Raw genomic sequence first — 112,610 nt, forward strand, 5'->3', positions numbered from 1 at the left:
CGGGTGCCGCGCTACACCATCTATCCGAAGACCCATTACGTGACCCCGCGCGAGATCATTCTCGAGGCGGTGGACCAGATCAAGGCGGAACTGAAGGAGCGCCTGGCGCAGTTGCGCGAGGCCGGCAAGCTGCTCGAGGCCCAGCGCCTGGAACAGCGCACGATGTTCGACATCGAGATGATGCTGGAGCTGGGCTACTGCTCGGGCATCGAGAACTACTCGCGCTACCTCTCGGGTCGCGCGCCGGGCGAGGGTCCGCCGACCCTGTTCGACTATCTGCCGGCCAACGCCCTGCTGGTGGTGGACGAGTCACACGTGACCATCCCCCAGCTCGGCGGCATGTACCGGGGCGACCGTTCGCGCAAGGAGACCCTGGTCGAATATGGCTTCCGCCTGCCCTCGGCACTGGACAACCGGCCGCTGCGCTTCGAGGAGTTCGAGGCGCGCGCGCCACAGACCATCTACGTCTCGGCCACCCCGCGCGACTACGAGATCGAGCACTCCGGCGCGGTGGTCGAGCAGGTGGTACGTCCCACCGGCCTGATCGATCCCGAAGTGGAGGTGCGCCCGGCCAGCACCCAGGTGGACGATCTGCTCTCGGAGATCAACGCCCGGGTGGCAATGGGCGACCGGGTGCTGGTGACCACGCTCACCAAGCGCATGGCCGAGGATCTGACCGACTACCTGATGGAACACGACATTCGGGTGCGCTACCTGCACTCGGACATCGACACCGTGGAGCGGGTGGAGATCATCCGCGACCTGCGCCTGGGCGAATTCGACGTGCTGGTGGGCATTAACCTGCTGCGCGAGGGCCTGGATATGCCCGAGGTTTCGCTGGTGGCCATCCTCGATGCCGACAAGGAGGGCTTCCTGCGTTCCGAGGGTGCGCTGATCCAGACCATTGGCCGCGCCGCGCGCAATGCCCGGGGCAAGGCCATCCTGTATGCCGACGAGATCACCGGTTCAATGCGAAGGGCCATCGACGAGACCGAGCGTCGCCGGCGCAAGCAACTTGCCTTCAATGAGGCGCACGGCATCACGCCGAAGACGGTGGAGAAGAGCGTGGCCGACATCATGGAGACCGCGGTGCCCGGTGGCGGGGCCATCGCCCGGCGCTATCAGAAGGTCGCCGAAGGGAAGGGCGAGTACGAGGCGCCGCTGGACCCGCTGGCCGCGGCACGCGAGATCAAGCGCCTGGAAAAGGAGATGCACGCCCTGGCGCGCGAACTCAAGTTCGAGGAAGCGGCGCGGGTGCGCGACCGGCTGCGTGAATTGCAGGGCAAGGCCTTCGTGGCCTGAACCGGCAGGGGGGGGCGTCCTCGGGCCGAATATTCGCGACGAGGACGTCGCTCCTACCGAGGGAGGCCCGTTCGTGACGAGGACGCCGCTCCTGCCTGTAGGAGGCCCGTCCTCGGGCCGAATGTTCGCGACGAGGACGTCGCTCCTACCTTTCCTCGATATGCTCGGCGTAACGCGTGCGCAAGGCCTGGCGGTCGATCTTGCCGTTGGGTGTGCGCGGCAGTTCGTCCAGGCACCACACCCGCCGCGGCTGCATGTAGTTCGGCAGTTGTTCGCGGCACACCGCCTGTACCACCTCCGCGGTCTCGGCCCCGGTGACCGCGAGCACGATGGCCTGGCCAAGCTCGGCATCGGGTACACCAAAGGCCGTGGCCTCGGCCACCCGGCCCGAGGCCAGCACCGGGCCCTCGATCTCGTTCGGGCTGACGCGGTAGCCCGAGGTCTTGATCAGCTCGTCCTCGCGCCCGGCGAAATACAGGTAACCCTCCGTGTCGCGCCAGGCACGGTCGCCCGACCACACCGCGATCTCCGGCAGGGGCAGGCCCAGCGGTCGGCGCGGCGCAGGGCGGAAACGCTCGGCGGTACGCTCGGGATCGTTCCAGTAGCCCAGGGCCACCAGGCTGCCGCGATGCACCAGCTCGCCGATCTCTTCCGGTTCACACTCGCTGCCGTCCTCGCGCACCACCATGACCTCGGCGTTGGGGATGGGCAGGCCGATGGAGCCGGGTCGCCGGTCGATCTCCTCCGGTGGCAGGGCGGTGGAGCGGAAGGCCTCGGTGAGGCCGTACATCAGGTGGATCTGTGTATCCGGCAAGGCCTGGCGCAAAGCCTGGATCACCGGCACCGGCATGACCCCGCCGGAGCTGGTCAGGTAGCGCAGACTGGCTGCCGCCTCGGGCGGCCAGGTTTCGCGCGCCAGGCGGCTCCACAGCGCGGGCACCGCGGCCAGACCCGTGATGCGGTAGCGAACCACGGCGCGGAGCAGGTCCCTTGGCAGCAGGTATTCCAGCAACACCACCAAGGCCCCGGCCGCAAAAGCCGTGGTGAGCTGGGTGAAACCGTAGTCGAAGCTCAGGGGCAGCACGGCCAACAGCCGGTCCTCCGGTCCGTTGTGCAGGTAGGCGTTGACGCTCGCCGCCCCGCTGACCAGGTTGCGGTGCGACAGCACCACGCCCTTCGGCGCCCCGGTGCTGCCCGAGGTGTAGAAGATGGCCGCCATGTCACTGTCGATGCGCCGCGGCGGCTCGGCGGGTTCGGCCTCGTCGAGCGTGCGCCAGCCATGGGTGGCGACCCCCGGCAGGGGCTCATCGGGCAATTTGTCCCCAGTGATCACCACCACCTGCAGGTCGCGGCAGTCGCGCAACACGGTGCGCAGTGCCTCGGCACGTTCCGCCGAGGTGACGAGAAGGCGTACATTGCAGTCGCGCAGGATGTGCGCCACCTGCGCCGCCTTGAGTACCGGGTTGATCGGCACCATGACGCCACCGGCCAGGGGGGCGGCAAACAGCGCGATTACCGCCTCCGGGATCTTCGGCAGGTACACCGCGACCCGCTCGTCGGGACGCACCCCCAGACGGCGCAGCCCGGCGGCCGTGCGCTCGATGGCAGAGGCCAGCTCGCTGTAGGTGAGCTGCGTGGCATCGTGCACCAGTGCCGGCAAGGCACCGTGGTGCTCGGCGGTGTGCCGGACGAGGTCATGGAGCAGGCTGGGGGCAGTCGTGGGCACGGAAAGGCTCGGCTGTTGCTGGCGAGCGGGATTATAACCACGGCCCATCCTGGCTCCGAATCCCGAAAGGAATGCCATTCCCGAACGGCAGGTCTGACCAGTTTCGGAAAAGGGACAGGGTCTTGCAACGATGCACATGCCGGTTAGACTGGCGCCCCCTGCAAGACGAGGCCAGCCATGTCCGTATTCGACGAGGTGACAGAAATCGTGCGTTCGGTGCTGCGGTTGCCGCCCGAGGCGCTGGCAGGTGGGCGCGAGACGCCGTTGCTGGGAGCGCTGCCGGAATTCGATTCGCTTTCGGTGGCCGAACTGATCGCTGCCCTGGAGGCGCATTTCGGTGTCCGCCTGGACGACGTGGACGCCGAGACCTTCGAGACCCTGGGTACGCTCGCCGATCACGTAGGCGCGTTGCTCGAGGACTGAAAGCCGCGCCTGCTCTTGGGTTCCCGGCCGGTGCACTATCCGGGCTGGCCGCTCAGACCAGGATCTCCGCCGCCACGGGATGCCCGAGGAACCCGGTGGGACTGGCGCTCAGGCCGTAGGCGCCGGACTGGAACACCACGATCAGGTCGCCAGGGCCGGCCGCAGGCAGCCGCACTTTCGACGCGAGGATGTCCAGCGGAGTGCAGAGTGGGCCGACCACGTGGCACTCGGTGTCGACCGGCTGGTCCATGCGGTTGCCGACGGCCACCGGGAAGTTGCGGCGCACCACCTGGCCCAGGTTGCCGGAGGCCGCCAGGTGGTGGTGCATGCCGCCGTTGGTGACCAGGAACACCTCGCCGCGCGAGACCTTGCGATCGATCACCTTGCATACATAGATGCCGGCCTCGCCGACCAGAAAGCGGCCCAGCTCCATCACCACCTCGACGTCGGGATGGGCCTGTTGCAGGGCCGACAGCCGTTCACCCAGGCGCTCGCCGATCGGCACCGGGTCGAGCCGTGATTCGCCGGGAAAGTAGGGGATGCCCAGGCCACCACCGATGTTCAGCCAACGCAGCGGGGCAGGGGCGTCGCTCGCCAGCCGCCGGGCCAGCTCCAGGGTCAGACGCTGGGCCTCGGCGATGGCCTCGGCACCCAGGTTCTGTGAACCGCTGAAGATATGAAAGCCCAGCCATTCCATGTCCAGCGCGGCAACGCGTCGCAACAGCGCCGGCACCTGCTCGGCGTCGATGCCGAACGGGCGTGCGCCACCGCCCATCTTCATGCCGGAACCGCGCAGTTCGAAGTCGGGATTCACCCGCAGCGCCACCCGCGGACGCTCTCCCAGGCGCTCACCGATGGTCGCCAGGCGTTCCAGCTCGCCAGCGGATTCGACGTTGAGGATGACTCCGCCGCGCGTCGCGGCCGCCAGTTCCTCGTCGGTCTTGCCGGGGCCGGCAAAGCTGATGGCCGGCGCGGGAAGCCCCGTATCCAGCGCCAGGTGCAGCTCGGCAAGCGAGGCCACGTCCAGGCCATCCACCCGCCCGGCCAGGTGCCGGACCAGTGCCGGCAGGGGGTTGGCCTTGATCGCGTAGTGCAGGCGGACCGCTTCGGGCAGGCAGCGCCGCAGCAGCGCCACCTGTTCGTCGATCACGCGCCGGTCGTAGGCATAGAAGGGCGTGCGCCCGACCCGTTCGGCCAGCGCGCGCAGCGGCACGCCGCCAACCTGCAGTTCGCCGCCGGCAACGGGGAAGCGGTCCATGGGCGCGTGGCGCGGTGTGTTCATTGGTTGCCTGCCCGATGGCCGGACCAGGCCTCGAGGATGTGCAATGGCAGCGGATATGGCATGCGCCCAGCATACTGAGACAACCCCAAGTAAAGCAACGCTCAGAGCGCTCCCCATGGGCGGGCCTCAGGGCGTCCATCCACGGTGTTGCACTGGCTTGACATGGAATGGCCATGCCTGCTGCCTGTGCGCCTTGTGGCTGAACGCCCTGAGACCCGCTGAGGGTCGTTTTACTTAGGGTTTTTTCAGTAATGACTGACCAGCGGAGCGCAAGCGGGAGCAGGTCCCGCCCCGGGGCGCCCGGTAGTAGAATCGGGCGGAAGTCCAATCAACCGAATCTGTCCGATGCCAGGGAAGGCCGGATTCTTTCTACTGGGTTGCTGGTGGCTGCAACGGGCCGCCGTATTGCCCGCCCGGGATATCGTGGCGCTGGTCGCCGGGGTGGCGCTGCTGCTCGCTGTCGTGCTGCGCGGCCGAACTGGCCTCGCCTGGCTGCCGTGGGCGCTGGCCGGCTGGTCGATTGCCGCGACACACGCCTTGGTGATGTGGCCGCCCGCCTTGCCCTGGCCGGTCGAGCGCGCCGACTGGCAGGCAGAGTGGGTGGTCGAGCGTCTGCCGGTGGTGCGTCAGGGCATCACCCGGCTGGTGGTGCGCATCGACCGGCTCGAACGGCAGGGTGAGACGATGCACGGCGAGTGGCGTGTGCGCCTGTCGTGGCGCGGCGCCCCCTCCCTGAAGGTGGGACAACGCTGGCGCACGACGGTACGCCTGCGTCCCGTGCACGGTTATCGCAATGCCAGCAGCTGGGACTATGCCGGCTGGCTGTACCGGCAGGGCATCCGTTACCGGGGATACGTGTCCCGCGGTGAACGGCAGTTGCTGGACGAAGACGCCTGTTGCTGGCTGGAGCGTCTGCGCCAGGGATGGCGCGACGCGTTGTTGGCGCATACCCGCGAGGGGGCTGGGCAGGCACTGCTGCTGGCACTGACACTCGGGGACCGCAGCGGGATCGGCAACACCATGCGCCAGGTCCTGCAACGGACCGGCACCAGTCACCTGCTGGCCATCTCCGGCCTGCACATCGGCCTGATCGCTGCGCTGGCCGGCGGTTTGGCGGGCTGGACCTGGCGACGCACGCCAGCCTGCCGGCGTATCCCGGCACGTCTCGTGGCCGTATCACTGGGCCTGGGATGCGCCACCTTCTATGCCTTCGCCTCGGGTTTCGGCGTGCCCGCCCGGCGGGCCCTGCTGATGCTGGCCGTGACCGCCTGGCTGCTCTGGCGGCGGGAGCGCATGACCCTGCCGGACGCCTTTTCGGTGGTGCTGATTCTGGTGCTGGCCACGGAGCCGACAACCCTGCTCGATGCCGGTTTCTGGCTTTCTTTCGTCGCGGTGGCGGCCATCCTGGCATTGCTGCCGCACCTGCGGGGAAGACCCGTCTGGCAGCAATGGCTTGGCGTACAACTCGGGATCACGCTGGCGCTGTATCCGGTATTGCTGGCCTTCGACATGCCGCCGGCGGCCCTGTCGGTGCCGGTGAACCTGTTGTTGGTGCCATTGTTCAGCCTGCTGCTGATGCCGGCGCTGTTGCTTTCCCTGGCGCTGTCGGGCTGGACCGACCTGCCGCTGCTCGGCGTGCAGACCCTGTTCGACTGGCTCTGGGCGGCCCTGCAACAGGCCGCGGCGCTGGCCACCACCTTTCCCCGACCGCCTGGTGACCCGGCGACGATCGCTCTGCTGTCCCTGGCGGCACTGGCGCTACTGGCCCCGCCGGGCTGGCGGCTGCGCTGGCCCGGCCTGCTGTTGTTGCTGGCATTGCACCTGCCGCGCGTGCCCGATCTGGCCAGCGGTGACTTCGAGATCCATGTACTCGACGTGGGGCAGGGCCTGAGCGTGGTGGTACGCACTGCCGGGCACCGGCTGATATACGACACCGGTCCGGCCTATCCGGGGGGCTTCAACGTGGCCGACGCGGTGATCCTGCCCTGGTTGCGGCATCACGGGGTGACGGCCATCGACCGCCTCGTGCTCAGTCATGGCGATCGTGACCACGCCGGCGCAGCCGCCGCCCTGGCGCGCGGGATCCGCATTGGCGAGGTACTCGATGGCGAGCCGCATCGGGTCTCCATCCCGGCACGCCGCTGCACTGCCGGCGAACACTGGACCTGGGACGGGGTGCGTTTTCGCTTTGTACAACCGCCCTGGGCCGCGCGGCGGCGTGGCAACAACGCCTCCTGCGTGCTCGCCATCGAGGGCCGGGGCGGGCGGGTGTTGCTGACGGGTGATGCCGAAACCGCGGTCGAACGGGCATTGCTGCCCTGGGTGCGTTCCCGGTCCCCCTTCGACCTGGTGGTGGCGGGGCATCATGGCAGCACGACCTCGTCCCTGGACGCATTCGTGAAGGCGGTGGCGGCACGAAACGTGGTCTATGCCACCGGCTATCGCAACCGCTATCGCTTTCCGCGTCCCGAAGTGGACCGGCGCTGGGCTGCGGCAGCCTGCACGTCCGTCTCGATGCCCATGCCATGACGATCACGCCGCGCACGGAGAAACATCGCCGTTATTGGCAAGTGCGGGACGTGGCTTGCCGCCTGTCACCGCCGTAAGTCGTCCGGGTGATCCGGTACGCAGGATGCTCATGTCGCCGACGCATGGCCTTGGGGCCGGTCTTTCCATCCAGTATGATTCATGCCAGTCCCACTCACCACGACGAGGGAAGGCGCGTGTTCGAACTGGTAAAGGCCGGCGGTCTGCTGATGTGGCCCATCATCGCCTGCTCGGTGATCGCCATGGCGATCGTCGGCGAGCGGCTCTGGGCCTTGCGTACCACCCGGGTCATCCCCGAGAACCTGGTCGCACAGATCTGGCAGCTCTACAAGAAGGGCAAACTCAACACGGCGTTTATCACGACCATTCGTGACGGCTCGCCGCTGGGGCGGGTGCTCGCTGCCGGGCTGATCAACCGCCAGCACACGCGCGAGGTGATGAAGGAGGCCATCGAGGAAGAAGGTCGCCAGGTGGTGCATGAGCTGGAGCGCTATCTCAACACGCTGGGCACCATCTCCGCCATTACGCCCCTGCTGGGCCTGCTGGGCACCGTGATCGGCATGATCAAGGTCTTCACTGCCATCACCACCGCCGGGGTGGGCAATCCGGCAGTACTGGCCGGCGGCATCTCCGAGGCCCTGATCACCACCGCGGCCGGTCTCAGCGTGGCCATCCCGGCACTCATCTTCCACCGCTATCTCAGTGGCCGGGTGGATCAACTGGTGATCGGCATGGAGGCTCAGGCCATGAAGATGATCGAGGTCATGCAGGGCGAACGGGAGCGCTGATTCATGAACATGCGTCCTCGCCGTCCCGAGCCGCCGCGCGTCGACATCACGCCGCTGATCGACGTGGTGTTCCTGATGCTGATCTTCTTCATGGTCTCGACTACTTTCGACAAGCAGTCGCAACTGAAGGTGGATCTACCCTCGGCCGAGGCGGTGGAGCAGAAGTCTCCACAGCCGGACAGGATCGAGGTCACCATCGACGCCAGGGGACATTTCTACGTCAACGAGCAGGAACTGGTCTCGCACGATGCCGCGACCCTGCGGCGCGCCCTGGAGAAGATTGCCGACGGTCATCTCGACATCCCGGTGATCGTCACCGGCGACCGCAAGGCGCCCCTGCAGGCCATGGTCACCGTCATGGACGTGGCCGCCCAGCTCGGCATGAGCAAGCTGAGCGTAACCGCCAGCGGATCATCGGACAGCAAGACGCGACCCTGAGCTTGTCCCGCTTCCTGCAACATTGGATCGAATCGCAATGGCAGCGCACCGGGGCGCTGGCGGTGCTCGGCCTTTCCCTTGCATTGCTGTTTCGTCTGCTGGTCGCGTTGCGACGTGCCGTCTGGCGCCTTGGCCTGCGGCGCAGCTACCGCGCGCCCTGTCCGGTGATCGTGGTCGGCAATCTCACCGTTGGCGGCAGTGGCAAGACCCCGCTGGTACTCTGGCTGGCACAGTGGCTGCGCGGGCAGGGCTGGCGTCCGGGCATTGTCTCGCGCGGCTATGGCGGCTGCGCCCGGCACTGGCCGCAGCAGGTCCGGCCCGACAGCGACCCCAGGGTGGTCGGTGACGAGGCCGTCCTGCTGGCACGCCAGAGCACCTGCCCGGTGTGCGTGGGGCCGGACCGGGGCGCGGCAGTGGAGGCATTGCTGACGCACACCGATTGCGACATCGTGATCGCCGACGACGGCTTGCAGCATTACGCCCTGGCACGTGACATCGAGATCGTGGTGATCGACGGGCAGGGCGGCTTCGGCAACGGCCTGATGCTGCCCGCCGGGCCGCTGCGCGAACCGGTCTCGCGCCTGCGTTCAGTGGACCTGGTGGTCAGCAACGGCGAACGCCGAAGCGGCACGCATGCGATGCGCATGCGTCCGACCGGGGCAGTGGCCCTGAACGACGAACGCCAGGTGCATCCGCTCGAGGGCTGGCGCGGACGCCGGGTGCGTGCCATTGCCGGCATCGGCCGGCCCGAGCGCTTTTTCGACATGTTGCGCCGCCAGGGGCTGCGGGTCGAGGCCGTGGCATTCCCCGATCACCACGACTTCAGCGTCGCCGATCTCGCCTTCGACGACGATCTGCCCTTGCTGATGACGGAGAAGGATGCCGTAAAATGCCGTCGTCTGATCCACCGCGACGATACCTGGGTGGTGCGTATCGAGGCGGTGCCGGAAGCGCCCTTCATCCTGCGTCTGGAACGGCTGCTCGACGAGTTGCCGGCGCGGCGCGAACAGGCGCACCGCTGACACCGCCGTTTTCGCCGGATTGCCGGCCCGAGGAGAATCCCATGGACAAGAAACTGCTGGAAATCCTGGTCTGCCCGCTGTGCAAGGGCAAGCTGGTCTATCGCAAGGAGGCGGCAGAACTGATCTGCAAGGTCGACCGCCTGGCCTTTCCGATCCGCGATGACATCCCGGTGATGCTGCTCGAGGAAGCACGCGAGCTGCCGGCCGACGAAGAGGTCGAAGGCTGAGCATGCGCTACCACGTGGTGATCCCGGCGCGTTTCGCCTCGACGCGCCTGCCGGGCAAGCCCCTGCTGGAGATCGCCGGGCAACCGATGATCCGGCACGTCTGGAAGCGAGCGCAGCAGAGCGCCGCGACACGCGTGGTGGTGGCTACCGACGATCCACGTATTGCCGAGGCCGTCCACGCCTTCGGCGGCGAGGTCTGCCTGACTGCGGCGGACCACCAGAGCGGCACCGATCGCATCGCCGAGGTTGCCGGGCGCATGGATTGGGACGAGGACACCCTGGTGGTCAACCTGCAGGGCGATGAACCGCTGATGCCGCCGGCACTGCTCGATCGCGTGGCTGCCACCCTGCATGTCCATCCCGACGCGGCGATGGCCACCCTGGGTGTGCCCCTGCACGCCGATGAGGTGTTCGACAGCAATGTCGTCAAGCTGGTCACCGACCGGCACGGCATGGCGCTGTATTTCAGCCGCGCGCCCATACCCTGGAAGCGCGGCCTCTTCGAACAGGGCGAGGCGAGACCGGAAGGCATGTATCGCCACCTGGGGATCTACGCTTACCGAGCGGGTTTTCTGCAGCGTTACCTGGAATGGTCGCCTGCCCCCATCGAGCAGGACGAAGCCCTGGAGCAGCTGCGGGTGCTATGGGCGGGTGAGCGTATCGCGGTGGGCATCGTGGACGAGCCGCCACCGGCCGGCGTGGACAGCCGGGAGGACTACGAACGCGTCTGCGCCGAGTTCAGCCGCCTTCGCTGAACAGCAGCAGCAACTCCTCGGAGTAGGTGTCGGGATCGTCCGCGCTGGAGATGGGCAGGGTGAGGGTCTCGGGCACGCGACGCCGCGCAAGGCCGTACTGGTCGGTCTGCAGCGGGTTGGGCCCACCGCTCGGCAGACGTTGCAGCGCCACGCAGTCCTCATCGCCCAGTATGTCGATGAGGACCCAGTCGTCCGACAGGTAACGATACCGCCGGCCGATCAGCTTGCGCAGATTGCGGTGCAGGGGCGAGCTCATGACGTAATCCCGATGACTGGTTCTTAAAACTGAGAGTGATGTCAATGGTAAAGGTTCTGTTCGTCTGCATGGGCAATATCTGCCGTTCCCCTACGGCTCACGGGGTCTTCCGCGAGCTGGTACGTCGCGAGGGACTGGAAGACCGTATCGTCATCGACTCGGCCGGCACCCATGCCTATCACGTGGGCAATCCCCCCGACCGGCGAGCCCAGGCCACCGCGGTAACTCGCGGCATCGAGCTGTCGGATCTGCGCGCGCGCCAGGTCGAGGACCGGGATTTCGAGCATTTCGACTACATCCTGGCGATGGATGAGGACAACCTCGCCATCCTGCGCTCGCAGTGCCCGCCACAACATGCCCACAAGGTCCGGCTGTTCCTGGAGTTCGCCCCGCAACGCCACGAACGCGAGGTGCCGGACCCCTACTATGGGGGAGTACAGGGCTTCGAGTACGTGTTCGACCTGGTGGAGGAAGCCGCCGAGGGCCTGCTGGCGCATGTGCGTGAAAGGGTAGCAGAAAGAAGCTGAGACACAGGGGCGGGACAGTTCGTCGCGAGGGAGAGAACACACGCGGCGTACCCGTCGTAGAGGCCGATGCCGCTCCGACAGGTCGTCTCACCTGCCAGGCCGGGCGCCCAGCCTGGCATGCCCTCTCCGGCATGCCAGGCTGAAAGACTCACCTGTGCCAAAGATCTTTTCCCCTGATTGGCACCACTTGCCAGGACGGCAGCCGAGGCCTTCCGGCAAGAAGGTGTCAGCCCCCGCCGTTTTCTTCTTTGCGTGGCGGCGGTGACGCATCACTCGATGACGCGGTCTCCGGCCTGGCCGATTTTTCGGGCTTGGCGGGAGCGGCAGGCGCTTCCGCTCGCGGTGCTGGCGCCCCGGCCTCGCCAGAAGCCGCCGGCTTCGGTGCAACGGCTTTTTCCGCACGAGCGGAGGAGGCCTTGGCCTCGACCGAGTGGTGTTCCGGCTTGGGTGCGGCAGGCTTTTCCTGTGCCGGGGCCCTGGCCTCGCTCGGGGTGTCTGGCTTCTGCGCGGCAGGCTTTTTCTCTTGCGGAACCTGCACCTTGGCCGGGGACTCCGCCTTGGGCGCGGCAGGTCTGTCTTTGCCTTGTGCAGGCTTGCCCGCATCGCTTGTCGGTGACGGCGAGGCTGCGGTGCCAGATTCCGCGGGCTTCGTGTCCTGGCGCTCGGCTGCCGGCGGTGCGGCGGGCTTGCCAGTCTCCCGGGCGGCGGCAGGTGTACGCGATTGCCGGCTGTGCGATGCCGGCTTGTCTTTCTGATCACCCTGCTCACGCGGTTCAACAACCGACTGGGTGTCAGCGTCGGTCTTCTGCGCACCCGTGTTGTCGGGGCTGCCCGTACCGCCGCCTCCGCGACGCCGGCGTCCGCCGCGCCGACCACGGCGCGAGCTGCGCTTCGGGGTCTCGCCGGCGCTGTCTTCCTGGGGCTTTTCACCACCAGCTGGCGCTGCTCCCGGGGCGTTGGCTTCAGCGGGTTCACCGGCCTTATCTGACACCTGGCCCTTGCGTGCCTGCGACTGTCCACCGCGTCCGCGGCCGCGACCGCCGCGGCTGCGGCTGCGCCCGTTGCCATTGCGGTTGCCTCCGCGCTCGCTGCGGGTGCGGGTCTCGCGCTGGGGCGGCTTTTCTTCTTCGGTCGGCGCCTCTGGCTCCTCCGAAGGGGCCGAGCGCGGGGTAAAGATGCTACTGATGATGCGCTTGATCAGGCTGCCGCCATTGTTGCCGGACGACGGTTCGGCCGGGGCTTCCTTTTCCTGCCGGGGAGCCGGGGTGGGGGCAGGCGCCGCCGGAGTAGTAATCTGCTTGACCGCCGGCTCTTCGCTGCGCGTCGGTGGCGCGGCCTTGGGCGGCAGCTCGGGCTGTGGCTCGGGGGCCACGTTCTGCCAGCTCGGCTTGTCGTCCTGGCGCATGTCCTGGCGGCGGATCCGCTCGATCTCGTAATGAGGGGTGTCCATGTACTTGTTGGGGATGAGGGTCACCTCGACCCCGTGGCGCGCCTCGATATCGGCGATCTGGCGACGCTTCTCGTTGAGCAGGTAGGTGGCGACCTCGACCGGCAACTGGGCGTTGACACGACCGGTGCCTTCCTTGAGGGCCTCTTCCTCGATGATGCGCAGGATGGACAGTGACAGCGAATCGACGCTGCGGATCAGGCCCTGGCCCTGGCAACGCGGGCACACCTGGGCAGACGAGTCGCCCAGCGAGGGCCGGATGCGTTGGCGCGACATCTCCAGCAGGCCGAAGCGTGAGATACGGCCGATCTGTACCCGGGCGCGGTCTTCCTTCATCGCCTCGCGCAGGCGGTTCTCGACCTCGCGCTGGTGACGCGAGGGGGTCATGTCGATGAAGTCGATCACGAACAGACCGCCCAGGTCGCGCAGACGCAGCTGACGGGCGATCTCGTCGGCCGCCTCGAGATTGGTATTGAGCGCGGTCTCCTCGATATCGGCGCCCTTGGTGGCGCGCGAGGAGTTGATGTCGATGGAGGTCAGCGCCTCGGTGTGGTCGATGACGATGGAGCCACCGGAAGGCAGGCGCACCTCGCGCTGGAAGGCCGACTCGATCTGCGATTCGATCTGATAGCGCGAGAACAAGGGGACCTTGTCCTCGTACAGCTTGAGCTTGCGCTCGTTGTGCGGCATCACCTGGCGGACGAATTGCCGCGCCTGGCTGAAGGTCTCCTCGTCGTCGATCAGGATCTCGCCGATGTCCGCGCGCAGGTGATCGCGGATGGAGCGGATGATGACGTTGCTTTCCTGGTAGATGAGGAAGGGGGCAGGGCGCTTGCCGGCCGATTCCTCGATGGCCCGCCACAGCTGCAGCAGGTAGTCGAGGTCCCACTGCAGTTCCTCGATCTGCTTGCCGATGCCGGCGGTGCGCACGATCAGGCCCATGCCTTCGGGGATCTCAAGCTGCGACATGGCCTCACGCAGCTCGGCGCGTTCCTGGCCCTCGATGCGCCGCGACACGCCACCGGCGCGCGGGTTGTTGGGCATCAGCACAAGGTAGCGACCGGCCAGGGAGAGGAAGGTGGTGAGCGCCGCGCCCTTGTTGCCGCGCTCTTCCTTTTCGACCTGGACGATGAGCTCCTGGCCCTCCTTGAGTGCCTCCTTGAGTGCCTCCTTGATGCTCGGGCGCCGGCCCGAGGCCTGCGCCTCCTCGCTGAAGTAGCTGCGCGCGATCTCCTTCATCGGAAGGAAACCATGGCGCTCGGCGCCGTAGTCGACGAAGGCGGCCTCCAGGCTGGGTTCGATGCGGGTGATGCGTCCCTTGTAGATATTGGCCTTCTTGAGTTCGCGGCCGGGGACTTCGATATCGAGATTGTAGAGTTTCTGGCCATCCACGATGGCTACGCGCAACTCTTCCGGCTGAGTTGCGTTGATCAGCATGCGTTTCATATTGTCGGTATCTCGTTGTGGCCCCGTGCGGCGGATTCGGTCGTTCCCGTCCGGGGTCTGCAGCCGATTCTCGAGGCGCATGGCCGGCAGCGGGCGGGACTGGCGCGCGCACCAGAGCAAATTCAGTTTCAACGGGCCAGGTCAGGCAGAGACCGCATTCCGGTGAGGCAATGGGGACATCTGAATGGCTGGCACGGGCAATCTTCTTTCAGGTTCTATTCGGTGCCGGCGGTGCGATCGGGCCGCTCCGCCTACTGGGCCATTGGCTGGACAGGGCACAGAATAAAACGATTGTGGGCACCCGGGCGCCCATTCGAACCAGGCAGCAGGCCATGGCTTCTGCCAACTGCCATGTGCTGAAAATACAACAAATCGCGATGAGATGCATCCTTGGCAACCTCCGAACAAGTTCCTCCCCTGCTTGCGGGAGAGGTCGGGAGGGGCGTCAGTCCTTGTTCGAAAGCCCCCTCCCATTCTCCTCCATTTCACGGAGGAGGGGAATGCATACACTCTTGTGTCCCGCCTACGAAGGGCACTGAGCGTGCAGCAGTGATCGGGCAGGCGCTCTGTGCGATCCCGGGGAGGGCGCGGTGAGCACGCATGACCTGCCGACCTGCCAGTCCCCCGGGTATACTGCCCGGCACCCGCGGCCAGCCGTATTTCAGAAAGAGCGGATCTTGAACGACAGCGACAACAGTTCCAGGGTGCGATACCTGGTGGTCGGCGAAGAGGCCGACGGCCAGCGTATCGACAACTTTCTGCTCAACCGACTGAAGGGCGTGCCGCGCTCCTGGGTGTACCGGGTGCTGCGCCGTGGCGAAGTGCGGGTCAACAAGGGGCGGGTCAAGCCCACGCGACGGCTGCACATCGGCGACCAGGTGCGCATCCCGCCTCTGCGACTTGCAGAGTCAGCCCCCATCCCGGGGCCCGGCGCCGGTGTGCGTCGGCGGATCGAACAGGCCATCGTGCACGAGGACGACGATCTGCTGGTGATCGACAAGCCCTCGGGCATCGCGGTACATGGTGGCAGCGGGGTCTCGCACGGAGTGATCGAGATCCTGCGCGCCCTGCGTCCACAGGCACGCTACCTGGAACTGGCGCATCGGCTCGACCGCGATACCTCCGGCCTGCTGCTGGTCGCCAAGCGCCGTTCCGCCCTGGTGCAGTTGCAGAAACTCCAACTCGCCGGGCGGGTCGAAAAGCGCTACCTGGCCCTGTTGGCCGGGCGCTGGCGGCAAGACCACAAGACAGCCGATGCGCCGCTGCGCAAGAACACCCTGCGCAGCGGCGAGCGCGTGGTGCGCGTGGACCCGGCCGGCAAGGACGCAGTTACCCATTTCCGAGTGCGTCAGCGCCTGCGAGGCGCCATGCTGGTGGAAGCACGCCTGGAGACCGGGCGCACCCACCAGATCCGGGTACACGCCTCGCATCTGGGCACCCCTATCCTGGGCGATGCCAAGTACGGTGACGCGAATGTCGAGGCATTGGCTCGCGAGGCCGATCTCAAGCGCCTGTTCCTTCACGCATGGCGACTGGATTTTCCCTGGGAGGGAAAGAAGGGCGGCTACCGCCTGGAAGCGCCGCTGCCCACCGAACTGCAAACCGTGGTGGATACGTTGAAATGAGACCCTATGACCTGCTGGTGTTCGACTGGGACGGCACCCTGATGGACTCGGCGCACCGCATCGTCACCTGCATGCAGCGGGCGGCGCGGGATGCCGGCCACCCGGTGCCCGGTGACGCCGCGGTGCGCGAGATCATTGGTCTGGGCATGCGCGAGGCGGTGGCCCGGCTGTGGCCGGAGGCCGGGGCGCGCGAGATCGACGACATCATCGATGCCTACCGCACCCACTGGCTGGGCGACGAGATCCCGGCCTCGTCCCTGTTCCCCGGGGCCGAAACGGTGGTTCGCTGGACACGCGAGGCCGGCTACCTGCTCGCGGTGGCGACCGGCAAGAGCCGGCGCGGACTGGATAAAGTGCTTGAAGAAACCCGTCTAAAAGATTGTTTCGACATAACGCGCTGCGCCGATGAGGCCCACTCCAAGCCGCATCCACAGATGCTCCAGGATATCCTCACCGACCTGGACATGCTGCCGGAACGGGCCCTGGTGATCGGCGACAGTGAATATGACATGCTGATGGCCGCCAACGCGCGGGTGGATGCCCTGGGCATTGCGCACGGGGTGCACGAGACCGACCGCCTGCTCGCGAGCGGGGCCCTGGGGGTGCTGGACGAGCTGGGTGCGCTGCCGGCGTGGCTGGATGGAATTCACGAAGCGAGGGAGTCGAAAGGGTGAACGAAAAGGAAGAACATCAGGTGGCCGATGCCGGCTGGGAACGTGAACTGGTGGAGAATCTGGCCACCGAGGCCCTGCGAGAGAAACGTCGCGCGCGTCGCTGGGGCATCTTCTTCAAGCTGCTGACCTTTCTCTACCTCGGGGTGATCCTTTACCTGCTCAACAGTGGCGGCGACATCAATCTCGACCAGGCCAGCGGCAGGGATCATGTCGCCCTGGTCGAACTCGAGGGGGTGATCGGTCCCGATGGCCCGGCCAGCGCCGACCAGGTCAACAAGGGCCTGCGCAAGGCCTTCCGTGACAGCCATACCAAGGCCGTGGTGCTGCGCATCAACAGCCCGGGCGGCACCCCGGTGCAGGCCAGCCTGATCTACGACGAGATCCGCCGCCTGCGCAAAAAGCACGAGGACATCCCGCTCTACGTGGTGGTCGGTGACATGTGCGCTTCGGGCGGTTATTTCGTGGCCGCCGCGGCGGACAAGATCTTCGTCAACCGCTCCAGCATCGTCGGTTCCATCGGCGTACTGATGGACGGTTTCGGCTTCACCGGCGCCCTCGACAAGCTGGGTGTCGAGCGTCGCCTGCTCACCGCCGGTGAGCACAAGGGCATGCTCGACCCCTTCAGCCCACTCGAACCCTTCGACGAGGCACATGCGCGAAAGATGCTCTCCGAAATCCACGCGCACTTCATCGAGGCCGTGAAGGAAGGGCGCGGCGATCGCCTGGCCGACGACGACACCCTGTTCAGCGGCCTGTTCTGGACCGGGCAGCGCGCCATCGACCTGGGGCTGGCCGACGAACTGGGCGACCTGGGCCACGTCGCACGTGACGTGGTGGGCATCGAGAAGGTCGTCGATTTCACCGCCAAGGACGACCCCCTGCAACGTCTGGCCGATCGCATCGGCGTGGCCGGTGCCGAGGCGCTGGCAAAACTCGCGGGCTGGTGGCCGGGAATACGCTGAGGGCTGCGAACGTCCATCACCCGTAACACTGATGGAGAAACGCATGCCCCCGACACTGGCCTTCGATGTCTATGGCACCCTGATCGACACCCACGGCCTGATCCCCCTGCTGGGGGAGATGGCCGGTGAGGAGACCGCCCCGGTGCTGTCCCGCATCTGGCGGGAAAAGCAACTCGAGTACAGTTTTCGCCGCGCCCTGGCGCGCGACTACGTGACCTTCGCCACCTGCACCCGCCAGGCCCTCGATTACGCCTGTGCCACGCTCGGGGTAAGGCTGACGCCCGCCGAGCGCGACTCCCTGCTCGAGCGTTATCGTACCCTGCCGGCCTTTCCCGAGGTTCCGGGTGCGCTCGCGCGCCTGCAGGACAGCGGTGCACGCCTGTACGCCTTTTCCAACGGCACCCGCGAGGCGGTCGAACAACTGTTGCGCGCTGCCGGCATCCGCGATGCCTTTCTCGATGTGGTCAGCGTGGATGCGGTGTCTTCCTTCAAACCCGATCCTGCCGTCTATGCGCATTTCCTGGCACAGGCCGGCGCGCGCGCCGATCGCACCTGGCTCGTTTCCGGCAATCCCTTCGACGTACTGGGCGCCGACCATGCCGGCTGGCACACGGTGTGGGTACAGCGCGATGCCGCGCAGGTCTTCGATCCCTGGGGACACGAACCGGAGCAGGTGGTGAGCGACCTGAACGGACTGACCCGGCTCGCCACGACCTGGGGCTGACGGCTCCCGGTCGGACCTTGCAGGAAACTCAGGACAGGGCGGCCCGGATGCGCACCAGCAGGGCGCTGTAGGTGGGCATGTCCAGCTTGCGGATGAGCTTGCCCAGGTCGTAGAGATCGCGCGCCAGGGCCTCGTCTTTCTCGTGGGTCAGGATGTAACGCCGCAGCCGCACGATGGCATCGTCGAGGTCGATGCCGGTCACCGGGTTCTGTACCTTTTCATAGTCGGCCGCGAGACGCAGGAAATTGGCTACCAGCGTTTCTTTCGACTCGATCATGTGTCTCACCCCAGTCCATACAACTCCGGATAGACGAGAATGGAGATGACCACGCCCACCTGGATCAGGATGAAGGGCACCACGCCGCGATAGATGTCCACGGTGCGCACCGAGGGCGGCGCCACACCCTTGAGATAGAACAGACTGAACCCGAAGGGCGGGGTCAGGAAAGAGGTCTGCAGGTTCATGGCGATGAGGATCGCGAACCACAGCATGTTGATGCCCAGCGATTCGGCGATGGGAGAGAGGATGGGCACCACGATGAACGAGATCTCGACGAAGTCGATGAAGAAGCCCAGCAGCAGGATGATCAGCATCGACAGGATGAGGAAGCCCCATTTCTCGCCAGGCAGCTGCAGCATGAATTCCTCGACGATGGTGTCACCGCCGGTATAGGTGAAGGTCATCGAGAAGGCGGTGGCGCCGAGCAGGATGGCGAACACCATGGCCGTGATCTTCACCGTCTCCAGGGCGCTGTCGAACACCAGGCGCCAGCTGAACTTGCGGTACAGCACCGCGAGCAGGATGGCGCCCGCGCTGCCCAGTGCCGAAGACTCGGTAGGGGTGGCGATGCCGGCGAAGATCGACCCCAGCACCACGATGATCAGCGCCAGTGGCGGCAGGATGGCCTTCAGCGCGGTCAAGTAGTGCTGGGTCTTTGTGCTGCCGTCATCCTCGAAGGGTATCGGCGGGGCGGCAGCGGGACGTGCCCAGGCGATGCTCAGCACGTAGAAGACGTAGATGCCCACCAGCACCAACCCGGGAACGACGGCGGCCTGGAACAGGTCGCCCACCGGCAGGCCCAGTACGTCACCGAGGATGATGAGGATGATCGAGGGCGGGATGATCTGACCCAGGGTGCCGGCGCTGCAGATGGTGCCGCAGGCCAGTCCCTTGTTGTAGCCGTACTTGAGCATCACTGGCAGCGAAATCACACCCATCGCCACCACACTGGCGCCAACCACGCCGGTAGAGGCGGCCAACAAGGCGCCGACCAGGATGGTGGAAACCGCCAGCCCGCCGCGCACCGTACCGAACAGTCGCCCCATGGATTCGAGAAGCTGCTCGGCCAGTTGTGTCTTCTGCAACACCAGGCCCATGAAGATGAACAGCGGCACCGCCATCAGCACCACGTTCTGCATGATGTTGTAGATGCGGAAGGGCATGAAGGCGAACAGGTCCCAGCCCTCGGCCCAGACACCGAAGATCAGGGCGACACCGCCGAAAGTGAAAGCCACAGGGAAGCCGAGCAGGAGCAGCAGCAAAGCCACTCCGAACATGATGATGCCAACCACGGTGTCGCTCCTAGATTTCCGTTTCCTGATGTTGCCGGACCTTCAGGCCCAGCAGTTCATTGATCGCCCCGAGGAGGAAACCCAGGCTGCTGATCAGCACACAGGCGAACGACAGGCTGATCATGCCCTTGATGATCCAGCGATGCGGCAGCCCCCCCGGGTCGCCGCTCATCTCGTTGATCTCCCAGGCTTCGCGTGCGAAACCGATACCATAGCCGGCGACCAGCAAACAGAAGGGCCAGAGAAAGACCAGGGTGCCGAAGATGTCGACCAGTGCACGGGTACGCGGACTGGCCTTTTCATAAAGGATGTCCACCCGCACGTGGCCGTCGGTCTGCAGGGCATAGGCCACGCCGAACAGGAAGATCATGGAGAACAGGTGCCACTCCAGTTCCTGCATGCCGATGGACACGTCATTGAACAGGTAGCGCATGATCACGTCGTAGAAGACGTTGGCCACCAGCAGAAGCAACAGAACAGCAGAAAAGTGACCGACCCAGATCGAAAATCGGCCGATCACGGCTTCCGCCTTGAGCAGGAACGACATCGCCGGACTCCAGATAACGATCGAAAAAAAGAGGCGGCAATGGTAACCCATCACCACCCCTCGCGTTAAGGAGCCCTTGCCAAATTTCTCCCCCGCGGACGAGGGAGGAATGGAACACTTGATTCAGGGTTCCCTTGAAGCTGCTCCCCTCCCGACCTCCACTGCTTGCGGGCGAGGTCAGGAGGGGAGCAGTGCCACGGCTCGGTCGCGCGGATCAGGCTGTGGTTATTCCGCGCCAGCCGAGTTCAGGTAGGCCTGGTCGGAAATGGTGGTCCAGGCACGGACCTTCTTCAGGTAGGCCTTCTGCGACTCGATGATTTCCTTGGCCAGCGGGTCCTTGGCCGCACGCTCGGCGAGCAGCTCGCCGTTGGCCTTGCGCAGGGCGTCCATGACCTCCTTGGGGAAGGTGCGGATCTTGATGTTGGGATACTCGGTCTTGATCTTTTCCCAGTTCACCCCGCTCTCGTGATAGGACTGGGCGTACATGTTGTAGGCCGCGGCCTTCATGGCGGTCACCAGGATGGCTTGCAGGTCCTTCGGCAGTTTTTCGAACTTGCGCTTGTTCACGAGGAACTGCAGCTCGGTGGCCGGCTCATGCCAGCCGGTGTAGTAGTAGGGCGCGATCTTGTGGAAGCCCATGCGCAAATCCAGCGAGGGGCCAACCCACTCCAGGGCATCGATGGTGTTGCGCTCGAGTGCGGTGTACAGCTCGCCGGCCGGGATGTTGGTCGGCTTGGCGCCCAGCTTGGCCAGCACCTCGCCGGCAAAGCCCGGGATGCGCATCTTCAGGCCCTTCAGATCGTCCAGCGAATTGATCTCCTTGCGGAACCAGCCACCCATCTGGTTTCCGGTGTTGCCGCCGGGGAAGGACAGCAGGCCATGCTTGTCATAGACCTTCTTCATCAGCTCCATGCCGCCGCCGTAGTAGAACCAGGCATATTGCTCCGGCGCGGTCATGCCGAAGGGCATGGTGGTGAAGTACAGGGTGTTGGGATCCTTGCCTTTCCAGTAGTAGGAGGCCGAGTGACCCATGTCGTACTGGCCCGACTTGACCATGTCGAAGATGCCGAACGGCGCCTTGTGCTTGTTCTTCGAGTCGATGGTGATCTTGAGACGCCCGCCGGACATCTCCTCGGCCAGCTTCGCGAACCTCTTGGTGGTATCCCCGAAAATCGGGAAGTTCGGTGGCCAGGTTTCGGCCAGGCGCAGCTTGTAGACCTTCTTGTCGGCTGCCTGGACGCCGGCGGCAAGTCCCAGTGCCAGCGTAGTGGTGAGGGCCAAGCCCAGGAATTTCTTCAGCATATCGGTTCCTCTTATGTTGTCTGTTCAAGTGCGACCGAGGCGTGAATGTAGCCCCCTTTTCGACCTTGCGCAATTGCCGTGAATCGACCCGGCCACATCTCGGGATTCGGGAGCTGGATGCCCGGCTCGATCCGCCATTGGCCGGAATCGAGGCAGGGCCTTCATGCATTCGATCAAGTCGCGGATCACGGGGTGGTCCGACAGGTCGAAGCCGCCCTCGTCGGCGACGCAGGGATGGGCAGGCAGGGGGCTTCCGCGATGGTCGGGGTATTGCCGACGAGCCATGGGGGTCGCGGGCGCTGGCGCTCCATACTCCCGGCACAGGGCATCGACACTCGTGCTTCTGCGCGTGGTCGACCCGCTGGCCACAGGGCAGGCCAGGATAATGCGGGATTGCGAGGATGCCCGCCGCTACCCAGTGACAGGGAATGTCGCACAAGACCGCCAGCAGGCAGAGCGAGTAGCAGTGGCTGAATGCGCTGTCGTTAGGGACACAAAAAGGCCGGGGCACAGGCCCCGGCAGGAGAGCAACCCTCTTCAAGGGTTGAGAGATGCCGCTTCGATGGCTGGGCAGGCCTCCGGCATCTCAGTGCTGCATGGGAGACATCGGCTGTTGCTGCATGTGTTGTTTCATGGAGTGCATCATCCCCATGCCGGTCGGGCGAGCCTTCAGGTCGACGGCCATCTGGCTGCCGTCACCGAGGGTGAGTTCGAGATGGACAGGGTCACCCGGTTTCAGCGGGTGATTCAGTCCGATGAGCATCACATGGTATCCGCCGGGCTTGAGTTCGACCTTGCCGTGTGCCGGAATCTCGATAAAGTCGACGCGCCGCATGCGCATTACCCCCTTGTCGTGGACATGGATATGCAGCTCGGTCACGCGGGACACATCTGAACGGGCATCCACCACGCGGATCGGGCGGTCACTGGCATTGTGCAGCACCATGAAGGCGCCGCTGTTGTGGGCCGTTGGGGGGACTGCTCGCGCGTAGGGGGTTTCGGCGCGCACAGCATCGCTGTCGGCAGCCAACGCCAGGCCGGGAACACAGAGGGCGGCGGCAAGTGCCAGGATTCGGATTTTCATGACGATCTGTCTCCATTGCGTATGTGGAAGGCATGTAGAGCGGACAGGCAGGCGTCAGCATCGCATCAGACGACGCGCCGTAGATAACAAGAGCAGACGCCGGAAAAATCAGACTAGTGGAGGATCGCGTGCGAGCGGCGAGGGGGGTGGGGAGTGACGCAACAGGGCCGGCCGGTCGGTGGCCACGGTGATCCGTTGCAATACAGCCTGCGGCGGCCGCACCACCGGGGCGACCGGGGTGAGGTGGTTGAGCAGGTCGGAGAAGGCCATCGCTGCCGACCCGTGTGGACTGTCGTCGCTGACTCCTGGGAGGCTCAGCTCGATTTCGCGGGGGCCATCGAGGGTGCAGACCACCACGGTCAGGCCATGCCCGTCGCGCGCCAGCCGGCTGTGCGCCTGGATGGGCAACAGCAACTGCGCAAACAGCACCGCCACCAGTCCCAGGGCCACGCGGACGCGGAGGTCGTGCTGTCTGAGTCGGTCTAGCATGGAAGACAATGCAATCACCCTTGTCGCGGCTTGTCCAGCCCCAAAACGCCTCGATGTTGACCGGCGACAAAATATCGGGGATTTCGATCAAGAGGAATGCACTGGCCGAGGGCGACCTTGTTCATCCAGCGCCACATACACCAGCATGGCGTCGGCGACCAGATCCTGATCGCCGATGTCGTGACTACGCTGACGCGCGGCCTCGGCCTCGACGTGCACCGTGATCGAGGTGTTGCCGATCGCGATCACCTGGGAGTAGCAAGTCACCAGGTCGCCGACGCGGATAGGGGCGAGGAAGCGCAGTTCCTTGACCGCCACGGTTGCCACACGGCCGCGAGCCTCGCGGATCGCCAGCACGCTGCCGGCGATGTCGATCTGCGACATCAGCCAGCCGCCGAAGATGTCTCCGGCAGCATTGGTGTCCGAGGGCATGGCGACCACGCGATAAGTGAGTTCGCGCGGCCCCAGAAAGTCGTATTGATCAGATTCAGTGTCCGGCATAGAGGTTTTCCATCAGATCATGGCATTGCTGCAGGATGCGGTCGCGCCGCAACTTGAGGGTCGGAGTCATCAGGCCATTGTCCGGTATCCAGGGATGGTCGAGTATGGCAATCTGACGGATCCGCGCATAGCCTGGAAAGTCACGGGTACGCTCCTCAATGTGCTCCATCAGCACTTCCCGCAGGTACTCGTCATCGTAGATCGCCTGGTTTGCCGGGTCCAGATGCAGCTCGCGGGCGACCTTCTCCAGGGCTTCGGGGTTGGGCACCACCAGGGCGCTGAGATAAGGCCTGCCCTCGCCGATGACCATCACCTGATCGATCAGTTCATCGAGCGCGATGGCGTTCTCCATGTCGGCTGGCGGCACCTTCTCGCCATTGGAGAGCACGATGATCTCCTTGATGCGCCCGGTGATGCGGATATGCCCCTGCTCGTCGATGGCCACCTGGTCGCCGGTATGCAGCCAGCCCTCGTCATCGATGATACGCGCGGTGGCCTCGGGGTTGTTCCAGTAGCCGAGCATCACAGCCGGACTGCGGGTGAGCAGTTCGTTGTTCTCGCCCGTCCGCACCTCGATGCCGGGCAGGGCGCGGCCGACGCTGACCGGCAGGTTGTCCTCCAGGGTGTTGACTGCAATCACCGGGCTGGTCTCGGTGAGCCCATAGCCTTGCAGAATGGGCACCCCCAGACCGATGAACAGCCGCGCTACGTCCTCGCCCAGGGCGGCACCGCCACACACGGTGAAGCGCAGGCGACCGCCCAGGCGCTCCCGAATCTTGCGACCGACCAGGTGGTCGAGCAGCGGGTGCAGCAACAGCCCCGGCGTCCAGCGCGCCCGTCCCTGTTGCCATTCGAACCGCCGCCAGCCCAGCTTCACTGCCTCGTGGAACAACCACTGTTTCAAGACGGACCCCTCGTCCACCCTGGCACTGATGCGCCCGTAGACCCGCTCGAAGATGCGCGGCACCGAGATCATCAGCGTGGGTTTCACCATGGCCAGGTCGTCGGCCAGTTGCGGGATGCCGCGAGAGAAGGTGACCGGGGTGCCGGCGACGATGGGCAGATAGTAGCCGGCGGTACGCTCCAGGGTGTGCGACAACGGCAGGAAGGACAGCAGCATGTCCTGCGGATAGACCGGCACTTGCTGCAAGGCGGCGTGGATCTCCCAGAGGATGTTGTGATGACAGAGCATCACCCCCTTGGGCCGCCCGGTAGTGCCCGAGGTGTAGACGATGCCAGCCAGTGATCCGGGGGCGCCGGGATCGAGCACGTATTCGGGTGGGGTGGGCAAGGTGCGCGCGGGCGTCAGCCAGGCATCCAGGTCGATGACATTGGGCAGTTCGTCCTCCACGCGCTCGCCGGTGACGATCCGTGTCAGCGTGCCCAGCCGGTCGCGGATTTCCTGCAGGCGCTCCCAGTGCTCGGCCTTCTCCAGGAACAACCAGCGCACCCCGGCATCCTTCAGTATCCAGCCGATGTTCTCCGCACGGTCGTTGGTGTAGAGCGGCACCGAAACCAGTCCCAGCCCCTGTGCGGCCTGGTCGCAGAGCACCCATTCCCAGCGATTGCTGCAGAGGATGGCGATGCGCTCGCCGGGTTGCAGGCCGTCGGCCTGCATGGCGTGTTGCCAGAGTGCAACCTCGGCCTGGCTCTCGGCCCAGGTGTGATCGGTCCATCGCCAGTCGCGCCAGTCGCGCCAGGCGACCTGGTCGGGCGTGCGCAGGACCCGTTCATGGAATGCATGCGCCAGAGTGGGCGCTGCCTCCAGCGAGATGATGTCCTGTTCTCTCTCCATTGCCTTGGCTCCTTGAATGGCCTCATGTCCCCACGGGCCGGGATTGGCCCTTTTCAGCTTGCCTTTGCCTTGTCGTAATTCATTGCCGGTTCCACCCTGTCAGGGTGTTCTCCAGTGCCTGTCGCCTCATCCATGCCCGGTCGCCAGCTCGTGCCAACCGGGATCGGCGTGGAACTGGTGGCCATAATGGGCTTCGAGTTCGTGTAGCCGCTTCTCGCAGCGTTCCATCCCGCGCTGGCGGGCATATTGCAGGGGGCCACCGCGGAAGGGCGCGAAACCGGTGCCGAAGATCACCCCGGCATCCAGCAGGTCGGCATCCTCGACCACGCCTTCGCGCAGGCAGGCGACCGATTCGTTGATCAGGCGCAGGATCATGCGATCGGCCAGTTCCTCCAGCCGTGTCCTGGGTGGCATGTTCACCTTGGGTTTCTGCGCCTGGCCCTTTTGCCAGCGGTAGAAACCCTGGCCGCTCTTCTTGCCCAGGTGGCCAGCCTCGACCTGCTGTTCGAGCTGGCCGGGCAGTGGTTCGTCGTGCAGCGGCGCCAGCTTGCGCGCCACCGACAGGCAGATGTCCAGACCCACGGTGTCGGCCAGTTCGATGGGACCCATGGGCATACCGAAATCCAGCGCGGCATGGTCGATGACCGAGGCGGGCACCCCCTCGTCGAGCAGACGCACCGCCTCGAGCAGATAGGGCATGAGCACCCGGTTGACCAGGAAGCCCGGCGTGGCGCTCACCGGCAGCGGCAGCTTGTCGATGTGCCGGGCGAAGGCCAGGCCACGGGCCAGTATTTCGGGGTCGGTGTGCTCGTCACGCACGATCTCGAGCAGCGGCATCTTGGCCACCGGGTTGAAGAAATGCAGGCCGATAAGGCGTTCGGGGCGTGCCAGATCCTGGCGCAGCTCGGCTAGCGGAATGCTCGACGTATTGGTGGCCAGCACGGCGTCTTCGCGCATCCGGGGTTCGAGCTCGGCGTACAGGGCACGCTTGGCCTCGGCGTCCTCGAAGATGGCCTCGATCACCACGTCGGCACGCGGCACGCCCAGGCCGCGATGATCGGGGGTGAGGCGATCCAGCGCCGCCTGCACCTGGTAGCGATCCTTCAGGCGCCTTGTAAACAGTTTCGCGGCGCGCCCCATGGCTCGGCCCAGCAGCTCGGGCGTGCGGTCCTGCAAGGTGACGGTGAGGCCGCGCAGGGCGCACCAGGCCGCAATGTCGCCTCCCATCACTCCGCCACCCACCACGTGCACATGGCGCGGGGCGAAGGTGTCCTTGTCGGCCAGGTCCTTCAGGCGTTCCTGCAACAGGAACACCCGGATCAGTTGTTGCGCGGTGTCCGAGACGATCAGGCGTGACACCTCGCGGGCCTCGCTGTCGTAGAGGGCATGCGCGTTGCCGCCGTGCCGCCGCCAGTGATCGAGCAGGGCGAAGGGGGCCGGGTAGTGCGCGGGATTCACCTGCGCACGCAGTTGGCGCGCCATGAAGGCGGCCACCGCGGGGCGCAGGGGCAGGAGACCTGGCAGGCGAGCGGCCAGCGAGGCGCGGCGCGGCGCGGCGGCGCTGCTCGATGAGCAGGCGCGCGACATTGCGCAACTGTCGCTCGGGCACGGCCTCGTCCACCAGCCCGAGCCGCCTGGCACGGCGCCCGTCGAGCGTGCGCCCGGCGAGCATCAATGGCAGAGCCTGCAGCGGCCCCAGGGCGCGTACCGTGCCCCCGAAGCCGGGGAAGATGCCCAGCCGCACCTCGGGAAAACCGATGCGCGTGCCCGGGTCGTCGCGCGCCACGCGGTAGTCGCAGGCCAGGGCCAGCTCCAGGCCACCGCCCAGGCAATAGCCGTGGATCATGGCTACCGTGGGGAAGGCCATGCTCTCGAGACGCTGGAAGATCTCGTGCGCGCGCAAGATGAAACGCTCGGCGGCCTGCGGGTCATCCACCCGGGCAAAGGACTTCACGTCTCAAGGTCGTTGACGACGAATTGTTCATCACCCCCAGCATTGGCGTCAGCCTGTACCCGCGCGATGGACCGTCCTGCGACGACCTGATCCGCAATGCCGACACCGCCATGCACGTGGCCAAGGAGCAGGGCGCCAACACTTTCGCCTTCTACAGCAAGGGCCTGACTGCACGCGCCTTCGAGCGGGTGATGCTGGAAAACAGCCTGCGCAAGACCATCGAACGCGATGAACTCCGCCTGCTGTACCAACCGCAACTGGACCTGGTCAATGACACACTGGTCGGCGTCGAGGCACTGTTGCGCTGGCAGCATCCCGATTTCGGACTGATCGACCCCGGTCGCTTCATCGAGCTGGCGGAACAGACCGGTCTGATGATCGACATCGGCGAATGGGTACTGAAAACCGCCTGCCAGCAGGCCCGGCAATGGCAAGAAGCAGGATTGGACATCTGCGTGGCGGTCAACGTCGGTCACCAGCAGATCCAGCGTGGTGTCATCCAGGAACAGGTGGAAAACGCCCTGCACGGCGCGCGACTGCCGGCATCTCATCTCAAGCTCGAGGTGCTGGAAAACTTCGTGATGGAGAACGCCGGCGCCAGCGTGGTGGTCCTGCAGGCACTGCGCGACCGTGGCGTCAATCTCGCGATCGACGACTTCGGCACCGGCTATTCCTCACTGGCCTATCTGCACCAGCTCCCCATCCAGCAACTCAAGATCGACCAGTCCTTCGTGCGCGACATGCCGCATGATCGTGGCAGCCAGGCCATCATCCGGGCCATCGTGGCGCTCGGCGACAATCTTGGCCTCGAAGTCCTGGCAGAAGGCATCGAGACCGCCGAGCAACGTGCCTTCCTGGTGGCCGAAGGCTGTCACCTGGGCCAGGGCTACCTGCTGGCCCGGCCAATGCCGGGACCGGCGATTGCCGAATGGCTCGAGCAACGTACGGCATCGATCGCACCGGACGAAGCGTAACGTGACGTCACGCGGCAGGTGTTCGGAGTTAAGACGCGCCGCAGGATACGGACAGGCGGGGATTTTCCTTGGCGCGAATTTCAGCGCGATAGTGGATCAGGGAATGAGTATTTCACCTCGTGGTGGGAAAGACATTGTTCTGTGGGTGAAGCATAACCGTCAAAGGGTGGCAGCAACCAGCCGCACGGCACTGGATCAGGCGGTAAAGCGATGTTGATGCGGCTGCCACCAGACTCCATAGCGCGACGGCCTCTCCCGGACATCGTTTCGCATAATACCTATTATGTTAAATCATAGGCGAGCAGATACGCAGGCTGCTTTTCTGAATCCCGGAGGTTCTCTTTCCTCTACTTGACCGCTCGCACGCCGCGGCACTTCGGGTATCGGCTGCATCCCCAGAATTCCCGTCCCGCATACGGACCTTTGCGTGCGACTCGTTTCACCATGGCTTCACCGCACTTTGGTGCAGTCTGGGGTGCGTTTGAGTGCCACGACCTTGCTATAGTGTCCCTTGCTGCTCGCATCGGTGTTCGTGCGAGCAGGTTTCAGTTGAGACTCGATCCGCTTGATCCGACGAAGCATCGTATCCAGCTTCGAACCATCGACAAGCTCGATATTGCGTCCTTCGGCAAATCGTTGAGCCTCTCGGGAGAAGGTCCCGGAAGTCACCACGAAACCCTGAGTCGCCCCCTTGGCGGCCATGATGCCGAAAAGTTCACGAACGACAGCCACGCCGACCTTGTTCGCTCGCCAGTGCTTGTGCACTGCACCAACGACAGTTCGCCGTCCTTGCGCAGAACGATGTCGACACCCCCGTCGGCTCCGTCGGCGGTTTCCTGGGCCGTGTAGCCACGGCGTCGGAAAACCTCACTGACCAGCATTTCGAATTCGCGCCAGGACAAGGACTTGACCGAATCGTGGGACGTGACTTCGCTGGTCTTTTCCACGAGATGATGGCGTTTCGCCTGTTTGAATGCAGAAACTACGGAACCCAGAAGAAATGCACCCGGGACCAAGTATTGCCCAATCGTTGCGAAGACACGAACCGCCTGGTGCACCATGGCCGCGCCCAAGTGGTTGATGTCCGATGGTGAAAAGACGGTTTGTGTAACAAAGGGGTGAAGCACCACATAGCTGATCAATGCCAGAACGATGCCTCCCCACCAAGGCATTCGAGCAGCGAGTTCGATCAATTCTTCGAAAATTGTGCGTCTACGGCCCATGTTGTGTAGGAAGTATCAGGCCTATTTGCCTGGCATGCTTGGTATGAGTGGCGAATCATTACTGCCCCTGAAGCAGCTCCGGCGCCAAGGTCTCGATGATCTGCCGCATCTGGTCCGCTGGCAACGGCCGCAGGTCTTCGGCTTGTGACGTATCGGCAGATTCGGCAGCGGGTGCCGTTTCGCCCTGCGACTGCCCGGTGGTGCTTGCCGCCGTTTGCGGGGCCGGTTCGTCGGTGGCGGGTTCGGTGGGAGCAGCGGTCTGTCCGGCGGCCTCCGTCGTTGCCATTTCGCCGGACGCGGCGGGCGTGGTCTGGTCGGCTGTTTCGGCGACCACCGGCTCCGGCGGCAGGACCACCCGCAGGTAGAGCCAGGCGGAGATGAGCGACAGAACGATCAACAGCAGACGATAGATATTCATGGTTCCTTCCTGTCTCGCGGGATGCGCACGGGTTTGAGAAGCGCACGGGTTTGAGAAGCGAATGATAAACCCAGGCCAGACGCGGTGCTTTCTCGCCTTCACGGGCAGGCAACTGGATACGTAACCAGTTCCCGCGCCTGCCCAGCACACGCACCTGCTGATGCTGCTCGAGCTGGGTCACGATCCGCGCACCCGTACCAGGACTGGCGCGGACGTTGATACGCTTGCCGGTGACCTGTCCGGTCCAGCCGAACCAGGACTGGTCGAGCAGTTCGGGAACGATGGCCAGCACATCGATCTCGGGATCGCCGGCCAGGCGCAGCAGGATGTCGCGCGCATCGGGATGGCCCTGCCCGGCGGCACGGTAGATCCAGCGCACCGCTTCGGCCAGATCGCGCTCCACGCCCTCGCCCGTGGTATAGGCCAGGCCGATGGCGAATTCGGCGTCGGCATGCCCTTGGGCCGCAGCCTGTTTCCACCAGTAGAAGGCACGCCCCATATCCACGGCCAGGCCGTTCCCGTTGGCATACAGCCAGCCCAGGTTGTATTGCGACTCGGCATGCCCCTGTTCGGCCAGCGGCTTCCAGTGGCACCAGGCCTCGGCAAAATTGCCTTCCAGCAGGGCCGCCATCCCTTTCTGGAAAGCATCGGGTGCTTCGGCCACCGCCGTTGCAGTCAGCAGCAGCAAGCTCCCGGCACAGGCACCCTGCCAGCGAGTCATTCGTGCTCCAGGGCCGCGATAACCCGAATGGCGCGCGCCATGCCCTCGCCCAGATAGCTCTCGATTTCCTGCATGGTGATCGGGCCGCCCTCACCCAGACCGGCAGCCCAGTTGACCACCAGCGAAAAGTTGGCGTAGCAAAGCTCGAGTTCCCGGGCCAGGGCGGCCTCGGGCATCCCGGTCATGCCGACGATATCGCAACCGTCGCGCGCCAGGCGGCGGATCTCGGCGGCCGACTCCAGGCGCGGCCCCTGGGTAGCGCCATAGGTCCCCTTTCCCACCACCGATTCGCCAATGCGCCCGGCCGCTGCCAGCAGTTGCTGGCGCAGCGCCTCACAATAGGGCTCGGTGAAATCGGCATGGATGACCCGCTTGAGGTCCTGCTCGTAGAACGTGTGCTTGCGATCGTAGGTGTAGTCGATGACCTGGTCGGCAACGCACAGGGTTCCGGGCCCCATGTTGGCGGAGATGCCACCGACCGCAGCCATGCCGACGATACGTTCGACCCCCGCTTCCTTGAAGGCCCAGATGTTGGCGCGATAGTTCACCTTGTGCGGCGGCACCTGGTGATTGCCGCCGTGGCGCGGCAGAAAGGCGACTGGCAGCTCGTTCAGGCGTCCGAACTGCATGGGCGCCGAAGGGGCCCCGAACGGCGTCGAGACCAGTTCGCGCCGTTCGATCTCCAGTGCCTCCAGCCGGGTCAGGCCGGAACCGCCGATGATACCCAGGTAATGCATGATTCAGTGTCCCTCCAGATGTTCCGGCAAGGCGTAGATGGCCGGCAGGTTGCGCCAGTATCCACGATAGTCCATGCCGCAGCCGAAGACATAGCGGTCGGGCACGGTCAGGCCGATGTAGTCGATCGGCGGACGCACCCCGCGATCGTGGATCTTCTGCGTGAGCACCGCAGCGCGCAGGCTGGCCGGCTTCTGGGCCTCACAGTAGTGCAGAGTAGTGCAGAATGGCCTCCAGCGTATGGCCCTCGTCGAGGATGTCGTCGATCACCAGCACGTGGCGGCCGGTCAGTGACTGCGCTGGGGTGCGCTGCCAGACCAGCTCGGTACCCGAGGTCTGCTCGCGGTAGCGCGTGGCGTGCAGGTAGTCGAGTTTCCAGGGAAAGACCAGGTGCGGCATGAGCATGGCCGTGGGCGCCAGGCCGCCGTTCATCACGCACAGCACCAGCGGATTGGCCTCGGCCAGATCGGCCGTGATGCGTGCGGCCATCTTGCGCACGGCCTGATTCACCGCGTGTTCGTCATGGAGAAGTTCAGCCCGGTCCAGCACGTCCTGGGCATGCCGGGCTTCGGGTGACAGCGCACTCATAGGGGAAGTTCGTCCTCGCGTTGTTGCAGGATATTGGCGGCCAGGCCGGCCGCCCGGTGCCAACGGGTCGATTCGCGGAGCTGTTGCCGATCAGGTGCGGGACGGCCGTGCAGTCGGACACAGCGCGTCAGCGACACCGGGTCGCGGTGATCGGCCAGCGCTTCCAGCACCTGTTCGGCCGCTGTCGGATCGTTGCATACCAGCACCTGGTCACATCCCGCGGCAATGGCCGCCCTCGCCCGCTCGGCCGGCGTCCCGGTGGCATCGGCGGCCTTCATGCTCAGGTCGTCGCTGAAGATCACACCGTTGAAACGCAGCTCACCGCGCAGGATGGTCTGCAGCCAGAATGGCGAGAACCCCGCGAGCCGTTCGTCACAGCAACGATACACCACGTGCGCGGGCATGATCCCCTCGAGCCCGGCGGAGATCAGGCGCCGAAACGGGTGCGCATCCTGGTGCAGGATGGTCTCCAGCGGTCTTTCGTCCACCGGCAGCTCGTGGTGCGAATCGGCACGCACCGCACCGTGACCGGGGAAATGCTTGCCCACGCTGATCATGCCCGCCTCCCGTGCGCCCAGCATCCAGGCCATGGCCAGGCTGGCGACCTGTTCCGGCGTCTCGTCGAAGGCGCGGTCACCGATCACCTCGCTGATGCCCAGTCCCAGGTCGAGCACCGGGGCAAAGCTGAAGTCCACGCCCACCGCGCGCAGTTCGGCCGCCATCAGCCAGCCCAGCTCGTGCGCCACCCGCCGCGCACGCGCCACGTCGCCGTCGCAGAACGGCAGGATGGCCGCTGGCGGCGGCAGGCGGGTGAAACCTTCCCGAAAACGCTGCACCCGGCCGCCTTCCTGATCAACCGCGATCAACAAGGGAGGCGAACGCAGCTCATGAATCTCGCGGATCAGCCGATACAACTGCTCGACCGAGGCGTAATTGCGGCGAAAGAGGATGACCCCGCCGGTCGCCGGATGCCGCAGCCGCGTGATGTCCTCGGCGCACAGCTCGGTGCCGAGCAGGTCGATCATCACTGGTCCGTGCATCTGTCCTCCGCGCGAGAGCCGCCGGTCCAGCCACCGACAAGCCGTTTGCAGTACATGGGAAGAAAAATGGAAATCACTTCGAGACTATTCTCTATCTTTATGTTGTTTATCGCTTTTTCTCTTCCTGCCCTGGCGGGAGACGAGGAGAAGGAACCGGTCAAGATCAGCTATGTCGAGATGAAGCCCTCGATCGTCAGCAACCTCACTGGCGGCCCCAAGTATATCCGCTGCGACATCCAGCTGATGACCAAGTACGCCAGCAAGGTGGAGAAGATCAAGACACACATGCCGGCATTGCGGCATACGGTGTTGATGATCATCGCCGGGGCCGATGGCAAGCAACTCACCACCCGCGAGAGCAAGGAGGCACTGCGCAAGCAGCTGCTCGAGGCGATCCGCAAAAAGCTCGAGGAACTCACCGACGACCCCATGGTGAAGGACCTGTACTTCACGGCCTACTACGTGAAGTGACATCCAGGCGATCGCGCAGCCCATCGCCCAGCACGTTGGCAGCCAGCACCACCAGCGACAGCGCGATCCCTGGTACCAGCACCAAGTGCTGGCGCCACCAGCAGGTAGCGTACACCCTCCCGAATCATGCTGCCCCAGGAGGCCTGGGGCGGTTGCACACCCAGCCCCAGGAATGACAGACCGGCCTCGGCGATCACCGCCGAGGCCAGGCCGAAGCTGGCCTCGACCAGCAGTGGCGCAAGCAACAGCGGCAGCAGGTGATACGCCATGATGGCCGGCGGCGCGCGGCCCAGCGCGACGGCTGCCAGCACATGCTCGCGATGGCGCAACGACAGCACCTGGTTGCGGCTCAGGCGCGCATAGCCCACCCAGCCCATGGCCGAGAGCGCGATCACCGCATTGTCGATGCCCGGCCCCAGGAAGGCCACCAGGGCAATGGCCAGCAACAGCCCGGGAAAGGCCAGAAACACCTCGATCAGTCGCGAGACCACCCGGTCGGCCCAACCGCCGAGGTATCCCGCCAGCACGCCGATGACGGTGCCGATAACGGCAGACAACGAGACACTGACCACCGCGACCAGAAGCGATATTCCGGCCCCCGCGGCCAGCCGCTCGGCCACCGAACGGCCCAGCTCGTCGCCACCGAACAGGTATCCCTTTGACAGGGGCGCGGCGAACAGCCGTTCCAGATCGATGGCATCGGGCGTCAGCGGCAGTACCCAGCCGCCCAGCGCGAGCAATGCCCAGCCGCCCAGGATCAGCGCGGGCAGACGACTCATCCGCCCGGCTCCATCCGGGGATCGAGGGCGCGCAGCAGCCCGTCGGTCAGTGCATTGAGCAACACATAGCTCACCGCGATCACCAGCACCACGCCCTGGATCAGGGGGTAGTCGCGCTGGTGGATGGCCTCGATCAGCAGCGAACCGATACCTGGCCAGGCGAATACCACCTCGGTGACCACCGCCCCGCCGAGCAGGCCACCCAGTTGCAGGCCCAGCAGGGTGACCACCGGCAGCAGGGCGTTCGGCAAGGCGTGACGCCAGAGGGCCTGCCGGGCGCCCAGCCCCTTGGCGCGCGCAGTGCGCATCCAGTCCTGTTCCAGCACCTCGAGCAGGCCCAGCGGCAGGGCGATCACCAGCACCACGGCAAAGGCGGCCAGCGCCAGTGCCAGGGTCGCCGGCAGGCGTTCGGCGATCAGCGTCGATACCGGTCGCTCACGCAGCAGCGACTGTCCCAGGTCGGCGTGCAACAGGCCGCCCAGGTAGTCCGCCCAGCGCACCGCCAGCGGCCGGTCCAGGCCCATGGCCGCACGCAGGGCCTCGCGGTCGGCCGCGCTGGACTGCTCGCCCAGCATCACGTCCACCGGATCGCCAGGCACCACGGCGGCAAGCAGGAACACCAGGCTCACCACGCCCAGCAGCACCAGCAGGGTATCGAACAGGCGACTCAGCATGATCCCCCTGCCCCACCAGCGTGGATCAGCACCTCGGTGCCGCGTTCCACACAATCGAACAGCTCGATGATGTCGGTGTTGCGCATGCGCACACAGCCATGCGAACAGGGCTCGCCCATGGGCTGATCGTCCGGGGTGCCGTGGATGTAGATGAAGCGCCGCAGGCTGTCGCATTCTCCCCCACGGTTGTAGCCCGGCTCGCAACCGGTCAGCCACAGGATGCGGGTCAGGATCCAGTCGCGCTCCGGGTGCGCCCGTGCCAACTCGGAGGTCCAGACCTCGCCGGTGGGACGGCGCGCCACGAACACCGTCCCCGGCGGGCAGCCCGCGCCGATCTTCAGGCGGATGCGATGGCGTCCCAGCGGCGTGCACTCCGACCCCTGACACTGCCCCGCGCCGTTGCGCGCGGTGGAGACCGTATAGCGCACCAGTTCCTGCTCGCCCTCGAGCAGGCGCAGGGTCTGGGTGGACAGGTCGATGTCGATATGGCGCGAGGTCATCACCCCATTATCGCCCGTTTCCGGTGCTGCATTCCCTTCCCGGCCCTTTCACTTTTTCTCCAACGCTTCGAAAAAAACCATAACTGCCGTCGCGCCGGGGCGCGACAGCGCCCACCCCTCGGCTCAGCAGCAGATTGTTCTCGTGCCACAGCGGCACATACACCAGGTCGCGGTGCACCTGTTCCTGAATCGCCCGATACAAGGGCACGGCCTGTTCGCGCGACAGACGCTCGGCACGCTCGATCAACGCATCGACCTCGGGGTTGCAATAGCGCCCCCGGTTGGCGCCTCCGGGTGGCAGCGAGGCGCTGTGGAAGATGTGACGGTAGATGTCCGGGCTGCGAATGCCCACCCAGCTCAGACTGTACATCTGGAAGCGCCCGGCCTTGATGTCGCCGAAGAAGGTGCCCCATTCGTGGCTGCGGATCTCCAGATCGATGCCCACTTCTGCCAGCTGCGCCTGGATCACCGCGGCGATGCGCAGGCGGAAGGGATCGGTCGAGGTCTTGTAGGTGATGCGCAAGGGCCGTTGTGGCCCGTAACCCAGCTCGGCGAGCAGGGCGCGGGCGCGATCCGGATCGTGCGGCCAGGGCGCCAGCCCCGGATGCGCCGCCCAGTGCCCCGGCACCAGCAGGGTGGTAGCCAGCCGCGCATGGCCGCGGAACAGGTGGCGCACGATGGCCTCGCGGTCGATGGCCAGCGCGATGGCCTGACGCACCCGCCGATCGCCGGTGACCGGGTCTTCGAGATTGAACCCCAGGTAGCTGAACGTGGTGCCTGGCGTCTCATGCAGGGTAATGGCCGGGTCACGCGCCAGGCGCTCAACCATCTCGAACGGCAGATCGTTCTGAACCAGCTGCGCCTCGCCGTGCAACAGCTTGAGCGCCCGCATGGTCGGATCGGGCACCACCGCGAAGCGGACCTTCAGCCCGTCGGCCCGGCGCGCCAGCAACACCCCGCCATCGGCCTGCCAGCCGAGAAAGCGGAACGCCCCCGAACCGAGCGGATCGCGTGCCAGCGCCCCGCGCTCCTCCAGCCGTCCGGCCGGCGCCACGCCCAGGTGCAGACGCTCGGGCAGGCGCTGATCGGGACGCGAGAGATCCAGTCGCAGGGCATCGCCCTCGTGGCGAATCTGCACGATGTGTTTCAGGGTGCCCGCATGCGGCGAGGCCGGGTGATCGCGCGTTGTGCGCAGGGTCGCGGCCACATCGTCCAGTGTCACCGGCGAACCGTCGGCAAAGGGGACGGGCGAGCCGTTGAGCGCGAGCCGGTAGTGGCGGTCGTCGATGCGCTGCCAGCGCACCACGCCCGGCACCGGGCGGTCGGCTGCGTCGAAGTCCACCAGCGGCCGGTACAACAAGGCATTGATGCGTTCGGAGACCGCATCGGTGGCCAGCAGGCGGATCAATCGCGCCATCGGCTGTAAGGATGGCTGGCGAGCTGGCTGTTGTAGTAGCGCCGGTCACTCGAGACCTCCTCGCCCAGCCAGGGGGGCGCTCGAAGGGCTCGTCGGCATGGGACAGCTCGATCTCGGCCACCACCAGCGGCGCGTTCTCGCCCTGGAATTCGTCGATTTCCCAGAGATGCTCACCGACATGCAGGTAATGGCGGATCTTCTCGAACACCGGCCCCTCGACCACGTGCGCGAACAGCGCCTCGGCATCATTCAGCGGGATGGCATACTCGAACTCGTGGCGGTGAATACCGTCAGCGCTGGCCTTGATGTTCAGATGTGCCTGCTCACCGAAGATGCGCACCCGCATGGCACGGCGCTCATCGTGGCAGAGATAGCCCTGGCGCATGGGCACGCTGCGCTCGATCTGCGCGCGCCAGCGCTCGTCGGTCACCAGAAACTTGCGTTCGATTTCGAGGGGCATGGAAGGAGCCTCAGGCCAGTATGGCCCGTATTATCGCGGCATTCGCGGGGCGGGAGAAGCAGAGGCGCCCCTTTATTCCAAGGGGCAACGGAATGCCTCGTCAACTTCGGGCGTTGCATTTATTCTGCGAGTTCAGGATCTTCCCCTGTGTAGCCTGCTTCATCAATATATCAAAAATGCATTATTCACTCTCTGCGCCGAACGTCGCAAATCACCGGCAGCAAAAAGCAGAGTGAGGAACGAACGGCACTTTTTGACGTCCGAGTGAATTTGCCTTGTTAGGTTTTTTCGCTCTGCATACCCTACATTTTCTCACAAGAATGCTTAACATCCATCTCAAGCAGGTAAGGAGCTGCAAAGCCTTCATACTCTTTCTTATTCTCGTCTGGTAAATCTTTCCATCCTGTAATCCTGCCGCGACATTTATCAGAGCCGCACATACACTTCTTCGGGAAGTAGTCGATAATATAGTTTCTCATAGCATAATCGAAAGTTATTTCCTCATTAATACTGATGTCCTTTATTGCAACAAAGTCGTGCGCGCCAGATTCATTTACTTTAATACCACAATTTGAGTCACAGGAATGATTAACCTTGGTTATTAATCCATCGTGAAGTACAAACTTATTTTCGCTTATCTGTGACGCATGAGAGTGATTTCCATTCAGCACTTCCTTAATAACGCCAACCATCACTATGTCACCAACCTCAAATGATTTGGTGGCAAAAACACCTTCCCCCTTCCCGGCAGACTTCCTCAACTCAAATCCATCTTTCATAATATATCCTCATTAAAAACCCAACGTCGCAATCAACCGGACGCCTTGGGAGCGCAGCGACGAAGGTAGTCCGGGTGAAATTGATTTGTTAGGTATCATTCATTCCAGCTTGTCAAAGAATCTCAAAAATGACTCAGTAAACCAGTGCTCCATCTCTGAGACTACGTACGGAACGTATGAATTAGTCTTTTTCCATGAAATCATCCACCCCTCCCACTTTTTCCATATTTCTGAACTATCAATCCATCCTCTTCCATTAGCGATATATGCTTGCTCTAAAATCTCCAATCCTGCCCTGGTGAAACGGTAGCAATTTTTTTCTTCTGCAGACATTGCCTCCCAAATTGGCCATGATTCCTTGTTTGTCTTTCCTGATAATGAATCGAATAAACGCCGCCTTTCTTCAGGAATCTTTCTCCAAACATTATTTATTTCAGGCACGTCGGCCGCTTTCCACAATAAACTTGTATATTTTTCCTCCAGAAATTGAAGAGTTTTGTATTCCTCCAGTTTCTCTCTTTCTTAAGTTGAATACCTAAAAATAGAACTGAAATTACGCCAGCTACATATGCAGTAATTTCGAAATATAGTCTTATATCTTCAAGGGTCATACAACAATATCCGAAGCGTTATTGGCCTAACAGTTGATTATTTGGACGGCACGAATATCACGACATGTGGACGGCGCCAATATTGCGATATGCAGCCACTTGTTCTGCGCTTATTCTCCAGGAGTGAACCGTCCCGGGTTTCCCGGAGACTCCATTTCTTGAGAGGATAGAGTCTATGGATACGAGCAAGAGATATTCCCCTGAGGTCCGGGAACGGGCGGTTCGCATGGTGTTTGATCATCAGGGCGAGCATGATTCCCAATGGGCGGCGATGACCTCCATCGCGGCCAAGATCGGCTGTACGCCGGAGACGCTGCGCAAATGGGTGAGACAGGCCGAGCGTGATCAAGGACTGCGCGAGGGTCTGACGACGTCGGAGCGCGAGCGGCTCAAGGCCTTGGAACGGGAGAACCGGGAGCTGAGGCGGGCCAACGAGATTCTGAAGACGGCGTCGGCTTTTTTTGCCCAGGCGGAGCTCGACCGCAAACTGAAGAGATGATCGCGTACATCGACGATCACAGGGATCGTTACGGGGTCGAGCCGATCTGCGCGGTGCTGCCGATCGCCCCGTCCACCTACTATGAGCACAAGGCCCGTGAGGCCGATCCACAGCGACTGCCGCGGCGATTGCAGCGGGATCGCGCCCTGTCAGACGAGATTCGACGGATCTGGGAAGAGAACTTCCAGGTGTACGGTGCCAGGAAGGTATGGCGGCAGCTCAACCGGGAAAGCATCGAGGTAGCCCGCTGCACGGTGGAACGCCTGATGCGTGTCATGGGGTTGCGGGGTGTGGTGTGAGGCCGCCGTTGCCGGACAACGATCGGCGACACGACGGCGGAACGACCACTGGACCGGGTGAAGCGGCAGTTTACTGCCACCCGCCCGAATCAGTTGTGGGTGGCGGACATTACCTACGTGGCGACTTGGACAGGGTTTGTCTATGTGGCGTTTGTCGTGGACGTCTATGCCCGACGGATCGTGGGCTGGCGTGTCTCCCGGTCGCTGAAGACCGACCTGGTGCTGGATGCGCTGGAGCAGGCGCTATGGTCGCGCCAGGACACAGAGGGCCTGGTGCACCACAGTGACCGAGGCTGTCAGTACCTGTCGGTGCGCTACACGGAGCGCCTGGCCGGGGCCGGCATTGATGCCTCGGTCGGTAGCCGAGGGGACTCCTATGACAACGCTCTGGCAGAGACGATCAACGGTCTGTACAAGGCCGAGGTTATCTACCGGCGAGGCCCCTGGAAGCATAGGGAGGCGGTCGAATATGCCACTTTGGAGTGGGTGGACTGGTTCAACCACCGGCGGCTGCTGGAGCCTATTGGCAACGTGCCACCGGCGGAGTTGGAAGCGGCGTATTATCGCCAACAGAAAGAGTCTGCCAAGGCGGCCTGACTCAAACAAAACAGTCTCCGGAATATCCGGGGCGGTTCAGAGTCCCGCAAACAGGGAGGTCTGCCCATGTCTGTTCGCGTATCTGCCACGGACGACCCGCGTATTGCGCGCTTCTGGCGCGATTATCTGGAAGTCCTTCGGCTGTTCCGCATCCTGGGCAAGGCTCATCCCTGGCACCGGCGTCATGTAGAAGCATTCATTCATGATTCCATGCGTCTTTTTCCAGCATCCGGGTGGGATGTCGAGATGTTCTCATGAAGTCTATTCGCCTGACGCTCTGGCGCGCAAATGCCATCGGGGGCCGTGAACAAGCCGCTCATGGTCTTCCTTCATGGCATGGGGGAACCTGGGAGGGGCTGGCAAACGAGGGGTTGGCCTCCTCCCAACCTCCCCCGCACGCGGGGGAGGAGCTTGTTTGGAGGGGGTTCCCGCCAGTGTGGAAGGAACCGATTCGAAGGCCTGTTACCTCGAAAGCCAGGAAGGGAGTTATCGACGAGGCGCTCTCTGAAACCTGGCGTCCTTCGCGTTCTTTGCGGTTGGTTTTTCCTTCATCCCCGCTCGAACAGGGCGATGGACTCGACATGCCCGGTGTGCGGGAACATGTCCATCACCCCAGCGCCGAGGAGCCGGTAGCCGTGGTCGCGTACCAGTTCGCCGGCGTCGCGGGCGAGCGTACCGGGGTAGCACGAGATGTAGAGGATGCGTTGTACGCCCAATCGGGGCAGCAAGGGCAGGATGGGCTGGGCGCCGCTGCGCGGGGGATCGAGCAGGGCGATGTCGTATTGCCGGTCCTGCCAGGCCGCTGGTTCGAGTTCCTCGTACAGGTTGGCGGTGTAGAAGGCCACGTTGTCCAGACCGTTGCGCCGGGCATTCTCTCTCGCACGCGAGACCAGGCCGGCATCGCCCTCCACGCCGACCACTTCGCGGGCATGGCGCGCCAGCGGCAGGGTGAAGTTGCCAACGCCACAGAACAGGTCGAGCGCCGTCTCGTGGGGCTGTGGGGCGAGCAGTTGCATGGCGCGATCCACCATCTGCCGGTTGATGGCGGTGTTGACCTGGGTGAAGTCACCCGGCAGGAAGCCCAGCTCCAGTCCCTGCGACGGCAGGGCATAGCGCAGGTCCACTCCGGGCGGATCGAGCGGGGCCACCGTGTCCGGGCCGCCAGGTTGCAGATAGGGCACGATGTCGTGCTCGTGACCGAAGCGGCGCAGACGCTCGAGGTCTGCCTCGCTGAAGGGTTCCAGATGGCGGAAGATCAGCACGCAGCGTTCGTCGTCCATGGCCATCTCGATCTGCGGCAGGCGGTCGCGGATGCTGAAGCCCTCGATCAGTTCGGACAGCTGCGGCAGGATGCGCCCGACCCGGGGATGCAGGACGTGGCATTCGTCGAGTTCGGCCACCTTGCTGCTGCCACGCTCGCGGAAGCCGACCAGTACCCTGCCCTTCTTCGGCACCCTCTTCACGCCCAGGCGCGCCTTGCGGCGATAACCCCAGGGCTCGGCGGTGAGCGGCACCCAGACCTCGCCTGGCTCGACCTGGCCGAGCTTGCGCAGGTTGTCGAGCAACACCGCCTGCTTGGCGGCGATCTGCGCGGCGGGATCCAGGTGTTGCAGGCTGCAGCCGCCACAGATGGCATAGTGCGGACAGCGCGGTGCGACGCGGTCGGGCGCGGCCTCGAGAACCTCGGTCACCACGCCCTCGTCGTGTCGCTTGCCGGTCTTCAGATAGCGGAAGCGCACCCGCTCGCCCGGCAGCCCGCCCTGGATGAAGGTGGCCTTGTCGTTCACGCGGGCCACGCCACGGCCGTCGTGCGCCATGTCGTCGATGTGCGCCTCGAACTCCCCCTGCGGCAGGCGCGAGCGTCTGCGGCGGCGGCTCATGCGGGCAGCGATCCGAGCAGGGCCTCGCGGCGCGGGTGTCCCTGCAAGGCCGCACGCAACTGTTCATGGGTGCGGCTCACGTCCTCGAGCGCGCAATCACCCCGCAGGTGCAGGATCTCCAGCGCCAGCAGCGCGGTGTTGAGCGCCTGCACCTCGGCATAATCACCCAGTGCCGCGCGCTCGCCCGCCAGCCATTGTTCCCACAGTGACTCGGCCTCGACCCCCTGCATGCCGGGCAGCCCCAGGCGGCGGGCCACGTCGTGCAGGCTGGGGAAGGAAGTCGCGTTCGACAGCATGCGGTGCCGCAGATCCTGGTGTGGCGCCTCTCCCCGCGCGGCAGCCGCATAGTAATCGGCGGCGCTGCGGCGATGACGCAGGCAACGGAACAACAGGAGCGGAACGAAATCGTCCCCGCCGCCCCAGCTGTACAACGGCGGCGTGGCCTGCATGGCCTGGAACACGGCATCGATCAGCAGGATCTCGGGAAATTCGGCCTGCGAGAAGGTCTCCAGGCGTACCCCCTCGGCATCCACGCGCAGCAGCGAGACCGCGCCCAGGCACAGCTGATCCCAGCCCAGGCGTTCGTCGCCATGCGCCTGCTTGTGGCGGTGGAACATGACCTTGGCGATGTCGGCCTCGCTCAGGTCATGCAGGCCCAGCGCATCGCGCGCGCTGTCGGTATCGGGGATGGCCGCGAAGCCGATGGCGGTGAATTGCATGCTCACTCCTGCGAGAAGACGCCGGTGGAAAGGTAGCGGTCGCCACGGTCGCAGATGATGGTAACGATCACCGCGTTCTCCACCTCGCGTGCCAGTTGCAGGGCCGCGGTTACGGCCCCACCCGAGGAGACACCGCAGAAGATGCCCTCCTCGCGCGCCAGGCGCCGGGTGGTCTCCTCGGCAGTAGCCTGGTCGATGTCGATCTCGCGGTCGACCAGCGAGGCGTCGAAGATCTCGGGCAGATACTCCTGCGGCCAACGACGGATGCCGGGGATCTGCGCGCCTTCGGCCGGTTGCACGCCGATGATCTGCACCCCGGGGTGCTGTTCCTTGAGATAACGCGCAGTGCCGGTGATGGTGCCGGTGGTCCCCATGGCGCTCACGAAATGGGTGATGCTGCCGCCGGTATCGCGCCAGATCTCGGGACCGGTGCCCTCGTAGTGCGCCAGCGGATTGTCGGGGTTGGCAAACTGGTTGAGCACCTTGCCCCGCCCTTCGGCCTCCATTGCCAGCGCCAGGTCGCGTGCGCCCTCCATGCCTTGCTCGCGAGTGACCAGGATCAGCTCGGCCCCGTAGGCATACATGGCGTCACGACGCTCCTGGCTGAGGTTGTCGGGCATGATGAGGATCATGCGGTAGCCCTTGATCGCCGCGGCCATGGCCAGCGCGATACCGGTGTTGCCGCTGGTGGCCTCGATGAGCGTGTCGCCCGGACGGATCTCGCCGCGCGCCTCGGCGCGCTCGATCATCGACAGCGCAGGCCGGTCCTTGACCGAGCCGGCAGGGTTGTCGCCTTCCAGCTTTACCAGCAGGGTATTGCTGGTCTCGCCCGGCAGGCGTTGCAGGCGGACGAGTGGGGTGTTGCCGATGCACTCGGCGATAGTCGGATAGTTCATGGACGCCATTTTAACCCGCACCCGCGCCGCCGATCAGGCGCTTCATCTCGCGCACCGCCTCGGCCATGCCGTGAAAGATGGCGCGTGCCACGATGGCGTGGCCGATGTTGAACTCCACCAGTTCAGGGATAGCGGCGACCGCTTGCACATTGTGGTAGTCCAGGCCATGTCCGGCATTCACCTGCAGGCCCAGGCGTTGGCCGTAGAGTGCGGCATGCGCGATGCGCGCCAGCTCGGCCTGCTTGCGCTCGGGATCGCGTTCCTCGGCATAGTGACCGGTATGGATCTCGATCACCGGCACGCCGATCTCGGCGGCGGCCTCGAGCTGGCGCTCGTCGGCGTCGATGAACAACGACACCTTGATGCCTGCCTCGGCCAGTTGCGCACAGTAGTCGCGCAGGGGGTCGATCTGCGAGGCGGCGTCCAGGCCACCTTCGGTAGTCAATTCCTCGCGGCGTTCGGGGACCAGGCAGCAGTACGAGGGCCGCACTTCGCAGGCGATGCGCAGCATCTCTTCGGTGGCTGCCATCTCCAGGTTCATGTGGGTCTGCAACACCTCGGCGAGCAGGTGCACGTCGCAGTCCTGGATGTGCCGCCGATCCTCGCGCAGGTGCAGGGTGATCGAGTCAGCCCCGGCCTGCTCGGCGATGAGGGCAGCCTGGACCGGCTCGGGGTAACGGGTACCCCGGGCCTGGCGGATGGTGGCCACGTGATCGATGTTGACGCCAAGCAGGCGTTTCCGGTTCATGGTGTCTTCCTGGTCGATAGAAACAGTTCGCGGGCGCGCAACCGACGGCCACCCAGCTGGCTGTCGATCGCCCGACGCAACAGCAGCCGGGCCTCACGACGTTGCCGGTCGCTGGTGAACTCTCCACGCGCCAGGGCCAGCAGGGTCTCGCCCTGACAGGTATCGGCAGCCTCGTCGCGTGCCCTCAACGGCCCGGCGTCGAAACGGTAATGATAGCGCCTGTGCGGTTCGATGGCCTGCCCTTCGGCATCGGTCTCCAGTTGCAGGCCCATGCCCAGTTCGTCTAGCAGGCGCATCTCGAAACGCCGCAACGCGGGCTCCAGCCGGCGGTTGTCGTTCCCGGCCTCGGCGAGCCGGTCGATGCAATGGACGTAGGCCGGGAACAGCTCGCTGTGCGGGTCGGCACGCTCGCACAGGGCCAGCACCAGCTCGTTGACATAAAGTCCGCAATACAGCGCACGGCCAACCAGGGTACGGGGACGGTCCGCGGCCTCGCAGTCGGCCAGCACCGGCAGTTCGCCCCGGCCACGCCAGTCCAGCAGCAGCGGCACGAAGGGTTGCAACAGGGCGCGTCGGCCACCCTTGCCACCCAGGGCACCACGCGCCAGAACGCCCATGCGACCGTGATCGCGAGTGATCAGCTCGACGATCAGGCTGGACTCGCGAAAACGGCGGGTGTGCAACACATAGGCCGGTTGCAGGTCCACGGGAAACGCCCTATTCGGAATAACCCAGTTGTTGCAGGGTGGTCTCGTCGCTCGACCAGCTCTTCTTCACCTTGATCCAGACATCCAGGTGTACCCGGGTGTCGAAGAACTCGGCCATGTTGCGGCGTGCCGCGGTGGCCGTCTCCTTCATCGCCTGCCCGCCCTTGCCCAGCAGGATGCCGCGCTGGCTCTCGCGTTCCACCCAGACCACCGCACCGATGACATAGCGACCGGGTTCTTCCTCGAAACGCTCGATCTCCACGGTGACCGCATAGGGCAGCTCCTCGTGATAGCGGCGGATGATCTGCTCACGCAGGATCTCGGCGGCGAAGAAGCGCTCTGGCCGATCGGTGATCTGGTCCTCGGGATAGATAAGATCCCCCTCGGGCAGGTGGGACAACACCAGGCGGTCGAGCGCCTCGACCTGGGTGCCGTCACGTGCCGAGACCGGCACCACCTCGACGAAATCGTGCCGCGCACCCAGTTCGGCCAGGAAGGGCAGCAGTTTCTCGCGTGGCTTGACGGTGTCGATCTTGTTGACCACCGCCAGGCAGGGGCGCCCCGCCTGGCGAATGGCCTTGAGCACCAGCTCGTCTTCCTTGTGCCAGGTCAGCGCCTGTACCACGAACAGTACCAGGTCCACGTCGGTGAGCGCGGAATGGGCCGAGCGGTTGAGATACCGGTTCATCGCCTGGCGGCCACGGTCATGGATCCCCGGGGTGTCCACGTAGACGATCTGGCCCTCGTCACGGGTCTTGATGCCGAGGATGCGGTGCCGGGTGGTCTGCGGCTTGTGCGAGGTGATGGCCATCTTCTGGCCGAGCAGGCGGTTGAGCAAGGTGGACTTGCCCACATTCGGCCGCCCGACCAGGGCCGCGTAGCCGGCGTGCAGCGGGGTTTCAGTCATTCTCGAGCGCCTCCAGAAAAGCGGCTGCCGCGGCCTGCTCGGCCTTGCGGCGGCTGCTGCCCTGCCCCTGGCTGCGGGTATCCAGCCCCTCGACCTGGCAGCTCACGGTGAACTGCTGGCGATGCTGATCGCCGTCGATGCGTTCAACCTCGTAACGTGGCAGCGGCAGGCGACGGGCCTGGAGATGCTCCTGCAGGCGGGTCTTGGCGTCCTTCTGCTGCAATTGCAGGCCGGCCGTCGCCAGGCGTTCCCCCAGCAGGTGGCGCACCAGGGCGCGGGCCGCCTCGATGCCGCCATCGAGGTAGACCGCGGCAATGATCGCCTCCACCGCATCGGCGAGGATGGAATCGCGGTTCTGGCCGCCGCTGCGCAACTCGCCCGGCCCCAGGCGCAGGATGTCACCGAGTTGCAGCTCGCGCGCCACCTCGGCCAGGGTCTCGCGCTTGACCAGGTGAGCCCGCATGCGGCTGAGCTGGCCCTCGTCGGCGGCCTCTTCGTGCTGGTACAGCCAATCGGCGACCTCGAAACCGAGGATGGCATCGCCAAGGAATTCCAGGCGTTCGTTGTGATCGGGACCGGCGCTGCGATGGGTGAGCGCATGCAGCAGTCGTCCCGGGTCGTCGAAGCGGTAGCCGAGGCGTCGTTGCAGCCTGTCGATCATTCGGGGGTGACGACCGATTCGGAGAAGTCCATCACCACCGAGACATTGCCGATCACCGGCTTGCGCACCTCGTACTGGACATCGATGCGGGTCCCGTTCTTGATCTTCTTGATGTGGATATTGTCGCGCGAGAAGTCGTACACGCCGTTGATGCGGAAGCGCTTGAGCAGGCTGTTCTTGAGCTGGCGATGACTCATGTCGCGCGAGCCGCGATCCTGGGCGACATTGGCAAGCACTTCCTTGATCGCAAAGTTCTCGATATAGGTCGGCACCATCTTGACGCCAATCAGGAAGAAGAAGACGGCGATGGCAAGCACCAGCAACCAGGAAATGAAAGTCAGCCCCCGTTGCCGTGCGGGGATCGGGCGGTCGTGGGACATGGCGTTCTCCGATGACAAGGGTTTGGCCGATTCTTTCGCGGTTTCAGACAGGAATCAATGGACCAGGGACCCGATCCGGTCCCAGGCGATGATGCCGGGTCGCTTCCAGTCGAGGCTGAACCAGACCAGGAAGGCCTTGCCGACCAGGTTTTCCTCGGGCACGAAGCCCCAGCAGCGCCCATCGTTGGAGTCGTCGCGGTTGTCACCCATCATCAGGTAATGCCCCTCGGGAACCACGATCTCGCGGTATCCCATGAAGGTACAGGAAGGATTGAAGTCCGGAGCCAGGGGATTGATGAGCACCGAGTGCTTCACGCCCTCGAGGTTCTCGATGGCCTCGACCGAGCCCAGGGCACGGGTACCCGAGCCCACCGGCTGGTAGGGCCCGATCGGCTCGATCGGCTGCGGCTTGCCATTGATGTAGAGCGTCTTGTTGCGGTAGCGGATGTGATCACCTGGCAGGCCGACCAGGCGCTTTATGTAGTCGAACTTCGGATTCATCGGGTAGCGAAACACCACCACGTCACCGCGTTGCGGTTTATTGATCTCCAGCAGCTTGGTCTTGGTCACCGGCATGCGCAGACCATAGGTGAACTTGTTGACCAGGATGAAATCACCCACCAGCAGGGTAGGCATCATCGAGCCCGAGGGGATGCGAAACGGCTCGGCCACGAAGGCACGGAGCAGCAGCACGACCAGGAAGATGGGAAAGAAGGAACGAGCGTACTCGGCATAACCGGGCAGCTCCTCGCGCTTCTGCGGGCCCTTGACCTCGCGGTGGATCAGCCAGACGATGCCGGTGATCGCCGCACCGGCCGCCAGGGCATGCTCGATGCCGAACTGAAAGATGATCCAGACCAGGGTGCCGAAGAAACCGGCGAGTATCAGGTAGTCCACGAAGTCGTCTCCCCAGGCGGCGTCCCGCCTACTTGTTGTCCTTGCCCACGTGCAGCACGGCGAGGAAGGCCTCCTGCGGGATCTCCACCCGGCCCACCTGTTTCATGCGTTTCTTGCCGGCCTTCTGTTTTTCCAGCAGCTTGCGCTTGCGGGTGATGTCGCCGCCGTAGCACTTGGCGGTCACGTTCTTGCGCAGCGCCTTGACCGTGGAGCGCGCGATGATCTTGCTGCCGATCGCTGCCTGGATGGCCACCTCGAACATCTGCCGCGGGATGATCTCCTTCATCTTCTCGGTCAATTCGCGACCGCGCGATTCAGCATGATCGCGATGCACGATCAGCGACAGGGCATCCACACGCTCGCCGTTGATGAGAATGTCGAGTTTCACCAGCTTCGACGGCTGGAAGCGCTTGAACTCGTATTCGAAAGACGCATAGCCCCGGCTCACCGACTTGAGGCGGTCGAAGAAATCGAGCACTACCTCGTTGAGCGGCAGATCGTAGGTGAGCTGCACCTGCCCGCCCAGGTACTGCATGTTCTTCTGTACCCCACGCTTCTCGATACACAGGTTGATGACGTTGCCCAGGTAGTTCTGCGGCACCAGGATGTTGGCCGAGATGATGGGCTCGCGGATCTCGTCGATGCGCGCTGGGTCGGGCAGATCGGCCGGATTGTCGATCAGGATCACGCTGCCGTCGTTGAGCGCCACCTCGTAGATAACGGTCGGGGCGGTGGTGATCAGCTCGAGATCGTATTCACGCTCCAGGCGCTCCTGAACGATCTCCATGTGCAGCATGCCGAGGAAACCGCAGCGGAAACCGAAGCCCAGCGCCTGCGAGGTCTCGGGTTCGAAGTGCAGCGCGGCATCGTTGAGCCTGAGCTTGTGCAGGGCCTCGCGGAAAGCCTCGTAGTCGTCCGAGCTGATCGGATAGAGCCCCGCGAACACCCGCGGGCGCATCTCCTGGAACCCCGGCAGAGGCTCGGCAGCACGGTTGTCGGCCAGGGTGATGGTGTCGCCTACGGGCGCGCCGTCGATCTCCTTGATACCGGCGATCACGAAGCCGACCTCGCCGGTCGAGAGTACCTTGCGCTCCTCGCGCTTGGGTGTGAACACCCCGACCTTCTCGACCTGAAAGGTGCGCCCGATGGACATCACGTGCATCTTGTTCTTGGGCCGGATCTCGCCGTTGACCACGCGGATCAGCGAGATCACGCCCACGTAGGGGTCGAACCAGGAATCGATGATCAGCGCCTGCAGGGGCGCATCCCGGTCACCCTTGGGCGGCGGCACGTGCTCGACCAGCGCCTCGAGCAGGTCCGGGATGCCCTCGCCCGTCTTCGCGCTCACCTTCAGCGCATCGCCTGCCTCGATGCCGATGATCTCCTCGATCTCCTGAATCACCCGCTCCGGCTCGGCCGAGGGCAGATCGATCTTGTTGAGCACCGGCAACACCTCGAGCCCCTGCTCGATGGCGGTGTAACAGTTGGCCACGCTCTGCGCCTCCACGCCCTGCGCGGCGTCCACCACCAGCAGCGCGCCCTCGCAGGCGGCCAGCGAGCGCGAGACCTCGTAGGAAAAGTCCACGTGCCCCGGGGTGTCGATGAAATTGAGCTGGTAGGTCTCGCCGTTGCGCGCGGTGTAGTTCAGCGTGACCGACTGTGCCTTGATGGTGATGCCACGCTCGCGCTCCAGGTCCATCGAGTCGAGCACCTGGGACTCCATTTCGCGCTCCGACAGCCCGCCGCAGATCTGGATGAAGCGGTCGGCGGTGGTCGACTTGCCATGGTCGATGTGCGCGATGATGGAAAAGTTGCGGATGTGACTGAGGTCGGTCATGAAAGACTGCTGTCTGGCTGTTCGGTGGAGGCCTTCGGCCGGACAGAAAAAACGGAACCCCCGGACGGAAATTCCGCGCGCCTGGCGCAGGCCATCGAAGGGCCGATTATAGCGGATTCGCCGGCGCGCCGAAACGCGCGGAAAGCCGCTCGATATCGGCGAAATATTCGCAGATCGTCTCGTCGTTCAGGCACAATACCGGCACCTTCAGACCATAACGTTCCCGCCACTGCGCGTCGCTGTCCACGTCGCGCCAGGACAGGCGCTCGGCCAGGTGTGGCCAGCCGCGAAACAGCAAGGCTGCCATCTCCTCGCAGAGATGGCAGCCTTCGCGGTAATAGAGGACGAGGCTGTCCTCAGTCATTCAGACGGATGGCGACGAACAACGGCTGGCCGTCACGCAGGATCAGTGCCGCCACGGTGCCCTTCGCCTCTTTCACCAGCTTGCGCAGGTGCGCCGCACTCTCGACCTTCTTGCGGTCAAACATGCGGATCACGTCACCGCGCATCAGGCCGGCCTCACGCGCCGGGCCTTCGTCTTCGACCTGGGTGATCAGGGCGCCGCCCACCGGCAGCTTGGCACGCTTGCGCGCCTCGGGCGTCAGGTCCACCACCACAGCGCCCAGACGGCCGATGCGATCGGGATCGACGCGCTGGCCGCCGCCGGCGCTGGCGTTCATGGCCTCTTCCGGCAGCTCGGCGATGCGCACCTTGACCGGCATGCGTTTCCCGTCACGGATGATGGTAAGGGTGGCATCCTTGTCCACCGAGCTGGCACCGACCAGCGGCGGCAGTTCGCCCGAACGCTTGATCGGCGCGCCATTGAACTCGACGATGATGTCACCCGGCTGCAGACCGGCCCTCTCGGCCGGGGTGCCCTGCATGACCTGCGTGACCAGGGCGCCCTGCGGCTGCTTCAGCCCGAAGGATTCGGCCAGGTTGCGATCCACATCCTGGATGAGCACCCCCAGGTAGCCACGCGACACGTGACCGGTCTTGCGCAGCTGCTCGGCCACGTTCATCGCCAGCTCGATGGGGATGGCGAAGGACAGCCCCATGAAACCGCCAGTGCGGCTGTAGATCTGCGAGTTGATGCCTACGACCTCGCCGTCCATGTTGATCAGCGGACCGCCCGAGTTGCCGGGATTGATGGCCACGTCGGTCTGAATGAACGGCACATAGTTCTCGCTCGGCAGGCTGCGCCCCTTGGCCGAGACGATACCGGCGGTCACGCTGTGGTCGAAGCCAAAGGGCGACCCGATGGCCAGCACCCATTCGCCCACCTCCAGCTCGCTCGACTTGCCGATCTTCACCGTAGGCAGGTTGTCAGCCTCGATCTTGATCAGCGCCACGTCACTGGCCTTGTCGCTGCCGATCACCTTGGCGTCGAACACCCGGCGATCGCTCAGGCGCACCTCCACCGTGTCAGCACCGTCGATCACGTGCCGGTTGGTCAGGATGTAGCCGTCTTCCGAGATGATGAACCCCGAACCGAGGGACTGCATGTCCGGCTCCGGCATGGGCATGTTGGGAATGCCCTCGAAGAAACGGCGTAACAGGTCATTGAAGGGGCTGTCTTCCGGCAGGTCCGGGATCTTGAACTGATGCGGGAATCGCGGTTTGCCGGTCGTCTTGGCCTCGCGATGGGTGCTGATGTTGACCACCGCCGGGCTGTTCTCGCGCGTCAGATCGGTAAAGTCCGGCAGCTTGCCGGCGAACGCCTGGCCGAGCGCCATCCAGCCGACCAGCAACACCCCGATCGAAAGAATGCGAATCGTCTTCGACATGATGCTTTTCCTTGTTTGTTCGTTGATATCGTTGTGCGGCAGGGAGTGGATCAGGCATGCAGACCAAGGTCCCTGATCGCCACGGTCTGCACACCGGGCTCGACCCGCAGGATACGCACCGAGTGTGCGAGGCGGGCAGTGGCGCAATGGCTGCGCCAGCGGACCCAGAAGATTGCCGCCGTCAAGCCGAATAGACCGCCGAAGATGGCCGCGAGTTCCGAGCCGCCCCCTGCCGTATCACCGGCACTCGACAGGTCCCCGAGAATGGCCCCACCCAGCAGCCCCAGCAACGGCACGGCATACAGCAGCAAGGTGTTGCGTTGCAGGTAATCCTCGTCGATCCCCAGCACCACCCGTTGGCCAGGCAGGGGACGACGGGCCAGGTGATCGATCGGCAGGCGCAGCGGTTGCCGTGCACGGGTGGGAAAGAGTTTCGCCAGCAGGCCAGTCCCGCAGGTGCTGTTCGCCTGGCAGCTCCCGCAGGCCGACTGGCCCTCGGTGTGCAAGAGAGCGATATCTCCCTCGATGGCGACCACACGGGCGTGCTGCTCGATCATCTCGGTTCCGGCGTGTTCGCAATCTGACGCAAGGTAGCGCGTGGCACCTCGCCAACGGCCACCAGCTGGTAGCCATCCCGGACCATGCCAAAGGCCTCGGTGGCGCCGATGCGCGAGAAGCCGTTGAGCACCGGCTCCTTGTCGTGACTGGGTTCAATATAGAGCGATACCGAGGCCAGGCCATCGGTGAAGACATAGTGCTGCGCGCCCTCGCCCACGCTGCCCTGGGTGATCAGGCGGAAACCAGCCGGCAGGCCACGGAACTGCCAGTCGACCAGCGGCGCGGCCTCGGCAGCCTCTCCAGCCCTGGGCGGCATGCGGGTCAACTCCAGGGCCGAGATGCCCATCTCGATGGGGGTGACGTGACGGCCGGTCTTGAGATCGACAAACAGGGTCTGCGAACGCACGCAGCCATCGCGTTCGAGCATCACCGAGCGCAACGGCAGTGCCGTGGCCTCATCGAGGTCGATGCGATAACCGAAACGCAGATGGTCGCGCGGGCGAATCTCGAGACGCCGTGCCTGCCGTCCGGCAGCGCGCACCGGGCCGAGCAAGACGAATTCGTAGAATTTGCGCAGGTGTGCAAAGTCGGGCGCATTGCGGTCCAGGATGCCGGCACGGTTGCCGACCACACTGATGTGCCGACTGCGCGGTTCCAGGCAGGCAACGCCCTGCTGTCCACGGATCACCTGCTTGGGCTCGCCGTCCAGCGCCACCAGGCGCTCCAGCTCGTGGCCGTCACGCACGCGGTGGACCACGTACATGCCATCGAGTTGTTCACCGACCTGGTAGACGAAACGTCCCTCGTAATCGGTACCGTGCACTGCCTGGCGCATGCGTGCGAACCAGTCAGCGGCATCGTCGGCTTCCCCGGCCACCGAGAGCGGCGGCAATGCCAACGCCAACAACAGGACCGGCAGCAGCAGGGAACGCATACCGAGACAACCACAAGCCCTTGCCAAGGGCCTGCCATTGCCTGCGGGCCGCGCCTTGATCCGGAACAGGCAGAGCGCTCTGAGCGTTGCTTTACCTATGGTTGTCTCAGTAAGTTCAGGGACGATCATGCTGATTGCTGACGAAACTCAGGTGCGCACTGGGCTGCTGGGCCGCGATCTGGCCGGCCACCTCGTTGTGCTGCAACAGGTAGCGCACCAGTTTCTCGCGCATTGCCGGCTTGAGCGTCTTCCAGTGTCCCGCCATCACCGGCTGGGTGGCGGCGCGCTCTGCGGCCAGGGGCCGACGATACACCGGCAGGGTCTGCAGGGATACGGTGCGGAAACCGTCGGCCGGCACGCTCAGGTGCGGCGCGAAGGCAAAGGTCTGGGTCTCGGGCAGGAGGGGCGCCGACTCCTGTATGCCGATCATCTGTGGCGCCACCGCGACCGCCAGCACCGCCACACCGGCCGCCAGGGCCGCACCCAGGGCCAGCCGCGGCACACGCAAGGCATCACGCCATTGACGGGGTGCCAGGATGGCGGGCTCATCATTCAGGGCCTGGCTCACGCGCTCGGCGATGCCGCTGGCATCGACCCGCGAATAACCGTCGCCGGCAATGTGCGCCGCGACCTGGGCATAGCGTTCGTAACGCTGGCGCGCGCCGCGATCGCCAGCCAGTTCCGCGGCCATGCGTTCCATCTCGCGCGCCGACAACTCGCCGTCGAGAAAGGCGGAAAGCCGTTCTCCGTAACGCTCGTCTCCAGCCAGATCCCGTTTCGTGTTCATGTCATGCACCCAACAGAGGTTTGATCTTCTTGTCTATCGCCTCACGCGCGCGGAAGATCCGCGAACGCACTGTACCGATGGGGCAGTCCATTGCCTGGGCGATCTCTTCATAGCTCAGACCCTCGAGCTCGCGCAAGGTGATCGCCATTCGCAGTTCCTCGGGCAGATCGTCCACCGCCTGCTTGATGGCGCGGGCGATCTCGTCCTGCAAGGCCAGTCGCTCGGGGGTGTCAAACTCCTTGAGCCGCCCCCCTATATCGGTCTGTTCCGCCGTCTGCGCCTCGATGTCGTCCTGTGGTGGCCGACGTGCCTGCGCCGCCAGGTGGTTCTTGGCGGTATTGATCGCCACCCGATACAGCCAGGTATAGAAGGCGCTGTCACCACGAAACTTCGGCAAGGCCCGGTAGGCCTTGATGAAGGCCTCCTGGGTCACGTCCAGCACCTCGGACGGGTCCCGGATGTAGCGACTGATCAGGTTGGCCACCTTCTGCTGGTACTTCAGGACGAGCAGGTCGAAAGCCTTCTTGTCACCCTTCTGCACCCGCTCGACCAGGACCTGGTCGGCATCCCTGTCGGAAGTCATCGCGGACGCTCCCCGGCCGCCGGCACTACCCTTCTTGCCCTATGGACAGACGACGGACGCACAAGTTCAGGCCGGCGGGCAACCAGGCGCGAAAAGTTCCAGTTCGATGTTCCGATCCTGCACATGGGCGCATGATACTGTTTCCCCAGCCCGGGGGGCGAACCGGCTGGCGGATGCACACTGTCCTCCCGCCCGATAAACTCCCCTTCAGACCGAATTTACCGGGACCAACCGCATGACCGACACCCTACCGACCACGGACGTCCTGATCATCGGCAGCGGCGCCGCCGGCCTCAGCCTGGCGCTGCGCCTGCCCGAGCAGGTGCGCTGTACCGTGGTCTCCAAGCGCGAACTCGTCGAAGGCAATACCCTGTACGCCCAGGGCGGCATCTCGGCGGTGCTGGACTCATCCGACTCCCTGGAATCGCATGTGCGCGACACCCTCAAGGCCGGTGGCGGCCTGTGCCAGGAAGACGTGGTGCGTACCGTGGTCAAACGTGGCCCGGCGGCCATCCGCTGGCTGGCCGAGCAAGGGGTAGCCTTCACCCAGGAACCACCAACCGGCGATTCCGAGTTCCATCTCACCCGCGAGGGCGGTCATAGCCACCGCCGCGTGGTACACGCCGCCGACGCCACCGGCCGCGCGGTGGAGACCACGCTGGTCGAACAGGTGCGGCAACGGTCCAACGTGACGATCCTCGAGCATCACATCGCGGTCGACGTCACCCGGGTGCGCGAGCGCGGCCGCGAGCCCCGCTGCACGGGTGCCTATCTGCTCGACCTGCAACGTGACCGGGTGGTGGCCGCGCCGGCGCGCACCGTGGTACTGGCCACCGGCGGGGCAGCCAAGGTCTATCTCTATACCAGCAATCCCGATGTGGCGACTGGCGACGGCATCGCCATGGCCTGGCGCGCCGGCTGCCGTATAGTCAACATGGAATTCATCCAGTTCCACCCGACCTGTCTCTACCACCCGCAGGCCAAGTCCTTTCTCATCAGCGAGGCCGTGCGCGGTGAAGGTGGCCGCCTGCTGTTGCCCGACGGCACGCGCTTCATGCCGCGCTTCGACGAGCGCGCCGAGCTGGCTCCACGCGACATCGTGGCGCGCGCCATCGACCACGAAATGAAACGCCTGGGCACCGACTGCGTCTATCTCGACATCAGTCACAAGCCGGCGGCCTTCGTCGAGGAACATTTCCCCACCATCCATGCCCGCTGCCTGGAACTGGGTTTCGACATGCGCAAGGAACCGCTACCGGTGGTCCCCGCGGCACACTACACCTGCGGCGGGGTGCGCGTGGACACCCATGGCGAGACCGACATCCCCGGCCTGTTCGCCATCGGCGAGACCGCCTATACCGGCCTGCACGGGGCCAACCGCATGGCCAGCAACTCCTTGCTCGAGTGCCTGGTGTATGGCGAACTGGCGCTCGAACGCATCCTGCAACGCCTGGACGAGGCCGACGATGCACCTCGGGTGCCCGCCTGGGACGAAAGCCGGGTCACCGATTCCGACGAGGAGGTGGTGGTGTCGCACAACTGGGAGGAACTGCGCCGCTTCATGTGGGACTACGTCGGCATCGTGCGCAGCAACAAGCGCCTGGCCCGTGCGCGGCGACGGGTGGACCTGCTGCGCCACGAGATCGACGAGTATTACGGCAACTTCCGGGTCTCCAACGACCTGCTGGAGCTGCGTAACCTGGTCGAGGTCGCCGATCTGATCGTGCAGTCGGCGCTGCGCCGCCGCGAGAGCCGCGGTCTGCACTACAACATCGACTTCCCCGAGACCGATCCCAACCAGGCACACCCCACGGTGCTGATACCGGACAACTATGTTCCCCGAAGCTCGGTAGACTGAGTCTCGCCGGATTCCACCGGCAACCCCGCGAGCAACAGCCGGCGCAGGGCACGATGATCTTCGGGATCGGTACTGTCGGCCGGCACGACCAGCCGCACCGGGCCAACCGGCGTCATCAACTCGCCACTGGCCAGCCATGCCGACACCCAGCCGCGACGCAGGCCGGTGATCGGGACGGGCTCTCCGCTGCCCCGGTGCAGGCGCCAGCCTTCCTTCACCTGCCAGAGTTGCACTTCGGGACCGCCCAGGCCCGGCGTGTTGCGCCACCACCAGAACAGCGCCAGACTCCAGGCCAGGCCAATGAACAGGCGTGCCTCGATACGGGTGCTGGCCAACAGGGCGGGCACCAGGGCAGCGACAACGAACACCACGCGGCGCCCCTGCCGCGACGGCCCGATATGAATCTGAAGGGTCTGCATGTCACGCCTCCGTGCGTATCTGCAATGGCATGCCTCGTGATGATCAGCCTCGCAGGAACAGCCGATCGAAATTGGCACTGCTCAGGCGCGCCACCTCGGCCGTATCCAGACCGCGCAACCCGGCAATGGTCTCGGCCACCTGCGCCACGTAGCGGGGTTCGTTGGGCTTGCCGCGATATGGCACCGGCGTCAGGTAGGGCGAGTCGGTCTCGATCAATAGGCGATCGAGCGGCACCCGTCGAGCCACCTCGCGCAGTGCCTCGGCGTTCTTGAAGGTGACGATCCCGGAAAACGAGATGTAGAACCCCATGGCCATGGCCGCCTCGGCCATCTCCCAGGTCTCGGTGAAGCAGTGCATCACCCCGCCGACTTCGGCCGCGTTTTCCTCTTCGAGGATGCGCAGCGTGTCCTCGCGCGCCTCGCGGGTGTGGATGATCAGTGGCTTGCCCGTCTCGCGCGCGGCGCGGATGTGAATGCGGAACCGCTCGCGCTGCCAGTCCAGGTCGCCCTCGGCACGAAAGTAGTCCAGACCGGTCTCACCGATGGCGACATTGCGCGGATCGTCGGCCAGCGCCACCAGTTCAGCGACCGTGGGCGTACGGCGATCGGCATCGCAGGGATGCACTCCAACCGAGACCAGCACCTCCTCGTGCGGTTCGACCAGCTCGCGCATTGCCGGATAGGACTCGAGATCGATGGACACGCACAGCATGCGCTCCACCCCGGCCTCACGGTTGGCGGCCATCATGCGCGAGAAATCGCCCTCGTGGGGCGTCAGATCGATACGATCGAGATGACAATGGGAATCGACAAACATCGGGAATCCTGCTGCGGGCCGGGCGCCCGCCAGCTTACATGGTGTGGGTGGCCTTGTCCGACTTGAGCATGCCGGCCAGGTAGCCCTCGATCTTGTTGCGCGCCACGCCGTTGTCCTGGTCGGAGAACTGCACCCCGATACCGGCCGCGCGGTTGCCCTCGGCGCCCACCGGGGTGATCCAGATGATCTTGCCCGCAACCGGCAGACGCTCGCTCTCGTCCATCAGGCTGAGCAGCATGAACACCTCGTCGCCCAACTTGTAGGGCTTGCTGGTTGGAATGAACAGACCGCCATTCTTGACGAACTGCATGTACGCAGCATAGAGCGCATGCTTGTCCTTGATGGTCAGAGACAGGATGCCCTGTCGAGCGCGGGGGGCAGCCATCAATGTTTCTCCGGTCGGGTGAGCCTCAGCCAGTCGTTGACCAGTTTTTCCATCATCATCTGCGGATTGAGATTATGGCTCGCCAATCGCTCCAGGCGGTCGATCTCATCCTTGAAATGAAATATTTTTTGCAAGTTTATGTCTTTAGCAAGGTTTTGCAAATCCATCCGCTTGCCACCGAGGTACAATTCCACATTATTGGCGGCATCGGTCACGCACAATCTCGCCAGATCGAAGATCACCCGGCGCAAATCGGCCAGCTGTTGTGTTATCGGCCGCTCGGCCCAGACCTGAGCCACTTCCAGCGGCTCGGCGCGACGCTGCCCCAGCCCGATCAACTCGTCGGCCAGTCGGTGCAGACGCTCGAGCCCCCCTGTCTCGAGCAGTGACTGTGCCAGCAGCGGTGCCCCCCCGGCGGCATCCAGTGCGGCATCGACATCGCCACCACCGGCACGCTCGGCCAGCCACTCCCGCGCCTGTTCGCGGGGAACAGGCCGAAACGCCACCTCCTGGCAGCGGCTGCGGATGGTCGCCGGCAGACGATGCGGCGCAGAGGAGACCAGGATCAGACAGCTGGCACCGCTCGGCTCCTCCAGGGTCTTGAGCAGGGCATTGGCGGCGGCGCGGTTCATGGCTTCGGCCGGCGAAATCACGAACACCAGCATACCCTGTCCCGCCGTGGTCAGGCTGCTTTGCCCGATCAATTCGCGGATAGCGTCGATACGAATCGGTTTGCCCTCCTCGGCCGGCACCACCCGATGCACGTCGGGATGGGTGCCGTCGGCGGCCAGGCGACAAGCCTGACACCGGCCGCAGGGCTGCGCCTCCAGCGCCGGGGCCTCGCACACCAGGGCGGCAGCCAGGTGGTCGGCGAAGACCTGCTTGCCCACGCCGGCGGGCCCCGTGAGCAACAGGGCGTGCGGCAGACGGTCGGCGCGACGACTGGCGAGCAATCGTGCCCAGGGATCGGCATGCCAGGGTAGCAGATTCTCAGGCAGTGCCATGGCGTCGGGCCTGGATGAAGTCGTCGACCAGGCGGGCGATCTCCGCGCTCACCTCGGCCAGGGGGCGCGCTGCGTCCACCACCCGCACCCGCTGCGGCTGTTCACGGGCAATCCGCAGGTAGCCCTCGCGCACACGCTCGAAAAAGGCCTGGGCCTCGCGCTCGAAACGGTCGGGCGCGGAGCGCTTGCCGGCGCGTTCCAGCCCCAGCGTCACGGGCAGGTCCATCAGCAGCGTCAGATCGGGCCGCAGGTCGCCCTGCACCCATTCCTCCAGGGCAGCGATACGCGCTTCGGGGATACCCCTTCCTGCTCCCTGGTAGGCATAGGTCGCGTCGGTGAAACGGTCGCACAACACCCAGTCGCCAGCGTCCAGCGCCGGGCGGATGCGCGCCGCCAGGTGCTCTGCGCGCGCGGCGAACATCAGCAACAACTCGGTGTCGCTGGACACCCCCTCATGGCGATGCCCCAGCAACAGGGCGCGCAGGTCCTCGCCCAGCGGGGTGCCGCCGGGTTCACGGGTCTGCAGCAGGCCGATGCCGGCCGCCGCGATGCGCTCGGCGACCACGCCCATGCAGGTGGTCTTGCCCGCGCCCTCGATACCCTCGATGGTGATGAATGCGCCCCTGTCGTTCATCGCTTCAACTGGTACTTGCGTACCGCCGCATTGTGTTCCTCGAGCGTGGCCGAGAAGACATGGGTGCCATCGCCCCGCGCCACGAAGTACAGGGCATCCCCCGGTGCCGGGTGCAGGGCCGCGTGAATGGCCTCGCGCCCCGGCATGCAGATTGGCGTCGGCGGCAAGCCCCGGTGGACATAGGTGTTGTAGGGTGTGTCCTCGCGCAGATCACGTCGGCGGATGTTGCCATCATAACGTTCCCCCATACCGTAGATCACGGTGGGATCGGTCTGCAGTTTCATGCCCTTCTTCAGCCGCCGGGTGAAGACACCGGCGATGCGCGCGCGCTCTTCAGGCACCCCGGTCTCCTTCTCGATGATGGAAGCGAGGATGAGCGCCTCTTCCGGTGTCTTCACCGCGATGTCCTCGGCACGTTGCGCCCACTCCTCGGCCAGTACCTGCTGCATGCGCCGGTAGGCGCGCGCCAGCAGGTCACGGTCGCTGGTACCGCGCGGAAAGCTGTAGGTGTCGGGAAAGAAGCGCCCTTCCGGGTGCTCGCCTGCATGACCCAGCGCCTGCATCACCACCTCGGGCGCGGCGTCCTCGAGGGTCTTGCGCAGTACCGGGTCACGCGCGATGGCGGTCATCACCTGGCGGAAATTCCAGCCCTCGAGCAGGGTCAGGCGGTACTCGACCGGCCGGCCCTCGATCAGGATCTTCAACAGGCCTGGCGGGGTGGTGCCTGGCGGGACCAGGAACTCGCCGGCGCGGATACGGTGCGCCAACTCGTGCCAGCGCGCGTGCCAGTAGAGCAGGCGCGCGTCGGCGAGCACCCCCTCACCCTGCAGGCGACGGGCCAGTGCCTGCAGGGAGGTGCCGCGTTCAACCTTCAGCACCAGCCCCTGTTCGGGCACGACAAGCGGGGTCTCGAGAAAGCGCTGGTAGCTCATCCAGTACCAGCCGGCCACCAGGGCGGCACAGAAGACGAGCAGACCAATCAGTCGTTGCATGCAGTTTCTCCGGCAAAGCGAAACGCGGCACGGTGCACGGCCTCCAGTTCCGGCGGCCGCTCCTGCAGCGCAAAGGTATGGCCATCGAGGCTGGCCACCGGACGAATGCCCAACAGGGCACTGGTCAGAAAGAGACCGTCTGCGGCAAACAGTCTCGCGTGCGGCACGGACTCGACGTGGACCGGCAGGGCCGATTCGAGCAGCAAGCGGCGTACGGTACCCGCCACACCGCATTCATCCAGCGGCGGGGTGAGCCACTGGCCGTCAAGATAGACCAGCAGGTTGGCAGCGATGGCCTCGACAGCGCGGCCTTGCGGGTCGCACAGCACGCCTTCGTCGGCCTCCGGCGGCAGTTCGCTTCGCGCCAGCACCTGCTCGAGGCGATTGAGGTGCTTGATGCCCGCCAGCCGGGGTTGGTGAGCCAGGCGCAGGCGACAGCTGTACAGCCGCAATGGCGCGGTATGGGCCAGCGCCCCCTGTTCCGGCCAGGCCGTGCATTGCAGCCAGCGCACCGGTGCCGCATCCGGGTCACGCGCATAACCGCGTTGCGAGCGCCCGGCGGAGAGCACGATCTTGAGCACGCCGCGCTCACGACCGGCACACAGACGGCGTGCCTCGTCCAGCAGCAAGGCGGTATCGGGTCGGGGGAGTCCAAGGCGCGCGCAGCCTTCGCTCAATCGTTCGGCATGCAAGCACCAGAGGCAGGGTTGGCCGTCCACCACGGCCAGGGTCTCGAACAGGCCGTCGCCAAACTGACAGGCGCGATCGGCGAAGGCCCCTGCCGGGGCCGGTTCGCCATCGAGCAGCGCGTGCCCCGGCATGGCGCGGGCGGGCTCAGCCGTCGAAGCGACGCAGGACCAGCGTGCCGTTGGTGCCGCCGAAGCCGAAGGAGTTGGAGATGGCCACCTCGATCTTCGCCTCGCGCGCGGTGTGCGGCACATAGTCCAGGTCGCACTCCTCGTCGGGGTTGTCGAGGTTGATGGTGGGCGGCATCACCTGGTCGCGAATGGCCAGCGCGGTGAACACCGCCTCGGCACCACCCGCGGCCCCCAGCATGTGGCCGGTCATGGACTTGGTGGAACTGACTGCCAGCTTGTAGGCGTGATCGCCAAAGGCGCGCTTGACCGCCTTGGTCTCGGCCACGTCGCCGGCCGGGGTCGAGGTGCCGTGGGCATTGATGTAATCGACCTCTTCGGGGTTGATGGCAGCGTCCTCGAGGGCCATGCGCATGCATTCCGCCGCGCCTTCGCCGCCCGGCGAGGGCGAGGTCATGTGATAGGCGTCGGCATTCATGGCCGTACCCACGACCTCGCAGTAGATGGTGGCACCCCGGGCCTTGGCGTGTTCCAGTTCCTCGATCACCACCACGCCCGCACCGTCGCTGAGCACGAAGCCGTCACGGTCGCGGTCCCAGGGGCGACTGGCGGCCTGCGGGTCGTCGTTGCGCGTGGACAGGGCACGCGCCGCGGCGAAGCCCCCCAGCCCGACCGGCGAGGTGGCCATCTCGGCACCACCGGCGACCATCACGTCCACGGTGCCGTACTGGATCATGCGCATGGCATCACCGATGCTGTGGGTGCCGGTGGCGCAGGCCGAGACCAGCGACACATTCGCTCCCTTGAGGCCGAACATGATCGACAGGTTGCCCGAGACCATGTTGATGATGTTGGCCGGCACGAAGAACGGGGAGATCTTGCGCGGCCCGCCCTTGAGATAGGCGCCATAGGCATTCTCGATGCCGGTGATGCCGCCGATGCCCGAACCGATGGACACGCCGATGCGACGCCGGTTCTCGTCGGTGATCTCGATGCCGCTGTCCTGGATGGCCTGCACCCCGGCAGCGATGCCGTAGTGGATGAAGGCGTCCATCTTGCGGGCTTCCTTCTTCGAGATGTACTTCTCGACGTCGAAGCCGTAGATGGGACCACCGAAGTGGACACTGAAGGGTTCGATGTCGAAATGCGTGATCGGCTGGATGCCACTCTTGCCGGCCAGGATGTTCTCCCAGCCCGTGGCCACGTCCTGGCCGACCGGGGAGATCAGGCCCAGGCCGGTGATGACCACTCGTCGTTCGGATTTGTAACCAGACATCAGGGGGCAGGCCTCGCGATGCGCTTGATCGGAATGTCAACAAGGCCGCACGGAACGCGGGTTCCGTGCGGCCTCGAACGGGTACTATCGCTACGCTCAGCTGCTGTGGGCAGTGACGTAGTCGATGGCCTGTTGCACCGTGGTGATCTTTTCGGCTTCCTCGTCGGGAATCTCGGTCTCGAATTCCTCTTCCAGGGCCATCACCAGCTCGACGGTGTCCAGGGAGTCCGCGCCCAGATCGTCCACGAAAGAGGCCTCGTTGGTGACCTCGTCCTCGCTGACACCCAGCTGCTCCACAACAATCTTCTTGACGCGTTCTTCGATAGTGCTCATTTTGGTTCGTTCCTCCAGATATGCGTGATCCCATGCTCACGCGATGAGGCCGTATTGTATGTGCAAATTCGCCCCTGTCATAGAGCCTTGCCAATTCGGCCGGGGTTGAATCAATGTCCTTTGCCTACAATGCGTTACGCACTGTTCCTCAAGCCATGTACATGCCGCCGTTGACGTGCAGCGTGGTGCCGGTCACATAGCCAGCCTCGTCCGAGGCCAGGAAGGCCACCGCCGCGGCGATCTCCTCGGGTTGTCCCAGGCGACCCATCGGAATGGCCGAGAGCAGCGCCTCGCGCTGCGCCTCGGGCAGCTCGCGGGTCATGTCGGTGTCAATGAAACCGGGCGCTACCGCGTTGACGGTGATGCCGCGCGAGCCGATCTCCTGTGCCAGCGACTTGGTGAAACCGATCATCCCGGCCTTGGCCGCCGCATAGTTGGTCTGGCCCGCATTGCCGCTGGCGCCGACCACCGAGGCGATGTTGATGATGCGCCCGGTCCTGGCCTTCATCATCGGCCGCAGACAGGCCTTGCACACGCGGTAGAGCGAGCTGAGATTGGTGTCGATCACCGCCTGCCACTCTTCAGGCTTCATGCGCATCAGCAGGTTGTCGCGGGTGATGCCGGCATTGTTGACCAGCACAGTGACCGTGCCGAACTGCTCGGCGATGGACTTGAGCACGGCCTCCACCGAGGCATCGTCGGCCACGTCCAGGCGCATGCCGGTGCCGGGAACGCCGGCCTCCGACAACATGGCGGCGATGGCCTCGGCACCCTTGTCCGAGGTGGCGGTGCCGATCACGGTCAGGCCGTCGGCGCCCAGGCGCAGGGCAATGGCCCTGCCGATTCCCCGGCTGGCGCCGGTGACCAGTGCAATCTTCTGTTCAGCCATTGATCTTCTCCAGAGCCTTGTCGAGCGTCGCCCCGTCATACACCGGCAGGGCCGCAATCTGCTTGTCGATGCGCTTGCACAGGCCGCTCAGCACCTTGCCGGGACCGGCCTCGATGAGGGTGTCCACGCCCTGCTCCGCCATGGCGCGCACCGTCTCCACCCAGCGCACCGGGCTGTAGAGCTGCTGCGCGAGCAGCTCGCGGATGGCGTCGGGATTGTCGGCGGTGGCCACCGAGACATTATGCAATACCGGGATCTGCGGCACCGCGAAGGTGATGTCGTTCATGGCCTCGCGCAGCGCGGCGGCAGCGTCCTGCATCAGCGCGCAGTGCGAGGGCACCGAGACGTCCAGCGGCAGCGCGCGCCGGGCACCCGCGGCCTTGGCCGCCTCGACCGCACGCGCGATGGCCGCGGCGTTGCCCGCGATCACCACCTGCCCCGGCGAATTGAAATTGACTGCCTCGGCCACCTCGCCCTGCGCGGCCTCGGCGCAGATGGCACGCACCTGGTCGTCGTCCAGGCCGAGGATAGCGGCCATGGCGCCCTCGCCCGCCGGCACCGCGGCCTGCATCAGGCGACCGCGTTCGCGTACCAGGCGCACCGCGTCGGCAAAGGCCAGCACCCCGGCGGCGACCAGCGCGGAATACTCGCCAAGGCTGTGGCCGGCGAGCATGACAGGCTGCGCCCCTTCCTGGTCCTGCCAGATCCGCCACACCGCGATACCCGCACTGAGCATCGCCGGCTGAGTGTTCTCGGTACGGTTGAGGTCTTCGGCCGGACCTTCCTGGCTCAGCGCCCACAAGTCGGTGCCGATAGCGTCGGAGGCCTCCTCGAAGGTTTCGCGCACTTGCGGGAAGGCGGCGGCCAGGTCGGCCAGCATGCCCACCGACTGCGAACCCTGGCCGGGAAACACGATTGCAAAACTCATGGCGAACTCTCTCAGAACTTCAGCAAGGCCGAACCCCAGGTAAAACCGCCACCGAAAGCCTCGAGCAACAGGGTCTCGCCGCGCTGGATACGCCCATCGCGCACCGCAGTGTCCAGCGCCAGCGGCACCGAGGCGGCCGAGGTGTTGCCGTGCTGGTCAACGGTGACCACCACCTTGTCCATCGACATGTCGAGCTTGCGCGCCGTGGCACTGATGATGCGGATGTTGGCCTGGTGCGGCACCAGCCAGTCGATGTCGGACTTCTTCAGGCCGTTGGCCTCGAGCGTCTCGTCCACGATACGCCCCAGGGTGCGCACCGCCATCTTGAACACCTCGTTGCCGCGCATCTGGGCGTAGCGGGGATCACCCGCCTCCAGCGCGATATCGAAACCACGCGATACCCCGCCGGGCACGTGCAGCAGTTCCTCGTAACTGCCGTCGGCGTGCAGGTGGGTGGAGAGGATGCCCGGCTCGTCGGCGGCCTCGAGCACCACTGCCCCGGCGCCGTCGCCGAACAGCACGCAGGTGCCGCGGTCGGTCCAGTCGATCAGACGTGAGAAGGTCTCGGCGCCAATCACCAGGGCACAGCGGTGAGTGCCCGAGCGTATGAACTTCTCGGCCACGCCCAGGGCATAGATGAAACCGGTACACACCGCCTGTATGTCGAAGGCCGTGGCACCGTGGTTGCCCAATCGCGCCTGCAACAGGCAGGCGGTGCTGGGAAAGATCTTGTCCGGCGTGGTGGTCGCCAGCACGATCAGGTCGACCTCGCCAGGATCGCGCCCGGCGGCGGCCAGGGCACGCCGTGCGGCATGCTCGGCCAGGTCGCAGGTGGTCTCGTCGTCCGCGGCAATGTGACGCTTGACGATACCGGTGCGCTCGCGGATCCACTCGTCCGAAGTCGCGACCATCTTCTCGAGGTCGTGATTGGTGAGGATCTTCTCCGGCAGGTAGCTGCCGGTGCCGGTGATGCGGGCGAAACGGGGGCTCATGCGCTGGCCTTCTGTTGCAGTTGCGCGGCCACCGTCTCGGTGATACGCCCGGCAATGTCGGCCTCGACCTCCTTGCGCGCGATGCCGATGGCGTTCTCGAACGAGAAGCGATCGGCGCCACCGTGGCTCTTGACCACGATGCCGCGCAGGCCGAGCAACGAAGCGCCGTTGTAACGGCGCGGGTCGATGCGTTTCTTCAAGTTGCCAAGCACCGGCAGGGCGACCAGGGCCGCCAAGCGGGTCAGCGGGTTGCGGCGAAACTCCACGCCGAGGAAGTGGCGGATCATCTTGGCCACGCCCTCGCTGCTCTTGAGCGCCACGTTGCCGATGAAGCCGTCGGTAACCACGATATCCAGTCCCTCGCGGGTGTAGATGTCGTCTCCCTCGACATAACCGATGTAGTTCAGGGCGCTGGCGCGCAGCAGCTGGTGCGCCTGCTTGACCGATTCCACGCCCTTGATCTCCTCGGCGCCGATGTTCAGCAGGCCCACGGTGGGAGACTCGATCCCCTCGACCGCGGTCACCAACTCGGACCCCATCACCGCAAACTGCATCAGGTGCTCCGCCGAAGAATCGATGTTGGCACCCAGATCCAGCACCCAGGTACGCCCGTCGATCGCCGGCAAGGCGGTGATGATGGCCGGCCGGTCTACCCCCGGGATGGTCTTGAGCACGAAGCGCGCGGTGGCCATCAGCGCCCCGGTATTGCCGGCGCTGACACAGGCATCGGCCTCGCCCGACTTGACCAGGTTGATGGCCACGCGCATGGACGAGTCCTTCTTGCCGCGCAGGGCATTGGCCGGCGGCTCATCCATGCCTACCACCTGCGAGGCGTGCACGATCGAGAGCTGCGCGGACGGCTCACCCCCGGGCAGGTGCTCACGGATCTTCTCCTCCTGCCCCACCAGCACCAGGTGGCAGTCCGGTTGCTTGCGAGCAAAGGCGACCGCCGCCGGCACCACGACGGAGGGACCGAAGTCGCCGCCCATCGCGTCCAACGCCAAGGTGATCGGTGTGGTCATGGATGCTCGATGCGATGCAATGCCGGCAGAAACGGCCTCGACATCACGGCCCGTTTACTTGTCCACGACCTTGCGGCCCTTGTAGAAGCCGTCCGGGGTCACGTGGTGACGCAGGTGGGTCTCGCCGGAGGTCGGATCGACCGACAGGGTCTCGGGCTTGAGCGCATCGTGCGAGCGGCGCATGCCGCGCTTGGAAGGGGTCTTGCGGTTCTGTTGGACTGCCATGTTCGTCTCCTGAGGGACAATCGTTTTCGAATTCAGTCGTCGCTGTCGCGCTTCAGCGCCCGCAAGGCGGCGAAAGGACTTTCCTTCCGTTGCGACGCCTCCGGGGCGGACTCCTGCCGGTAATCGGCCAGGTCCACACCGCAATCGGCGGCCGCATGCCGCGGTGCCGGTGGGATGGCCAGGATCAACTCGTCCTCGACCAGGTCCATCGGGCGCAGCAGACGCTCGTCGAGCAGCAGCGGCTCGTACTCCGCCGGCAGACGCTCGGCCTCGCCCAGACCCGTCACCGGACTGAGCTGGAAGGCCGCGTCCACCGCCAGCGGCATGCTCTGCAGGCAACGCTGGCAGCACACCTGCAACTCGGCACGCACCGTGCCGCGCACACGCGGGCGGTTGGTCTCGTCGTGGTCGAACGCCAACGTAAACGCCGCCTCGCCCTCCGTGGAGGTCAGAAGCGGCGCCAGACGAGCCAGATCCTGCAATGCGACGCGCCCTTCGTAGCGTTTCCCCTGCTCGCATAGCCGCCGGGGATCGGCCTGTTCAGGAAGCTGCGACAACATAAGCGCGCAATTCTATGAAAATACTAAAAAAATAGCAACCTTCGCCTGACCGGCAAGCGCTCCCCGGGCGAACACTGAAACTATCGGCAAATCAGTGCCCTACGACCGCCAGCAGGACGCCCGCAGCGACCGCCGAGCCGATCACGCCGGCCACGTTGGGCCCCATGGCGTGCATCAGCAGAAAGTTGTGATGGTTGGCCTCCAGACCCACCTTGTTCACCACCCGCGCGGCCATGGGGACCGCCGACACCCCGGCTGCACCGATCAGTGGGTTCACCTGCCCACCGGAGAGGCGGTGCATCAGCTTGCCCATCAGCACCCCGGCAGCCGTGCCAATGGAAAAGGCGATCGCTCCCAACGCCAGGATGCCGAGCGTCTCCACGCTCAGGAACTTGTCGGCCTGCAGCTTGGAACCCACCGACAGCCCGAGGATGATGGTGACGATGTTGATGATCTCGTTCTGTGCCGCCTTGCTCAGACGCTCCACCACACCCGACTCGCGCAACAGGTTGCCGAAGGTGAGCATGCCGATCAGCGGCGCGGCCGAAGGCAGGAACAGGGCGCACAGCGCCAGCACGGTGAGCGGAAACAGGATCTTCTCCAGTTTGCCCACCGGGCGCAGTTGCGACATCTCCACCCGGCGCTCGGCCTCGGTGGTGAGCAGACGCATGATCGGCGGCTGGGTGATGGGCACCAGTGCCATGTAGGAATAGGCCGCCACGGCGATGGCGCCGAGCAGGTCGGGCGCCAGCTTGGAAGCCACGAAGATCGCCGTCGGCCCGTCCGCGCCGCCGATGATGGCGATCGCCGAGGCGTCGGCCAGGCTGAAGTCGAAACCGGGCACCAGGTCGAGCGCCAGCGCCCCCAGCAGGGTGGCGAAGATGCCGAACTGGGCCGCCGCGCCCAGCAACAGGGTGCGCGGCATGGCGATCAGGGCGCTGAAGTCGGTCAGCGCCCCTACCCCCATGAAGATCAGCAGCGGGGCCACGCCGGAGCCGATGGCCACGTCGTAGAACATGCGCAGCATGCCCGACTCGTAGCCCATGCCCTCGGCGGCGAGCAGGCCGGCCGCATGCTGCGCCGGGCTGGCATGCTTCCAGGCCTCGGCCACCTGCGCCACGGGACTGCCGATGGCCTGCGCCAGCAGTGCGAGCTGCTCCGGGGTGCCCTCGGCCAGCAGATGTCCCACCGCGTCCTCGGCCAGCCCGGCGACCGGGATGTTGGCCAGCACGCAGCCAAAACCGATGGGCAGCAGCAACAGAGGCTCGAAGCCCTTGCGGATGGCCAGATACATCAACAGGCCACCGACACAGAGCATCAGCGCCTGCCCCCAACCCATGTTGGCAATCCCCATCGACTGCCAGAGCGCCTCGAAACCGGCTTCCATGACCGCGCCTCAGGCCAGACTGAGCAGGGTGTCGCCGACCTGAACGGCGTCCCCTTCCTTGACCGCGACCGAACGCACCGTGCCATCGGCGGGCGAACGCACCTCGGTCTCCATCTTCATGGCCTCGAGCACCATCACCACCTCACCGGAGCGCACGACCTGGCCCTCGGCCACCTTGACCTTGAAGATGGTGCCAGCCAGCGGCGAAGGCACCGGCTGGCCCGCGCCGTTGCCGCCTGCAGCCGGCGCAGCGGCCGGGGCGGCCGGGGCGGCATTCGTTGGCACCATCTGGTCGAGACTGCCGTCCGGCCCCACGGTGACGCTGTAGGCATGGCCATCGACGATCACCTGGTAGGACTCGGGGCCACCTGTAGCGGACGCCGCCAGGGCGGTGACGGCCGCGGGTTCCGGCTCGCTGCCCGGTACCGGCTCGAAGGCCGAGGGATCGTCGCGGTGATCGAGGAACTTCAAGCCCACCTGCGGGAACAATGCCCAGGTGAGCACGTCGTCGATCTTGTTTTCGGCCACCCGGAAGCCCTTTTCGCGGGCCAGGGCGTCGAACTGTTCGACCAGGCTGTCCAGTTCATTCTCCAGCCGGTCGGCCGGACGACAGACGATCGGCTCTTCATCGTCTTCGAGCACGCGCGCCTGGAGCGCCGCGTCCACCGGCGCGGGTGTGGCGCCGTACTCTCCACGCAGCACCCCGGCGGTCTCCTTGGTGATGGTCTTGTAACGCTCGCCGGTGAGCACATTGAGCACCGCCTGGGTGCCGACGATCTGCGAGGTCGGCGTGACCAGCGGGATATAACCCAGATCCTTGCGCACCCGTGGGATCTCGGCCAGCACCTCGTCCAAGCGGTCGGCGGCATTCTGCTCCCGCAACTGGTTCTCCATGTTGGTGAGCATGCCGCCGGGCACCTGGGCCACCAGGATGCGCGAGTCGATGCCCTTGAGCGAACCCTCGAACTTCGCATAGCGCGCGCGCACTTCGCGGAAATGTGCGGCGATCTCCTCGAGCAGCGCCAGGTCGAGGCCAGTGTCGCGCTCGCCCCCCGCGTGGATGGCGACCACCGATTCGGTGGCCGAATGACTGTAGGTCATGGCCATCGAGGAGATGGCGGTATCGACCATGTCCACGCCGGCTTCGGCGGCCTTGAGGATGGCCGCGGTGCTCATGCCGGTGGTCGCGTGCGAATGCAGCGCTACCGGAATGGAGACCGTCTGCTTCAGGCGGCTGACCAGCTCGAAGGCGGTATGCGGGGTGAGCAGCCCGGCCATGTCCTTGATGCAGATGGAGTGACAACCCATGTCTTCCAGGCCGCGCGCCATGTTCAGCCAGTAGTCCAGGTCGTGCACCGGGCTGACGGTGTAGGACATGGCTCCCTGGGCGTGCTTGCCGACCTCCAGCGTGGCGCGCACCGCGGTCTCGAGATTGCGCAGGTCGTTCATGGCGTCGAAGATACGGAACACATCGATGCCGTTCACCGCCGCGCGCTCGACGAACTTGCGCACCACATCGTCGGCGTAGTGCCGATAGCCCAGGATGTTCTGGCCGCGGAACAGCATCTGCTGCGGCGTGTTGGGCATGGCCTGCTTGAGCGCGCGCAACCGTTCCCAGGGGTCTTCACCCAGGTAGCGAATGCAGGCATCGAACGTGGCTCCACCCCAGGTCTCCAGTGACCAGAAGCCGACGCGATCGAGCTTCTCGGCGATGGGCAGCATATCGTCCAGGCGCATGCGCGTGGCGAACAACGACTGGTGGGCATCGCGCAGCACCACCTCGGTCAGGGCAAGCTTGTTCTCGGGCATGGAGAGACTCTTGATGCTGGGCGGGCGCTCAGGCGCCACGCGTGGAACGGTAACGGGTGACAGCGGCACTGATGGCAGCGATCAGACGGAGATCGGACGCGGCGCCGGCACTCACGGCCAGCGGCTTGGCTTCCGGCGGCTCGACCTCGCCCTCCAGGCGCGCGGCCAGCACGCTCATGCCGCGCATGACCACGATCAGCACCGCCAGGAACATGAATACCATGCCCATGCCGAGCACCATCAACTCGAGGCCGGACATCAACATCTCGGATAGCGCCATGATCCCTCCTGTGTCGGACGCCGCCCCGGAGCGACGTGATCGTGATTCGGCGTGACGGGCGGCATTCTACTGGAATTCACTCCGGGACGGGAATTCGGGCCCAGGGCAAGAAATCCCGAACTGGATATCGAATCCTGGGACCGGCCCCGACCCTGCGGCGCCCGCGCCGCCATCTGCTACACTGCGCGCCCTTGTCTGACCAGCCTTTTCCGCAACCATGTCGATCAACCTGGTACTCGCCTCGACCTCGCCCTTTCGCGCGCAATTGCTGACCCGTCTGGGCCTGCCATTCGAAACCGACTCGCCGGCGGTGGACGAAAGCCGCCTGCCCGACGAGGCAGCCGAGGCGCTGGTGCAACGCCTCGCCCGCGCCAAGGCCGAAGCCGTGGCAGGCCGGCATCCCGACAGCCTGATCATCGGTTCCGACCAGGTGGCGGTGATCGACGGCGAGATCCTGGGCAAACCGGGCGAACGCGAACGCGCCATCGCGCAGTTGCAGCGCGCCTCGGGCAAGGTGGTGACCTTCTTCACCGGCCTGTGTCTGTACAACAGCCGCAGCGGCCGCAGCCAGGTCGTCTGCGAACCTTTCCGGGTACACTTCCGCGAGCTGGACACACACCAGATCACGCGTTACATCGACCGCGAACAACCACTGAACTGTGCCGGCAGCTTCAAGTCGGAAGGACTGGGTATCACCCTGTTCCGGCGGCTCGAGGGGGACGACCCCAATGCCCTGATCGGCCTGCCGCTGATCCGCCTGACCGAACTGCTGTACAACGAAGGAGTGTTCCTGCCATGAATGGACTGATCGACGGCCTGCTGCTTCCCCTGCAGGGACTGCGCCTGGTGTTCCGCCCGGGCTTCCGGCGCTACGTGATGGTGCCCCTGCTGCTCAACATCGTGATCTTCTGGCTGCTCGCCTGGCTGGGCACGCATTACTTCGACGGCTTCATGAACCACTACCTGCCGGAAGACGCCTGGTGGAGCTTCCTGCGCCCGGTACTCTGGGTGGTGTTCGCCCTGGCCTACGCCATGCTCATGTTCTATGGCTTCACCATCCTCGCCAACCTGATCGCCTCGCCTTTCAACAGCGTGCTGGCGGCACGGCTCGAGGAACACCTCACCGGGCAACGCCCCGAAGGCGCACAGACCGGCGTGCTGGCTGCCATCGGCCCGGCGGTGCGTGCCGAACTGAACAAGCTGCTGTACATGGCCTCGCGCATGGTGCCGCTGCTGATCCTGCTCGCGGTCTCCGCACTGATCCCGGGGCTCAACCTGGTGGTCACCGCGCTGTGGCTGCTCGCCGGCTTCTGGTTCCTGACCCTGGAATACCTCGACTATCCCATGGCCAATCACGACCTGCCGCCACAGCGCCAGCGTGAACTGCTGCGCCAGCGCCGTTTCAAGAGCCTGGCCTTCGGCGCCGGGGTAACCGGGATGATGCTGGTGCTCGGCTTCGTCGCCATGCCGGCTTCGGTGGCCGGCGCCACCCTGTACTGGGTACGCGACCTGCGCGCCCGCGCCTGAAGCCGCTCAGACCTCGGTCTGTCTGCCCAGCCAGTCGATCGCGAACTGGCGCGCCACCCGCCCCGAGCGTGAACCACGCTGGGTGGCCCAGCGCAGGGCCTGGTCGCGCCAGATGCCCTCTTCCACCGGGCCATTGCCCAGGCGTGCGATCCAGTGCGCGCAGATCGCCAGGTATTGCACCTGGTCGAAGGGATGGAAAGACAGCCAGAGACCGAAGCGTTCGGACAGCGACACCTTCTCCTCGATCGCCTCGCCGGGATGGACCTCGCCATCCACATAGCGGGTCTGGCGGTTCTCTTCCATGAACTCGGGCATCAGGTGACGCCGGTTGGAGGTCGCGTACAGCAGCAGATTCTCCGGCGGCGCCGCGATGGAGCCCTCGAGCAGGGCCTTGAGCGTCTTGTAGGACGGGTCATCGGCCTCGAAGGAGAGAGGTCATCGCAATACAGCAGGAAGCGCTCGGAACGAGACCTCAGCAGCTCGGTGAGCGACGGCAGGTGCCGCAGCTCGGCCGGTTCGATCTCGATGAGGCGCAGCCCCTGGCCGGCCAGGGCATGGAACACGGCCTTCACCAGGCTGGACTTGCCGGTGCCGCGCGCCCCCAGAGCAGCACGTGATTGGCCGGGCGACCGGCCACGAAGTTGGCGGTGTTGCGCAGCACCTCGGCCTTCTGCCGGTCCATGCCGAGCAGGTCATCCAGTGCGACCCGGTGCGGCTCGCGCACACCGACCAGACCACCGTCCTGCCAGCGAAAGGCCTCGCAGGACCAGTCAGGCATACCGGACCCGTGCGGCAACAACGGCTCGATGCGGTCGATCAGGTGATGCAGGCGCGCGATCAGGCGCTTCTTGCGGCCCATGCGACTAACCGATGGTAAAGTCCGCCGACGGCTCGCCGGTCCAATCGACACAACGCACCTCGGTCACCTGTGACAGGGGCGAACCCTCCCACAACCAGTCGCACAGGGCGGCAACCGCCTGCGGCTCACCGCAGGCGATCACCTCCACCGTGCCGTCAGGCAGGTTGACCGCGCTGCCCGACAACTCCAGTTCCAGCGCCTTGCGCCGCGTGGTGTCGCGATACCAGACCCCCTGAACACGGCCGGATACGATGCAGCGTTTGCAGATCATGATCTCTCAGAGTGCGAAATTCACCACCACCTCGTTCCTCGCGTGCTCGGCAGCCTCGGTAAAGTCCGGCATCTTGTCGAACTCGAGGTAACGGTAGATCTCGGGCGCCATGCTGTCGATACGAGTGGCGTACTCCATGTATTCCTCCACCGTCGGCAAGCGGCCCAGCACCGCGGCGATAGCCGCCAGCTCGGCCGAGGACAGGTAGACATTGGCTCCCGGCCCCAGTCGGTTGGGGAAGTTGCGGGTCGAGGTCGAGACCACCGTGCTGTTGGGTACCACCCGCGCCTGGTTGCCCATGCACAGCGAACAACCAGGCATCTCGGTGCGGGCACCTGAGGCCCCATAGATGTTGTAGTACCCCTCTTCCATGAGCTGGTGCTCATCCATCTTGGTGGGCGGGGCGATCCACAGCCGCGTGGGAATGACGCCACCGACTGCCTGCAACAGCTTGCCGGCAGCCCGGAAGTGGCCGATGTTGGTCATGCACGAACCGATGAACACCTCGTCGATCTTGTCGCCGGCGACCTCCGAGAGCGGCCTGATGTCGTCCGGGTCGTTGGGACAGGCCAGCAGCGGCTCGGTGATCTTGTTCATGTCGATCTCGATCACCTCGACGTACTCGGCGTCGGCATCGGCGCGCAGCAGGCTGGGATTGGCCAGCCATTCTTCCATGGCACGCGCGCGACGCTCCAGGGTGCGTGCGTCCTGGTAGCCGTTGTCGATCATCCAGCGCAGCATGACGATGTTCGAGCGCAGGTAGTCGGCCACCGACTCTTCGGACAGATCGATGGTGCAGCCCGCGGCGGAACGCTCGGCGGTGGCATCCGACAGCTCGAAGGCCTGTTCCACGGTCAGGTTCGGCAGCCCCTGGATCTCGATGATGCGGCCGTTGTAGACGTTCTTCTTGCCCTTCTTCTCGACAGTGAGCAACCCGCGCTGGATGGCTTCATACGGAATGGCATTGACCAGGTCACGCAGGGTGATGCCCGGCTGCATCTTGCCCTTGAAACGCACCAGTACCGACTCGGGCATGTCCAGCGGCATCACGCCCAGCGCGGCGGCAAAAGCCACCAGGCCAGAGCCGGCCGGGAAGGAGATGCCGAGCGGGAAACGGGTGTGCGAATCGCCGCCGGTGCCCACGGTATCGGGCAGCAGCATGCGGTTGAGCCAGGAATGGATGATACCGTCACCGGGACGCAGCGATACCCCGCCACGGGTCTCCATGAAGTCCGGCAGGGTGTGCTGAGTCTCGATGTCCACCGGCTTGGGATAGGCCGCGGTGTGACAGAAGCTCTGCATCACCAGGTCGGCGGAGAAGCCCAGACAGGCCAGCTCCTTGAGCTCGTCGCGGGTCATCGGGCCGGTGGTGTCCTGCGACCCCACGGTGGTCATCCTGGGCTCACAGTAGGTACCCGGGCGCACGCCCTCGACGCCGCAGGCGCGGCCGACGATCTTCTGCGCCAGGGTGAAACCCTTGCCCGAATCTTCCGGGTCACGCGGGCGACGGAACACGTCCGAGGGCCCCAGCCCCAGGGACTCGCGCGCCTTGTCGGTGAGGCTACGGCCGATGATCAGCGGAATGCGGCCGCCGGCGCGCACCTCGTCGAGCAGCACCTCGGTCTTGAGCGAGAACTCGGCAACCAGGCTGCCGTCCTCTCGCTCGATGCGCCCGTCATGAGGGCGCACCACGATCACGTCGCCGGTTTCCAGGTTGTCCACCGAGACCTCGATGGGCAGGGCCCCGGCATCTTCGAGAGTGTTGAAGAAGATGGGGGCAATCTTGCTGCCCAGCACTACCCCGCCCTGCCGCTTGTTGGGGACGAAGGGAATGTCGTGTCCCATGTGCCAGAGCACCGAGTTGGTGGCCGACTTGCGCGAGGAGCCGGTACCCACCACGTCACCCACGTAGGCCAGCGGATGGCCCTTTTCCTTGAGCGCCTCGATCTGGCGGATCGGCCCGATCTCGCCCGGCTTGTCCGGGGTGATTCCCGGACGCTCGTTCTTGAGCATGGCCAGTGCGTGCAGCGGGATATCGGGACGCGACCAGGCATCCTGCGCCGGCGAGAGATCGTCCGTGTTGGTCTCGCCCGGGACCTTGAACACCGTGACGGTGATCGCCTCGGGCACCTCGGGCTTGCGGGTGAACCACTCGGCATCCGCCCAGGACTGCATGACCTCCCTGGCATTGGCGTTGCCGGCCTTCGCCTTCTCGTCCACATCGTGGAAGGTGTCGAACACCAGCAGGGTGAACTTGAGCTGTTCGGCGGCCAGTTCGCCCAGTTCGGCATCGTCGAGCAGGTCGATCAGCGGCTGGATGTTATAGCCCCCGAACATGGTACCCAGAAGCTCCACCGCGCGGCGCTTGTCGATCAGCGGTGATTCGGCCTGCCCACGGGTGATGGCGGCCAGGAAACCGGCCTTCACGTAGGCCGCCTCGTCCACCCCCGGCGGTACCCGGTCGGTGATCAGCTCCAGCAGGAAGTCCTCTTCGCCGGCCGGCGGGTTCTTCAGCAGCTCGACCAGGTCGTTCACCTGCTGCGCGTTCAGCGGCAGCGGTGGAATGCCCAGGGCGGCACGTTCTTCGACGTGAGCGCGGTAGTCTTCGAGAAAGGCCATGGCAGGTACCTCGATGTTCAAGAATTCGGAATGCGGTGATGACGGTTCGCTTCAGGCGTCCTCGGGGATTGGGCCCAGCAGCCAGACGCCAACCCCGCCCAACCCCAGCCACAGTGGCAATACGCCCGTGCCGATGTACTGGCCGATGGCCTGCTGGAAGAACAGCACCCCCAGCGAGGCGAGCAGACAGACCAGACCCAGCGGACGGCGCCATTCGCCATTGTTCGTCATGGCTCGAGCCTCCGAGAACGGTAACGGGACTGTCTTCATCCTAACGGGATGTCATACATTCGTAAAACAGATACTTTTCATTTTATCCATGCTATTTTTGCATGACATGGACCTTCAGCTGACCCGTTCTTTCCTGACCGTCGCCGAAACCGGCTCCATCACCCGGGCAGCCAACCGCCTGGGCCTGACCCAGTCGGCGTTGTCACGGCGTATCCAACAATACGAGGAACAGCTGGGTGCGCGTCTGCTGGTGCGCCATCGCCATGGCATCGAACTCACCGAGGAGGGACGGCTGGCACTGGCCGCCGGTCGCCGCCTGCTCGCCGGCTGGGAGGACCTGAAAGAAGAGATCCTGCTGCACCAGGGCCTGGAGCGCGGCCGGGTGCGCATCGGCGGTGGCGCCACCGCCGTGTCCTTCATCCTGCCGCCGGCCATCGCGGCCTACCAGCGACACCACCCGCAGGTGCATTTCCAGCTCAAGGAGGCTGGCAGCAGCGAGATCACCGAGGACGTACGCCGCGGCCACCTCGAACTGGGCATCATCACCCTGCCGGTGCGCTCCGAGGAACTGCGGGCCCACCCTCTGATGGACGACGATATCGTGCTGGTGGCCCGCCGCGACCACCCCCTCACCCGCGGCCGTCGCCTGGCAGTGCAGGACCTGGCCGGCGAGGGCTTCGTCGGTTTCGAGGCCGGCACCGCCCTGCGCCAGCTGATCGACAACGCCATGCGTGAGGCCGGACTGGAACCCCAGGTAGTGATGGAGCTGCGCGCCATCCCCTCCATCCTGCGCATGGTGGTCACCACCGGGCACCTGGCCTTCATCAGCCGCCTGGCCTTGCAGAATCAGCAGGAAGTGGTCGAACTGAAGGTTCGTGGCCTGCGCATCCGTCGCCGTCTGGCCGTGGTCTCGCACCGCCGGCGCGCCCTCTCCGCCGCGGCCGCGGCCTTCGTCGATCACCTGCTCCGTTCATCCCCGATATAGCGCGGCATTCAGGCCTCGCGTGTCGCCACCAGGGTCGCGATGTCACGCTGCCCCTGCACCGTATCGCCGAACAGCGCATGCTCCCGGTAGTCGATCACCCGCAGCCCGGCAAACAGTTGCAGCAGCTCGCTGGGCGCCAGCCGGAATTCGGGATTCGTGGGGCCACCGGTACCGACCGCCTCGCGCACGAAGGTCTCGTAGAACAGCAGGCCGCCGGGGCGCAGCGCATCGGCGGTGGCTGGCGCCAGGTCACGGTCGAGAAAATAGCTGACGACGATCACATCGAAGGTACGGGGTGGCGGCGGTTCGGCACAGACATCGCGCACCTCGGCACGGATCGGCAGACCACGCCGTGCGGCGCGGGCTTCCAGGTCGACGATGGCCGCCTCGGCATAGTCCCAGGCCGTCACCGCCAGCCCCCGCGAGGCCAGCCACAGCGCGTTGCCCCCGCGCCCGCAGGCCAGGTCCAGCGCCCGTCCCTGCGCCGGCAGCAGGAAACCCAGCTCACGCAACACCCGCGCCGGCTGCGGCTCGCCTTCGGCAGTACGGTAACGGGATTCCCAGCGGAGGTGACGAGAGGTTTCCTCGGTCATGATCTCACTCCTTTCGGCACGTGCTGCCGGTTGGATACGGAACGGACGCCCCAGTGCCGATCCTTCACGACGGGGACACCGCTCCCACCTGTAGGAGGCCCGTCCTCGGGCCGAATGTTCGCGGCGGGGACGCCGCGCCTGCTGGCAGGAGGGCTCAAAGCCGATCCAACCCCCGCGCCAGGTCGTTGCGGATATCCTCGACGGCCTCCAGCCCGACGGCGATGCGGATCAGGCCCTGCGTGATGCCCGCCTGCTCGCGCTGCTCGTCGCTCAACCGCCCGTGCGTGGTGGTGGCCGGATGCGTGATGGTGGTCTTGGTATCTCCCAGGTTGGCGGTAATGGAGCACAGGCGGGTGGCATCGATCACCGACCAGGCCGCCTCGCGTCCGCCCTTCACCTCGAAGGAAAGAATGCCACCGGGTGCATCCTGCTGGCGTTGCGCAAGCGCATACTGGGGGTGACTTTCGAGTCCGGGATAGTGCACCCGCTCCACCGCCGGATGTGTTGCCAGCCATTCGGCCAGCTGCCCGGCGTTGCGGCTGTGCTCGCGCATGCGCAGGGCCAGCGTCTCCAGCCCCTTGAGGAAGATCCAGGCATTGAAGGGGCTCATGCTCGGCCCGGCAGTGCGCAGCACACCGTAGACCTCCTCGCCCACCCGCGTGGCATCGCCGACCACCGCACCGCCCAGCGCGCGTCCCTGACCGTCGATGTACTTGGTGGCCGAGTGCACCACGATGTCCGCGCCCAGTGCCAGCGGACGTTGCAGGGCCGGGGTGCAGAAGCAATTGTCCACCACCAGCAGGCAGTCATGGGCATGTGCCAGCTCGGCCAGGGCCCGGATGTCGCCCAGGGTGGTGAGCGGGTTCGCCGGGGTCTCGAGAAACAGCATGCGTGTCTCGGGACGGATGGCGGCTTCCCAGGCGGCGAGATCGGCGAGATCGACATAACTGGTCTGGATGCCGAAGCGCGAGAGGTACTTGTCGAACAGCACCACGGTGCTGCCGAAGATGCTGCGCGAACTGACCAGGTGATCACCCTGCTGCAACAGTCCCATGCAGGTAGCGAGGATGGCCGCCATGCCCGAGGCGGTGGCCACGCAGGCCTCGCCCCCTTCCATTGCCGCCAGGCGCTCCTCGAAGGCACGCACCGTGGGATTGGTGAACCGCGCGTAGATGTTGCCGGGCTGCTCGCCCGAGAAACGCGCGGCGGCCTCGGCGGCGGAACCGAACACGAAGCTCGAGGTGGCGAAGATGGGCTCGGAATGTTCGTTCTCGGACGTGCGCCGGTGACCGACACGGATGGCGCGCGTGGCGATGTCCCAGTCGTCCGTATCAGCCATGGTTGTGCACCCCGATGATATTGGCGCTCTGCGCCCGGTCGCGCTCGCTCTTGGCCAGATCGTTGCGCTGGCATTCCAGGTGGTGCAGGTATTCCGGGGTCACGTCGCCGGTGACGTACTCGCCGTTGAACACCGAAGCATCGAAGCGGTCGACGTGGGTGTAACCTTTCTTCTGCACCGCCTCGATCAGATCATCGAGATCCTGGTAGATAAGCGCGTCGGCACCGATCCACTCGCACACCTCCTCCTCGCTGCGCCCATGCGCGATCAGCTCGGAGGCCGCCGGCATGTCGATGCCATAGACGTTGGGATAACGCACCGGTGGCGCGGCCGAGGCGAAATAGACCTTGGCGGCGCCGGCCTCGCGCGCCATCTGCACGATCTGTTTCGAGGTAGTACCGCGCACGATGGAATCGTCCACCAGCAGCACGTTCTTGCCCTTGAACTCGACATCGATGGGGTTGAGCTTCTGGCGCACCGACTTCTTGCGCGTGGCCTGCCCCGGCATGATGAAGGTCCGCCCGATGTAACGATTCTTGATGAAGCCCTCGGTGTAACGCACCCCCAGGTGTGCCGCCAGGCTCATTGCCGAGGTGCGGCTGGTGTCGGGGATGGGAATGACCACGTCGATGTCGTGCTCGGGTATCATGCGCTGGAGCTTGCGAGCCAGCTTTTCACCCATGCGCAGCCTCGCCTTGTGCACGAAGATATCGTCGATGATGGAATCGGGCCGCGCGAAATAGACGAACTCGAACAGGCAGGGCGAACGCTGCCATCGTTCCGCGCACTGGCGATGCAGCAGGCGGCCATCGAGGGTAAAGATCACCGCCTCGCCAGGATCGATATCGCGCACCCGGTCGAAACCCAGGGTGTCGAGCGCCACGCTCTCGGAGGCGACCATCATCTCCGGTCCCTGTTCGGTCTCGCGCACGCCGAACACCGCCGGGCGGATGCCGTTGGGATCACGGAAGGCGATCACCCCGAAGTTGGGAATCAGCACCACCGCCGCATACCCTCCCCGGCAGCGCCGGTGCACACCCGCCACCGCGCGAAACACGTCTTCCTCATCCAGCGCCAGCGAACGACTCTGGTTGGCCAGTTCGTGGGCGAAGACGTTGAGCAGGATCTCGGAATCGGAATCGGTATTGATGTGCCGCCGGTCCTGACGGAACAACTCCTGCTTGAGCTGCTCGGCATTGGTGAGATTGCCGTTGTGCGCCAGGGCGATGCCATAGGGCGAGTTCACGTAGAACGGCTGCGCCTCGGCCGAGGAGGAACAGCCGGCCGTGGGATAGCGCACGTGGCCGATGCCCATATTGCCGCGCAGCGAGATCATGTGCTCGTTGTCGAACACGTCACGCGCCAGGCCATTGTCCTTGCGCAGATGCAGGCGCCCTTCCTCGCAGGTCATGATGCCTGCCGCATCCTGCCCGCGATGCTGCAACACCTGCAAGGCATCGTAGAGCGACTGGTTCACCGGCTGCCTGCCGACGATGCCGACAATTCCACACATCTCAGGTCAACCCCCGTTGGATGTCAGAGAGAGAAGCATATTGGAAATAGTTGGCCAGGTCTTGCGGCAGCAGGTCACGCAGCCACAAGGCCAGCTCCTGGAAATACGGAACGAGACGGGATTCGTGCCACCAGGCCTCCTGCGGCAAGGTGGTCAGACCGGCCAACAGCACCAGTACCGAGACCAGCAGCACACCGCGCGCCGCGCCGAAGATCATGCCGATGAAACGGTCGGTGCCGGACATGCCGCTCTTCTCGATCAACTGGATGAGCAGGAAATTGACCAGGCCGCCGATCACCAGGGTGACCAGCATCAGGGCGCCAAAGGCCAGCCCCAGGCGCACCGTGGGCGAACCGACCCAGGGCTGCAAGTGCACCTGGAGATCGCGAAAGAAACTCCAGCTGATCCAGAAGGCAAGGATCCAGATGGCCAGGGAAAAGGCCTCGCGGATGAAGCCACGCGCCAGGCTGATCAGCGCCGAGATCAGGATAATGCCGATCAGCACGGTGTCCAGCCAGGGCATGCGGGGTCTCTCGGGTGATTCGGAAAGCGGGGATTCTAGCAGGTTCGGGGTGGCTTACGGATAGGACCGCACCCGTCCCCGAGTGCCCGCCACCTTGTTCACCTTCGGCAGCATTGCCTCGGCGCGCTTGCGTTCCAGCACCGGCCCCACCTGCACCCGGTAGAGCGCCTTGCCGCGCAGTTCGATGCGTTCGGGATCGAGCACCTGCAAGCCGGCCTTGCGAAGCCGGCCCACCAGCTTGCGGGCATTCTCGAGGCTGGAGAAGCTGCCGACCTGCACCACCCAGGCGGCCAGGCCGGGGCGTGGCGTGGCGGGCTCGGAGCTGACCGGCGGCGCCGGCTTGGGGGCAACCGGGACGATGGGCGCGGGCGCGACCTGCTCCTCCTCCGTCCTGGCCTGGGTCGGCGGCACGGCAGGCGGCGGCAACGGGACCTCCTCGCGCAACAGCGACGACTCGAAGGGCTTGGCCGGCGGGGGTTCCGGCACGGCCTCCAGCGGCTGCCTGTCGGCCGGCTCTTCCACCAGCATGGGTACGAAGATCACCGCGAGCGAGGCCAGCACGGCGGCGCCAATCAGGCGTTTCTTGAGCGCTTCGTCCAAAGGTCTGTTTCCTGTGCGATGAGTGAACCGCCCCGGATATTCCGGAGACTGTTTTGTTTGAGTCAGGCCGCCTTGGCAGACTCTTTCTGTTGGCGATAATACGCCGCTTCCAACTCCGCCGGTGGCACGTTGCCAATAGGCTCCAGCAGCCGCCGGTGGTTGAACCAGTCCACCCACTCCAAAGTGGCATATTCGACCGCCTCCCTATGCTTCCAGGGGCCTCGCCGGTAGATAACCTCGGCCTTGTACAGACCGTTGATCGTCTCTGCCAGAGCGTTGTCATAGGAGTCCCCTCGGCTACCGACCGAGGCATCAATGCCGGCCCCGGCCAGGCGCTCCGTGTAGCGCACCGACAGGTACTGACAGCCTCGGTCACTGTGGTGCACCAGGCCCTCTGTGTCCTGGCGCGACCATAGCGCCTGCTCCAGCGCATCCAGCACCAGGTCGGTCTTCAGCGACCGGGAGACACGCCAGCCCACGATCCGTCGGGCATAGACGTCCACGACAAACGCCACATAGACAAACCCTGTCCAAGTCGCCACGTAGGTAATGTCCGCCACCCACAACTGATTCGGGCGGGTGGCAGTAAACTGCCGCTTCACCCGGTCCAGTGGTCGTTCCGCCGTCGTGTCGCCGATCGTTGTCCGGCAACGGCGGCCTCGCACCACACCCCGCAACCCCATGACACGCATCAGGCGTTCCACCGTGCAGCGGGCTACCTCGATGCTTTCCCGGTTGAGCTGCCGCCATACCTTCCTGGCACCGTACACCTGGAAGTTCTCTTCCCAGATCCGTCGAATCTCGTCTGACAGGGCGCGATCCCGCTGCAATCGCCGCGGCAGTCGCTGTGGATCGGCCTCACGGGCCTTGTGCTCATAGTAGGTGGACGGGGCGATCGGCAGCACCGCGCAGATCGGCTCGACCCCGTAACGATCCCTGTGATCGTCGATGTACGCGATCATCTCTTCAGTTTGCGGTCGAGCTCCGCCTGGGCAAAAAAAGCCGACGCCGTCTTCAGAATCTCGTTGGCCCGCCTCAGCTCCCGGTTCTCCCGTTCCAAGGCCTTGAGCCGCTCGCGCTCCGACGTCGTCAGACCCTCGCGCAGTCCTTGATCACGCTCGGCCTGTCTCACCCATTTGCGCAGCGTCTCCGGCGTACAGCCGATCTTGGCCGCGATGGAGGTCATCGCCGCCCATTGGGAATCATGCTCGCCCTGATGATCAAACACCATGCGAACCGCCCGTTCCCGGACCTCAGGGGAATATCTCTTGCTCGTATCCATAGACTCTATCCTCTCAAGAAATGGAGTCTCCGGGAAACCCGGGACGGTTCAGAGCGAGCGATTATAACCCGCTCGGGTGGGCATCCAGCCAGGCCATCACCCGCCCGACCGTGACGAAGGACCCGAAAACCAGCACCTCGTCGTCCGCACCGAGCCGACTGTCGAGCGCGGCCAGGCAGTCATCGACATCGGTACAACAATGCGCGCCGGCACGCGCGGTCGCCGGCAAGGCATCCAGCAGGGTCTGTGCAGGAGCGCCACGTGGCTGATCCCCCAGCCCCAGCAGGTGCCAATGATCGACACGGGGAGCCAGCACGGCCAGCACCTCCTCGATGGCCTTGTCGGCAAGCATGCCGACCACGGCGTGCCGTTCCCCCGACACGAAACGCTCGCCCAGCTGCGCGGCCAGCACTTCCGCCGCCTGCGGGTTGTGCGCCACGTCCAGGACCCAGGGACAGCGCCGATGCCGCACATCGAAGCGGCCGGGTAGCCGCGCCTCGAGCAGACCGGCGCGCACGGCCGCAGCATCGACCGGCAGGTCCGGCAGCTGCGAGAGTACCGCGAGGGCGCCTGCCGCGTTCTGCATCTGTGCGGCGCCCCGCAGGGCCGGCAGCGGCAGACCCGGGCGTATTCCGGCCTCACCCTGCCATTCCCAGCCATCACCGGCCTGTCGCCAGTCATAGTCACGGCCGGCATGCAACAGGCGAGCGCCTCGCTCATCGGCGACCCGAGCCACCGAATCCGGCATCTCGCGCGCGCTATACACCAGCGGGCGCCCGGAACGCGCGATGCCCGCCTTCTCGAAGCCGATGGCGTCCAGGTCGTCACCCAGCCAATCGGTATGATCCAGCGCGATGCCGGTGATCAGGCCCACGTCGGCATCCACGATATTCACTGCGTCCAGGCGCCCACCCAGGCCTACCTCCAGGATGGCGGCATCCAGCCCGGCACACGCGAAGCACCAGAGTGCGGCCAGGGTGCCGAATTCGAAATAGGTCAGCGGCGTGTCGCCCCGCGCCTGCTCGATGCGTTCGAAGGCCTCGCAGAGGATGGCGTCGGGCACCGGCATGCCCTCGATGCGCACCCGCTCGTTGTAATGCAGCAGGTGCGGCGAGGTGTAGGCGCCAACACGATAGCCCGCAGCCCCCAGAATGGCCTCGAGAAAGGCCACGCTGGAGCCCTTGCCGTTGGTGCCGGCGACGGTGACGACATGCAGCGTCGGGGCCGGGGCACCCAGCGCCCGCCACACCGCCGCGACCCGCTCCAGGCCCAGTTCAATGTCGGCAGGATGGGTCTGCGAGAGGTGGTCGAGCCAGTCGTCGAGGGTGCGTTTCACGGCGATTTTCCGGACCGGTGGAGTACGCGCCTGTCCGAGCGTTACGGGGGCTCGGGATGCGACTGCGGACAGACTCAGGCTGCGCCGGCGCGACCGCTCATCATGCCCAGCAGGTTGGCGATGCGGTCACGCATCTCGCGGCGGTCGACGATCAGGTCGATGGCCCCCTTCTCGAGCAGGAACTCCGAGCGCTGAAAGCCCTCGGGCAGCTTCTCGCGCACCGTCTGCTCGATCACCCGTGGGCCGGCAAAGCCGATCAGGGCCTTGGGCTCGGCCACGTTGATGTCGCCGAGCATGGCCAGGCTGGCGGAGACCCCGCCCATGGTGGGGTCGGTCATCACCGAGACGAAGGGCAGGCCGCGCCGCGCCAGGCGATTGAGGGCAGCGGAGGTCTTGGCCATCTGCATCAGCGAGAACAGGGACTCCTGCATGCGCGCCCCGCCACTGGCCGAGAAGCACACCAGGGGACAGTCGTGTTCCATGGCGGCATTCACCGCACGTACGAAGCGTTCGCCCACCACCGAGCCCATGGAGCCACCCATGAAGGCGAACTCGAAGGCACAGGCGACGATGTCGCTACCCTTCAGACGCCCGCGCATGGCGACCAGGGCGTCCTTCTCGCCAGTGGACTTTTGCGCGGCGGCGACGCGATCCTTGTATTTCTTGCTGTCCTTGAACTTCAGCGGATCGGCTGGTTCGAGCTCGGCGCCGATCTCCTCGCGCGGCTCCGGGTCGAGAAAGATGTCCAGTCGCCGGCGCGCGCCGATGCGATTGTGGTGCGAGCACTTGGGGCAGACGTCGAGATTGCGCTCGACCTCGGCACGATAGAGTACCGCGTTGCAGCTCGGACACTTGGTCCACAACCCTTCTGGCACCGTCTTCTTGTTGCCGCCGTCGGTGCGGATGCGGCTGGGCATCAGTTTTTCGAACCAGCTCATGGATCAGCCTTGCGATGGGAAGTCGTTGCGATTCTAGCAGGATGCGGCATGCGGTCGCCCGTTACAGCTACTCGGCGTCCATTGCCTGTCGCATCTCCCCGACGAGACGACCGATCGCCTTGCGAATGGCCTCGGGGTCGTCGGCGTGGCGCTCGACCAGCGAGACGATGGCACTGCCGACCACCACTGCGTCGGCGATCTCGCTCATGGCACGTGCGGTGGCCGCGTCCTTGATGCCGAAACCCACGCCCACCGGCAACTCGGTGACCGCACGGATCTCGCCCAGCTTGGCGCGCACCGCGTCCAGGTCCAGGTTGCCGGCCCCGGTCACGCCCTTGAGCGAGACGTAATAGACGAAACCGCTGGCCGAGGCGGTGAGACTGCGGATGCGCTCGGGCGTGCTGGTCGGCGCCAGCAGGTAGATGGGATCGATGTGGTGTGCGCGCAGGGCGGCGAGCAGTTCCTCGCCCTCCTCCGGCGGAATGTCCACGGTGAGCACCCCGTCGATCCCGGCCTCGGCCGCGGCCTTGGCGAAGTCCTGGTAGCCCATCACCTCGATGGGGTTGAGGTAGCCCATCAGCACCACCGGGGTATCGGCGTCGGTCTCACGGAAGGTGCGCACCATCTCCAGCACGTCGTGCAGCGAGGTGTGATGCGCAAGCGCCCGCTCGCTGGCACGCTGGATCACCGGTCCGTCGGCCATGGGATCGGAGAAGGGCACCCCCAGCTCGAGAATGTCTGCGCCCTGGGCCACCAGGGTGTGCATCAGCGGCACCGTGTCTTCCTTGCCCGGGTCGCCGGCGGTAATGAAGGGAATCAGCGCGGTACGGCCCTGCGCGCGCAAGGCCGCGAAGCGGTTCTCGATACGGCTCATAGCTTCAGGCCCTCGCGTGCAGCCACGGTGTGCATGTCCTTGTCGCCCCGGCCGGAGAGGTTGACCAGCAGGATGGCATCGGGGTCCATCTGCGGTGCCAGCTTGATCGCCTGGGCGATGGCATGGCTGGACTCCAGCGCCGGGATGATGCCCTCGGTGCGGGTCAGGCGGTGAAAGGCTTCCAGCGCCTCCTCGTCGGTGATCGCGACATATTGCGCGCGCCCAGTGTCCTTGAGCCAAGCGTGCTCCGGGCCCACCCCTGGATAGTCCAGCCCGGCGGAGATGGAGTGGGTCTCGATGATCTGGCCGTCGGCATCTTCCATCAGGTAGGTGCGGTTGCCATGCAGCACACCGGGGCGACCGGCGCACAGGGGCGCGGCATGGCGGCCGGTCTCCAGGCCTTCGCCAGCGGCCTCGACCCCGTACATAGCCACCTGCTCATCCTCGAGGAATGGGTAGAACAGGCCGATGGCGTTGGAGCCCCCCCCCACGCAGGCGATCAGGGCGTCGGGCAGGCGCCCGGTCATGGCCTGGATCTGCTCGCGCGCCTCGCGGCCGATCACCGCCTGGAAGTCGCGCACCATGACCGGATAGGGATGCGGCCCCGCCACGGTACCGATGATGTAGAAAGTGTCGTCCACATTGGCCACCCAATCGCGCATGGCCTCGTTGAGGGCATCCTTCAGCGTCTTCGAGCCCGAGGAAACCGTGCGCACCTCGGCACCCAGCAGGCGCATGCGGTAGACGTTGGCCTCCTGGCGCGCGGCGTCCACCTCGCCCATGTAGACCACACATTCCAGTCCCAGGCGCGCGGCCACGGTGGCGGTGGCCACCCCGTGCTGGCCGGCCCCGGTTTCGGCGATGATGCGGGTCTTGCCCATGCGCCGCGCCAGCAACGCCTGGCCGATGGTGTTGTTCACCTTGTGCGCGCCAGTGTGGTTCAGGTCCTCACGCTTGAGATAGATCTGCGCCCCGCCCAGCTCGCGGCTCAGGCGCTCGGCGTGATAGATGGGCGAAGGCCGGCCGACGTAGTGCTGCAGGTCGGCATCCAGCTCGGCCAGGAAATCCGGGTCCTGCATGTACTTCTCGTAGGCCAGCCGCAGCTCCTCGATGGGTGCCATCAGGGTCTCGGCCACGAAGACGCCACCATAGGGACCGAAGTGGCCGCGGGCATCGGGCAGTTCTGTCAGTTTCATCTCGTCTCGTCTCCACGTCGCACCGCCTGCACGAAGCGGGCGATCTTCTCGGCATCCTTGATGCCGGGTTTGCTTTCCACCCCGCCGCTCACGTCCACGGCAAAGGGGCGGACCTGGCACACGGCCTGTTCCACGTTGTCAGGCGTGAGCCCCCCGGCAAGCACGATGCGCCCGGCCAGGTCGGCCGGGATGCGCGACCAGTCGAAGGTCTCGCCGGTGCCGCCCGGCACGCCGGGCCGGAAAGCGTCCAGCAGCAGGCCGCGCGCGCCGGCGAAGCGTTCGGACTCGGCGGCCAGGTCGATGTCGTCCTTCATGCGCAAGGCGCGGATCCAGGGCCGACCGTGCGTGCTGCAGTAGTCCGGACACTCGTTGCCATGGAACTGGAGCAGGTCGATACCGCAGGCGCTCACCGCCTCGGCGATGGTGTCGGCATCGGCGTTCACGGACAGCCCCACGGTGGCCACGAAGGGCGGCAGGGCCGCAGCGATGGCCGCCGCCTGTGCGAGTTCGACATGACGCGGGCTGGGCGGATAGAACACCAGGCCGACTGCATCGGCCCCGGCCTCGACCGCCGCACGGGCGTCCTCGACTCGGGTGATACCACAGATTTTCACACGGGTACGCATGGGGCGCATTATGCCGGAAAACCGCTGCGCGACGGCGCCGGGATGGCGAAGGCCGGCGGATATTCCACCGCCTCGAAGTACAATCCTTCCGGTGGCGCGGTCACCCCGCCCAAGGTGCGATCGCGCAGCGCCAGCACCTCGGCGGCCCACTCCTCGGGTTGGTCGCCCCGTCCGATGGCCATCAGTACGCCGGCGATGTTGCGCACCATGTGGTGCAGGAATGCGTTGGCATGCACCGACAACACCACGAAATCGCCGTGCCGCTCCACCACCAGGGAATGCGGGGTGCGCACCGGGCTCTTCGCCTGACAGCCCAGGGAGCGGTAGCTGGTGAAGTCGTGCTCGCCCACCAATGCCTGCCCGGCCCGGTGCATGCGTTCGGCATCCAGCGGACGATGAGTCCAGGTCACGCGACCAGCCAGCACTGCACTGCGTGCCGTGCGATTGAATATCACGTAACGATAACGCCGCGAGACTGCCGAGAAGCGCGCATGGAAGTCCTCCGGCATCTCGCGCACCCAGGTGATGGCGACGTCCGCCGGCAGGTTGACGTTGCCGCCGAGCAGCCAGTTGCGCTCGCTGCGCACCGCTTGCGTGTCGAAGTGCACCACCTGCCCCAGGCCATGCACCCCGGTGTCGGTACGCCCGGCACAGACCACCCGCACCGGGTGATCCGCCACCTTCGCCAAGGCTGCCTCGAGCACCGTCTGCACCGTGCGCACGCCCGGCTGCTGCGCCTGCCAGCCGTGGAAGCGACTGCCGTCATATTCGATGCCGAGTGCGATTCTCATGGTGGTCTCGGTGACGCCAACGAGAAGGGGCGCCAGCGGCGCCCCGGTCGAATTCCGCGCAGGATTCTCGCCCGCTCAGCTGATATCGGCAAGCAGCCTCTCGGCTTCCCTGCGCTGGGTTTCGTTGCCCTCCTGGCGGATCTCCTCGAGGATGTCCTTCGCCCCCTCGGGATCCCCCATCTCGAGGAAGGCCCTGGCCAGGTCGAGCTTGGTATCGACCGCCTCGGCATCGACCGTCTCCGGGGCAAGGCTGGAGATATCGATCTCCTCGTCCACCGCCTTGTCGAAGGCCTCGTCGATGGGCAACGGCTCGTCCAGCGCCCCCTGCCCGCGCTGAGCCGGCGAGGTGTCGAGATCGGGAGTGATCTCCTCGGTCAGGCGACTGAGGTCGTCTTCCAGTTCGGCCAGGTCACCCAATTCCTCGAGCTGGCTCTTGAGCTCGTCGTCGGCTACCAGTTCCTCGACATTGTCCTCACCGGTACCAATGTCCAGCGTAGGCAGGTCGATCGTATCATCGGGACGATCGGCCTCGGCGACGTTCTCCACGCTGGAGAGATCGAGATCCAGCGAGTCCAGCGGATGGGTATCCAGGTCGTCCAGGTCCTCGAGTTCCTTGAGGTCATCGAGATCCAGCGAGGGCTCATCCACCGAATCCAGCAGGCCGCCCCCCTCGCCATCCAGATCGTCCAGGGTGGCGAGACCCGACAACTCCTCTTCGAAACGGGCGGCAGACTCGGCATCGACACCCCCCTCATCGACTTCCGGTGCCATCTGGCTCGACGTATCGTTCTGGTAGAGACTGTTGTCGGGCGAGATCTCGCGCCCCATGTCACAGATCCGCGACCAGGCATCGGGATCGACGATATCCTGACCATTTTCCACCATGCTTTCGGCCAGCTCGTTGAAAGCCGCCACGTTGCGCGTGGCATAGTAGACCTCGAGCAGCTTGTGCTTGAGTGCCAATCGGTCGGGATCGCGGGTCAGCGCCTGCTTGAGCAGGTCCTCGACCTGCTGGTAGCGACCGTAGGCGATGTACACGTCGGCCTCGGCAATGGGATCCACCTCGCCCGTCTCGTCGCGCAGGGCGTTCATGTCGCTCGGCGTAAATTCGCTGAGGAAAGAGGTTTCCTCCTGGTCGAACAGGCTGTCTCCGTCGACCTCGCTCTCTTCTTCGTCGGCGTCGACTGCTGCCGAGACGGCAGGTTCATCAGCGGAGGCTTCCTCAGCTGCCGGAGAAGAGGCCAGATCGTTGAATGCCTCGTCCTCTTCCGCCTCTGCCCGTTTCCTGCGGACCCCCAGCAGGATCAGCAACAACACCAGGATGCCGCCGCCACCCGCCACGATGGGCAGGTTGTCACGCAGCAGCGCGGGAATATCCAGGCCGTCAAGGAGGGGGGCTGCCTCGGCTGCCTGCACTACTGTCTCGCCATTTTCCTCTGCCGGTTCCGCCGGCGACTGCACCGCCACCTCCGGCGTCTCGGCCGACGCAGAAGCCATCCCCCCGGTACTCTCCGCCGCAGTCGCCTCGGGCGTCGTCTGCCCACCGCCCCCAGTGGAAGGGACGGCGGGTTCGGGTTCGACCACCGACGGTACCGGCGCGCCTTTGGCGTTCTTTTCCTCGACTACCGCATCGGCGGCCGCGATCAGATCGTCTGCAATCACGGAAAGCGCGTCGGACGGGGCCGACTCCGCACCTTCTGCCGTGGCATCCGCCGGCGTCTCCCCGGCAGCCGCATCTTCGGTCGGCTCCTGCCGGGACTCGGCGGCCTGCTCCGCCTGACGCATCACCGCCTCGACATCGTCACCCTGACCTTCTGCGCCAGCATCGGGGTTCTCTCCGGTCTGCACCTGGAGGCGAGCCAGCTGCTCATCTTTCAGCATCAGCAGGCGACGCATGTCTTCGAGACGCTTCTGCAGCTCGTCGACCTCGTTGCGCAAGGCCTCGGACTCGAGCCGCGAGGCCTCGGCATTCTCGCGCGCCAACAACAGCTTGCGCTTGATGTCATCGATCGTCTCGTCACCCCGGATCTCGCTGGCGCCAGCCTCGCCCTTGCCCTCGGGACGGGCGGTAGCGATTCGCAACTCGGACTGGGACCCGCCAGTCGGGGTGACACTGCCGGCAGCACCCTGCCCGGTCGTTGTCTTCCTGCCTGCCGCCTGCTGCATGTGCTCGCTGCGCCGCGCCAGCCATTGCGCCTGAGCCTGACGATAGGCCTGACGCGCCTCGGCCCGCGACAGGGAAAGCACCGCGTCGGCACTGGGCACGCGCAACACCTGTCCACGCTTCAGGCGGTTGATGTCGCCCCCGATAAAGGCATCGGGATTGGCCCGGTGCAGCGCGATCATCATCTGTTCCATGCTGGCACCACTCGGGCGCAGCTTGCGTGCAATACTCCACAGGGTCTCGTTGGCATTGACCGGGCCGTATTCACCCTTGCCCGCCATGGCGGGAGGCGCCAGGCGACGCGGTGTCGCGGCAGCGCGCGAGGTGGCCACACGCGCTGGCGCCGTCTGCACCTGGGGCGCCCGGCGCCTGGTGGTCACCGGCGGATCGAGCAACACTGTGTATTCACGGATCAGTCGCCCTTTCGGCCAGTTGATCTCGACCAGAAAATCGAGAAAGGGCTCGCGGATGGGGAAATCCGAGGTCACCCTGATCACGGCACGGCCATCCGGCAGCCGTTCCGGCTTGAACTTCAGCAAGGTGAGGAAGAAGGGGCGTTCGATGCCTGCCTTTTCGAACTCGCCTGGGCCGGCCAGCTTTACCCGAACACCATCCAGTTCGCCTTTAGCCACCGACAACAGCGCAATATCGGCCTTGAACTCCTGGTTCAGTGCGGAAGTCGTCTTGATGTCTCCCAGGCCCAGTGCATGCGCCGGAATCGAGACGGTGCCCAGCGCGAAGGCCACGGCAAACGTCAGACTACGAACCATGAAAGTCCCCCTCAAGCGACAAACCATCGCAGAATGCTCCCTGTGGTATTGCGTGGTACCGCACATCCCGTCCGGCCGGGCGAGATCTTGCCAAGGCACCTGATAATTTGCAGCTAACTATAGCCCAGCAAAGGGTTTTGCCCAACCGATAGAATCAGAATCCGCTGTTGGAAACAAACGCCACTACGGTCGGGCCAGGGACAGTGTGATCCGGCTCACAAAACCCCTTCCACCGGAGACAGGCGATTCACAGCGCATCGAGCAGGATGCGCAACATGCGCCGCAACGGCTCCGCGGCGCCCCACAGGAGCTGGTCACCTACGGTGAAGGCGTTGAGATATTCCGGTCCGAGGTTCATCTTGCGCAGCCGGCCGACCGGCACCGTGAGCGTGCCGGTCACCTTCGCCGGCGTGAGCTCCTGCATGGTGATCTCGCGCTCGTTGGGGATCACCCTCGACCACGCGTTGGCCTCGTCGAGTATCTGCTCGATCTCGTCGACCGGCACGTCCTTCTTCAGCTTGATGGTCAGTGCCTGGCTGTGACAGCGCATGGCGCCGATACGCACACAGGTACCATCGATGGGAATGCACTCCCCCTCGGAGCGACCGAGGATCTTGTTGGTCTCGGCCACCGCCTTCCATTCTTCCTTGCTCTGCCCGTTCTCCAGCGGCACGTCGATCCAGGGAATCAGGCTGCCGGCCAGCGGCACGCCGAAATGTGCCGCGGGAAACTCCGCGGAGCGCATGGCCTCGGTCACGCCACGGTCGATGTCGAGGATGGCCAAGGCGGGATCCTTGAGCAGTGCGTCCACGCTGTCGCGCAGGTAGCCCATCTGTTCGAGCAGTTCGCGCATGTTGCGCGCGCCCGCGCCCGAGGCGGCCTGGTAGGTCATGGCGGTCATCCACTCGACCAGGTCGTTCTGGAACAGGCCGCCGAGGCCCATCAGCATCAGGCTGACAGTGCAGTTGCCGCCGATGAAGTCGCGCTTGCCCGAGGCCAGCGCCTTGTCGATCACCCGGCGGCTGACCGGGTCGAGCACGATCACGCTGTCCTCGGCCATGCGCAACGCCGAGGCCGCGTCGATCCAGTAGCCGGTCCAGCCGGCCTTGCGCAGCTCGCCGTGAACCTGCCGGGTATAATCACCCCCCTGGCAGGTGACGATGGCCTCCATCTGCTTGAGCTCGTCGATGTCGGTGGCATCCTTGAGCGCGGGGACATCCTTGCCGATGTCCGGCCCCGGCTGCCCGACCTGCGAGGTGGTGAAGAACACCGGCTCGTCGATCAGATCGAAATCGTTCTCCTCGCGCATGCGGCCCATCAGTACCGAACCAACCATGCCGCGCCAGCCCACGAAACCTATTCTCTTCATTGCTCTATCCCGTATTGGTCCTTAACCACAAAGGACACAAAGATCACAAAGATTTCCTGTTGGATACTCCTGATCCAAGGCAACTTGGAAACCACCGGGCACCCGGCAACACTCGACCCCGCAAGAAACCAACCACGAAGGGCAAAAGGATCACAAAGGTTTTCTGTTGCCCCCAATCAAAAGGTGAGTCTCAAACCACCTGGGATTCGGCACCTCATGCCAACCCCTTCCTCCAACCGAGGAGAAGAAAACGCTTCTACCCGTCCTCTTCGTGTTCTTTGTGCGCTTCGTGGTGAACCCTCGTACCTACTCCCTTCGGTGAATTCTCACAACGCCGCGACGACCGCGTCGCCCATCGCCTCGCAGTTCACTTCTGTCATGCCCTCGGAGAGGATGTCCGGGGTACGCAGACCGTCGTCGAGCACCTTGTTCACCGCCTTCTCGATACGCTCGGCCATTGCGGCCTCATCGAGACTGTATCGCAGCATCATGGCCACCGAAAGGATGGTGGCCAGCGGGTTGGCAATACCCTTGCCGGCAATGTCGGGCGCCGAGCCGTGGATGGGCTCGTACATGCCCTGCCCCTTCTCGTTGAGCGAGGCCGAGCCCAGCATGCCGATCGAACCCGTCAGCATGGCCGCGCAGTCCGAGAGGATGTCGCCGAACATGTTGGTGGTGACGATCACGTCGAACTGCTTGGGCCACTTCACCAGTTGCATGGCGGCATTGTCCACGTACATGTGACTCAGCTCGATTTCGGGATATTCCTGCTCCACCACGCGAGTGGCGACCTCGCGCCACAGCTCGGTGCACTCGAGCACGTTGGCCTTGTCCACCGAGCAGAGCTTCTTGCCGCGCTTCATGGCGATCTCGCAGGCGCCGCGCACGATGCGCTCGATCTCCGACTCACGATAGACCAGGGTGTTGAAGCCCTCGCGCTCGCCGTTCTCCAGGGTGCGGATACCGCGCGGCTGGCCGAAGTAGATGCCGCCGGTGAGCTCACGCACGATCATGATGTCCAGCCCCGAGACCACCTCTGGCTTCAAGGTCGAAGCATCGGCCAGTTGCGGCGCCAGCACCGCCGGCCGCAGGTTGGAAAACAACCCCAGCTCCGAGCGCAGCCCCAGCAGGCCCTTCTCGGGACGCACCGAGATGTCCAGCGACTCCCACTTGGGACCCCCCACCGCACCGAGCAGGATGGCGTCCGCTTCGCGCGCCATCGCCAGCGTGCTCTCCGGCAGAGGCACCCCGGTGGCATCGATCGCCGCACCGCCGACCAGCCCCTCGTCCAGCTCGATATCCAGCCCGTCCCCGGCCAGCTTGTCCAATACCTTGACTGCCTCGGCCACGATCTCGGGGCCGATGCCGTCACCCGGCAATACAAGAATGCTTTTGCTCATGTCTGGTTCCTGTCTTGTTCACCACAGAGGACACAGAGATCACAGAGGCCCTCGAATTGACGGCCTTGAAAAAGCTCTGTGTCCTCTGTGTTCTCTGTGGTTATCCCTCCGTCAACAGATCCTGGAACAGCCACGGTGCTTCCTGCATGCGGCGCTGTTCGTAGGCGCGGATGTCGTCGACGTGTTGCAGTGTGAGGCCGATATCGTCCAGCCCCTCGAGCAGGCAGTGCTTGCGGAAGGGATCGACTTCGAAGGCAATCTCGCGCCCATGGGCGGTACGCAGCCGCTGGTTCTCGAGATCGACAGTGATCTCCAGCGCCTGCTCGCCGCCGGCATCATCGAACAGTTGGTCCACGGTTTCGGCATCGAGCACCACCGGCAGGATGCCGTTCTTGAAGCAGTTGTTGTAGAAGATGTCGGCGAAGCTGGGCGCGATGATGACGCGGAAACCGTAGTCGGCCAGCGCCCAGGGGGCATGCTCGCGCGAGGAGCCGCACCCGAAGTTTTCGCGCGCCAGCAGGATGCTCGCGCCCTGGTAGCGCGGATCGTTGAGCACGAAATCGGGATTCAGCGGACGTTGGCTGTTGTCCATCCCCGGCTCACCGTGATCCAGGTAGTGCCACTCGTCGAACAGATTGGGCCCGAAGCCGCTGCGCTTGATCGACTTGAGGAACTGCTTGGGGATGATCGCATCGGTATCGACATTGGCCCGGTCGAGGGGGCAGACGATGCCGGTAAACTTTTCAAACTTCTCCATGATTTTTCACCACAAAGTACACAAAGGCCACAAAGGGGGCACGAAGGGTTTCTTGTGAGAGGTCAAGGCTTGCCGGGGACCACGGAAATCCCGTCACACAACACACCATGACCTTCGTGTTCTTTGTGCCCTTCGTGGTTCATGTCAATTCCCGAACGTCCACGAAATGCCCCGCGATCACGGCAGCGGCAGCCATCGCCGGGCTCACCAGATGAGTGCGCCCGCCCTGGCCCTGCCGGCCCTCGAAGTTGCGGTTGGAGGTCGAAGCGCAGCGCTCGCCCGGTTCGAGCCGATCGGCGTTCATGGCCAGGCACATGGAGCAACCCGGCTCGCGCCATTCGAAACCGGCCTCGATGAAAATGCGATCCAGGCCTTCTTCCTCGGCCTGACGCTTGACCAGCCCCGAACCCGGCACCACCAGCGCCTGGCGGATGTTGTCGGCCACCTTGCGCCCCTTCACCACCTCGGCGGCGGCGCGCAGGTCCTCGATGCGCGAGTTGGTGCAGGAGCCGATGAACACCTTGTCCGGGCGGATGTCGGTGATCGGCGTGCCAGCCTCCAGCCCCATGTAGGCGAGCGCGCGGCGCATACCCTCGGCCTTGACCGCATCTGCCTCGGCGGCGGGATCAGGCACCTGGGCAGTCACCGGCACCACCATCTCCGGCGAGGTACCCCAGGTCACCTGCGGGGTGATGTCGGCGCCGCGAATCACCACTTCCTTGTCGAACACCGCGCCCTCGTCGGAGTGCAGCTCGCGCCAGGCGGCGACGGCCATGTCCCAGAGTTCGCCCTTCGGCGCATAGGGGCGGCCGCGGACGTATTCGATGGTCTTGTCGTCCACCGCCACGAAACCCGCCCGCGCACCGGCCTCGATGGCCATGTTGCACACCGTCATGCGGCCTTCCATCGACAGATCCATGATGCCCTGTCCGGCGAACTCGATAGCGTAGCCAGTACCACCAGCCGTGCCGATCTCGCCGATGATGGCCAGCACGATGTCCTTGGCGGTCACCCCCGGCCCTACCGGGCCGTCGATGACGATGCGCATCGCCTTCGATTTCTTCTGGATCAGGCACTGAGTGGCCAGCACGTGCTCCACCTCGGAGGTGCCGATGCCGTGTGCCAGCGCCCCGAAAGCACCATGGGTGGAAGTGTGCGAATCACCACAGACCACGGTCATGCCCGGCAGGGTCGCGCCCTGCTCCGGGCCGACCACGTGCACGATGCCCTGGCGCGGGTCGTCCATGCGGAACTCGGTAATGCCGAAGGCCTCACAGTTGGCGTCCAGGGTCTCGACCTGGATGCGCGAGATGGGGTCCTCGATGCCCGCACTGCGGTCGGTGGTCGGCACGTTGTGGTCAGGCGTGGCCAGATTGGCGCCGGGCCGCCAGGGTTTGCGTCCGGCCAGGCGCAACCCCTCGAAGGCCTGCGGCGAGGTGACTTCATGCACCAGGTGGCGATCGATGTACAGCAGGCAGGTGCCGTCCGGCTCCTCGCGCACCACGTGCGCTTCCCAGAGCTTGTCGTAGAGCGTCTTCGCGGTCATCTCCCGATCCGTAGCAGCAAACTGGAACCGTTGCGAGCATAGCGTCTATGATGAATAACACAAATTCATCTTTTTCATCTTTTCGATTCCAATCCAGAATATGGAACTGACCCTGTTACAGGCTTTTCGCGCGGTGGCAGAACACGGCTCCTTCTCCCAGGCGGCCGAGCACATTCACCTCACCCAGCCGGCAGTGAGCAAGCGGGTGCGCCAGCTCGAAGAGGACCTGGGCGTGCGCCTGTTCGACCGCATCGGTCGGCGCGTGCGGCTCACCGAGGCCGGGCGCGCCCTGCTTCCGCGCGCGCGCCGGCTACTCAACGATGCGGCCGAGATCCGCCGCCTGCTTGCCAACCTCTCGGGTGAAGTGCGCGGCCGTCTTGTGATGGGCACCAGCCATCATATCGGCCTGCACCGACTGCCCGGACCACTCAAGCGCTTCACCCGCGCCCATCCCGAGGTGGAACTGGACATTCGCTTCATGGATTCCGAGGCGGCCTGTCACGCGGTAGAGATCGGCGACCTGGAGCTGGCCATCGTCACCCTGCCACCCGAGCCCCTGCCCCGCCTGCACAGCCGGCTCATCTGGGACGACCCGCTGGTATTCATGGTCAGCCGCGAGCACCCCCTGGCCGGCCGGCGCCAGGTGGCGTTGGCAGAACTGCTGCAACACCCGGCCGTGCTGCCGGGCAGCAATACCTATACGCGGGGAATACTGGAACGCGCGGTGCAGGCCGCGGGACTGCGCCTGCGCACCGGCATGGAGACCAACTACCTGGAGACCCTACGCATGCTCACCGAGGCCAACCTGGGCTGGAGCCTGCTGCCGGCAACCCAGCTCACGCCGCAACTGGTCGCGCTGAAAGTTGCGGGCATGCACCTGTCCCGCCGCCTGGGCGCAGTCACCCACGAGGGGCGCAGCCTGAGCAATGCCGCCCGGGCCATGATCGCTGCCTGCGTCGAAACAAGATAACGGTGAACGTTCGCGGCGGGGACACCGCCCCCACCTGCAGGAGGCCCGTCCCTGGGTCGAATATTCGCGACCAGGGCGCCGGGGGCTCAGGGGGTACGAAAACGCCCCACCAGTTCGTCGAGGTGGGTCACTCGCTCGCCCATCTGCGACACTACCCCGGCGGCCTCGTCCATGCTGGCGGCGGTGGCATCGGCACGCTCGCGTATCCCGACCACGTTCTCGGCGATGTGACGGGCCACCACGCTCTGTTCATCGGCCGCACTGGCGATGTGGCTGCTCATCTCCGAGACGTGCTCGACCAGCCCCACGATGCTGTCGAACGAGGCCTCGGCCCCGGTCGCCTCCTGCATGGTGGCCCCGGCCAGCTCGGCGCTGGCGAGCATGGAATCCACCGCCTGGTTCACCCCGGCCACCAGCTTTTCGATCATCTGCTGGATCTCTTCTGTCGAACTCTGGGTCCGACTCGCCAGGGTGCGCACCTCGTCGGCCACCACCGCGAAGCCTCGCCCCTGTTCGCCGGCTCGTGCCGCCTCGATCGCGGCATTCAGCGCCAGCAGGTTGGTCTGTTCGGCAATGCCGCGAATCACGTCGAGGATCCCGGTGATGCCCTCGCTCTGGCGCTCCAGCAGGCGGATCACCTCGCTGGTGCCCTCGATCTGGCGCACCAGTTCGCCCAGGCGCCCGATGGCACCGGCCAGGCTCTCGCGTCCGCCCCGGGTCTCGTCCTGCGCCTTCTGTCCGGCATCGGCCACCTCGGCAATACGCCCCGCGATCTCCGAGGCCGAAGCGGCCATCTGCTCCACGGTATCGGCCAGCTGGTCCGTCGCCAGCCGTTGCTCCGCCGCATTCCGCCCGGCGGTGGCAACCACGGAATCCAGCCGCCCCGTGCCTTCCACCAGCATCCGGCTGCTGCCCCTGATATCGCAGACGATCTCCGCCAGGCGTTGACGCATTTCTTCCAGCGACTGCGCAAGCCGCCCGATCTCGTCATCCCTGTCCGCTGCCAGGGAGACAGAGAGATCCCCGTCACCGATACCCTCGACCACCGGCAGGGTGGCCGCGAGCCGTTGCAGTCGCCGGCTGATCAGCCAGTAAAGCACCCCGATGAATCCCAGCACCACCACGCTGACCACCAGCAGCACGCCACCATTGTAGTGTGACAGAGTCTTCTGGTGCACAGCGCGCGCGGTCGCCCGTGCCTGGATCTTCTCGAGCAGGGCATCGACCTGGCCACCGAGCTTCTCGGCAGTGGCATCGAAGGCACCCATCATGCGGTTGCCGGCTGCGGGACCGCCCTCGATATAGGCCTTCGCCATCTGCTGCCCCACGGCATAGTAGGCCTCGAAGGCCTGTAGGATATCCCCCTGCTTCACATCCAGTTCCGGGGCAAACTGCTGGATCTTCTGCAGCGACTGCCGAAAACGCTCCGCGTTGGCACGGGCCTGGTCGAAACCGTCATCCAGGCCATCCTGGCCCCGTGTGGCACTGATATCGGTGAGCCATTGCTGCACCTCCACCACCGCCAGCTTCATCTCGTGCGCGGTGTTCACCAGCGGCAGGCTGCGTTCGGCGATCCGATCCGCCTCCTGTACCAGCGCCTGGTTGTTGTAGAACACGATGCCGTTCCCCACGAGCAGCAACGCGCCCAGCACGACGGTCAGCACCAGAAACCGTCCCTGGATGCCTCGAAATCTGTTCATGGAAAATTCCCTGCTCGGTTGGGTCTAGTGGTCGTGTTTTCGGCCGACCCCGGGAATCCTTGAGCAGCCCCTTCAGGTACCTATCGTCGCGCCGGCAGCCTGATCACCCTCACCCCGGCGCAGCAACAGGCCCTCCATGGCCGAGAGCAGTGAAGGCACCAGGAGCAGCACCAGAAAGGTGGTAAACATCAGGCCAAAGGAGATGGACACCACCATGGGGATGAGGAACTGGGCCTGCAACGAGGTCTCGAACAGCAACGGCAACAGACCGGCGATGGTGGTCAGCGAGGTGAGCAAGACGGCGCGCAAGCGCTGGCAGGCGGCCTCGACCAGGGCGTCGCGCACCGCCATGCCCTGCTGTCGCAACTGCTTGTAGAACACCACCAGGATGATCGAGTCGTTGACCGCGATCCCCGACAGGGCGAACAGGCCGAACATCGACAGGATGGTCGGGGTGATACCCATGACGAAATGCCCCAGCAGGGCGCCGACCACGCCGAAAGGGATGATGGCCATCACCACCAGCGGCCAGCCGTAGGAGCCAAACACCCAGGCCAGCACGATGTAGATCATGGCCAGGGCGAACAGGGCGCCACGCTTCATGTCGGCCATGGTCTCGGCCTGATCCTTGGCGCGCCCGGTGAACTCCCAGTGGATGTCGTGCCGACGTTCCAGCTCCGGCAACACCGTCTCGGCCAGGCGCGCACGCACCGCGTTGTTGCTGGCCACCCGCTTGTCCACGTCGGCATAGACCTTGACGGCCAGCCGCCCGTCCTCATGGCGCAGGGCCTTGTAGCCGCGCCGTTCGCTGAGTTCGACTACCGTGTCCAGCGGCACGTTGCCGCCACCGGGCAGGAACACCCGGAAATCGTCGAGCGCGGCCAGGCGATGGCGCTCCGAATCGGGCAGCATCACCCGCACCTCGACCTCCTCGTCGCCCTCGTTGAAAATCTGTGCCAGTTGACCATCGAAGGCGGCACGCAACTGCCGCGCAACCTCGTCCACGGTCAGGCCCAGTGCCTCGCCGTAGGGACGCAGGCGGAACACCAGCTGCTGCTGCCCGTAGGGCATGTCGTCTTCCACGCTGCCCACGCCCGGCACTGCGGCCAGGGCCTGCGCCAGATCCAGCGCTGCCTGCTTGAGGTGCTCGGGATCGGCACCGCCGAGGCGGATCTCGATGTCGCGCCCCGGGTGCCCGCCCATGCGCACCGTGGTGGTCAGGTACTCGAGTCCGGGGGGGCAGATCCAGGCGAGCGCGCCATTCGGCGATGAACTGCTCGTTGCTCACCGCGCGGCTGTCGGTCGGCGTGAGCTCCACCACGATGGAGGCAAACTGGTCGCCGCGCTGGGTCTGCCGCGCATTGGAGAAATACCCCAGTCCGTAACTCACCCGCGCCACTCGGATCAGCCCGCCACCAAAGTGCGCATCGGTGGCATACAGGGCCTGCTCGACCTGATCGATGAAACGGCGCACCCGCGCCGGCGGCGTGCCCGCCACGAAGGAGGCCGAGGCCACCACCACGTTGCCCGGCACATTGGGAAAGAAGCTGAAGCCCAGGCGACCGCCGACCATCAGCCCGACCAGGAGCACGATGCTTGAGAAGGCCAGCGCCAGGGTCCCCGCCCGGTGGTGTACCGCCCAAGTCACGGCGCGCCGGAAAGGGCCGTCGCGGAAGCGCGCGAAGGCCGCGTCCCAGCGCTGGCGAAAGGGGCTTGGCGGCGCATGGTGCATGCGGTGGAAACTGTGACGCAGGTGCCCGGGCAGGACCAGGAAGCTCTCGATCAGCGAGGCAACGATGACGCACACGATGACGAAAGGAATGTCGCCCAGGATCTTGCCGATGAAGCCGGAGACCACGAACAGGGGAATGAAGGCAGCGATGGTGGTCAGCGAGGAGGACATCACCGGGGCCAGCATGCGCCGCGCCCCGCCCTCGGCGGCCTCCAGCGGGTTCTCACCGGTCTGGTAGTGCGCCAGCGCGTCCTCACCGACCACGATGGCATCGTCAACGATGATGCCCAGTGCCATGATCAGCGCGAACAGCGAGATCATGTTGATGCTGCCCCCGGCGACGTACATGATTGCCAGCGTGGCCATGAACGACACCGGAATGCCCAGGGCCACCCACCAGGCCACTCGGCCGTTGAGGAACAGGAACAGGATGGCGACCACCAGTACCAGCCCCCCAGGCCATTGCGCAGCAGCAAGTCGATGCGTTCGCGAATGAGCTGCCAGCTCTCGTCGTAGACGATCAGCTCCATGTTCGGCGGCAGGCGGTTGCGCGCCTCGGCCAGCCACTCCTGCAACACCTGCGCCGAGGCCAGTGAATCGGCATTCGGGGAGCGTTGCAGGGCCAGCTCCACCGCGGGCCCACCCCGGTAACTGACCAGCACCTGCGCCGGACGCGCGCGGCGTTCGATGGCCGCCACATCCCCCAGGCGCACCAGGCGGCCATCCTCGCCGGCCACCAGCGGCAAGGCCTCGAAGGCCGCCTCGCTGCGCGCCTGCGCGGTGGCGCGCAGCTCGCGGCCCACGTCGTCACGGCCCACGGTGCCGGCCGGGACATCGCGCGAGAAGGCTGCCACCCGGCGTGCAATGTCCGCCAACGACAAGCCCAGGGCCTGCTGCGCGCGCTCCGGCACCTGGATGGCCATCTCCTCGTCCGGCAGGCCGAGCACGTCGATACGTGCAATGCCACGATCGAGCAGTTCGCGCTCCATGCGCCGCACCAGGTGCCGCAGCTCGCCGGCATCCACGGGACCATGCACCAGCAGGCGCGCGACCGGCTCGTAACGCACGACATGCTGCACCCGGGGATCTTCGGCATCCGCCGGCAGGTTGCGCACCTGCTTGACCGTCTGGTCCACGCGGCTGGTGGCCTCGCCCATGTCGGTACCCTCGGGAAACTCCAGGGTGATGACACTGACGCCACGCGCCGAGGTGGAGCGCATGCGATCCAGGCCGTCCACGTCACGCAGGGCCTGCTCCAGCGGCAGGGTCAACGAGCGTTCCACGTCCTCGGCGCTGGCCCCGCTCCACAGGGTGCGCACGGTGACGACCTCGACCTCGAAGTTGGGAAAGAACTGGGCGTTCAGATTGCCCAGGCCCCAGACCCCGGCGAGCAGCATCATCACCATCAGCAGGTTGGCCGCCACCGGGTGACGGGCGAAGATGCCGATGATGTCCTCGCGATGCTGGAAGCTCACGCGCCCGGCCCTTCCGCGACACGCACCAGCAGCCCGTCGACCGCGTTGGGCAGATGAGTGACCACGATACGCACGCCGGGCCGCAGTGCCGGCGAGCGCACCAGCAGGCGCGTGCTGCCCCGTCATCGCCCCGCACCTCGCCCAGGCGTTCGACCCGTACCGGCCGCATGCGCGATTCCCGGTCCACGATGTACACCTTGTCGACGCCATAGACCGCCTCGTGCGGCAGCACGACCACATCGGGCTCGGCGGGCAGGGTCATGTCCAGGCGCAGGAGGCGGCCCTGGCGCAACACCCCGATGTCCCCCTGGATATCGAACAGGCCACTCACCCCGCCGCTGCCCGCCGTCACCTCGCCGCTCAGGCCACGCAGGCGTCCGTTCAGTCCGATCCCGTCGAGCTCGCCACGCACCTCGGGCGGTGCACCCGCCGCCATGGCCGCGCGCACCCGTGGCAGGTAGCGCTCGGGGATCAGCGCGCGTACTACCATGGCCCCGGTGTCATAGACGGTAAGCAGGGGATCGCCGATGCGGGTACGGCGCCCCGGCGCGGTGGACAGGCGCGCCACGCAGCCGTCGAAAGGCGCGCGCACGGTGCAACGTTCGAGCTCGAGGCGGACCTGATCGCGCGCGGCCTCGATCCGTGCACGGGCATCGCGCACCTCGGCCTCGCGCTGTTGCAGGCGCAGGCGGCTGTCGCGCTCGTCCAGGCGCACCAGCACCTGGTCGCGGCGCACCGTTTCGCCCTCGGTCACGGCCACCTCGAGCACCTCGGCGGCCACCGGCGCGCTGAGCTGGGTGGACCACAACGATTCGAGTCGGCCGTACAGGGTCAGGTGCGGCGCCAGGGTCTGCGGTTCGGCGGCGACCACCGCCACCCGCCAGGCACGCTCCTTGATGGCCAGCGGCTCGGTCTGCGGCCGGGTGGCGATCAGCCCGGCGGCCACCAATCCCATCAGGCCAAGCACCAGCCAGGGCCAGCACGCGCCTCGCCGCTTGTCTTGAGTCACTGCCATGAATGATCCAACGATTCGAAGGAAAGCCCGATGATAAGGCTCAAGCCCGCGCAGCACCACAGAGGCCCTTCCAGACCACCAGGGCGCCGAGCAGGGCCGTGAGCGCGGCCAGCAGAAAACTGGTCGCCGGTCCCAGGGCATCCCAGGCCAGACCGCTGGCCAGGCTGCCGATGGCCCCGCCCACGCCGAAGCTCAGGCTGGAATACAGTGCCTGCCCCCTGCCCTGCAGGCGCCCCGGAAACTGTCGATGGACCAGGTCGATGGCCGCACCATGAAAGGTGCCGAAGGTGGCTGCGTGCAGCAACTGGGCGAACAGCAGCGCGACCACCGAGCCGGGCAGATAACCGATCAGCAGCCAGCGCAACGTGGCCAGACCAAGACTGGCGACCAGCACCCGCGCCGCCTCGAAGCGCTCGAGCAGGCGGTGCATGACCATGAAGATGGCCACCTCGGCGAGCACACCCAGCGCCCAGAGCTGACCGATCAGGGTCTTGCTGTAGCCGTGGTCCTCCATGTAGATGGAATAGAACGTATAGTAGGGCCCGTGGCTGGCCTGCATCAGCATCACCGCCACGAAGAAGGCGATCACCGGCGGCTGGCGCAACAGGCTGCCCAGCGAGACCTGTTGCGCGGGGTGCGGCTCCGGGTCGGGGTCGCGCACGGTCAGCGAGGTGAGCCAGATGCTGACGAAGATGACCATCACCGAAGGCAGCACCACCGCGGTCCCCGCACGATCGACCAGTACGCCCAGCGCCACCACCGCGATGATGAAACCGATCGAGCCCCAGGCGCGGATGCGTGCATAACGGGTGGCGCGGTCGCCCAGGTAGTTGAGGGTGATCACCTCGAACTGCGGCAGCGAGGCGTTCCAGAAGAAGCTGTAGAGCGCCATCGCCAGCGCCACGGCCCAGAAATCACGCACCACGAACATCAGGCCGAACACCAGCACCGAGGCCAGGGAAGCGGCACGCACGATCATCATGCGGTGGCCCAGGTAGTCGCCCAACCAGCCCCAGAGGTTGGGCGCGACGATCTTGGTCGCCATCAGGATGGCCATCAACTGGCCGATGGCCATCGCGTCGAAGCCACGGTGTTGCAGGAACAGGCCCCAGTACGGAACCAGTATCCCCAGCACCGCGAAGTAGAAGAAGTAGAAGGACGACAGGCGCCAGTACGGCATGGGCCGGCGCGCGCTGGACGACTCAGTCACCGGGGCGGGCGGGGATGACCGGCGTCTCCGGTCGCACGTCGGCGTTCTGCGCGCGGTGCCGCAGGGCGTGATCCATGAGCACGATTGCCAGCATGGCCTCGACGATGGGCACCGCGCGGATGCCCACACAGGGGTCGTGCCGCCCCTTGGTAATCACATCCACCGGCGCCCCCTGCACGTCCACTGTCTGCCCACCGAGGCGGATGCTCGAAGTCGGCTTGAAGGCCAGCCGGGTGGCGATGTCCTGGCCACTGGAGATGCCACCGAGCACCCCGCCGGCATGGTTCGAGAGGAAGCCCTCGGGAGTCATCTGGTCGCGATGTTCGGTACCCTTCTGCGCGACGCTGGCAAACCCCGCGCCGATCTCCACACCCTTGGCGGCATTGATGCTCATCAGCGCATGCGCGATGTCCGCGTCCAGACGGTCGAACACCGGCTCGCCCCAGCCAGGCGGCACGCCCTCGGCAACCACCGACACCTCGGCACCGACCGAGTCACCCGACTTGCGCAAGGCATCCATGTAGGCCTCGAGCTCGGCCACCTGCCCTGCATCCGGCCAGAAGAAGGGATTGTTCTCGACCGGCTCCCAGGAAAACGATGTCGGCCGGTTCGGCCCTAGTGCCGACAGGTAGCCGCGGATCACCACCCCGCAGCGCTCGCGCAGGTACTTCTTGGCCACCGCGCCAGCGGCCACACGCATCGCCGTCTCGCGCGCCGAGGAACGCCCACCGCCGCGGTAGTCGCGGATGCCGTACTTCTGGATGTAGGTATAGTCGGCGTGTCCCGGACGGAACTTCTGCGCGATCTCGCCATAATCCTTGGAGCGCTGATCGGTATTGTGGATCAACAGGCCGATGGGCGTACCGGTGGTCTTGCCCTCGAATACGCCCGAAAGGATCTGCACCTCGTCGGGCTCGCGGCGCTGGGTGGTGTGACGGGTCTTCCCCGGACGGCGGCGGTCCAGGTCGGGCTGTATGTCGGCCGCCGACAGCGCCATCCCCGGCGGACAGCCGTCGATGATGCAGCCGATGGCCGGCCCGTGGCTCTCGCCGAACGAGGTGACCGTGAAGATTTTTCCGATGGTGTTTCCAGACATGCGCGGCATTGTACAGTGGCCGTGAGCCGGCGGCGAGATCGAGCCGGGACCTTGGCTACACGGGCACCGGCTTCATGGAAGATTCCACACGAAACATCGAGAACCCCGGAAAGAACGGACAACAGGAACCGCCCGGGAATGCCACTCCAAAAGCCCTGGACTCAAGGATCCGTGCCATGAACCCAGCCCTTTCCCTCCCAACCGTGGCCGAACGCAAATACCGGAACAGGCGGTGATCCTCTTCACACGACACAGGAGGCCCGTTTGACAGTCCTCCTTTATGTGCCTAGCCTCAATCGGAACGGCAGCCCGTCAACTGCCGCGGGGAAGGCGACCATGTTCGAACAATCTTCATCCCTGTCCGGGGACATCGGGAGGCTGGTGTTGCGCCTGAGCCTCGGCGCCCTGATCCTGTTCCACGGCATCGCCAAGATCCTGCACCCGCAGGCCATCGACTTCATCACCGGCCGCCTGGCCGCCAGCCATTTGCCGACCTTCCTGGTGCATGGTGTCTACGTCGGCGAGATCCTGGCACCCCTCATGCTGCTGTTCGGCATCTTCACCCGCCTGGCTGGTGTGCTGGTGGCGATCAACATGCTGTTCGCCATCTTCCTGGTGCATCGCCACCAGCTCTTTGCGCTGACCGAAAACGGTGGCTGGCAGCTCGAATTGCAGGGCCTCTACCTGCTGTGCGGCATCGCCGTCGCCCTGCTCGGTGGCGGACGCTTCGCCCTGGTGCGCGACTGAGTCACTCCATCAGGTCGACCTTGAAGCCGCGCGCATGCAGCAGGTCGGTCCGGTGCTGCAGAAAGCGCTGGAAATTGGGCTGGTGACGCCAGGCGCCACTCACCACGTAGTCGATCGCTCCATGCAGGTGATAGGTGCGCAGGTAGGCTTCGGTACGGAACACTTCCTTGCCATCGGCGCCAAAGAACACCAGGCTGGGCGCGAACTGGATACCCAGTTCGCGCGCCCAGTCACGCGCCGGCAGTTCGCGTCCATCCGGGGTCTGCACGATCTCCTTCGACCAGATGTCCACCACCGCGGTGTCCAGGTTGGTGAGCGCCGTGGCGACCGCGCGGCGCTCGAGGATGTCCTGGTGCAACTCGTCGCACTCGCGACACACCCGTTGCTCGAAGAACACCACCAGCGGACGCCAGGTGCGCTCGGGCGCATCCTTCAGGCGCAGCGGATGCGGCAATGAACCGGGCAGCTCGTGCAGCTTGCCGCTCGCCGGCACCGGCGAAACCCGCGCGTAATAGGATCGGAAATCTCCCTCCTTCTCGTGATGCCCGGCCACGTAGTCGAGCGCCACGTCGAACTTGTGCGGCTCGAAATAGCCGTTGATGCGCAGCACCACCTGCCCCTGCTCGTCGAGCATCAGCAAGGTGGGGGTGTACTGCACGCGCAGGGCACTGGCGAACTGCTTTTCGGTGGCGGGGCGCCCTGCAAAATCGGTCACCTCGCGGTCGCCCCACATGTTGATGGCAATGACATCGAAGTGGCGCTGCGCCTTCTCGGCGATGGCCCGGTTGCCGAAATTGTCCTTGAGCAACTTGGCGCAATAGGGGCAACCGTCCTGATAGAAGTACAGGATCACCCGCTTGCCGGCCTCCGCCGCCTCGGCCACGTCCTCGCGGATGTCGAGAAAGGATTCCTTGAACCAGGCAGGCTTTTCTTCGTATCCAGGATTGACGCCAGCCTCGAGCAGGGCAGCCTCACTGGCGGGCGTTGCGTGCAATCCCAACGACAACAGGCAGCAACAGATCAGTAACAGGGATCTCATGGCATACGCTCTCCGTTCGTGTTTCACCCAACTCTAAGACATCGGACGGTCCTGCGGCATTCCCTCCGCTCGATCTCGCTGCGTCGGGAGTTCGTCATTTAGTCCTTTCGTGCCTGCCGCCTATGACGACATTTTGCCGACACCCTTAAAGGCACATCATCAAACTATTGATAAATAGTGGTTTTTATGTTTTGGCACAGCTTTCGCTAGCCCTCTGGCGAGAACCACCCCAGCCAGGGATAATGCAATGCACAGCTCGACACAAACAACAACAGGCGGATTTGCAGTGGTCGAAACCCAGCAGATGCACGGTCCGGTGACTCCACCGGCGCCCGAAACCCTCGGTCCCCGGGTGCTCGAGTTGTCCGGCATCCTGCAGACCACACTGGACCTGGAACAACAGATCACCCTGTTCGCGCGCAGCATCCGCGATGATGTGCCGATCGACGGCCTGGAATACGACAACCCCGCAGCCAGGGTGCTGATCCGACACGGCGAGCAGACCACCCACAAGGCCGCCTACGATCTGCAACTGGATGACCGTTCGCTGGGCGTGATCAGCTTCTTCCGTGACCTCCCCTTCAGCGAGGACGAACTGCACACGCTGGAAAACCTGCTGTGCGCCCTGGTCTATCCGTTACGCAACGCCCTGAGCTACCTCGAGGCCCTGCGCCTGGCCTCGCACGACCCGCTCACCGGTATCCAGAACCGGCTGGCCCTGGAACACGCCCTGCAACGCGAGGTCGACCTGGCGCGTCGCCAGCGCGCGACACTGTCGATGCTGGTGATCGACGCAGACCACTTCAAGCGATTCAACGACGAGTACGGTCACGCCTTCGGTGACGACGTGCTGCGCGCCCTGGCCAACGCCATGTCAGCCACCGTGCGCCGTTCGGACCTGCTGTTCCGCTATGGTGGCGAGGAGTTCGTCGTACTGGCCTCGCACGCCGGCCGTGATGGTGCACGCCTTCTGGCCGAGCGCATCCGCGAGGCGGTCGCCGGCATCCGCACCATCGATGGCCAGCCGGTGGATCTCAGCGTGAGCATCGGAGTGGCCGAACTCACCGAGGACGAGTCGCCCGAATCCCTGTTCGAACGCGCCGATCAGGCCGTCTACCAGGCAAAAGAAGCCGGCCGCGACCGCGTCGAACTGGCCTGAGCCAGCCCGGATATTTCATATTTCACCGGCATCCCGATTCCGGCGGTTTTTCACCAGGAAACGCCTGGCAGGAGCAGCGTCCCCGCAGCAAACGGTTCCGTCCAAGGACGCCCCCCTGCGGCAGGAGCGGCGTCTTCGCCGCGAACATTCGGCCCGGGACGGGCCTCCTATCCGTAGGAGCGGCGTCCTCGCCGCGAACCTGCGGCTCGGGGGCAGCTGCAATAGCCGGGTCAGGTGACGCCGACGCGCCCGCAGGCTTCGACCAGCGCACAATCATCACAGCGGGGACGGCGCCGGCACGCCTGCTTGGCATGCTCGACGATCAGGGCGTGGTATTCCTTGAACAGCGCCACATCGGCCGGCAATGCACGCTCGAATCCCGCGCGCAGGGTCTCGTAGTCTTCCGTCCCCTTGGCCAGCCCGTGCCGCACCAGCAGGCGGCGGGTGTAGGCGTCGATCACGAACACCGGGCGATCCAGGGCATAGAGCAGAATGTCATCCGCCGTCTCCGGACCGATGCCGTTGACCGCCAGCAGGGCCGGTCGCAGGGTGGTGGTGGGAAGGCCTGCCAGCGCCTCCAACCCACCCTCGCCCGCCAGGAAAGCACACAGACTCCGCAACCTGCGCGCCTTGACGTTGAAATAGCCAGCGGGCCGAATCCGCTCGGCCAGCTCCTCGTGCGACGCAGCCAGGATGGCCTCGCAGGAGAGCATGCCGGCCCCCTTCAGCCCGGCAATGGCGCGCTCGACATTGGTCCAGGCCGTGTTCTGAGTGAGCACCGCGCCCACCACGACCTCGAAGGGCGAGTCAGCCGGCCACCAGTCCTGAGCGCCATGGGCTGCGCGCAGCCGCTCGTACAACGCGATCAGCGCACCGGACGATGGCGCAAAATCCTCAGTCTTCGGCATCGTCCCCGGTCGCGCGCCGGCGCCGCCAGGGGGTGCCGACCACCTTCTTGCGTCCCCGGGCACGGGCCTCCAGCCACGAGCCGGGCCGGAACAGGGTGCCCCAGGGCCGGTCGGCCTTCATGCCCACCGCCGCCAGCAAGGCCTTGCGCTCGACCCGGTCCAGCTCGCGCCACTGCCCGGCCTTGACCGCGCTGTCGAGGATCACCGGTCCATAGCGCACGCGCTTGAGGCGCGAGACCTGCACACCGACCGCATCCCACAGGCGCCGCACCTCGCGCTTGCGGCCCTCCATGATGACCACGTGGAACCAGCGGTTCATGCCCTCACCGCCGGATTCGACCACGTCCTCGAAGCGCGCCGGGCCGTCTTCCAGCTCGATGCCGTTGACCAGCCGGCGCACCATGTCCTCGGTGACTTCGCCGTGCACCCGCACCGCATACTCGCGGTCGATCTGGTATTTCGGGTGCATCAGGCGATTGGCCAGTTCGCCGTCGTTGGTGAGCAGCAGCAGGCCGGCACTGTTCACGTCGAGCCGCCCGACAGAGATCCAGCGCCCCTGCGGCGGACGCGGCAGACGATCGAACACCGTGGGCCGCCCTTCCGGGTCGTGGCGCGTGACCACCTCGCCCTCGGGCTTGTTGTAGAGGATGACGAAGCGCTCGCGCCCGGCCAGGCGCTTGCCCGCCACCGGTCGGCCGTCGATCTCGATCCGGTCCTCTTCGGTGGCGCGTGCACCCAGTCGGGCGACCCGACCGTTGATGCGCACCCGGCCGTCGCGGATCCACTGTTCAATCTCGCGGCGCGAGCCCAGACCGGCGTTGGCCAGCACCTTCTGCAGACGTTCGCCGCGAGGATCAGGCATCGGGCCCGGTCCCTTGCACGGTCTCTTCCGGGGACGCCTCGTCCATCCCCGTGCCCGCCAGCACCTCGCGTGCGGCCTCTTCGAGGCTCACGTCCTCCCCGGAACCCCCCGAGTCCTTCGCATCGCCGGCCGTATCCGCATCCCCCGTCCCCTTGTCCGCCGGACGGTCGGGATCGTCGAGTTCCAGCTCCCGATTGATCTCGTCGAGGTCGCGAATCTCGGCGAGCGTCGGCAGGTCGTCCAGCGACTTCAGGTTGAAGTAATCCAGGAACTCGCGCGTGGTGCCATACAGCGAGGGTTTGCCCGGCACGTCGCGCTGGCCGACCACGCGGATCCACTCACGCTCGAGCAGGGTGCGGATGATATTGGAACTTACCGACACACCGCGGATGTCCTCGATCTCACCACGGGTGATGGGCTGGCGGTAGGCGATCAGGGCGAGCGTCTCCATCAGGGCGCGCGAATAACGCGCCGGGCGCTCGGCCCACAGGCGCGAGACCCAGGACGAATAGTCCTGGCGCACCTGGATGCGCCAGCCGGAGGCCACCTCCACGACTTCGATGCCCCGACCCTGGTAGTCCTCGGCCAGGCGCGCCAGTACCTCGCGCAACTGCTTCTTCTCGGGTTGTTCGGCCTCGTCGAACAGGGCCTGCATGCCGTCCAGCGACAGGGTGCCGCCGCTCGCCAGCAAGGCCGCCTCGATAATATTCTTCAGCTTCTCGGGGTCTGCCATCTCAGGCCCTCGCCTTGACGTGAATGGGTGCAAAGCTCTCCGCCTGCACCAGTTCGATGAGCTGCTGCTTGATCAGCTCCAGGACCGCCATGAAGGTCACCACCACGCCGGGGCGACCCTCGGCCAGGTCGAACAGGTCGGTGAAGGCGGTAAAGCCTTCGCTGTTCACCTGGTCGAGTACCCGGCTCATGCGTTCGCGCAGGGACAGCGGTTCGCGCTGGATCTGGTGACTGCTGAACATGTCCGCACGGTGCAGCACGTCCTTCAGCGCCAGCAGTACTTCGCGCAGGTCCACTTCCGGCGGCTTCTGCTCGAGCTGCTTGTGCGGCACCTCGACCTTGACGGTGAACACGTCGCGTCCCACCTGCGGCAGCCCGTGGATGTCCTCGGCCGCCTGCTTGTAGCGCTCGTATTCCTGGAGACGACGGATCAGCTCGGCACGCGGATCCTCGCCCTCCTCCTCGTCCTCGGTGTGCACCCGCGGCAGCAGCATGCGCGACTTGATCTCGGCAAGCATGGCGGCCATCACCAGGTACTCTGCCGCCAGCTCGAAGCGCAGCTCGTGCATCATCTCGATGTACTGGATGTACTGCACGGTGATTTCGGCGATGGGGATGTCGAGGATGTCCAGGTTCTGCCGGCGGATCAGGTACAGCAGCAGGTCCAGCGGCCCCTCGAAGGCGTCGAGAAAGACCTCGAGGGCATCCGGTGGGATGTACAGATCCTTGGGCAGGGTGTACTGCGGCTCG

General features: G+C 65.3%; 106 protein-coding genes, 11 pseudogenes and 2 other annotated features (2 of these 119 only partly in view). Of the genes and pseudogenes, 25 read left to right on the top strand and 92 right to left on the bottom strand.

Features of this window, described 5'->3' with window-relative positions:
* Positions 1 to 1,302, top strand: the 3' portion of a protein-coding gene (uvrB, locus tag EBS_RS05910; protein ID WP_043107760.1) for an excinuclease ABC subunit UvrB. It extends 708 nt beyond the left edge of the window; the window shows 1,302 of its 2,010 coding nt (coding positions 709-2,010); its start codon lies off the left edge, out of view; the stop codon is at positions 1,300 to 1,302.
* A 145-nt stretch (positions 1,303 to 1,447) separates the two neighbouring features.
* Here the strand turns inward: uvrB and EBS_RS05915 are convergent, their stop codons facing one another.
* Positions 1,448 to 3,028, bottom strand: a complete 1,581-nt coding sequence (locus tag EBS_RS05915; protein ID WP_269446339.1) for an acyl-CoA ligase (AMP-forming), exosortase A system-associated — start codon at positions 3,026 to 3,028, stop codon at positions 1,448 to 1,450.
* Positions 3,029 to 3,205: 177 nt separating this feature from the next.
* On the opposite strand from EBS_RS05915, the gene EBS_RS05920 reads away from it, so the two are divergent.
* Positions 3,206 to 3,451 carry an acyl carrier protein gene (locus tag EBS_RS05920; RefSeq protein WP_043107761.1) on the top strand — a complete coding sequence of 82 codons (246 nt, stop codon included), beginning with the start codon at positions 3,206 to 3,208 and terminating at the stop codon, positions 3,449 to 3,451.
* 52 nt (positions 3,452 to 3,503) lie between these two features.
* Here the strand turns inward: EBS_RS05920 and EBS_RS05925 are convergent, their stop codons facing one another.
* Positions 3,504 to 4,733 carry a pyridoxal-dependent decarboxylase, exosortase A system-associated gene (locus EBS_RS05925; protein ID WP_043107762.1) on the bottom strand — a complete coding sequence of 410 codons (1,230 nt, stop codon included), beginning with the start codon at positions 4,731 to 4,733 and terminating at the stop codon, positions 3,504 to 3,506.
* Between the two features lie 345 nt (positions 4,734 to 5,078).
* Between EBS_RS05925 and EBS_RS05930 the strand changes: the two genes are divergently transcribed.
* The 6 genes from EBS_RS05930 (at position 5,079) to kdsB (ending at position 10,510) form a co-directional block, all read left to right on the top strand.
* Positions 5,079 to 7,262, top strand: coding sequence for a DNA internalization-related competence protein ComEC/Rec2 (locus EBS_RS05930; RefSeq protein WP_081999849.1), 2,184 nt, complete (start codon positions 5,079 to 5,081; stop codon positions 7,260 to 7,262).
* A gap of 194 nt (positions 7,263 to 7,456) precedes the next feature.
* A complete protein-coding gene (locus EBS_RS05935) occupies positions 7,457 to 8,068 on the top strand; it encodes a MotA/TolQ/ExbB proton channel family protein (protein ID WP_043109344.1) in 612 nt (203 codons plus the stop codon).
* A 3-nt stretch (positions 8,069 to 8,071) separates the two neighbouring features.
* Positions 8,072 to 8,506, top strand: a complete 435-nt coding sequence (locus EBS_RS05940) for an ExbD/TolR family protein (protein WP_043107763.1) — start codon at positions 8,072 to 8,074, stop codon at positions 8,504 to 8,506.
* Positions 8,507 to 8,508: 2 nt separating this feature from the next.
* Positions 8,509 to 9,528: a tetraacyldisaccharide 4'-kinase gene (lpxK, locus tag EBS_RS05945; protein ID WP_171816197.1), complete on the top strand. Its 1,020-nt coding sequence runs from the start codon at positions 8,509 to 8,511 to the stop codon at positions 9,526 to 9,528.
* Between the two features lie 41 nt (positions 9,529 to 9,569).
* Positions 9,570 to 9,755 carry a Trm112 family protein gene (locus EBS_RS05950; RefSeq protein WP_043107766.1) on the top strand — a complete coding sequence of 62 codons (186 nt, stop codon included), beginning with the start codon at positions 9,570 to 9,572 and terminating at the stop codon, positions 9,753 to 9,755.
* A complete protein-coding gene (gene kdsB / locus EBS_RS05955) occupies positions 9,752 to 10,510 on the top strand; it encodes a 3-deoxy-manno-octulosonate cytidylyltransferase (RefSeq protein WP_043107768.1) in 759 nt (252 codons plus the stop codon). Before EBS_RS05950 ends, kdsB begins: the two co-directional genes overlap by 4 nt.
* Here kdsB and EBS_RS05960 read toward each other — a convergent pair.
* Positions 10,494 to 10,766 (bottom strand): hypothetical protein, encoded by a 273-nt coding sequence (locus tag EBS_RS05960; RefSeq protein WP_043107769.1) that lies wholly within the window; start codon positions 10,764 to 10,766, stop codon positions 10,494 to 10,496. The genes kdsB and EBS_RS05960 overlap by 17 nt on opposite strands.
* A 38-nt stretch (positions 10,767 to 10,804) precedes the next feature.
* Here EBS_RS05960 and EBS_RS05965 point away from each other — a divergent pair, with 38 nt between their 5' ends.
* Positions 10,805 to 11,293, top strand: a complete 489-nt coding sequence (locus EBS_RS05965) for a low molecular weight protein-tyrosine-phosphatase (RefSeq protein WP_043107770.1) — start codon at positions 10,805 to 10,807, stop codon at positions 11,291 to 11,293.
* A gap of 226 nt (positions 11,294 to 11,519) precedes the next feature.
* Here the strand turns inward: EBS_RS05965 and rne are convergent, their stop codons facing one another.
* Positions 11,520 to 14,186: a ribonuclease E gene (gene rne, locus EBS_RS05970; RefSeq protein WP_081999850.1), complete on the bottom strand. Its 2,667-nt coding sequence runs from the start codon at positions 14,184 to 14,186 to the stop codon at positions 11,520 to 11,522.
* Between the two features lie 677 nt (positions 14,187 to 14,863).
* Here rne and EBS_RS05975 point away from each other — a divergent pair.
* The 4 genes from EBS_RS05975 to EBS_RS05990 are packed head-to-tail and all read left to right on the top strand — an operon-like array spanning position 14,864 to position 18,171.
* Positions 14,864 to 15,811: an RluA family pseudouridine synthase gene (locus EBS_RS05975; RefSeq protein WP_331711260.1), complete on the top strand. Its 948-nt coding sequence runs from the start codon at positions 14,864 to 14,866 to the stop codon at positions 15,809 to 15,811.
* The gene (locus tag EBS_RS05980) at positions 15,808 to 16,485 is read left to right on the top strand and encodes an HAD-IA family hydrolase (protein WP_043107771.1); all 678 of its coding nucleotides are present in this window, start codon (positions 15,808 to 15,810) and stop codon (positions 16,483 to 16,485) included. The genes EBS_RS05975 and EBS_RS05980 overlap by 4 nt, the downstream gene beginning before the upstream one ends.
* Complete coding sequence (locus tag EBS_RS05985; RefSeq protein WP_052199351.1) at positions 16,482 to 17,447, top strand: S49 family peptidase; 966 nt, start codon at positions 16,482 to 16,484, stop codon at positions 17,445 to 17,447. Before EBS_RS05980 ends, EBS_RS05985 begins: the two co-directional genes overlap by 4 nt.
* Before the next feature lie 43 nt (positions 17,448 to 17,490).
* Positions 17,491 to 18,171: a haloacid dehalogenase type II gene (locus EBS_RS05990; RefSeq protein WP_043109352.1), complete on the top strand. Its 681-nt coding sequence runs from the start codon at positions 17,491 to 17,493 to the stop codon at positions 18,169 to 18,171.
* 28 nt (positions 18,172 to 18,199) lie between these two features.
* Here the strand turns inward: EBS_RS05990 and EBS_RS05995 are convergent, their stop codons facing one another.
* The 10 genes and pseudogenes from EBS_RS05995 to EBS_RS14550 form a co-directional block, all read right to left on the bottom strand.
* Positions 18,200 to 18,448, bottom strand: coding sequence for a hypothetical protein (locus EBS_RS05995; protein ID WP_043107772.1), 249 nt, complete (start codon positions 18,446 to 18,448; stop codon positions 18,200 to 18,202).
* A gap of 5 nt (positions 18,449 to 18,453) precedes the next feature.
* Positions 18,454 to 19,743: a TRAP transporter large permease gene (locus EBS_RS06000; RefSeq protein ID WP_043107774.1), complete on the bottom strand. Its 1,290-nt coding sequence runs from the start codon at positions 19,741 to 19,743 to the stop codon at positions 18,454 to 18,456.
* Between the two features lie 10 nt (positions 19,744 to 19,753).
* The gene (locus EBS_RS06005) at positions 19,754 to 20,290 is read right to left on the bottom strand and encodes a TRAP transporter small permease subunit (RefSeq protein ID WP_043107775.1); all 537 of its coding nucleotides are present in this window, start codon (positions 20,288 to 20,290) and stop codon (positions 19,754 to 19,756) included.
* A 225-nt stretch (positions 20,291 to 20,515) separates the two neighbouring features.
* On the bottom strand, positions 20,516 to 21,592 hold the full coding sequence (locus EBS_RS06010; protein ID WP_043107776.1) for a TRAP transporter substrate-binding protein: 1,077 nt from the start codon (positions 21,590 to 21,592) through the stop codon (positions 20,516 to 20,518).
* Positions 21,593 to 22,178: 586 nt separating this feature from the next.
* On the bottom strand, positions 22,179 to 22,676 hold the full coding sequence (locus tag EBS_RS06015) for a copper chaperone PCu(A)C (protein WP_043107777.1): 498 nt from the start codon (positions 22,674 to 22,676) through the stop codon (positions 22,179 to 22,181).
* A 108-nt stretch (positions 22,677 to 22,784) separates the two neighbouring features.
* Complete coding sequence (locus EBS_RS06020) at positions 22,785 to 23,165, bottom strand: DUF2946 family protein (RefSeq protein WP_043107779.1); 381 nt, start codon at positions 23,163 to 23,165, stop codon at positions 22,785 to 22,787.
* 87 nt (positions 23,166 to 23,252) lie between these two features.
* Positions 23,253 to 23,666, bottom strand: coding sequence for an acyl-CoA thioesterase (locus tag EBS_RS06025; RefSeq protein ID WP_043107780.1), 414 nt, complete (start codon positions 23,664 to 23,666; stop codon positions 23,253 to 23,255).
* Positions 23,653 to 25,461, bottom strand: a complete 1,809-nt coding sequence (locus EBS_RS06030; RefSeq protein WP_043107782.1) for an AMP-dependent synthetase/ligase — start codon at positions 25,459 to 25,461, stop codon at positions 23,653 to 23,655. The genes EBS_RS06025 and EBS_RS06030 overlap by 14 nt, the downstream gene beginning before the upstream one ends.
* Before the next feature lie 126 nt (positions 25,462 to 25,587).
* Entirely contained in the window at positions 25,588 to 27,048 is a 1,461-nt protein-coding gene (locus tag EBS_RS06035; protein WP_081999851.1) for a 3-hydroxyacyl-CoA dehydrogenase family protein, read from the bottom strand.
* 16 nt (positions 27,049 to 27,064) lie between these two features.
* A pseudogene (locus tag EBS_RS14550) lies at positions 27,065 to 27,415 on the bottom strand (enoyl-CoA hydratase-related protein); the annotation flags it as partial.
* A gap of 20 nt (positions 27,416 to 27,435) precedes the next feature.
* Here EBS_RS14550 and EBS_RS14765 point away from each other — a divergent pair.
* Positions 27,436 to 27,543: pseudogene (locus tag EBS_RS14765) on the top strand (diguanylate cyclase domain-containing protein); the annotation flags it as partial.
* A 63-nt stretch (positions 27,544 to 27,606) separates the two neighbouring features.
* On the top strand, positions 27,607 to 28,389 hold the full coding sequence (locus EBS_RS06040) for a putative bifunctional diguanylate cyclase/phosphodiesterase (RefSeq protein WP_269446346.1): 783 nt from the start codon (positions 27,607 to 27,609) through the stop codon (positions 28,387 to 28,389).
* A gap of 347 nt (positions 28,390 to 28,736) precedes the next feature.
* Here EBS_RS06040 and EBS_RS13570 read toward each other — a convergent pair whose 3' ends face one another.
* From EBS_RS13570 to nagZ, 6 genes and pseudogenes are all read right to left on the bottom strand, one after another.
* On the bottom strand, positions 28,737 to 28,913 hold the full coding sequence (locus EBS_RS13570; protein WP_081999852.1) for a topoisomerase DNA-binding C4 zinc finger domain-containing protein: 177 nt from the start codon (positions 28,911 to 28,913) through the stop codon (positions 28,737 to 28,739).
* Positions 28,840 to 29,612: pseudogene (locus EBS_RS13580) on the bottom strand (restriction endonuclease). Before EBS_RS13580 ends, EBS_RS13570 begins: the two are co-directional and overlap by 74 nt.
* The gene (locus tag EBS_RS13585; protein ID WP_171816199.1) at positions 29,579 to 30,718 is read right to left on the bottom strand and encodes an SH3 domain-containing protein; all 1,140 of its coding nucleotides are present in this window, start codon (positions 30,716 to 30,718) and stop codon (positions 29,579 to 29,581) included. The pseudogene EBS_RS13580 and the gene EBS_RS13585 overlap by 34 nt, the downstream one beginning before the upstream one ends.
* 29 nt (positions 30,719 to 30,747) lie before the next feature.
* Positions 30,748 to 31,488, bottom strand: coding sequence for an S-methyl-5'-thioinosine phosphorylase (locus EBS_RS06060; protein WP_043107786.1), 741 nt, complete (start codon positions 31,486 to 31,488; stop codon positions 30,748 to 30,750).
* A 3-nt stretch (positions 31,489 to 31,491) separates the two neighbouring features.
* Positions 31,492 to 32,065: pseudogene (locus EBS_RS06065) on the bottom strand (hypoxanthine-guanine phosphoribosyltransferase).
* 5 nt (positions 32,066 to 32,070) lie between these two features.
* The gene (gene nagZ / locus EBS_RS06070) at positions 32,071 to 33,114 is read right to left on the bottom strand and encodes a beta-N-acetylhexosaminidase (protein WP_043107787.1); all 1,044 of its coding nucleotides are present in this window, start codon (positions 33,112 to 33,114) and stop codon (positions 32,071 to 32,073) included.
* 99 nt (positions 33,115 to 33,213) lie between these two features.
* Between nagZ and EBS_RS06075 the strand changes: the two genes are divergently transcribed.
* The gene (locus tag EBS_RS06075; RefSeq protein WP_052199356.1) at positions 33,214 to 33,585 is read left to right on the top strand and encodes a flagellar basal body-associated FliL family protein; all 372 of its coding nucleotides are present in this window, start codon (positions 33,214 to 33,216) and stop codon (positions 33,583 to 33,585) included.
* Here EBS_RS06075 and EBS_RS06080 read toward each other — a convergent pair.
* The 7 genes and pseudogenes from EBS_RS06080 to EBS_RS13970 all read right to left on the bottom strand — a co-directional run bounded on the left by EBS_RS06080 (position 33,563) and on the right by EBS_RS13970 (position 38,635).
* Positions 33,563 to 34,364: pseudogene (locus tag EBS_RS06080) on the bottom strand (ABC transporter permease). The gene EBS_RS06075 and the pseudogene EBS_RS06080 sit on opposite strands and share 23 nt — an antisense overlap.
* Positions 34,361 to 35,038 carry an ABC transporter permease gene (locus EBS_RS06085; protein ID WP_043107789.1) on the bottom strand — a complete coding sequence of 226 codons (678 nt, stop codon included), beginning with the start codon at positions 35,036 to 35,038 and terminating at the stop codon, positions 34,361 to 34,363. Before EBS_RS06085 ends, EBS_RS06080 begins: the two are co-directional and overlap by 4 nt.
* Positions 35,032 to 35,538 carry a L,D-transpeptidase gene (locus EBS_RS06090; protein ID WP_043107790.1) on the bottom strand — a complete coding sequence of 169 codons (507 nt, stop codon included), beginning with the start codon at positions 35,536 to 35,538 and terminating at the stop codon, positions 35,032 to 35,034. Before EBS_RS06090 ends, EBS_RS06085 begins: the two co-directional genes overlap by 7 nt.
* Before the next feature lie 7 nt (positions 35,539 to 35,545).
* Positions 35,546 to 36,955, bottom strand: coding sequence for an ABC transporter substrate-binding protein (locus EBS_RS06095; RefSeq protein ID WP_052199357.1), 1,410 nt, complete (start codon positions 36,953 to 36,955; stop codon positions 35,546 to 35,548).
* Positions 36,956 to 37,082: 127 nt separating this feature from the next.
* Positions 37,083 to 37,415: pseudogene (locus EBS_RS13590) on the bottom strand (CYTH domain-containing protein); the annotation flags it as partial.
* Positions 37,416 to 37,717: 302 nt separating this feature from the next.
* Positions 37,718 to 38,194 (bottom strand): SET domain-containing protein-lysine N-methyltransferase, encoded by a 477-nt coding sequence (locus tag EBS_RS13595; protein WP_081999856.1) that lies wholly within the window; start codon positions 38,192 to 38,194, stop codon positions 37,718 to 37,720.
* 99 nt (positions 38,195 to 38,293) lie between these two features.
* Positions 38,294 to 38,635, bottom strand: coding sequence for a hypothetical protein (locus EBS_RS13970; RefSeq protein ID WP_148307680.1), 342 nt, complete (start codon positions 38,633 to 38,635; stop codon positions 38,294 to 38,296).
* 345 nt (positions 38,636 to 38,980) lie between these two features.
* Between EBS_RS13970 and EBS_RS13600 the strand changes: the two are divergent.
* Positions 38,981 to 40,200, top strand: a pseudogene (locus tag EBS_RS13600) (IS3 family transposase).
* Positions 39,259 to 39,375 (top strand) — a sequence feature (AL1L pseudoknot). (Overlaps the previous pseudogene by 117 nt.)
* Positions 40,201 to 40,266: 66 nt before the next feature.
* Positions 40,267 to 40,458, top strand: coding sequence for a hypothetical protein (locus EBS_RS13975; RefSeq protein ID WP_148307681.1), 192 nt, complete (start codon positions 40,267 to 40,269; stop codon positions 40,456 to 40,458).
* A gap of 290 nt (positions 40,459 to 40,748) precedes the next feature.
* Here EBS_RS13975 and rlmD read toward each other — a convergent pair whose 3' ends face one another.
* From rlmD to rpoE, 16 genes are all read right to left on the bottom strand, one after another.
* Positions 40,749 to 42,080, bottom strand: a complete 1,332-nt coding sequence (gene rlmD, locus EBS_RS06115; protein WP_043107792.1) for a 23S rRNA (uracil(1939)-C(5))-methyltransferase RlmD — start codon at positions 42,078 to 42,080, stop codon at positions 40,749 to 40,751.
* Positions 42,077 to 42,799 carry a 3'-5' exonuclease family protein gene (locus EBS_RS06120; protein WP_043107793.1) on the bottom strand — a complete coding sequence of 241 codons (723 nt, stop codon included), beginning with the start codon at positions 42,797 to 42,799 and terminating at the stop codon, positions 42,077 to 42,079. Before EBS_RS06120 ends, rlmD begins: the two co-directional genes overlap by 4 nt.
* Positions 42,800 to 42,801: 2 nt before the next feature.
* Positions 42,802 to 43,704, bottom strand: a complete 903-nt coding sequence (cysM, locus tag EBS_RS06125; RefSeq protein ID WP_043107794.1) for a cysteine synthase CysM — start codon at positions 43,702 to 43,704, stop codon at positions 42,802 to 42,804.
* Between the two features lies 1 nt (position 43,705).
* Entirely contained in the window at positions 43,706 to 44,443 is a 738-nt protein-coding gene (gene pdxJ, locus EBS_RS06130; protein ID WP_043107795.1) for a pyridoxine 5'-phosphate synthase, read from the bottom strand.
* A complete protein-coding gene (gene recO / locus EBS_RS06135) occupies positions 44,440 to 45,150 on the bottom strand; it encodes a DNA repair protein RecO (protein ID WP_231892857.1) in 711 nt (236 codons plus the stop codon). The genes pdxJ and recO overlap by 4 nt, the downstream gene beginning before the upstream one ends.
* 10 nt (positions 45,151 to 45,160) lie before the next feature.
* Entirely contained in the window at positions 45,161 to 46,057 is an 897-nt protein-coding gene (gene era, locus EBS_RS06140) for a GTPase Era (RefSeq protein WP_171816200.1), read from the bottom strand.
* The gene (rnc, locus tag EBS_RS06145) at positions 46,050 to 46,718 is read right to left on the bottom strand and encodes a ribonuclease III (RefSeq protein WP_043107797.1); all 669 of its coding nucleotides are present in this window, start codon (positions 46,716 to 46,718) and stop codon (positions 46,050 to 46,052) included. The genes era and rnc overlap by 8 nt, the downstream gene beginning before the upstream one ends.
* The gene (locus EBS_RS06150; protein ID WP_043107798.1) at positions 46,715 to 47,098 is read right to left on the bottom strand and encodes a DUF4845 domain-containing protein; all 384 of its coding nucleotides are present in this window, start codon (positions 47,096 to 47,098) and stop codon (positions 46,715 to 46,717) included. Before EBS_RS06150 ends, rnc begins: the two co-directional genes overlap by 4 nt.
* Before the next feature lie 54 nt (positions 47,099 to 47,152).
* On the bottom strand, positions 47,153 to 47,995 hold the full coding sequence (lepB, locus tag EBS_RS06155) for a signal peptidase I (RefSeq protein WP_331711262.1): 843 nt from the start codon (positions 47,993 to 47,995) through the stop codon (positions 47,153 to 47,155).
* A gap of 28 nt (positions 47,996 to 48,023) precedes the next feature.
* On the bottom strand, positions 48,024 to 49,832 hold the full coding sequence (gene lepA, locus EBS_RS06160) for a translation elongation factor 4 (protein ID WP_043107799.1): 1,809 nt from the start codon (positions 49,830 to 49,832) through the stop codon (positions 48,024 to 48,026).
* Positions 49,833 to 49,938: 106 nt separating this feature from the next.
* Positions 49,939 to 50,196, bottom strand: coding sequence for a glutaredoxin family protein (locus EBS_RS06165; RefSeq protein WP_043107801.1), 258 nt, complete (start codon positions 50,194 to 50,196; stop codon positions 49,939 to 49,941).
* Positions 50,189 to 51,619, bottom strand: a complete 1,431-nt coding sequence (locus tag EBS_RS06170; protein ID WP_043107802.1) for a DegQ family serine endoprotease — start codon at positions 51,617 to 51,619, stop codon at positions 50,189 to 50,191. The genes EBS_RS06165 and EBS_RS06170 overlap by 8 nt, the downstream gene beginning before the upstream one ends.
* Positions 51,620 to 51,669: 50 nt before the next feature.
* Entirely contained in the window at positions 51,670 to 52,176 is a 507-nt protein-coding gene (locus tag EBS_RS06175; RefSeq protein WP_052199358.1) for a SoxR reducing system RseC family protein, read from the bottom strand.
* Entirely contained in the window at positions 52,173 to 53,111 is a 939-nt protein-coding gene (locus EBS_RS06180; RefSeq protein WP_043107803.1) for a MucB/RseB C-terminal domain-containing protein, read from the bottom strand. Before EBS_RS06180 ends, EBS_RS06175 begins: the two co-directional genes overlap by 4 nt.
* Before the next feature lie 115 nt (positions 53,112 to 53,226).
* A complete protein-coding gene (locus EBS_RS06185) occupies positions 53,227 to 53,898 on the bottom strand; it encodes a sigma-E factor negative regulatory protein (protein WP_043107804.1) in 672 nt (223 codons plus the stop codon).
* 1 nt (position 53,899) lies between these two features.
* Positions 53,900 to 54,481 (bottom strand): RNA polymerase sigma factor RpoE, encoded by a 582-nt coding sequence (gene rpoE, locus EBS_RS06190; RefSeq protein ID WP_043107805.1) that lies wholly within the window; start codon positions 54,479 to 54,481, stop codon positions 53,900 to 53,902.
* Between the two features lie 235 nt (positions 54,482 to 54,716).
* Here rpoE and nadB point away from each other — a divergent pair, with 235 nt between their 5' ends.
* Positions 54,717 to 56,339, top strand: a complete 1,623-nt coding sequence (nadB, locus tag EBS_RS06195) for an L-aspartate oxidase (protein ID WP_043107806.1) — start codon at positions 54,717 to 54,719, stop codon at positions 56,337 to 56,339.
* Here the strand turns inward: nadB and EBS_RS06200 are convergent.
* The 18 genes from EBS_RS06200 to EBS_RS06285 all read right to left on the bottom strand — a co-directional run bounded on the left by EBS_RS06200 (position 56,312) and on the right by EBS_RS06285 (position 71,106).
* Positions 56,312 to 56,758: a hypothetical protein gene (locus tag EBS_RS06200; RefSeq protein ID WP_043107807.1), complete on the bottom strand. Its 447-nt coding sequence runs from the start codon at positions 56,756 to 56,758 to the stop codon at positions 56,312 to 56,314. The two genes, nadB and EBS_RS06200, sit on opposite strands and share 28 nt — an antisense overlap.
* A 43-nt stretch (positions 56,759 to 56,801) precedes the next feature.
* Positions 56,802 to 57,575, bottom strand: coding sequence for a TatD family hydrolase (locus EBS_RS06205; protein ID WP_043107809.1), 774 nt, complete (start codon positions 57,573 to 57,575; stop codon positions 56,802 to 56,804).
* Positions 57,576 to 57,609: 34 nt separating this feature from the next.
* The gene (locus EBS_RS06210; RefSeq protein WP_043107811.1) at positions 57,610 to 57,960 is read right to left on the bottom strand and encodes a PilZ domain-containing protein; all 351 of its coding nucleotides are present in this window, start codon (positions 57,958 to 57,960) and stop codon (positions 57,610 to 57,612) included.
* Positions 57,960 to 58,964, bottom strand: coding sequence for a DNA polymerase III subunit delta' (locus tag EBS_RS06215; protein ID WP_052199359.1), 1,005 nt, complete (start codon positions 58,962 to 58,964; stop codon positions 57,960 to 57,962). Before EBS_RS06215 ends, EBS_RS06210 begins: the two co-directional genes overlap by 1 nt.
* The gene (gene tmk / locus EBS_RS06220) at positions 58,951 to 59,598 is read right to left on the bottom strand and encodes a dTMP kinase (protein ID WP_043107814.1); all 648 of its coding nucleotides are present in this window, start codon (positions 59,596 to 59,598) and stop codon (positions 58,951 to 58,953) included. The genes EBS_RS06215 and tmk overlap by 14 nt, the downstream gene beginning before the upstream one ends.
* On the bottom strand, positions 59,595 to 60,590 hold the full coding sequence (mltG, locus tag EBS_RS06225; protein WP_043107816.1) for an endolytic transglycosylase MltG: 996 nt from the start codon (positions 60,588 to 60,590) through the stop codon (positions 59,595 to 59,597). The genes tmk and mltG overlap by 4 nt, the downstream gene beginning before the upstream one ends.
* Positions 60,578 to 61,411: an aminodeoxychorismate lyase gene (gene pabC / locus EBS_RS06230; protein WP_052199360.1), complete on the bottom strand. Its 834-nt coding sequence runs from the start codon at positions 61,409 to 61,411 to the stop codon at positions 60,578 to 60,580. Before pabC ends, mltG begins: the two co-directional genes overlap by 13 nt.
* Before the next feature lie 13 nt (positions 61,412 to 61,424).
* On the bottom strand, positions 61,425 to 62,681 hold the full coding sequence (gene fabF, locus EBS_RS06235) for a beta-ketoacyl-ACP synthase II (RefSeq protein WP_043107817.1): 1,257 nt from the start codon (positions 62,679 to 62,681) through the stop codon (positions 61,425 to 61,427).
* Between the two features lie 96 nt (positions 62,682 to 62,777).
* The gene (gene acpP / locus EBS_RS06240; RefSeq protein WP_043107819.1) at positions 62,778 to 63,014 is read right to left on the bottom strand and encodes an acyl carrier protein; all 237 of its coding nucleotides are present in this window, start codon (positions 63,012 to 63,014) and stop codon (positions 62,778 to 62,780) included.
* A 148-nt stretch (positions 63,015 to 63,162) separates the two neighbouring features.
* On the bottom strand, positions 63,163 to 63,903 hold the full coding sequence (fabG, locus tag EBS_RS06245; RefSeq protein ID WP_043107820.1) for a 3-oxoacyl-ACP reductase FabG: 741 nt from the start codon (positions 63,901 to 63,903) through the stop codon (positions 63,163 to 63,165).
* Entirely contained in the window at positions 63,896 to 64,831 is a 936-nt protein-coding gene (gene fabD / locus EBS_RS06250; RefSeq protein WP_043107821.1) for an ACP S-malonyltransferase, read from the bottom strand. The genes fabG and fabD overlap by 8 nt, the downstream gene beginning before the upstream one ends.
* Positions 64,832 to 64,842: 11 nt before the next feature.
* Positions 64,843 to 65,823, bottom strand: a complete 981-nt coding sequence (locus tag EBS_RS06255) for a beta-ketoacyl-ACP synthase III (protein ID WP_043107822.1) — start codon at positions 65,821 to 65,823, stop codon at positions 64,843 to 64,845.
* Positions 65,820 to 66,845, bottom strand: a complete 1,026-nt coding sequence (gene plsX, locus EBS_RS06260) for a phosphate acyltransferase PlsX (RefSeq protein WP_043107824.1) — start codon at positions 66,843 to 66,845, stop codon at positions 65,820 to 65,822. Before plsX ends, EBS_RS06255 begins: the two co-directional genes overlap by 4 nt.
* 54 nt (positions 66,846 to 66,899) lie before the next feature.
* Positions 66,900 to 67,070 (bottom strand): 50S ribosomal protein L32, encoded by a 171-nt coding sequence (gene rpmF / locus EBS_RS06265; protein ID WP_043107826.1) that lies wholly within the window; start codon positions 67,068 to 67,070, stop codon positions 66,900 to 66,902.
* A gap of 32 nt (positions 67,071 to 67,102) precedes the next feature.
* Positions 67,103 to 67,630, bottom strand: a complete 528-nt coding sequence (locus EBS_RS06270; RefSeq protein WP_043107827.1) for a YceD family protein — start codon at positions 67,628 to 67,630, stop codon at positions 67,103 to 67,105.
* 91 nt (positions 67,631 to 67,721) lie between these two features.
* Complete coding sequence (locus tag EBS_RS06275) at positions 67,722 to 69,017, bottom strand: sodium ion-translocating decarboxylase subunit beta (protein WP_043107828.1); 1,296 nt, start codon at positions 69,015 to 69,017, stop codon at positions 67,722 to 67,724.
* 9 nt (positions 69,018 to 69,026) lie between these two features.
* On the bottom strand, positions 69,027 to 70,826 hold the full coding sequence (gene oadA / locus EBS_RS06280; RefSeq protein ID WP_043107829.1) for a sodium-extruding oxaloacetate decarboxylase subunit alpha: 1,800 nt from the start codon (positions 70,824 to 70,826) through the stop codon (positions 69,027 to 69,029).
* 28 nt (positions 70,827 to 70,854) lie between these two features.
* On the bottom strand, positions 70,855 to 71,106 hold the full coding sequence (locus EBS_RS06285) for an OadG family protein (protein ID WP_043107830.1): 252 nt from the start codon (positions 71,104 to 71,106) through the stop codon (positions 70,855 to 70,857).
* A 217-nt stretch (positions 71,107 to 71,323) separates the two neighbouring features.
* Here EBS_RS06285 and EBS_RS06290 point away from each other — a divergent pair, with 217 nt between their 5' ends.
* Both EBS_RS06290 and cysZ read left to right on the top strand, forming a co-directional pair.
* Complete coding sequence (locus EBS_RS06290) at positions 71,324 to 71,905, top strand: Maf family protein (RefSeq protein WP_043107831.1); 582 nt, start codon at positions 71,324 to 71,326, stop codon at positions 71,903 to 71,905.
* Positions 71,902 to 72,633, top strand: coding sequence for a sulfate transporter CysZ (gene cysZ, locus EBS_RS06295; RefSeq protein WP_043107832.1), 732 nt, complete (start codon positions 71,902 to 71,904; stop codon positions 72,631 to 72,633). Before EBS_RS06290 ends, cysZ begins: the two co-directional genes overlap by 4 nt.
* 6 nt (positions 72,634 to 72,639) lie before the next feature.
* On the opposite strand, the pseudogene EBS_RS06300 reads toward cysZ, so the two are convergent.
* From EBS_RS06300 to EBS_RS13980, 4 genes and pseudogenes are all read right to left on the bottom strand, one after another.
* Positions 72,640 to 73,492: pseudogene (locus EBS_RS06300) on the bottom strand (ATP-binding protein).
* Positions 73,493 to 73,496: 4 nt separating this feature from the next.
* A complete protein-coding gene (locus EBS_RS06305; RefSeq protein ID WP_043107833.1) occupies positions 73,497 to 73,763 on the bottom strand; it encodes an acylphosphatase in 267 nt (88 codons plus the stop codon).
* Between the two features lie 6 nt (positions 73,764 to 73,769).
* Positions 73,770 to 76,382: a bifunctional aconitate hydratase 2/2-methylisocitrate dehydratase gene (gene acnB, locus EBS_RS06310; RefSeq protein WP_043109368.1), complete on the bottom strand. Its 2,613-nt coding sequence runs from the start codon at positions 76,380 to 76,382 to the stop codon at positions 73,770 to 73,772.
* A gap of 51 nt (positions 76,383 to 76,433) precedes the next feature.
* Entirely contained in the window at positions 76,434 to 76,613 is a 180-nt protein-coding gene (locus tag EBS_RS13980) for a hypothetical protein (RefSeq protein ID WP_043107834.1), read from the bottom strand.
* Between the two features lie 106 nt (positions 76,614 to 76,719).
* On the opposite strand from EBS_RS13980, the gene EBS_RS06320 reads away from it, so the two are divergent.
* Complete coding sequence (locus EBS_RS06320; protein WP_043107836.1) at positions 76,720 to 77,598, top strand: LysR family transcriptional regulator; 879 nt, start codon at positions 76,720 to 76,722, stop codon at positions 77,596 to 77,598.
* Positions 77,599 to 77,606: 8 nt separating this feature from the next.
* Here the strand turns inward: EBS_RS06320 and EBS_RS06325 are convergent, their stop codons facing one another.
* From EBS_RS06325 to leuC, 17 genes are all read right to left on the bottom strand, one after another.
* Complete coding sequence (locus tag EBS_RS06325; protein WP_043107839.1) at positions 77,607 to 78,191, bottom strand: class I SAM-dependent methyltransferase; 585 nt, start codon at positions 78,189 to 78,191, stop codon at positions 77,607 to 77,609.
* Between the two features lie 154 nt (positions 78,192 to 78,345).
* Positions 78,346 to 79,530 (bottom strand): O-succinylhomoserine sulfhydrylase, encoded by a 1,185-nt coding sequence (locus tag EBS_RS06330; protein ID WP_043107840.1) that lies wholly within the window; start codon positions 79,528 to 79,530, stop codon positions 78,346 to 78,348.
* Positions 79,523 to 81,043 carry an amidophosphoribosyltransferase gene (gene purF, locus EBS_RS06335; protein ID WP_043107841.1) on the bottom strand — a complete coding sequence of 507 codons (1,521 nt, stop codon included), beginning with the start codon at positions 81,041 to 81,043 and terminating at the stop codon, positions 79,523 to 79,525. The genes EBS_RS06330 and purF overlap by 8 nt, the downstream gene beginning before the upstream one ends.
* 1 nt (position 81,044) lies before the next feature.
* Positions 81,045 to 81,566 (bottom strand): CvpA family protein, encoded by a 522-nt coding sequence (locus tag EBS_RS06340; RefSeq protein ID WP_043107843.1) that lies wholly within the window; start codon positions 81,564 to 81,566, stop codon positions 81,045 to 81,047.
* A 54-nt stretch (positions 81,567 to 81,620) separates the two neighbouring features.
* Positions 81,621 to 82,166, bottom strand: coding sequence for an SPOR domain-containing protein (locus EBS_RS06345; RefSeq protein ID WP_052199361.1), 546 nt, complete (start codon positions 82,164 to 82,166; stop codon positions 81,621 to 81,623).
* A gap of 62 nt (positions 82,167 to 82,228) precedes the next feature.
* A protein-coding gene (locus EBS_RS06350; RefSeq protein WP_148307646.1) for an IS3 family transposase occupies positions 82,229 to 83,448 on the bottom strand; the annotation gives its coding sequence in 2 pieces (ribosomal slippage) (positions 82,229 to 83,166 and positions 83,166 to 83,448; 1,221 coding nt in all).
* Positions 83,054 to 83,170: a sequence feature (AL1L pseudoknot), on the bottom strand. It overlaps the preceding gene by 117 nt.
* Positions 83,449 to 83,509: 61 nt before the next feature.
* Positions 83,510 to 84,784: a bifunctional tetrahydrofolate synthase/dihydrofolate synthase gene (gene folC / locus EBS_RS06360; protein ID WP_043107844.1), complete on the bottom strand. Its 1,275-nt coding sequence runs from the start codon at positions 84,782 to 84,784 to the stop codon at positions 83,510 to 83,512.
* 74 nt (positions 84,785 to 84,858) lie between these two features.
* A complete protein-coding gene (gene accD, locus EBS_RS06365) occupies positions 84,859 to 85,722 on the bottom strand; it encodes an acetyl-CoA carboxylase, carboxyltransferase subunit beta (RefSeq protein ID WP_043107845.1) in 864 nt (287 codons plus the stop codon).
* 67 nt (positions 85,723 to 85,789) lie between these two features.
* Positions 85,790 to 86,596, bottom strand: a complete 807-nt coding sequence (trpA, locus tag EBS_RS06370; protein WP_043107846.1) for a tryptophan synthase subunit alpha — start codon at positions 86,594 to 86,596, stop codon at positions 85,790 to 85,792.
* Complete coding sequence (gene trpB / locus EBS_RS06375; protein WP_043107847.1) at positions 86,593 to 87,792, bottom strand: tryptophan synthase subunit beta; 1,200 nt, start codon at positions 87,790 to 87,792, stop codon at positions 86,593 to 86,595. The genes trpA and trpB overlap by 4 nt, the downstream gene beginning before the upstream one ends.
* The gene (locus EBS_RS06380) at positions 87,789 to 88,418 is read right to left on the bottom strand and encodes a phosphoribosylanthranilate isomerase (RefSeq protein WP_043109370.1); all 630 of its coding nucleotides are present in this window, start codon (positions 88,416 to 88,418) and stop codon (positions 87,789 to 87,791) included. Before EBS_RS06380 ends, trpB begins: the two co-directional genes overlap by 4 nt.
* Positions 88,419 to 88,426: 8 nt before the next feature.
* Complete coding sequence (gene truA, locus EBS_RS06385; RefSeq protein WP_043107849.1) at positions 88,427 to 89,209, bottom strand: tRNA pseudouridine(38-40) synthase TruA; 783 nt, start codon at positions 89,207 to 89,209, stop codon at positions 88,427 to 88,429.
* 75 nt (positions 89,210 to 89,284) lie between these two features.
* The gene (locus EBS_RS06390; protein WP_171816201.1) at positions 89,285 to 92,143 is read right to left on the bottom strand and encodes a FimV/HubP family polar landmark protein; all 2,859 of its coding nucleotides are present in this window, start codon (positions 92,141 to 92,143) and stop codon (positions 89,285 to 89,287) included.
* 247 nt (positions 92,144 to 92,390) lie between these two features.
* On the bottom strand, positions 92,391 to 93,512 hold the full coding sequence (gene asd / locus EBS_RS06395) for an aspartate-semialdehyde dehydrogenase (protein ID WP_043107852.1): 1,122 nt from the start codon (positions 93,510 to 93,512) through the stop codon (positions 92,391 to 92,393).
* Between the two features lie 326 nt (positions 93,513 to 93,838).
* Positions 93,839 to 94,912 carry a 3-isopropylmalate dehydrogenase gene (gene leuB, locus EBS_RS06400; RefSeq protein WP_043107853.1) on the bottom strand — a complete coding sequence of 358 codons (1,074 nt, stop codon included), beginning with the start codon at positions 94,910 to 94,912 and terminating at the stop codon, positions 93,839 to 93,841.
* A gap of 100 nt (positions 94,913 to 95,012) precedes the next feature.
* On the bottom strand, positions 95,013 to 95,669 hold the full coding sequence (leuD, locus tag EBS_RS06405) for a 3-isopropylmalate dehydratase small subunit (protein WP_043107854.1): 657 nt from the start codon (positions 95,667 to 95,669) through the stop codon (positions 95,013 to 95,015).
* Between the two features lie 139 nt (positions 95,670 to 95,808).
* Entirely contained in the window at positions 95,809 to 97,215 is a 1,407-nt protein-coding gene (leuC, locus tag EBS_RS06410; RefSeq protein WP_043107855.1) for a 3-isopropylmalate dehydratase large subunit, read from the bottom strand.
* A gap of 100 nt (positions 97,216 to 97,315) precedes the next feature.
* On the opposite strand from leuC, the gene EBS_RS06415 reads away from it, so the two are divergent.
* Entirely contained in the window at positions 97,316 to 98,185 is an 870-nt protein-coding gene (locus tag EBS_RS06415; protein WP_043107856.1) for a LysR family transcriptional regulator, read from the top strand.
* Between the two features lie 86 nt (positions 98,186 to 98,271).
* On the opposite strand, the gene EBS_RS14245 is transcribed toward EBS_RS06415, so the two are convergent.
* The 5 genes and pseudogenes from EBS_RS14245 to aroC form a co-directional block, all read right to left on the bottom strand.
* Positions 98,272 to 99,885 (bottom strand): methyl-accepting chemotaxis protein, encoded by a 1,614-nt coding sequence (locus EBS_RS14245; RefSeq protein WP_052199363.1) that lies wholly within the window; start codon positions 99,883 to 99,885, stop codon positions 98,272 to 98,274.
* 72 nt (positions 99,886 to 99,957) lie between these two features.
* Positions 99,958 to 103,023: pseudogene (locus tag EBS_RS14965) on the bottom strand (efflux RND transporter permease subunit).
* A 403-nt stretch (positions 103,024 to 103,426) separates the two neighbouring features.
* Positions 103,427 to 104,248 (bottom strand): annotated as a pseudogene (locus EBS_RS14560) (efflux RND transporter periplasmic adaptor subunit); the annotation flags it as partial.
* A complete protein-coding gene (locus EBS_RS06435) occupies positions 104,148 to 105,287 on the bottom strand; it encodes an MFS transporter (protein ID WP_043107857.1) in 1,140 nt (379 codons plus the stop codon). The pseudogene EBS_RS14560 and the gene EBS_RS06435, both read right to left, overlap by 101 nt.
* Before the next feature lie 22 nt (positions 105,288 to 105,309).
* Positions 105,310 to 106,413, bottom strand: coding sequence for a chorismate synthase (gene aroC, locus EBS_RS06440; protein WP_043109372.1), 1,104 nt, complete (start codon positions 106,411 to 106,413; stop codon positions 105,310 to 105,312).
* A 336-nt stretch (positions 106,414 to 106,749) separates the two neighbouring features.
* On the opposite strand from aroC, the gene EBS_RS06445 reads away from it, so the two are divergent.
* Positions 106,750 to 107,160 (top strand): DoxX family protein, encoded by a 411-nt coding sequence (locus EBS_RS06445; RefSeq protein ID WP_043107859.1) that lies wholly within the window; start codon positions 106,750 to 106,752, stop codon positions 107,158 to 107,160.
* Between the two features lies 1 nt (position 107,161).
* Here the strand turns inward: EBS_RS06445 and EBS_RS06450 are convergent, their stop codons facing one another.
* Positions 107,162 to 108,199, bottom strand: a complete 1,038-nt coding sequence (locus EBS_RS06450; RefSeq protein ID WP_043107861.1) for a thioredoxin family protein — start codon at positions 108,197 to 108,199, stop codon at positions 107,162 to 107,164.
* A 286-nt stretch (positions 108,200 to 108,485) separates the two neighbouring features.
* Between EBS_RS06450 and EBS_RS06455 the strand changes: the two genes are divergently transcribed.
* Positions 108,486 to 109,358 (top strand): GGDEF domain-containing protein, encoded by an 873-nt coding sequence (locus EBS_RS06455; protein WP_052199364.1) that lies wholly within the window; start codon positions 108,486 to 108,488, stop codon positions 109,356 to 109,358.
* Positions 109,359 to 109,588: 230 nt separating this feature from the next.
* Here the strand turns inward: EBS_RS06455 and EBS_RS06460 are convergent, their stop codons facing one another.
* From EBS_RS06460 to EBS_RS06475, 4 genes and pseudogenes are all read right to left on the bottom strand, one after another.
* On the bottom strand, positions 109,589 to 110,266 hold the full coding sequence (locus EBS_RS06460; RefSeq protein ID WP_052199365.1) for an endonuclease III domain-containing protein: 678 nt from the start codon (positions 110,264 to 110,266) through the stop codon (positions 109,589 to 109,591).
* Positions 110,267 to 110,381: 115 nt separating this feature from the next.
* Positions 110,382 to 111,128, bottom strand: a pseudogene (rluB, locus tag EBS_RS06465) (23S rRNA pseudouridine(2605) synthase RluB); the annotation flags it as partial.
* Complete coding sequence (gene scpB, locus EBS_RS06470; RefSeq protein ID WP_070104721.1) at positions 111,121 to 111,861, bottom strand: SMC-Scp complex subunit ScpB; 741 nt, start codon at positions 111,859 to 111,861, stop codon at positions 111,121 to 111,123. The gene scpB and the pseudogene rluB, both read right to left, overlap by 8 nt.
* A 1-nt stretch (position 111,862) precedes the next feature.
* Positions 111,863 to 112,610 carry the 3' portion of a segregation and condensation protein A gene (locus EBS_RS06475; RefSeq protein ID WP_052199613.1) on the bottom strand. The gene runs 23 nt beyond the window's last position, so the window shows 748 of its 771 coding nt (coding positions 24-771); its start codon lies beyond the right edge, outside the window; the stop codon is at positions 111,863 to 111,865.

It is taken from the genome of endosymbiont of unidentified scaly snail isolate Monju, from assembly GCF_000801295.1.
Classification (GTDB): domain Bacteria; phylum Pseudomonadota; class Gammaproteobacteria; order Chromatiales; family Chromatiaceae; genus MONJU.

Coding starts and splice junctions, on each gene's coding strand:
- EBS_RS05920 (WP_043107761.1), top strand. CDS start 3,206: ATGTCCGTATTCGACGAGGTGACAGAAATCGTGCGTTCGGTGCTGCGG.
- EBS_RS05925 (WP_043107762.1), bottom strand. CDS start 4,733: ATGAACACACCGCGCCACGCGCCCATGGACCGCTTCCCCGTTGCCGGC.
- EBS_RS05930 (WP_081999849.1), top strand. CDS start 5,079: ATGCCAGGGAAGGCCGGATTCTTTCTACTGGGTTGCTGGTGGCTGCAA.
- EBS_RS05940 (WP_043107763.1), top strand. CDS start 8,072: ATGAACATGCGTCCTCGCCGTCCCGAGCCGCCGCGCGTCGACATCACG.
- EBS_RS05950 (WP_043107766.1), top strand. CDS start 9,570: ATGGACAAGAAACTGCTGGAAATCCTGGTCTGCCCGCTGTGCAAGGGC.
- EBS_RS05960 (WP_043107769.1), bottom strand. CDS start 10,766: ATGAGCTCGCCCCTGCACCGCAATCTGCGCAAGCTGATCGGCCGGCGG.
- EBS_RS05965 (WP_043107770.1), top strand. CDS start 10,805: ATGTCAATGGTAAAGGTTCTGTTCGTCTGCATGGGCAATATCTGCCGT.
- rne (WP_081999850.1), bottom strand. CDS start 14,186: ATGAAACGCATGCTGATCAACGCAACTCAGCCGGAAGAGTTGCGCGTA.
- EBS_RS05980 (WP_043107771.1), top strand. CDS start 15,808: ATGAGACCCTATGACCTGCTGGTGTTCGACTGGGACGGCACCCTGATG.
- EBS_RS05990 (WP_043109352.1), top strand. CDS start 17,491: ATGCCCCCGACACTGGCCTTCGATGTCTATGGCACCCTGATCGACACC.
- EBS_RS05995 (WP_043107772.1), bottom strand. CDS start 18,448: ATGATCGAGTCGAAAGAAACGCTGGTAGCCAATTTCCTGCGTCTCGCG.
- EBS_RS06005 (WP_043107775.1), bottom strand. CDS start 20,290: ATGTCGTTCCTGCTCAAGGCGGAAGCCGTGATCGGCCGATTTTCGATC.
- EBS_RS06010 (WP_043107776.1), bottom strand. CDS start 21,592: ATGCTGAAGAAATTCCTGGGCTTGGCCCTCACCACTACGCTGGCACTG.
- EBS_RS06015 (WP_043107777.1), bottom strand. CDS start 22,676: ATGAAAATCCGAATCCTGGCACTTGCCGCCGCCCTCTGTGTTCCCGGC.
- EBS_RS06020 (WP_043107779.1), bottom strand. CDS start 23,165: ATGCTAGACCGACTCAGACAGCACGACCTCCGCGTCCGCGTGGCCCTG.
- EBS_RS06025 (WP_043107780.1), bottom strand. CDS start 23,666: ATGCCGGACACTGAATCTGATCAATACGACTTTCTGGGGCCGCGCGAA.
- EBS_RS06030 (WP_043107782.1), bottom strand. CDS start 25,461: ATGGAGAGAGAACAGGACATCATCTCGCTGGAGGCAGCGCCCACTCTG.
- EBS_RS06035 (WP_081999851.1), bottom strand. CDS start 27,048: ATGTCGCGCGCCTGCTCATCGAGCAGCGCCGCCGCGCCGCGCCGCGCC.
- EBS_RS06040 (WP_269446346.1), top strand. CDS start 27,607: ATGCTGGAAAACAGCCTGCGCAAGACCATCGAACGCGATGAACTCCGC.
- EBS_RS13570 (WP_081999852.1), bottom strand. CDS start 28,913: ATGCGAGCAGCAAGGGACACTATAGCAAGGTCGTGGCACTCAAACGCA.
- EBS_RS06060 (WP_043107786.1), bottom strand. CDS start 31,488: ATGCATTACCTGGGTATCATCGGCGGTTCCGGCCTGACCCGGCTGGAG.
- nagZ (WP_043107787.1), bottom strand. CDS start 33,114: ATGCACGGACCAGTGATGATCGACCTGCTCGGCACCGAGCTGTGCGCC.
- EBS_RS06075 (WP_052199356.1), top strand. CDS start 33,214: ATGTTGTTTATCGCTTTTTCTCTTCCTGCCCTGGCGGGAGACGAGGAG.
- EBS_RS06085 (WP_043107789.1), bottom strand. CDS start 35,038: ATGCTGAGTCGCCTGTTCGATACCCTGCTGGTGCTGCTGGGCGTGGTG.
- EBS_RS06090 (WP_043107790.1), bottom strand. CDS start 35,538: ATGACCTCGCGCCATATCGACATCGACCTGTCCACCCAGACCCTGCGC.
- EBS_RS06095 (WP_052199357.1), bottom strand. CDS start 36,955: ATGGCGCGATTGATCCGCCTGCTGGCCACCGATGCGGTCTCCGAACGC.
- EBS_RS13595 (WP_081999856.1), bottom strand. CDS start 38,194: ATGAAAGATGGATTTGAGTTGAGGAAGTCTGCCGGGAAGGGGGAAGGT.
- EBS_RS13975 (WP_148307681.1), top strand. CDS start 40,267: ATGTCTGTTCGCGTATCTGCCACGGACGACCCGCGTATTGCGCGCTTC.
- rlmD (WP_043107792.1), bottom strand. CDS start 42,080: ATGAGCCGCCGCCGCAGACGCTCGCGCCTGCCGCAGGGGGAGTTCGAG.
- EBS_RS06120 (WP_043107793.1), bottom strand. CDS start 42,799: ATGCAATTCACCGCCATCGGCTTCGCGGCCATCCCCGATACCGACAGC.
- cysM (WP_043107794.1), bottom strand. CDS start 43,704: ATGGCGTCCATGAACTATCCGACTATCGCCGAGTGCATCGGCAACACC.
- pdxJ (WP_043107795.1), bottom strand. CDS start 44,443: ATGAACCGGAAACGCCTGCTTGGCGTCAACATCGATCACGTGGCCACC.
- era (WP_171816200.1), bottom strand. CDS start 46,057: ATGACTGAAACCCCGCTGCACGCCGGCTACGCGGCCCTGGTCGGGCGG.
- rnc (WP_043107797.1), bottom strand. CDS start 46,718: ATGATCGACAGGCTGCAACGACGCCTCGGCTACCGCTTCGACGACCCG.
- EBS_RS06150 (WP_043107798.1), bottom strand. CDS start 47,098: ATGTCCCACGACCGCCCGATCCCCGCACGGCAACGGGGGCTGACTTTC.
- lepA (WP_043107799.1), bottom strand. CDS start 49,832: ATGACCGACCTCAGTCACATCCGCAACTTTTCCATCATCGCGCACATC.
- EBS_RS06165 (WP_043107801.1), bottom strand. CDS start 50,196: ATGACTGAGGACAGCCTCGTCCTCTATTACCGCGAAGGCTGCCATCTC.
- EBS_RS06170 (WP_043107802.1), bottom strand. CDS start 51,619: ATGTCGAAGACGATTCGCATTCTTTCGATCGGGGTGTTGCTGGTCGGC.
- EBS_RS06175 (WP_052199358.1), bottom strand. CDS start 52,176: ATGATCGAGCAGCACGCCCGTGTGGTCGCCATCGAGGGAGATATCGCT.
- EBS_RS06180 (WP_043107803.1), bottom strand. CDS start 53,111: ATGCGTTCCCTGCTGCTGCCGGTCCTGTTGTTGGCGTTGGCATTGCCG.
- EBS_RS06185 (WP_043107804.1), bottom strand. CDS start 53,898: ATGAACACGAAACGGGATCTGGCTGGAGACGAGCGTTACGGAGAACGG.
- rpoE (WP_043107805.1), bottom strand. CDS start 54,481: ATGACTTCCGACAGGGATGCCGACCAGGTCCTGGTCGAGCGGGTGCAG.
- nadB (WP_043107806.1), top strand. CDS start 54,717: ATGACCGACACCCTACCGACCACGGACGTCCTGATCATCGGCAGCGGC.
- EBS_RS06200 (WP_043107807.1), bottom strand. CDS start 56,758: ATGCAGACCCTTCAGATTCATATCGGGCCGTCGCGGCAGGGGCGCCGC.
- EBS_RS06205 (WP_043107809.1), bottom strand. CDS start 57,575: ATGTTTGTCGATTCCCATTGTCATCTCGATCGTATCGATCTGACGCCC.
- EBS_RS06210 (WP_043107811.1), bottom strand. CDS start 57,960: ATGGCTGCCCCCCGCGCTCGACAGGGCATCCTGTCTCTGACCATCAAG.
- EBS_RS06215 (WP_052199359.1), bottom strand. CDS start 58,964: ATGGCACTGCCTGAGAATCTGCTACCCTGGCATGCCGATCCCTGGGCA.
- tmk (WP_043107814.1), bottom strand. CDS start 59,598: ATGAACGACAGGGGCGCATTCATCACCATCGAGGGTATCGAGGGCGCG.
- mltG (WP_043107816.1), bottom strand. CDS start 60,590: ATGCAACGACTGATTGGTCTGCTCGTCTTCTGTGCCGCCCTGGTGGCC.
- pabC (WP_052199360.1), bottom strand. CDS start 61,411: ATGCCGGGGCACGCGCTGCTCGATGGCGAACCGGCCCCGGCAGGGGCC.
- fabF (WP_043107817.1), bottom strand. CDS start 62,681: ATGTCTGGTTACAAATCCGAACGACGAGTGGTCATCACCGGCCTGGGC.
- acpP (WP_043107819.1), bottom strand. CDS start 63,014: ATGAGCACTATCGAAGAACGCGTCAAGAAGATTGTTGTGGAGCAGCTG.
- fabG (WP_043107820.1), bottom strand. CDS start 63,903: ATGGCTGAACAGAAGATTGCACTGGTCACCGGCGCCAGCCGGGGAATC.
- fabD (WP_043107821.1), bottom strand. CDS start 64,831: ATGAGTTTTGCAATCGTGTTTCCCGGCCAGGGTTCGCAGTCGGTGGGC.
- EBS_RS06255 (WP_043107822.1), bottom strand. CDS start 65,823: ATGAGCCCCCGTTTCGCCCGCATCACCGGCACCGGCAGCTACCTGCCG.
- plsX (WP_043107824.1), bottom strand. CDS start 66,845: ATGACCACACCGATCACCTTGGCGTTGGACGCGATGGGCGGCGACTTC.
- rpmF (WP_043107826.1), bottom strand. CDS start 67,070: ATGGCAGTCCAACAGAACCGCAAGACCCCTTCCAAGCGCGGCATGCGC.
- EBS_RS06270 (WP_043107827.1), bottom strand. CDS start 67,630: ATGTTGTCGCAGCTTCCTGAACAGGCCGATCCCCGGCGGCTATGCGAG.
- EBS_RS06275 (WP_043107828.1), bottom strand. CDS start 69,017: ATGGAAGCCGGTTTCGAGGCGCTCTGGCAGTCGATGGGGATTGCCAAC.
- oadA (WP_043107829.1), bottom strand. CDS start 70,826: ATGCCCGAGAACAAGCTTGCCCTGACCGAGGTGGTGCTGCGCGATGCC.
- EBS_RS06285 (WP_043107830.1), bottom strand. CDS start 71,106: ATGGCGCTATCCGAGATGTTGATGTCCGGCCTCGAGTTGATGGTGCTC.
- EBS_RS06290 (WP_043107831.1), top strand. CDS start 71,324: ATGTCGATCAACCTGGTACTCGCCTCGACCTCGCCCTTTCGCGCGCAA.
- cysZ (WP_043107832.1), top strand. CDS start 71,902: ATGAATGGACTGATCGACGGCCTGCTGCTTCCCCTGCAGGGACTGCGC.
- EBS_RS06305 (WP_043107833.1), bottom strand. CDS start 73,763: ATGATCTGCAAACGCTGCATCGTATCCGGCCGTGTTCAGGGGGTCTGG.
- acnB (WP_043109368.1), bottom strand. CDS start 76,382: ATGGCCTTTCTCGAAGACTACCGCGCTCACGTCGAAGAACGTGCCGCC.
- EBS_RS13980 (WP_043107834.1), bottom strand. CDS start 76,613: ATGACGAACAATGGCGAATGGCGCCGTCCGCTGGGTCTGGTCTGTCTG.
- EBS_RS06320 (WP_043107836.1), top strand. CDS start 76,720: ATGGACCTTCAGCTGACCCGTTCTTTCCTGACCGTCGCCGAAACCGGC.
- EBS_RS06325 (WP_043107839.1), bottom strand. CDS start 78,191: ATGACCGAGGAAACCTCTCGTCACCTCCGCTGGGAATCCCGTTACCGT.
- EBS_RS06330 (WP_043107840.1), bottom strand. CDS start 79,530: ATGGCTGATACGGACGACTGGGACATCGCCACGCGCGCCATCCGTGTC.
- purF (WP_043107841.1), bottom strand. CDS start 81,043: ATGTGTGGAATTGTCGGCATCGTCGGCAGGCAGCCGGTGAACCAGTCG.
- EBS_RS06340 (WP_043107843.1), bottom strand. CDS start 81,566: ATGCCCTGGCTGGACACCGTGCTGATCGGCATTATCCTGATCTCGGCG.
- accD (WP_043107845.1), bottom strand. CDS start 85,722: ATGAGCTGGTTCGAAAAACTGATGCCCAGCCGCATCCGCACCGACGGC.
- trpA (WP_043107846.1), bottom strand. CDS start 86,596: ATGAGCCGTATCGAGAACCGCTTCGCGGCCTTGCGCGCGCAGGGCCGT.
- trpB (WP_043107847.1), bottom strand. CDS start 87,792: ATGAAACTGACAGAACTGCCCGATGCCCGCGGCCACTTCGGTCCCTAT.
- EBS_RS06380 (WP_043109370.1), bottom strand. CDS start 88,418: ATGCGTACCCGTGTGAAAATCTGTGGTATCACCCGAGTCGAGGACGCC.
- truA (WP_043107849.1), bottom strand. CDS start 89,209: ATGAGAATCGCACTCGGCATCGAATATGACGGCAGTCGCTTCCACGGC.
- EBS_RS06390 (WP_171816201.1), bottom strand. CDS start 92,143: ATGGTTCGTAGTCTGACGTTTGCCGTGGCCTTCGCGCTGGGCACCGTC.
- asd (WP_043107852.1), bottom strand. CDS start 93,512: ATGAAGAGAATAGGTTTCGTGGGCTGGCGCGGCATGGTTGGTTCGGTA.
- leuB (WP_043107853.1), bottom strand. CDS start 94,912: ATGAGCAAAAGCATTCTTGTATTGCCGGGTGACGGCATCGGCCCCGAG.
- leuD (WP_043107854.1), bottom strand. CDS start 95,669: ATGGAGAAGTTTGAAAAGTTTACCGGCATCGTCTGCCCCCTCGACCGG.
- leuC (WP_043107855.1), bottom strand. CDS start 97,215: ATGACCGCGAAGACGCTCTACGACAAGCTCTGGGAAGCGCACGTGGTG.
- EBS_RS06415 (WP_043107856.1), top strand. CDS start 97,316: ATGGAACTGACCCTGTTACAGGCTTTTCGCGCGGTGGCAGAACACGGC.
- EBS_RS14245 (WP_052199363.1), bottom strand. CDS start 99,885: ATGAACAGATTTCGAGGCATCCAGGGACGGTTTCTGGTGCTGACCGTC.
- EBS_RS06435 (WP_043107857.1), bottom strand. CDS start 105,287: ATGCCGTACTGGCGCCTGTCGTCCTTCTACTTCTTCTACTTCGCGGTG.
- aroC (WP_043109372.1), bottom strand. CDS start 106,413: ATGTCTGGAAACACCATCGGAAAAATCTTCACGGTCACCTCGTTCGGC.
- EBS_RS06445 (WP_043107859.1), top strand. CDS start 106,750: ATGTTCGAACAATCTTCATCCCTGTCCGGGGACATCGGGAGGCTGGTG.
- EBS_RS06450 (WP_043107861.1), bottom strand. CDS start 108,199: ATGAGATCCCTGTTACTGATCTGTTGCTGCCTGTTGTCGTTGGGATTG.
- EBS_RS06460 (WP_052199365.1), bottom strand. CDS start 110,266: ATGCCGAAGACTGAGGATTTTGCGCCATCGTCCGGTGCGCTGATCGCG.
- scpB (WP_070104721.1), bottom strand. CDS start 111,861: ATGGCAGACCCCGAGAAGCTGAAGAATATTATCGAGGCGGCCTTGCTG.